A 106800-nucleotide genomic window follows, 5' to 3' on the forward strand; every position below is an offset into this window, starting at 1 on the left:
AAAATATCATCTACCGATAGGCGCAAGGTACCTTTATCTTGTTTTAGTTTTTTCTGTAAACCGGCATTTACCATGCCCATGGCTTTGGTGTATGAAATGCCAAAAGGCGCGCGGCTCAGGTAAAACCCGGTTAGTTCGGCGGTAAAATTATTAGGCAACCGGAACGTCTGATTTAAATTAATGCTGGCATAACCACTTTTTAGGGCAATTTCTTTTTCGTTGTAATACCCTAAATTTTTAATGTAAACGCCCATTATATTGCTCTGAACTTGCCACCAGGGAGCCGGGCTGAATGGAACCGAAAAGTTGAGGGAAAAATTCCGGGAATTTTTCAGGTTTTCGGCGCGGGCAAATTGTTTATTTGTAGCCGGATCGAGGTGTACCTGCCAGTCAATAATTGGCGTTTTGTCGTAGCTGTAACCCAGGGTTAATAACATGTTTTCGCGGAAGCGGTAAGTAGTTTGCAGGGCATCGGTAATGGTAGCCCGCAGATTGGTATTGCCGGATAAAAAAGTATTGGGGTCTATGAAATAAACAAAAGGTGCCAGGTTATTATATGTGGGCCGGGTAATGCGGCGGCTGTACGATACCTGGATGCTGCTTTTTTTAGTTAAATCGCGCGATGCAAATATACTCGGAAACAGGTTGCCGTACCGGCGCTCCACAATAGGCTGGTTGCTGATGGTAGTTAAATTGGTGTGGGTATATTCGTAACGAAGACCGGTTTGTAGTTTTATTTGGTGCGGCAACTGAGAATTAAAGTTTACATAAGCCGCCCCAATATTTTCGATCATTTTAATGTGCTGGCTAAATTCGGTGTTGGGTTGCCATACTTCTTCTATTAGATTCCGGACGGCAACTTTGTTTTCGAGCTGCGAAATGGTTGCTTTAGCACCTACCTCCAGTTTTGTGTTTTCGCCTAAATTATTCCGGTAATCGGCTTTGCTTACCCACAGCCGGATGGGCGTAGTTTTTTTCATGTCAATTTCTTCTTCCTCGGTTTCCAGCGGGTTGGTATACCTATAGGTATTAAAATACCGGTGCGGGTTGTGGTCGTGGTAATACAGGTAATCCATATCCACGCTTAGTTCCTGCTTATCGGTAAGTTTATGCGTTAGGTTCAGGTTACCCATTAAATGGCGCCAAAGGTTTATTTCCTGGTGCGTAGTATTTACCGTAGATTCCAGCACGTTGCTGCGGTAAGTTTCGGAATAGCCTTTTTCGTCTACCGGTGTTAAGTCAAATTTATCGGTAAAACCCGATACCAAGCCGCCTAAAGTAGTTCTGGCAGTTATATTATAATCAAAACCTAACCGGGCAGTATGGTTATGGCGAATAAATTGCCGGCGGTTTAGGGTGTTGGTTTGGGTAATTATTCCCTGAAATGTTGCCTGCCGTACTGTTTCAATGCGGTTCCAGCCGTGGTTGCGCGAAAAAGAATAGTCGGTATAAAGGTTAAGCTTTTGGGTGCGGTGGGTTAAATTAAAGGTGGCCGCCGGTTTTTCGTACCAGCCGTAGCCCATGGTAAGCGAATACGATCCGTTGGTGCCGTAATCTTCGTTCTTTTTTAGTACCAGATTAATAATGCCGGCATTGCCTTCGGCATCGTACTGGGCCGGCGGCGTGGTAATTATTTCTACTTTATCAATATTGCCGGCGTTCATGCCGCTGAGCATCTGAATAATGGTAGCAATAGGTACCCGGCTTTGTTTGCCGTTAATCATAACCACTACGCCACTTTTGCCGCTAATACTTAACGAATTACTCTGGCGGTTTACCATAATGCCCGGCGAACGCTCCAGCACATCCAGGGCGGTAGCACCGGCCGATGTAATACTACTTTGCACATTAACTACCAGGCGGTCCAGGTGCTGTTCGAATAAAGGTTTTTGCGCCACTACCTCCACTTGTTTCAGTTCTTTATTTCCTTCGGCTAATATTAGTGTTTTTACCTGGTGCGTGTTAGCAACATTGTTCAGGTTAAAAGGCTGACTATAAGTTTTCACGTACCCCACCATGGTAGCGGCTACTAAATATTGGCCCGGCTTAATATTCTCGAAGTGGTACGTGCCGAGTTCGTTCGTTAACATACCTTTTACCATTACCGAATCGTGGGCACTAAGCAGCAATACATTGGCAAACGGGAAAGGTGCGCCCTTGCTTTCCTGAATTTTACCGGTAACATTAACCTGACCAAAGGCGCTGCTAGCTACTAATAATAAGTTTAAAAGTAAGGTAAACGGAAGAAGGGTAGAGTTTTTCATGGTTGGGCCAATTATTTAAAAGGGAGCAAAATACGGGATAACAGAAGCATTTTTCTGAGGCTGGTGGCACCCAGAATAGGAGGAACAAACTAGTTTAACAGAAACTTATACTAATTGTATAAAAGCGTAATTTAATATAAATTAAAAAATAATAATTGGTAAATCCAATAATAGTTGTTAATAATATTAAATAAAAAATAAGAAATTTTATATAACGATAATTGATTTTTGTTGTAGTAAGTAACTGTATTAGCTAGTCTGTTTATAATTGATGTTACGTAACTATAGGAGGGATATTAATTTTGAGTATTTTGAATATTATACTGGTTGATAAGGAAGAAACTATTTGTAGCCCGCCGGAGGGGTTGATAAATTGTTCAGCTGAATAAATTTCAAATTTCTAATGCACAGCCATAGTCTAACACTAATATTATAACTTAATTTTAGCTGCTTAGAAAACTAATAAATTAACTTCTTCTGATTAATTATTACCGGTGCTGATCATAAATATTGGGCGGAAGAACCCGGGCTAAATCTTGTCTTGTTTCGGTGGGTAACGGGCTGGTGTGTAAAACTTGCAGGGCGTCTTTTAACTGCGCTTCAGTACGAATGCCCAACACCGCGGTAGTAACAGCCGCATTGCCCAGTACATATTTTACAGCTACTGCCGCGGCATTAATATTTTGGTTGGTGCTTTGGGCTACTGCTTTTGCCATTTTCTCTACTTCTAACGAACTGTAGCTTAAATATTCTTTGGGGGTTTTGCCGGCGAGTAAACCTTGCGCCAGACTGCCCCGGGCCAGTACACTAATCTGGTTTTCCTGTAACAAATCTAAACAAGTTTCTTCGGGCCGCCGGTCCAGCAAGCTGTACTGCATCATTACACTTGCTATATGCGAGCGTTTTACATATTCCCGAATTACATTGGGCCGGATAGAGGAAATGCCGTATTCCCGGATTTTTCCCTGCTCTTTTAAAAGCTCGAAGGCTTCTATGGTTTCATCAATGGGGTCGTTGAGGGTGCCGCCGTGGAGTAGGTACAAGTCCAGGTAATCGGTTTGGAGGCGTTGCAAACTTTTTTCAACGGCTTGTAAAATATACGCCTTGGTTGGGTTCCAGTCCCAGCCGCTGCCATCGGGCCGCCATTGGTTGCCCACTTTACTCGCAATTATTACTTGCTTCCTAATATTTTTCAAAGCCTTACCCACCGATTTTTCATTTTCGCCTTTTTGGTATAAATCTGCGGTATCAAAAAAATTAATACCTTGTTCAAAAGCCTGGCGTAACAAATATTCATTTTGTGCCTGATCTGCTCCCAACGACATACAACCAAAACTTACCGGACTAACCTCAATTTCGGATTTACCTAGCTTTTTATAATTATTTAATTTATTCATAAACGAGAGTAGCTTTTCTGTGCTTCCGTAATAAAAACAAACATACGGTAACCGGGCAAATAGGTATAAAATAGCAGGTTTATAAAATATTGCAGTAATATTTTGGGCAAGTGGTAAGCAGGTAAATTTTCGGAATTAAAAATAAATGCGGCTTTTTGCAGTTCTAAACCTAAGCAAATGCCTGTTTATAATTGCTTTTAGTTAAAAATTATTAAAAAAATAGATTGCTTATGAAATGTCCTGTATGTAACGAAACCTTGATGATGACTGATAAACAAGGAGTTGAAATAGATTATTGCCCTAATTGCCGGGGTGTTTGGCTGGATAGGGGTGAACTGGAAAAAATATTGGAACGCTCCGGAACGCATTACTCAGATAAAAAAAATTACGATAAAGATTACAAACGCTACGGCTACGACCAATACAATAGTTCGTCGCAACACCACCCGCATAAGAAAAAGAAATCTTTTTTAGACGATTTTTTTGACTTTGGGTAAACACAACAATAGCAGGAGCCGCTTAAAAAGCGGCTCTTTTTATTTTAAGCCTAGTATTGTAATTCGTAAGCTGCCATAAACACCAGGTAAAATCATCGTAGCTTAGTTTTGACTTAAAAAATGATTGTGTTGGGAAGGTGGCAGTAAGCAATATTTTTTCTTAATTCGGGTATAAAACACCGGTTAATGTTATTTCAGAATCGAATATTAGGGGCTCCGTTATTATCTGTTTTTATGTTATTTTTTTTGCTGGCTTGTAAAACGCTTAAAACCGCGCCCACGGTTACGCCAGCACCAGAACTAATTCCAGTAACAGTAGCGCCACCTGTATACGGACCGGCCATAATAAAACAACGCATAACCGAGTCGCCGGTATTGCAACAAAGTTTTGTAGGTTTTGCCCTTTACGATCCGCAGCTAAACCAAATGGTGGTAGAACATAACACCAGTAAATATTTTGTGCCCGCCTCTAATACCAAGCTGTTTACCTTATACGCCAGCCTGAAAATGCTTCCCGATACCCTTCCGGCTTTAAAATATGCGGTCCGCGGCGATTCGCTGTTATTCTGGGGAACCGGCGATCCTACTTTTACCCACATGGATTTAAAAAATTCGCTGGCTTACGATTTCCTGAAAAACCGCCGCGAAAAACTGTATTACCTGGAAGCGCCTTTTACCAGCACACCGTTTGCCGTAAATTGGGGTTGGGACGATTATAGTTATTATTACCAGCCGGAGCGCAATGTTTTTCCGGTGCACGGCAATATTGTAAAGTTTACCCGCAAAACCCTAGGAGCATACGCCACCACGCCGCGCTTCTTTAAAAAAAATATTAAAACCAATACTGCTTTGCTCCCGCAACGCGATGCTTTTAAGCGGGCCTGGCGTACCAACGATTTTACCTTTTACCCCAAACACGCTAACCCTGGTTTTTCAGTAGAAGTACCCTTTATTACTTCGCCCGAATTAACAGTAAAGCTGCTGGCCGATACTTTAAAACGGCCTGTAAAGTGGGTAAAGCGAGCCATTCCTGCAACGTATAAAATATTGCCCGGTTTACCCATTGATACCGTGTTGAAGCGGATGATGCAGGTAAGCGATAATTTACTAGCCGAACAATTAATGGTTTTGGGTTCCGGCACGCTATCGGATACACTCTCGGTAGAGCGGGCCATTAAGCATGCCTTAAAAACTTACTTAACCGATTTACCGGACACGCCGGTTTGGGTAGATGGGTCGGGTTTATCGAGCATGAATATGTTTACGCCCCGGAGTGTTATTTATGTGTTGCAGAAATTATTGCAGGAACGTTCGCCGGAAAAATTATTGCCTTTACTGGCGGTAGGTGGCCGGCCGGGTACGTTCCGGAATATTTACAAAGCCGAGGTGCCGTTTGTTTTTGGTAAATCGGGCTCTTTGTCGCACGTGTACAACCAGAGCGGCTACCTCTTAACCAAGAGCGGTAAAATATTGCTCTTTAGTTTTATGAATAATAATTATCGGGTGCCCACGGCCAATCTCCGGAACGAAATGGAAAAGATTGTAACCGAAATTCACGAAAAATATTAACCTGCTTTTCAAGCAAATATTTATTAGAGCAAAATATTAATCAGGCTGTTGTATAAACTTGTATATCAGGTTGTTTATCTGGTGCGGATATTCGTGGTGCAGCCAGTGGGTAGCGTTCGGCAGAAAAACCAGTTCGGCGTGCCGGCACATTGCTTTACTGGGTTCGGCCATGGCGGCGTTCAGAAAAGAATCTTTCTTGCCCCAGATTAATAAAGTAGGCACCTTAATCTGTTCCTGAGAATTATACGGCTGGTATTTATAAGCGCGGTACCAGTTGAGCATAGAGCGTAAGGCTTTTGGTTTGCGCCAGGCTTCTTTGTATTGCACAAAATCTTCTTTCGAAAACGTGTGGGGCAAAGCCGATTTAAGCATGGTAGTTTTTAATAATTTAAAGTTAAAAGCCCGGTTGCTTATTTCGGGTAAAAACGGCAACTGAAAAAATGCCGCGTACATACTTTTAAAAACTTGTTTCGGGTTTTTGCGCAAATGCTTATGAAATACTAAGGGGTGCGGCATATTTAAAATTACCAGCTTTTCGAGCAGTTGCGGATAATGCGCCGCCACCGACCAAGCCACCGCAGCACCCCAATCGTGACCTACCAGCACTACTTTCTCGTGGGTTTGTTGCTGAATAAACTGGGCTATATCGGCGGTGAGGTGGGGCAGGGTATACGCTTTTACGCCGCCCGGCTTGCTGCTGCGGTTATAACCGCGCTGGTCGGGGGCAATAGCCCGAAAACCTTTATCGGCAAAATAGGGCAACTGCTGGTGCCAGGCGTACCAATGCTCCGGAAAGCCGTGCAAAAAAATAATGATTTTACCCTGAGGGTTACCGGTTTCTGCCGCATTTAAATAAATACAATTGACCTCGTGTAATTTTTCTTTTATTTGCATAGGCAATCATACTCCAAAAAACAACTCCAGGATACTTAGTCGCTAGCTTAAACTGGCTTTTTTTGCATTAAAAGCCCTGTTCAGGTTATTGAGAAAGTATTATAGTTGCTGTTAATATTTGTAAATATTACTTTCCTTAAGCTTTAGAATATTTAACAGGTTTAATACCAACTTTCGTATAACCGGCGAAACTTTAACCCACAGCAGCTTAAATGAAAACCGATAGCGCAGCCTTTAAACACACCATAAAAGTACAGGAGCCAGATATTGATGAGCTAGGTCACGTAAATAATGTGGTTTACCTGCGCTGGGTGCAAGAAGTAGCCACGGCCCATTGGAACTTTGCCGCTCCCCAACAACTAAAAGAAATATATACCTGGGTGGTAATCCGGCACGAGATAGATTATTATAGTCCGGCTTTTTTAGGCGATGAAATTATTGGTTACACTTGGGTTGGGGAACATCAGGGAGCCAAGTTCGATAGATTTGTAAAGCTCTGCCGGGCCGGTAACGAGAAAGTATTGGCCGAAGCCAAAACTACCTGGTGTTTACTGGATGCGAAAACCATGCGTCCCCGCCGGATTGAACAGGATGTTTTAAGTATTCTTTAAAATTACTGTACATTCCTGGAAATTGGTAAAACATAAGCGATACAGAGCATCAACATTAAATTATTTATGCAAGACAAAGAAATAAGCAGTTTAAAAGAGCAATACCAAGAAGAATGGGATTTCTATTTTAGTAATGTTGATGATATTTTTTCCTCTATTGCTGTTGATCTAGGATTAATAAAAATTGCACCAGTTAAGACGCAGCCCAATGTTCTTTGGATAACAATAAAAATGAATGACCAAAGAACAGATGGTCTCTCCTCATCAGGTGAGTTTGAGGTTCTTTCCGCCATCGAGGATATACTAGTTGAAAATATTAAAGCTGATTTTGAAGCAACTCATGTTGGCAGATTAACAGCTAATGGTTACCGCGACATCTACTTTTATGTTGGAGAAACTACCCACGTAGAGAAAGCCATTTCTGAAGCAATGCTGCGGTTTCCGGATTATGAATATGAGTACGGAACGAAATTAGATGAGGAATGGAACGGGTTTTTCAATTTTTTATATCCCTCACCTTGGCAACTCCAAAGCATCCAGAATAGAAGAGTAATTGATAATTTGGAAGAAAACTGTGATTCGTTAATAAAAGAGAGACCTGTTGATCACTGGATATACTTCAAATCACAAACTGACAGAGAAGCATATCTTGCAAAAGTAACAGAAGAAGGATTTATGGTGATTTCTCAAGAGTTTATAGCTGAAATGGTCGATTTCCCTTACTCTTTGCACATTAGTAGAATAGACAAAGTTGACCAGAGCAGCATAGATGATTGTGTATACTTTCTTTGGGAATCAGCACAAGAACATAACGGTGACTATGACGGTTGGGAAACATCAATCGAGACTAATTAGAAATCGCTTTTACCTACATATTTTTCTTTAAGAATTTAGTTGAAAGCAAACACGATATATTTAATTTATTTTTAGTGTTCCTGAATTAACATTTATCCATAGCTGAACCATGAAGCAATTTTACTTTGCCAGCGGCGCATTTTCGTTTATAGCAGTCCTTTGTTTGTTTGCTTTTAAACCAGTTCAGGACGATAGAACGGCGTTGGCTACGGTTATCGAAAAATCTATTCAGAGCAATATGCTGAATAGCTGGTATCCGCAGGCGGTAGATAAAGAGTTTGGTGGTTTTCTGAGCTCTTTTTCTTATGATTTTAAGCCTACCGGCACCCAGGATAAAATGATTGTTACGCAATCGCGGCACGTTTGGTCCAATGCCAAGGCTTCAATATTATACCCCGAAGTAGCGCATTATAAAAGCAGTGCGGCGCATGGTTTTGCCTTCCTGAAAAACAAAATGTGGGATAAAACCTACGGCGGTTTTTATACTTTGGTCGATAGGCAAGGTCAGGCAAAAAAAGGCAGTTTTGCGGCTAAAGAAGCCTACGGCAATGCCTTTGGCATATTTGCTTTAGCTGCTTATTACCAGGCTTCCGGCGATACCAGTGCCTTAAACCTGGCCAAAAAAGCTTTTTACTGGCTCGAAAAAAATAGCCACGATCCGGTACACAAAGGTTATTTCCAGCATTTGGAGCTGAACGGTAAACCTATTCGCCGCACCAAAGAAGTACCTTCTACTTCGGACTTGGGCTACAAAGACCAAAACAGTTCTATTCACTTGCTGGAGGCTTTTTCGGAATTGTACCTGGTTTGGCCCGACCCGCTGGTACGCCAGCGTTTACAGGAAATGCTCTTGCTGATTCGGGATAGAATTACCGCTCCGCCGGGTTATTTAGTATTATTTCTGCAACCCGATTGGCGTCCCGTATCTTTCCGAGATTCGTCTGAGGCCGTTATCCTGAAGCACCGTAACCTGGATCATGTTTCTTTTGGGCACGATGTGGAAACGGCTTACTTAATGCTGGAGGCCTCGCACGTGCTGGGTTTAAAAGAAGATGCCGCCACCATGACCGTAGCCAAACGCATGGTTGATCATGCCTTAGCCAATGGCTGGGACAACCAGGTAGGCGGATTTTACGACGAAGGGTATTATTTTAAAGGTCAGCCTATATTAAAAATAATTCGGGATACGAAGAACTGGTGGGCACAGGCCGAGGGGCTGAATACTTTGTTGCTGATGGCTGACCATTACCCCAAAGATCAACATAATTATTACGCAAAGTTCCGGCAGCTTTGGGATTACATCGATAAAAACTTAATCGATCACCAGTACGGCGATTGGTACGCGGGCGGCTTAGACAAAGAACCCCAACTAAAAACCGCTTTAAAAGGCCACATCTGGAAGGCCAATTACCACCAGTTCCGTTCGCTGGCGAACTGCGTGCAGCGCTTACAACCCGATAAAACAGCGCCTTCGGTGCCGGGCAAATTAATTGCCAGTACTCAGCAAAATACCGTGGTGCTAAAGTGGGAGCCCGCCCGCGACAACCGGACTTTGTTGGGCTACCAAATATACCAGAGTGGGCAGCGGGTAGGTTTTACGCCTTTAACTTCGTTTACGCTTACGAGTAATAAAAACTTAAAAGGCCAGAAGATATCCGTAAGAGCCGTTGATTTACAAGGCAATTTATCTGCCCCGGCCAATCAGGTTGTCATGTAGGTTCTGAAATTCAGGAGAAATATTCGGGCTGAAAATCATTGGGGGTAATTGCACCAGCCTGAATCTGAATGAGCAGCATACCGGGTTATTAACCAAAAAGCCTCAGCGTTATCGCTGAGGCTTTTTAAGGTATGAAAACATAGACAGGGAACATGTAAGGCTATAAAAGGAAGTGTTGTAAATTACTTAATTAAGAATTATTTTAATTTAATACGCACATATTCAATTAAATAAGCTTTTGTTGTTAATTGTTTACACTAATAATTTAATGCTGTTCTTACTAAGCTGCCCTTCTATTACCTAGTCGTAGTAAATAATCAAATGGTTGCCTGCCTAACAAAATAATTACTCAATATTTTATTCGGTTGCTGTTTAGAGAGCCGCATTTAAGGAACGACTTTTTGGATTAATTTATACATTTTAGCTGCTTTACTTACTTGTTCCCGAAGGTAGTTCCGGTTGAATGGGATTGCGGGAGTTAAGCAGGTCGGCAGGTACACTTAATTCGCCGGTGTGGGCATCAATCAGGCCGTTGCGTTCGTCTTCTATGTTGGTGGCCTGGGTATAAACATCGCCGGCAATGGGCCGCAACCGCAATTCTTTTTTAAATTGCCGGATGCGCTCGGCCCGTTCTTCTGAATCTTTAGGACCACCATAATCCGGGAACCCGAAGCCGCCCCATTCGCTAACAACCAGGGGTACCTGTCCGCGGTAAAAAAACGGATCGCCCACTACTAATGGGTGCGCCGCAACTCCTTCTAACTGGCCGTTAGTCAGCATATCTAATAGTTCCTGCCACCTGGTTAAATCCGGAGTGTATAAATGGGCAGTTAATAAATCTGATTTTAACCGGCCTTCCAAAGATACATGCTTCCAGCCATCGTTATCTACTACCAAAAACTGCGGATGATAGATGAGCATGTAATGATACATATCAATAATATACTGGCGGGTAGCCGGGTTAGAAGCAATATCTTCGGCCCCCCAATCTTCGTTGTACAAACTCCAGATAATAACCGAGGGGTTTGTTTCAATCAAAGCCAGCATCCTTATTAATTCGGCCTGATGGTTTTGGCGGCTTAATTGCGTAGAACTATGCGGACTTGGTACTTCTACCCACAACAACAAACCAATTTCATCGGCCAGATTATAAATGCGCGGATCTACGCCGGCAATGTGCACCCGCACCAAGTTACAACCCAGTTCTTTCATGGCATATAAGTGCCGTTTTGTTTCTTCGTAAGTAGAATTACCGGGCTGGTAAAGAATGCCATCGAGGTAAATTTGCTGGTTATTCAGGTAAATATAACGGCCACGGGATTCTACTTTGCGCAGCCCAAAATGAGCCCGAATGGCAGCTATATTGCCGTCTGCATCTATTAATTGGGCTATCAGGCAGTAAAGGTTGGGTTCTTCCGGCGACCAGAGTTTTGCGCCGGGCACTTCTAAAACCAGCCGCTGTTGCTTCTGGCCTTTATCCAGGTGCAACACAAAATCGGAGGTAGCCAGCGGGTCACCATCATTCTTATTATGTTCGTAAATATTCAGCCTGATGGTATATTGGCCAGGATCGTGAATGCGGGTAGTTAAATTAAAGCGTACCAAATAATCTTCTACTACGCTCATTACGCCCACCCGCGACCTTAGCCGATTGCGCTCTATGGTTTCGAGCCACACACTGCGCACCGCGCCGGTATGGGTTTGGTACCAAATGCCGCCCCGTTTATAAACGTGCGATTCTTGCTTACCCCGCGGAATTTCCGCGTCCAAAGAGTCGGCTATGCGTACTGTTAGCCGGTTTATTGGTTGCAATATTTCTTCAAGTAATTCGTACGAAAACGAAGTGTATTCGCCATAATGAATTTCTTCTCCTTCAATGGTGGTAAGTAAATTGCCGTTTAGCCACACCCGCGTTTCGTAGCCGCAAGCCCCAAACGTAAGCTGAAACATGGTTTGTCCGTTGGCTTCATCTTTATCGGGTAAGGCAAATTCCCGTTCGTACCACACAATTACTTCGTCTTGCCAGGCTTTTTGCTGGTGGTCTTTTGCTTCGGCTAAATGGCCTTCTACCGAGCCGGGCCAGGTTGCGGTATGTTCATAATGGTGTTCCAGGTACCATTTTTCGGTTAATCCCCGGTCACCGGAATCAAAAGCAAATTGCCATTCGCCGTCGAGTAACAAAAAAGAATTTGTCCGGAGTACCGACCGGGGCAACGGGTTTTGTTCTTCTTCCGCAAGTATTACATCTTCTTTACTTTCGGACAAGCTTAAATTCGGCAGTTTGGCGGTCATGCGGTTTAGGTTTATGAAGGATTTAAGTAGAGATGAAAGGTATTGTGGTAATCAGCATTGATACGTAAAGAACCTGCTATATGGTTTTAATTATATATAACTTAAGAATAATATCGTATTTGCCCTACGCAACCACACTATAAATGAATTTCCAAAAGTGTAATATTAAATATTATAGCACCGGAAAATAGCTAATTTAGATAGTTAAACAGATTGCCTATTTTGCCATTCCCATCTGCACTAAGCAGTGAATATTAAATATATTTTGATAACCTAAGTGAATTTAGTAGGTCATCTACTGCAACTTTGTATTATATTATTATATAACTAAGTAGTTGAAAATTTATAAACAGTTAAAGTTTAATCATGAAAATGATTAAATAGTATTGATTTTAATGAAAATTAAATTTTCGCTTTTTAGAAATTATTGTTTATGCTTTTTCTAAATAAATAATGTTACGCAAAATTTTCTCATTAATAATTTATTTGCATAAGGCACTCACTCGTATCATTCAGGAGGAAAATATTAAGTAGGTAACCAAATAATATTTTCCTAAATAACACGAATGATTTGCTTATAACTCCTTTTTAAATCTGTGTAACAATAGTTTTATAGTACTAAGCAGGAAAGTAATATTTTCTATTTTCTTATATTACAATAAATGAAATGTTGCTCAAATTCTAAATTATAGTTGATAATTTTAAATTTTAAATAAATATTATTTGGGTAATAGCAGTAGCCTAATTATTAACAAATTGAATTAATGAATTATCCGTACTGTTGAAATTTTACATAATTTTGCTATAAAGTAATTATTTGATGATATATTTTATAATTCTGATAATCTGATTACTATATTAAAATATTAAACTAACACTAAAAGCAACAGCCTTCTTTTATGAGATTAAAAAGAAGGCTGTTTAGCTTTTATTAATTTGCTGATTATTACGGGAAAATACCCAAAGACATATAGCTCACCGAAATTTTTTGAATAGCATCAAAAAAGGCCGCGGTGCGCAAATCGTTAATGCCAGGGTTGCGGTGCATGACGTCTCTAATCTCGTGGTAAGCCAGAATCATGGTGTCTTCTAAACCCGACCGAACTAAATCAACTTCATCGGCTCCGTGAATTACCATTTGGCGTTCTTTGGCGCTAATAGAGTGGCCCGTGTGCGATTCAATGGTATCTACAATGCGGCGCAAACTGGCTTCTTCCGCCCGTTTACCCATGCGTCCAAATCGCACATTCGATATGTTTTTCAACCATTCAAAATAAGAAACCGTAACGCCACCGGCATTTAAGTATAAGTCCGGAATTATAAAAATGCCTTTTTTGAGCAATATTTTTTCTCCGTCTTGGGTAATTGGTCCGTTGGCGCCTTCGGCAATAATTTTGGCTTTCACGTGCGCTGCATTCGTATGATCTATTTGGTTTTCGAGCGCGGCAGGTAACAGTATGTCGCATTCGTAGGTTAGTAAATCCAGCGAATTAGTTACGTTGGTAGCACCCGGAAAATCGAGGATAGAACCGGTACTTTTCCGGTGCAGAAAGGCCGCTTCTAAATCCAGTCCATCCGGATTAAATATGCCGCCCTCGCGTTCGGCAATACCTGTAATAATAACCCCTTCCTGCATGCAGAAATGAGCAGCGTGGTAACCCACATTCCCCAAACCCTGCACAATCATGCGTTTACCATTCAGGCCCGGCGAAATATTTAGTTGCTTCAGAATTTCGGTATCCTGTAAAGCTTCGCGCAAGCCGTAAAAAATACCCAAACCCGTAGCCTCCGTCCGGCCCCGGATGCCACCCTGACCAACCGGCTTACCGGTTACCGAACCGAGCGCATTGGTTTCGCCGTGTTTAAAGGTGTGGTAAGTGTCGGCAATCCAGGCCATTTCGCGGCTGCCGGTACCGTAGTCGGGCGCCGGTACATCTACGCCGGGGCCAATTAAGTTTTTCTTAATTAACTCGCTGGCATAGCGCCGGGTAACTTTTTCCAATATTTCAACGGGGGTAGTGCGGGGATTAATTTTTATTCCGCCTTTTGCCCCGCCAAACGGCACATCAACCAAAGCGCATTTAAAAGTCATGAGGGTGGCCAGGGCAATTACCTCATCTTCGTCTACGTGCATGCTGTAGCGAATACCGCCTTTGGTGGGCAGTTTATGGTGGCTGTGCTGGGCTCTAATGCCTTCATACACAATTACTTTTCCGTCTGCTTCTACCGGAAAATTTACTTTATAAACGCTGTTGCAGATTTTAATTTGTTCCAGAATACCCGGGTCAATATTGGTGTGCCGGGCGGCTTCATCAAAATAGTGGTGGACACTGTTTAAGAAATGTTTTCCCTCGCTTTCTTTATTCATAGTTTATGGGATATAGTTATAGCACTATAGTAACGGGTGGCAAGCGGTATTGTTTTATCAAGGCTGGTTCAAAATATTTGCGGTTTGAGAACCCGCTAAGTTTAATTTATTAATTCTGGTGCAAAACTTTTAGTTTCGCATAACCTTGGCTTAAAAGTTCGTATAGACCAAAAAAATATCTATTTATCCTGATAGATTTTAAATTCTTTTATGCATTCAGTACCCATTTCAACTTCTTCATCCGGTAAGCTAATTTTTCAGTCTGAGCGTTTTGCTGTGTTCTCCAACAAGGTGGTGCAGGATAATTACGAGGCGCGGGCGTTGTCCCGGACCGAGCTCATCTCGAACTATAAAAGCCCGGCTAATACGCATAAGTCGCCGCGCATTTATTTTAAATTTAGCCTGAACGGGTTCGATAACGAAATGGAATGGGGCGAAGATCATATTATTCACTGTTTAGCCACCAATGGAATTTGCGAAGCGCCCATTATAAAATTTGGCCAGCGGTTTATCGATACCTCGCCGGTGCCCGCTGATGCCATGTTGGCGCCGCATACCAGGTTAAAACTGCGCCTCGATTTGCGCGAGGTGTTAACTTCTTTTCAGCAAAAAGGATTTTTTACTACTTACAATGGCACCAAAATATTTCGCCACGATTTTAAAGGGGTTTTTGTAGCCGGCAGCGTGCCGCCCTTGTCCTGGAATTTCGATAGATTAGGCTTTCAGAAAGATGTACAACTGCACGACGCCGATGGCAGTGGCATTTACGAAATTGAGCTCACGCTTAACCCGCCGGATGAGCCGGACGTGCCCATTCGCCGGTGGGAGTTAAGCCGCAATATTGCTGATTATCCGCAGTACGAATCGGATTATACGTTGCTGGATGCTTTGTATAATTTATCACTGGAAGAAATGGAGAAAGATGTGGAGCCGGATAATACGTTCCGGACCGGTCTGGAATGGGCCGGCGTCTGGACGCGCGATGTAAGTTACAGCACCATTTTGGCCATGGCGGTGCTGCGGCCCGATATTGCCCAAAACAGTTTACTGCATAAAGTTAAAAACAATCGCATTATTCAGGATACTGGTACCGGCGGGGCTTATCCGGTATCTACCGACCGGCAAATTTGGGCGGTGGCGGCCTGGGAAATATTTAAAGTTACCGGCGATCAAGGTTGGCTCCAAACGGCTTACACCATTATCCGGCAATCTATTACCGATGATGAACACAATATTTACGATGGCCAGACGGGGCTGGTGCGCGGCGAATCTTCTTTCCTGGATTGGCGCGAACAAACCTACCCCGATTGGATGCAGCCCGCCGATATTTTTGAATCTATCTGTTTAAGTACCAATGCAGTACATTATGCGGCTAATTGGGTATTGGCCCAAATGGCCGAATTGTTAGGCGATAAACCGGCGGCAGTAAAATACGCCGAGCAAGCCGAAGATATTAAAACCGAAATAAATGACCGGTTGTGGTTACCCGAAAAGAAATATTACGGGCAATATTTGTACGGCCGGCTATTTAAAACTTTATCGCCGCGGGCCGATGCCTTAGGCGAAGCGCTGTGCGTATTGTTTAATATTGCCGATCCGGCGCAACAGCAGGAAATTGTAGCCAATACGCCGGTAAACCACTTTGGCACTACCAATATTTACCCCCAAATTCCGGATATCCCGCCTTACCATAATAACGCGGTCTGGCCTTTTGTGCAGGCCTTCTGGACAATGGCTACGGCCAAAGCTGGCAACGAAAATGCTTTAATGCAGGGTTTAGCCGCGCTTTACCGCCCCACCGCTTTGTTTTTAACCAATAAAGAAAACTATGTTGCATCGGATGGTGATTTTGCCGGCACCGAAATTAATTCCGACGAAATGTTATGGAGCTTGTCGGGGAACTTAAGTGCGGTTTACAAAATATTATTTGGTTTGGAATTTGGGCCTGATAAATTAATATTTAAACCCTTTGTACCGGCCGCTTTAAAAGGCAACCATAAGCTCACCAATTTCCGGTACCGGCAAGCGCAACTCGATATTCATCTTACCGGTTATGGCAACATTATCAGGTCGGTAAGTTTAAACGACCAAATATTAGATACTCCCGAAATACCGGCCACTTTAATGGGTAAAAATATTATCCGGATTACTTTGGCTAATGCCACGCCCGCATCTGGGCCATTTAACCTGGCGCCTGAATTATTTTCGCCGGCTGCGCCATTTGTTACTTACCAAGACCAGGTGCTTAGCTGGCTTCCGGTACCAGGAGCCGCGTATTACAAAGTGCTGAAAAACGGGAAAGTATTTGCGAATATCCAGCAGAACCAAGTACAAATTACACCCGAAGAAGTAGCCGAATACCAGGTTATTGCGGTAGATAATTTAAATGTTGAATCTTTTGCGAGTGAGCCGCTTCTGGTTGTACCTCCCGATAAAACCTGGATTTACGAAGCCGAAGATTTTGGCGAATCAGGCGAAATGGTTAGTACTGATTATTCCGGCAACGGCTTTGCAGAAATTAGCCAGCAGCTTAACCGCCAGCTGGTTTTTACGGTTAACTTGCCAATCGGTGGGCGTTATGCGCTGGACTTCAGATACGCCAACGGCAACGGTCCGGTAAATACCAATAATAAATGCGCCTTAAGAACACTAAAATTTGAAGCCGATGTGTTGGGAACGGTGGTGTTTCCGCAGCGCGGCGATAACCATTGGGCCGATTGGGGTTACAGCAATGCTATTCTGGCGCACTTGCCACCCGGCAATCACCAAATTTGTCTTTCTTTCGAACCAGCCAATGAAAACATGGATGGCGAAATAAACCAAGCCCTCATTGATTATTTGCGCATTATTAAAGTAGATGCGTAAAGCCAGCTTTAGCTTTTGGCAAATAATTTCTGATACAAAAAAAGTAAGCCCCGGAATTCGGGGCTTATTATTTTAATGGGTATGGCGGGCATTGTTGTAGTTAAATAAGTAAAAAACACCTATCTGACCCAGGTTGTTTTTAATTGGGTTGCGGGGCGGAACGTCGTTAATATTGGTTAAGCCAAACAGCCACCGGAAATCGGCACCAAAACCGGTACGGCTAACAAAGCTAAGGCCGGCGGCCAGCGAGAAATCAACAGCTTCGTAATTTTCTTTAATGTTAAAACGGTTATCGTCCTTGTCCTGTCTTTTGGCACCTACCAAAAAGCCAACCTGCGGACCTGCTTGTAACCTAAAACCATCTCCAAACATATATTGCCCCATTACCGGCACGGCAATATAGTTTACATGGCGTTTTTCTTCTGAATTCTCTAGTTTCCCGCCTTGGTTCGAATACAATAATTCCGGCTGAACGGCAAATTGGCGGGTAACATGAATGTGCGCCAGTCCGCCCACGTGCAGGCCTACTTTGTAATCGTAAACATCCTGGTTCTTAACTTTCAGGGTAGAGGTGTTTAGGCCGGCTTTAAGGCCAAAATGGGTTCGCTGCGCCTGAGCCAGATTAAAAGAAAATACGGCAATGGTTAAAAGAAGAATTTTTTTCATAGTTAAACAGGTTAAAACGGGCATTTGCACATGAATCACGCATTTCGCGTAAAAAGGTTAATTATTAAAGTTAAACCTCATAGGTTTTACCTTAATTTGGCGGCAAAGTTATCGGTTTTAATTTAGGTAAAACCTTAACTTTAGGTGTGCAGCCAGCAGGAATTAAATAAAGGCAGGTTTAAATGCGGTAGTATTTTAAATACTTTTTACCCAACCGAAGAACTTGTCCGGAAAAATATTGACGTAAAATATTGCCTTTAAATGCACTACGGGAACACGCCTATTTAATTTTGAAATATTTAAATAACCGTTAATCGGGTTTACGCCGTTTTAAGAAAACAACCGCTGTTATAAAACTATGAATACATTCGATTTAACCGAACATCCTCACCGCCGTTTTAATGCCTTAACCGGCGAATGGCTTTTAGTGTCGCCGCACCGCTCCAAGCGCCCCTGGCAAGGCCAACAAGAAGAAATTCCGAAAGAAGAGCGGCCGCAGTACGACCCTAAATGTTATTTGTGCCCGGGCAACGTGCGGGCCAATGGCGAGTACAACCCGCCTTATACCCAAACATTTGTTTTCGATAATGATTTTGGCGCGCTGCAAGCCGATGTGCCTGCCGGTAATTTCCAGAAAGGTAACTTGTTAAAAGCCGAAGCCGAACGTGGCATTTGCCGGGTTATTTGCTTTTCGCCGCGCCACGACCTTACACTAACCGATATGGAAGTAGCCGAAATTAAAAAAGTGGTAGATGTTTGGCAACAGCAATACGAAGAATTAGGGGCGCTCGACTTTATTAACTACGTGCAAATTTTTGAGAATAAAGGCGCTGTTATGGGCAGCAGCAATCCGCACCCGCACGGCCAAATTTGGGCCCAGAGCGCGGTACCGGTGGAGCCCGCTAAAGAAACCGCGCAGCAACAAGCTTATTTTCAGGAACACGGCCGCAGCCTTTTAACGGATTACCTGGCCCTGGAACTGGAAGAAAACAAACGCATAGTGCTGGAAACCACCGCCTTTGTGGCTTTAGTGCCTTTCTGGGCTGTGTGGCCTTTCGAAACAATCATAATTCCGAAGCGCCACTTTGGCGATATTTTGCAAATGACCGAGGCCGAAAAAGCAGATTTCGCTCAAATAATAAAAGAATTATCAACGGTATACGACAAGCTTTTTGGTGTAGCTTTCCCGTATTCGGCGGGGATGCACCAATGCCCAACCGATGGGCAAGACCACCCGGAATGGCACTTTCACATGCATTTTTATCCGCCCTTGCTCCGGTCGGCAACGGTAAAAAAATTTATGGTAGGTTACGAAATGTTGGGCAACCCGCAGCGTGATATTACCCCGGAATCGGCGGCGGAACGGTTGCGGAGCTTACTTTAAAATAACCAGAATTTTGGAAATTTAGCTTTGTACGTATAAAAGCCTATTTCGCTTTGTATGCTGCCTTTGGTTATAAGCAACTATTTACTTCAGCAAGCCTTTAATCTTTTAGATTGAAGGCTTTTTTATTTATTTTATTTTTAGAATAATTTATTCCAAGGCTTGATGTATATGGTTGATAATCAATAATATATTTATGATTTGATTTATGGTTATGAAAATTAAGGATTATTTAAAAAATTACCAGAATAATTAAAAATACTTACCTGTTTAGGGGTTTAAAACTGAACAATTTACTAGTTATAGCGGGGAAATTTACGTATCTTTACAAATTAAAATAAACCTGAGATTAGAACATTTCATGAGCGAAGTACAAGAGAAAAAAACGTCGAATTATTCAGCAGATAGCATACAGGTTTTAGAAGGTTTAGAAGCAGTTCGGAAGCGGCCTGCTATGTATATAGGTGACATTGGTATTAAAGGTTTGCACCATTTGGTGTGGGAGGTAGTAGATAATTCCATCGATGAAGCCTTGGCGGGCCATTGCGATACCATTAATGTAGCCATTAACCCCGATAACTCTGTAACTGTTTCTGATAATGGCCGTGGAATTCCCACCGACTTCCACCAGAAAGAAGGCCGGTCGGCTTTAGAAGTAGTAATGACGGTGCTGCACGCCGGCGGTAAATTCGATAAAGATAGTTATAAGGTTTCGGGTGGTTTGCACGGCGTAGGTGTATCGTGCGTAAATGCCTTGTCTACGGACCTGACAGTTACCGTTTACCGGAACGGTAAAATATACGATCAGGCTTATAAAATTGGTATACCACAATACCCGGTACGGGAAATTGGCGAAACGGAAAGCCACGGAACCACGGTGCAGTTTAAGCCCGACGATTCTATTTTTACCACTACCGAGTACAAATACGATACCATTGCCGGCCGTTTACGCGAATTATCTTTCCTGAACAAGGGCATTCGGATTAACCTGACCGATTTACGCGAGAAAAAATCTGATGGCACTTTCCTAAGCGAATCTTTTTATTCGGAGGGTGGCCTGAAAGAATTTGTTTCTTATTTGGAAGAAACCCGCGAAAACCTGATTCCGGAGCCTATTTACGTAGAAAGCGAAAAAAACAATATTCCCATAGAGATTGCCCTGCAATACAACTCTTCTTACACCGAGAATATTTTTTCTTATGTAAATAATATTAATACCATTGAAGGGGGTACTCACGTAGCCGGGTTTCGGCGGGCGCTTACCCGTACTTTAAAATCCTACGCCGAGCGTTCGGGTATGCTCGAAAAAGCCAAAGTAGAAATTCAGGGCGATGACTTCCGGGAAGGTTTAACGGCGGTTATTTCGGTTAAAGTGCAGGAGCCGCAGTTCGAAGGCCAAACCAAAACCAAGTTGGGTAACTCCGATGTAATGGGTGCCGTGGACATAGCCGTAGGCGAAATGCTCTCGGATTTCCTGGAAGAAAATCCGCGTGAAGCCAAAATTATTATTCAGAAAGTAATTTTAGCGGCCCAGGCCCGGCAAGCGGCGCGTAAAGCCCGCGAAATGGTGCAGCGCAAAAGCGTACTTTCGGGTACCGGCTTACCTGGTAAACTGGCCGACTGTTCCGAATCGGACCCGGCGCAATGCGAAATTTATTTGGTAGAGGGTGACTCAGCGGGTGGTTCGGCTAAGCAAGGCCGCGACCGTAAATTCCAGGCTATTCTGCCGTTGCGGGGTAAAATCCTGAACGTAGAAAAAGCCCAGGAACACCGCATTTACGAGAACGACGAGATTAAAAACATGATTACGGCCTTGGGGGTAAGTTTCGGTACTGCCGAAGACCATAAAGCCCTGAACATGGAAAAACTGCGTTACCACCGGGTAATTATTATGACCGATGCGGATATTGACGGTAGCCACATCCGGACCTTGATTCTGACGTTCTTCTTCCGGTATATGCGCGAGCTGATTGACAACGGTTATATTTATATAGCCTTGCCGCCGCTTTACCTGGTAAAAAAAGGAAAAGAAGAACGTTATTGCTGGACCGAACAAGAACGGGCCGATGCCATAAAAGAACTGGCTAAAGGCGGTAAAGAAGATTCGGTAGGTGTGCAGCGCTACAAAGGGTTAGGTGAAATGAACCCCGAGCAGCTTTGGACTACCACCATGCGGCCTGATACCCGCAGCTTAAAACAAGTAACCATTGAGTCAGCGGCAGAAGCGGATCACCTGTTCTCGATGCTGATGGGCGACGAAGTAGCCCCACGTCGGGATTTTATTGAAAGAAATGCAAAATACGCCCGCGTAGATGTATAAATAAACTTAAGCTTTCGTTATAAAAAAAGCTTGCCCTACCGGCAAGCTTTTTTTATAATATAATTAAATAAAGTTTGCACGTATAAAGGGTTAATTCGCATCTTTAAAACCTTAATTAATAAAATTTAGGTTACACCCCGGCGGGTTAATATTCTCGTGCAAAGCAAACCTAGAGCACCTAAATGGTGAAGCAACTATGGAATTAAATAAAATTTCGGATCAAATCAGAAGTAGTAGGTATATCAGCCGTGATCTAAGCTGGATTCGTTTTAATTACCGGGTTCTGGATCAGGCAAAAAACACCTCGCGGGGATTATTTGATGCCTTAAAATTTTTAGCCATTACTGCCTCTAACCTGGACGAGTTTTTCATGATTCGGGTAGGTAGCTTGTATAATTATATTGATTATGGTAAAGAACGGGTCGATTATTCGGGTTTGCGGGAGTTGCCTTTCCGGCGTAAGCTTTTAGAATTTGCCCATCGGCTGGTTAGTGATGTTTACCTGACTTACGAAGAATGGAAAATTCAATTTGAAGCCAACGGTTTAAGCATTTGTAAGATAGAAGATTTAACGGAAAGCGAGCAGCGGAAAGCCGGCCGATATTACATGAATACCATTTTTCCGATGCTCACGCCCATGGTGTACGATAATTACCACGGCTTCCCGTTGCTGATGAACCAGTCGTTAATATTTGGGGTAATTACCAAAAGTACCGATGAGGCAAAATCACAAAACCGGTTAACGTTTATTCAGGTACCACAAAATCTGGCGCGTTTTTTCGAAATACAGCGAAAAGATAAGCTGCTTTTTGTGCCCATTGAAGAAATTATCCGCTGGCAGATAGATACCCTGTTTAGAAATGTTGAAATCGTGTCGAATGACCTGTTTCGGATTACCCGTAACGGTGACTTTACCTTAGAAGAAAGCGACGATATTGACGCCGATTTTATTAACGAAATAAAGGTTAAGCTAAAAACCCGCAAAAAAGGGCGGGTGGTGCGCGTTGAAATTGAGCGGAACCCCTCAACAATGCTCCTGAAGGGATTAAAAGAACGTTGGAATATCGATAATGCCAATATTTTTGTTATCAATAATCTGCTGGATTTAAAAGGGCTGTGGCAGATAATTAAACATACCAATTTTAAAGATAAAATTACCCGGCAACCCCAGCCGGTTAATCCTATTGGTTTATCAGATTTAGAGCATCATGATTTGTTTGAGGTGCTTAAAACAAAAGATGTTTTACTGCATCATCCGTTTAACAGCATCGAGCCCGTAGTGCAGCTTCTGGAACATGCTGCCGAAGACCCCAACGTGCTGGCCATTAAACAAACCATTTACCGTCTGGCCGATCAATCGCGGGTAACGGCCGCTTTGCTAAAGGCGGCCGAAAACGGTAAACACGTATCGGTATTATTTGAGGTGAAAGCCCGGTTTGACGAAGAGCGCAATATTAAAGAAGGAGAGAAGCTGGAAAAAGCCGGCTGTTTTGTTATTTACGGCATAAGTAAATATAAAACGCACACCAAAATGCTCATGATAATCCGGAAGGAAGAAGACAAAGTAACGCGTTACGTGCACATTGGCAGTGGTAATTACAACGAGCAAACCAGCCGTTTATATACCGATATTAGTTTATTAACCACCGATGAAACCTATGCCCACGATGTATCGGAGTTTTTTAACGTTATCACCGGCCATTCTTTCCCGAACGATTACCAATATTTAATTACCGCCCCCAAAGATATGCGGCAGCAGATATTGGAACTCATCCGGACCGAAGCGCGGCATGCCCGCAAGGGGTTACCCAGTGGCATTATCATGAAAATGAATTCTTTGGAAGACAAGGAAATTATTGATGAGTTTTACCGGGCATCGAAGGCTGGCGTGCCTATAAAATTAATTGTGCGGGGTATTTGCTGTTTGCGGCCGCAGCGCGAAGATTTAAGCGAGAATATTTCGGTAACATCTATTGTGGGCGAATTTCTGGAACATACCCGTTTGTTTTACTTCCATAACAACGGCGAGCCTAAAGTGTACGGCGGCAGTGCCGATATGATGGTGCGCAGTTTCGACCGTCGCATTGAGGCGCTTTTCTTAATTGTAGATCAAAACATGAAGAAAGTAGCTATGAAAATATTGCAGTACAACCTGAAAGATAACCAGAATACCTACTTAATGCGGGAAGACGGGGCTTACATTAAAAAACGGGAACCGGACGAAAAACCCTTTAATATTCACCGCGAATTTTATACCATGCAAATTACACCCGACGAAAATATTGCGTTGTTTTAAAGATTATAAACTAATAAAAAAGAAGAGCGGCCTTATAAGCCGCTCTTCTTTTTTATTGGTTTATTTATTTTCAAAATCAGCATTAATGGGTTCAGATTTGGTGTAGTGCTTTTCGTACAATGCTTGTAAAATACCATCTTTTAAGCCCACCGTAGGTACCATCATACTTTCTATACGCGCCCATTTCATTGCCGATAAATAAATGCGGGCCGCCGGTACAATTACATCCGCTCGGTCTGGGTTCAGGAGCAGCACACTTAATTTCTCCTCCATGGTCAGGCTTTCTAATTGGTTCACAATTTCTTCAATCTGCTTCCGGAAAATAGGCTTACCCGCCATTTTACCGGCCATTTCGTAAATTTTATTAATATTACCGCCGGTGCCAATAGCTCTGGATACGTGGCATTTACGGGCGTTTTCTTTTACCCATTCTTTCATCGCCATCCAGATTTCGTCGTTCTTGCTACCCACTTGGTACCGGATAGAACCCATTTCAAAAGATTGGGAAGCTACTTTTTCGTGATCGATGTAAACATTAAACTCGGTACTGCCGCCGCCCACATCTATGTGCAGGTAATTTTTGTCGTCGAGCAGGTTATGAATAACTTTATTAATCAGTTCAGCTTCGGTTTGCCCGTCAATTACATTTATTTTCATGCCCAGCTGCTTATTTACCCTTTGAATAATTTCCGGGGCATTCTGGGCTTGCCGCATGGCCGAAGTAGCACAAATCATGTAATGGCTTACATCGTGTACTTCCATTAATAATTTAAGCGCGTGCAGAAATTTAGTAAACCTTACTTCCTTTTCCGTAGAAATAATACCGGTAGTAAATACATCTTCGCCAAATTTTATGGGATAGCGCAGGTATTCAACTCTTTTAAAAATATTACGTTCCTGGTGGTGCAATACACTCGAAATCTGGCATCTAACCGCATTAGAGCCAATATCAATAGCAGCTAATTTCAATCCGAATATTGTTTTATAATATTATACAATCCAAAGATAGTAGGTAGTGCGTTAAAATTGGGATTTTTTTACTGCTACTTCATTTTGCCGCTATTAGTTTTGCTTAAAACCGAATAAAAATATAAAAAATATAGTGGCTTCTTAATAAGTAAACTTTTCGTTCAAATACGGGATAAGAACTTGTTAACAGGCCGTAATAAGCCTTGGTACAAAATATTAAATAATATTTAGCTTAGTGTTTTTCGGTTATTTATTGCCATGATAAAATTAATAGAATGTCCGCGGGATGCTATGCAGGGTTGGCCCAACTATATTCCGGCCAGCGTTAAAGCTGCTTATTTGAATATTTTGCTACAAGTTGGTTTCGATACACTGGATTTCGGCAGTTTTGTTTCTCCCAAAGCCATTCCCCAGATGCAGGACACCGAAGCAGTTTTAGCCGAACTGGATTTAGAAAATAGCAAAACGAAATTATTAGCAATTGTGGCCAACCTGCGCGGGGCCGAAAAAGCTGCCAGTTTGCCCGAAATTACTTACCTGGGTTTTCCCTTGTCTTTATCCGAAACATTTCAGTTACGGAATACTAACCGAACAATAACACAGGCGTTTGAACTGCTGGCCCAAATGCAGGAACTTTGTAGCCGGCAAAACAAAATATTGGTGGTTTATTTATCAATGGGGTTTGGTAATCCGTACGCCGAGCCTTGGAATGCCAATATTGTCTTGGAATTTGTGCACCGCCTGGTACCGCTTGGCATAAAAATTATTTCTTTGGCCGATACGGTTGGCTTAGCCACACCAGCCAATATTTATTATTTGTTTTCCGAGTTAATACCCACTTTTCCGGACATTGCGTTTGGGGTACATTTGCACGCCCGGCCCGATAACTGGGAAGAAAAAATAAGCGCCGCCTATAACGCTGGCTGCTTTAGGTTTGATGGGGCTTTAAAAGGTTTTGGCGGCTGCCCTATGGCCAAAGACGATTTGGTGGGGAATGTGGCTACCGAAAATTTAATCCGGTACTTCCAAAATATTAATTTACCTTTGAAGTTAAATGAAAAAGCTTTGAATGCTGCTTTGGCGCAGGCAGCAGCCGTTTTTGTTTAAATCAGATGAAGAGAAAACCAGTTGTAGATATTTTTATTCCTTGCTTTGTAGACCAGTTATTTCCGGAAACCGGCCTGAATATGGTGAAAGTATTGGAAAAACTTAACTGTGAGGTGCGGTATAATCCCAACCAGACTTGCTGTGGCCAGCCGGCGTTTAATGCGGGCTTTATAGAAGAAAGTGGCCGCATTGCGCACAAATTTTTACAGGATTTTACCAACGATCAAACCAATTACGTTGTAGCGCCTTCGGCTTCCTGCGTGGGCATGATTCGGAACGCTTACCCCGATATTTTTATGTCTACGTCGGAGTTTGTAAACTACCGGAACCTGGAAAAAAAGGTGTTTGAGTTTAGCGAGTTTTTGGTAGATGTGTTGCAGGTTACCAAAGTGCCCGGCGCCCGGCTGGATGGTAAAATAACGTACCACGATTCGTGCAGTGCCTTACGCGAGTGCGGTATTAAAGCCGGTCCAAGAGCTTTACTGCAAAATGTAGCTGGCCTCGAACTGATTGAAATGGAAGATACCGAAACCTGTTGTGGTTTTGGTGGCACGTTTGCTGTAAAATTCGAGTCTATTTCGGTAGCTATGGCCCAGCAAAAAGTAGAAAATGCTCTGGCAACTGGTGCCAATTATATTGTATCGACAGATACAAGTTGTTTAATGCACCTGGAGGCTTATATGCGGCGCGAAAACATAAATTTAAAGGTAATGCACCTGGCCGATGTTTTAGCCCAGGGATTGTAAGGTAGCAGTGCCGGTGCTTGCAGCCAAAAAGAAGAAGCTTAACAAAGGCATCCTAACTGTGCACCAGCATATTCTTTGTCCGGTATTTTCGCTGGGAACGTAAATCTTTAATTTTTTGGTTAACCGGCAGCAGCGCCAGAAAACAGGATGCAGTAAGAATAAATGAAATAGCCGAAGCCATAACCAAAGCTTTATCCTGGTTTTCGTTAATCAGGTTTATACCACAAACAATCAGGCTAACCGCGGTAAAAAGCAGCCCAACTTTGATTAGTATATTTTTAACTAAAGTGAAATGGGAAAGCTTATTTTGACATTCGTTGTAAATTTCAAAGTAGGGTTTTGCCATTGTTTTTTGGAGTTTAGAAATACCTGGTTGCTAAAAGCTTTATTATTAAACGATTCAGTTAATAATATGGTATGCTAACCTACTAAATTTGGCAAAAAAATAAAAGTGCTACGTACAAATATTTAAAATAAAGTGCAATTATTTTAGTGCTTTATACGGGTTGCACAAAATAGTACAATTCTTATCGGGCTTCTGTTAGTTGAAGCAATCTGCTTAATTTATCTTTCAGGGCCGGAGAAGCAGTTACTAAGGGCAAACGGACAGCTGGGCCGCAAATCCCTAATAAATCCAAAACAGCTTTTATACCTACCGGATTACTTTCCTCGTACATGAGCGGGTTAAGTTCTACTAACTCAAATAATATTTTAGAAGCTTCGCTAAAATTGTGTTCTAAACCTAATCTTACCATCCGGCTAAACTTGCCGGGGAAGCCATTGGCCAAAACCGAGATAACCCCTTCGGCCCCAAAGGTAATCATGGGTAAGGTAAGCATGTCGTCGCCGCTAATCAGCATAAAGTCATCGGGTTTGTTTTTAGCAATGACCATGCATTGCTCCAGGTTGCCCGAGGCTTCTTTGGTGCCAATAATATTAGGGTGTTGGGCCAGGCGTAAGGTAGTTTCGGCGGAAATATTGCTGGCCGTGCGGCCGGGTACGTTATACAAAATTACCGGCACGGGGCAAGCATCGGCAATACGGGTATAATGCTGAAAAATGCCTTCCTGAGAAGGTTTGTTGTAGTAAGGCGAAACCGAAAGAATAGCACTGACACCGTCCAGGTTTAAGGTAGCAATTGCGTCTACTATTTCGTCGGTACAATTGCCACCGGCACCATAAACAAGCGGCACTCTATTATTTACCTGTTGTTTAACAAAAGCCAGAATTTCTTCTTTTTCGGTATTCTTGAGCGTAACCGATTCGGCAGTAGTGCCATTAATAACCAGGTAATCTACGCCCTCCGAAATGGTGTATTGCAGTAACCGGGACAGTCCTGCAAAATCTACTTTATGCTGGTTGGTAAAAGGCGTAACAAGTGCCACCCCCGTACCTCTTAAGTTATTCATGTGCTCCTTCTAAAAACAACAGGATATTTTTATTATTTTTTAGCCATCAAAAATAGGCAGACTATCCCGCAAATCAAAAGATATTATTTGGCCAAAAGTTCTATTAAGTCGTTTTCTGAAATTATTTTTATACCCAGTTCGGTGGCTTTTTCCAGTTTAGCCGGCCCCATTTTATCACCGGCTACCAAATACGATAATTTTTTCGAGATAGAACTTACCATTTTGCCGCCGTTTGCGGTTATTAAATCTTGTAATTCTTCGCGGCTGTGGTTTTCAAATACACCCGAAATAACAAAGCTAAAACCTGCTAAACGATCGCTTTGCGGAATTGTAGCGGCGGCTTTTTCCTGGCTGAACTGCAAACCAGCTGCCTGTAAACGCAGCAGCATGGCTTGGTTAGCCGGGTCCGAAAACCAGGCCAGAATAGATAAAGCTATCCGGTCGCCAATTTCGGGAACTTGAATTAGTTGCTCGTAAGAAGCTTGCTGCAAAGCTTCGATGCTAGCAAAATGCTGAACCAGTTTACGCGCCACGGTGCTGCCCACAAACCGGATACCCAAGGCAAATAAAACCCGGTCGAAAGGCGCTTCTTTCGATTTCTGGATGCCGGCCAAAATATTATCTACTGTTTTCTGCCCGAAACTGATGGTGCGGGTTTTGCCGGATTTTTCATCGGTATAAACCTTGCTTAAGCCAAATAATTGCTCGTGGGTTAAATCATAAAATTGGTCGGGGGTAGTTACCAATCCTTTCTCGAACAATAAATCTATTTTGCCTTCGCCCAAGCTCATGATATTAAGCGCGTTGCGGCTAATAAAATGTTCGAGTTTGCCTTTTATCTGGGGCGGACAACCTTTCTCGTTCGGGCAATAATGGTGCGCTTCGCCTTCGGTCCGGACTAATGGCGTGTTGCAGGCTGGACAGGTATCCAAGTATTGAATAGGCTGGCTATCGGGTAAGCGCTGCGATTTATCGACGCCGGTAATTTTGGGAATAATTTCGCCACCTTTTTCTACGTAAACAATATCTCCGGTATAAATATCGAGCCTTAATATTTCGTTGGCGTTGTGCAACGAGGCCCTTTTAACCGTGGTACCGGCCAGCAATACTGGGTTAAGCAAGGCAACCGGCGTAACCGCGCCCGTGCGCCCTACCTGGTACTGAATATCGCGGAGGCGGGTAGCGGCACTCATGGCTTTGTACTTGTAAGCAATGGCCCATCGGGGGCTTTTGGCCGTGTAACCAAGTTCTTCCTGCTGGTGAAAACTATTTACTTTTATAACAATGCCATCGGTGGCAATGGGGAGTTCAAAGCGATTATTTTCCCATAATTTTATATAAGCCAGTACTTCTTCCAGGGTACCGCATTTCTGGTAAGTATCAGATACATTAAAGCCCCATTTTTTTAAAGCAGCTAAAGCTTCGGCGTGGGTTTCGAAAGCCATAGGTGTGCTTAAAAAACCATAGGCGTAGCAACTGAGTTTCCGGCGTGCTACCTGACCGGAATCTTGTAATTTTAAAGTGCCGGAGGCAGCGTTGCGCGGATTGGCCAGCAACATTTCGCCAATATCTTCTCGTTCGGCATTGAGGGCCTCAAACACCGAAAACGGCATAAAAACTTCTCCCCTTACCTCAAACTCTGCCGGATAATCGTGGCCGTGTAATTTTAAGGGAATGGTTTTAATGGTGCGCACATTGGCGGTTATATCGTCGCCGCGGGTGCCGTCGCCGCGGGTAACGCCCCGCACCAGCTCGCCGTTTTGGTAAGTTAAGCTAATGGCTACACCGTCAAATTTCTGCTCGCAAACGTATTCGTAATCACCTTCCAGCACTTTTTGCACCCGGTTATGAAATTCGCGCAGTTCTTCCTCGGAGTATGTGTTGCCTAACGATAACATGGGATATTTGTGCACTACCGTCGGGAAATTCTTGGTAATACTGCCGCCAACCCGCTGGGTAGGAGAGTTGGGCGTTCGCAAATGCGAAAAATCCTTTTCTAGTTTATTTAGTTCTTCTAGCAGCATGTCAAACTCATAGTCTGACACCTCAGAAACGCTATATTGGTAGTACTGGTGGTTCAGGTGGTGGATTCGGGCACTCAGTTCGCTAATGCGGGCGGCCGCTTCTTGTTCGGTCATTTAAAGTAATTTTAACTGCCTAAAATTAAGGATATTTTCTAAAGCCGATAAACCTAAAGAGGTTTACAGTTGGGTGTATTGATAAAGGTTTTGCTAAGTAGCAGCTATTTAGTAGTTTAATATAATAACAACCGCTTAATAATTTCGGCTTTAAATAATCCCATCTGCTTACCTATTACAAGCATTTGAAAAATTATTTATAGTTTTGGTTAGGTTAAATTATTGAACCACCACCCCAGTGGCTGTAAAGGTGATGCTTTTTTGTGGTTGGGTAATGGCTTTTATTTCGGCTACTGATTTACCGGCATCTTGTGCATAATGTTGCTGATCGGCTACCGATATGCTTTTATTATACGCTACGCCGTTTAGCACTACGGTTTTGCCGGCAATATTTTTGGGCACAAAAAAGCCATAATCTTTAAACCGCACTTTCATTACCGTATTATCCGTCAGTTTTACATCCAGCCAGCAACCTTTGGCCTGGCAAACATCTACCACTTGTCCGGTTACTTTTACCGCTACCGAATCTTTCGTGCCCAGTACCTGTGGTAATTTTGTTGCGGCCAGACTATTTTTAGTAGCAAATGCTTCACCGTAAATAGGGGCTTGGCTGGTTTTAGTGGTTTGGCTTTGGCAATCAACCGAAAAGAAGCCCACCAACAGGACGAGCAATATTTTAAATTTATTCATAAGGTGCACGGTTATTAACTTCTAAAATACAAATTAAATAGGTTTTTACAGAATCCTGAGGCTAGTTTTAAGGGGTATAATTTTAAGCAAAATGCAAGTAAGCAGTAAATAATAAACCTTGGTTTTCGTTAACTAACTGATAAACAAAAGCGCTAAGCTGAGAAATACCCGTAGTAAAAATATTTATACAGGTTAACTACGGATGGATAGTAATAATACAGGAAAGTTCTGGTTTACTTTAAAAAGCACCTTATTTATGCTATATTAGTATTGATTTTTGTGTTAAGTCTCCTGATTAACACCCTGAGCTGCCGGGGTTTGAAAGAAATTATTTGCATTCCTAATTTTATAGGATAGATGTTAAACAATCTAAGGGTTTTAAAGTATAAAAAAGAGTAGGCCATATTATTAGCGCTGCATATTTACCGCCAGATGTATTTACGCAATAAAAGAATTTAGCTAGAGTTGTAAGCATGAATTTTGATAAAAAAAATAAGGTTGGGTCATCAAAGAAATCGGCATTTTCTAAGATAGAGAAAATACATCCTTTTGAAATGATGCTGTACCTGGCTATTATGGGGGTGGGGGTATTATTTCTGATGCTGGTGATTGCCTACTTACAAACCCGCACCTACGATAATGGCTTTTCCCAAATCAGAATGCCGAAATATTTTAGTTTAAGTACCATTCTGATGCTGCTCAGTAGCTATACCATTGCCAAAGCGGCCCGGTATTATAAAAAAGACAACCTGGCTAAGCTTAAAAAAACTTTTTTATACACCATGCTGCTGGGTATAAGTTTTATTTTGGTGCAGGTGGCCAGCTGGTACGAAATTTCCCAAAGCGGTATTAGTTTTAGTGGTTTAGCGGCCGGTACTTATATTTATCTTATTTCGGCCTTGCACGCAGTGCACTTAATTGCGGGCTTTTTATATTTATCGTACTTATATTTTAAAACGCAGCACGCCGCTGCCGAACCTATCCGGATGCTTTTGTATATCCGCAACCCTTACGTAAGGCAGCAAATAAAATTATTAAATACTTACTGGCATTTTATGGATGCCATGTGGGTGTTCCTGTTTTTGGTTTTTGTATTTACCTTAAAGCCCTGAGTATTTCTCACGTAAACAAAGCAGCATTAGCTAAAATCCGACTGCTCGTTAATTACAATATTTGTTCGTACTCGTTATAACTTTTATATGTTACGGGTTCTCCTTTAATTTTTTATATTGTAAATACCTGCATTTTTTTCCAATGCAGTTGAACCGACCCCAACCAACCAAAGACAATATTTTATTAAAATTACAGCATACTGCTATTCTGACTGGTGTTCTTCAATAGCAAAGTATTTGTCTTTTCTAAACATTATCTTAAGTATTTGGTTAAATATTAGCTAAAAAATCAATATCTTGATATAGCTTTTGATTTTTACTATTTGGTAACCTATTTCTCTCTTTTTCGAATAAGGAAATCTTTTCTACTAAACCTAGTATTCAAAATTAAGTCCGATATGACTCCTGAAACCACTACTAAACCTGCTACAAACTTACTCCTGAAGCAACAATTATTAGCGGAATGCCTGCGCATCCAAAACTCAGTTATTCAAACGGCCAAGAGTGCCATGGATGAAGCCCAGCAAAGCGCTAATGAACACCAGGGAGCGTTAGAAGATAAGTTTGAGTCTTTCCGGGAAGCCTGCCAAATTCAGCGCGACATGTTTGCCAAACAACTGGATGAGGCCATAATCAGCTTATCTGTATTGAAGCGGATTGTAGCTACCAAAGAAAATAAACACATTATGCTGGGCAGTATTGTAATCACCAGCCTTCAGAAATATTTTATTTCAATTAGTTTAGGCGAAATTACGGTAAACGGCGAGAAATACTTTGCCATTTCGGCCATGTCGCCGTTGTTTAAAGCCATGGTCGGCAAATCTGAAGGGGAGGAGTTTACTTTCCGCGATAACACTTACCGTATAGAAAGCATATTTTAGTCTTATTCTAAATCTGGCAAGCCACAGCCCAGCTTAGTAACACTAAGCTGGGCTGTGGCTATTTATAGCAGGTTGAGTTAAGATAAGTTGCTATAAATATATTTTATCGGGTTTCGTTGAAATACTAAATACTTATTCAACTCTGGTCCAGATTTGGGAACGGCCAACCAGCGCTATGCCAATATACCCTTTTACTTCCAGTTTATCTTTGTCCAGAATTTTCATATAACAAGAGTAAGTTTTACCGCTCTGCGGATCGTAAATGGAGCCATTATCCCACTTGTTTCCGCCTACGTAGCCAAAGTTCTTGAGAAAAACCATGCCCAAGATAGGCTGGCTGCGTTTTGTCTCATCCGGATTTTTACTATCTACTTTGGGTTTACCTTGTAGCAGCGGCTCTTTTAGCCAAATAATTTTACCGCATAATTTTTCACCGCATTTATAAATCTGAAACCGGGCTTCTTTATTTGCATTGGTCCAAATACCCAAGGCTGGTTCGTTATTTTGCTGGGCCTGAACAGAGAGAAAAACGAGTAAAAAGCATATAAAAGATGCAATTAATTTCATGAGGAAATTAGTTTAGGTAAAAACAAATTAAATAAAGCTGTTTACTCTCAAAACTCAATAAAGGTATGCTGCTGTCATAAAAATTATGGTTTAGCGGGCGTAAAATAAGCTAAAAACCAAGCCGAAAAAATTACAATTATTACGGGCTTTATAAAATTAATTAAATATTCCGGTAAATTGAAACAGACTGGCATAAACAATATCGGCTATTGAGAGCAAACCCGCAAGCAGACATTTACGGATTACTAGTACATGTGAAAATCTTTAGCCTAACCTATTCATAAAAGAATAATTCTAAATCAGTAATGCTGCTACTTTGTATTAAGGGTATTTTTTTTTCGCTTACGGGTATTTGGCCATTTATTCATTTAAAAGGCTTTTTGTGGATTACTGGCCCTAAAAAATAGGAGCAGTCTTGATTATGGCAATAGGACTTACCTGTTTGGTGGCGGATTTCCGGTGGGAGTTTAATGCTGCCTGTTTACCTTGGCCTTAAGCAGCGATTTAGGGTTAATGGCTACAGCTGTTTATTATACCAAGTACGATATAATTGGGGATGTGTATTTATTAGATGCTGCCGCCGAAGCCAGACTTTTATTAACCCAGACGGTTACTTTTTTAAGCATAAAAATTATTTTACAAAGCATTAATAGTCAATATTTTATATTTTAAAAATACTATTAACTATGAAGATGTAAATTCATAAATGCCTTGTTTTTAACGCATAACGCTGTTTTTAAAGTAATTAGAAAAAAATATAAAAAATAGTGCAATTATTTTTGAACCTTAAGGTTTAATTTTTACTTTAGTAAATAGTAGCGAGTGCTACAGCTTACCGGCTGAATCCATAAGGTGCTTGGAGCCCCCTGTAAGAGATGTTGAACGTAAAGAAAGGAGGTCTAAATGTCTAGTCCGAAACAAATTTTGTCAAGCCTGAATCATGTTGTACCTTCAACTGGTTTAAAGTTTTAAATCAGGTTTTTGCCTGATAGACAAAACTCAACCTGGTTCTTTAGATCTTATTTTTTAAGATTGCCGGTCTGCAAAACAGATTGGTGGCTTGGTAAGATTTTTAGGATTTATTACCTGATTGCTGTGCTGGCGTATCTACCGGCTGGCAATCAGGTATTTTCTTTTTATAGCACTCTTCTTACTTGTAAAAATCGCTTTTCGTAGCCCGTACTATCTACCTTGCTTATTTTTACGCCTCCCTGGCGCGTTGCAGAAGAGGCATGCACAAATTCTACGGGTTGGCCGGGTTCCGTAATAACAACCCCCACGTGTCCTGGCGTAGTATCATTTTCGTCGGTTCCGGTAAAAACAATTAAGTCGCCCTTCCGGGCTTCAGTTAAAGGTACTTCTTTCCCTTCCTGCATCAGCATAGCCGATGAATGCGGTAATTTTATGCCGTATTTTTGATAAATGTGGTAAACAAAACCGGAACAATCGAAACCCTCGCAGGTAATACCGGCTGGTAAGTAAGGCGTACCAATTAAGCTCAAGCCATAACTTACAATGCTATCGGCCAGCAAAGCTTGTGTTATTGGCAATTTGGCCGGTTGTTTTTTCTGTTTAAATATCCGCGAAAAAAAATCACCACTTTTCTCTGGGTCAATTCCGCCGTTCCGGCTGCTATCAGAATAAGTTTGCGGCATCTCGGAAGCCAGGTTCTCGTGCCGGATATTTTCTTTGTTCCAGAGGCCGTAGGCCAGTAAAAGTACTATTAGGCTGCCAAATATAATCCAGGCTAATTTCATTCTTATATATTTATAAAGCTTTTTCTGTTTTATGCTAAGCTGTTTATACGTATAAAATACAAGTTTAGCCGGAATATACGGAGCCGGATTGCGCGCAGGGGTATAAAAAAAATCCTGAAATATTACTTTCAGGATTTCTCGCCATATTTTAAAATTATTCTATTCGCTGCAAATCTACTTCCCGCACGGGCCTAATAATAAGCGGTACTTTTTCTACTTTAACCGAACTGGTATCGAGGCCAAACCACTTATCTTCGGAAGGGGTATATTCTTTTATATAGAAATAAGCTTCCATAATCAGTTTCTCCAGGAAGGGCAAATCATTTTCTAGTGATAAGAATTTCTCCAGTACCACAAACCGGAAATCGCCGATAACGTTGGCTTTATTTAAAGAATCGTACCGGCTGGTTATATCCACTTCTTTATTTTTAACCAGGTTCTCAATAACTTTCCGGAAAAATAAATTAATGCGTTGTTCTACCCGGAACCCTAACCGAAAATCAATCCGGATTACATCGTTCTGGGCCAAGTGGTGCACCTTGTATTCCATGGTGTGAGGTTCGTCTACCGTATCAACGTGCACAAACCAGTAAATATCGGCCCGCTTGGGTCTTTTCTGAAATATCGAATAAATAATCTTCGATTCTATTTCGCTCTTGCGCTCCGCACTGGTCATAAAAATGAGGTGCGTCGAATATTTTGGAATAGAATTATCCTCGCTGAGTTCTTTTAAAAACTCTACATAATCTTTTAGTTTTACGTACTCGGTTAAGCGCCGTTTAATGAAAAAGGCCCGCAACCAAATATACATTACCGAAATTAAAGCTAAACCTAAAGCCACCGAAACCCAACCACCGTGCGGAAATTTAATAAGATTAGCTACCAGAAATGATATTTCGATGCTCAGGTACACTGCTAAAAACGAGAATACGGCCAGCTTCGAAAACTTTTTCAGGTAAAGGTAATAACTCAGCAAAATGGTTGTGGCCAACATGGTAATGGTAATAGATAAGCCGTAAGCCGCTTCCATATTAGCCGATTCGCGGAAATAGAGCACCACCACCACGCAGCCCAGCCACAGCAGCCGATTAATACTGGGTACATACAATTGCCCTTTAACATTGGTAGGGTAAATAAGCCGCACTTTGGGCCACATATTCAGCCGGATGGCTTCGCTGATTAAGGTGAAAGAGCCCGTAATTAAGGCCTGGCTGGCAATGATGGCCGCAATAGTAGCTATGGTAATGCCAATAAATAAAAACCACTCCGGCATAATTGCATAAAACGGGTTGTTATTTTCGGCTAGCGTATCGCCCACGTGCAGGGTAAGCCAGGCACCTTGGCCAAAATAATTAAGCAGCAAACAGGTTTTTACAAAAATCCAGCTAATGCGAATATTGCCCCGGCCGCAATGGCCCAGGTCCGAATACAAAGCTTCGGCACCAGTTGTACACAGAAAAACGGCTCCCAGCAACCAAAAGCCACCCGGGAAATTGTACAGCAACTGGTAAGCGTAATACGGATTTATTGCTTTTAATACTTCCGGGTGGTGCAGAATATTTATGAAGCCCAGCGTACCCAGCATTAAAAACCAAACCAGCATAATGGGGCCGAAGGTTTTACCAACAATTTGAGTACCAAAACTCTGGAGTAAAAACAGCACCGTTAAAATTCCTATAACAATAGGCACCGTAGGAATATCGGGGTATAGCAAGCGTAAACCTTCAACGGCCGAAGAAACCGAAATAGGCGGGGTAATAATGCCATCGGCCAGCAAAGCGCTACCCCCAATAATTGCCGGTATGGTTAGCCATTTGGCTTTACGCCGGACCAACGTATAAAGCGAAAAAATGCCGCCTTCACCTTTGTTATCGGCTCGTAAAGTTAAAATTACGTACTTGAAGGTGGTTTGCAGCGTTAAGGTCCAGAAAATACAGGATATTCCGCCGTAAATAAGATCTAAGTTTATGATTTTGCCTCCTCCCAGAATAATGGCTTTCATTACGTAAAGCGGAGAAGTGCCTATATCGCCGTAAATAATGCCTAACGATATAAGTAAACCGGCGGTAGAAACCCGGTGTGCAGTTTGATTACCTGACATTTAAAATTTAAAAAATTTCGCCAAAGGTATAACAGAAATATTGATTTAGGTATGTTTAAGCTATTAAATCTTACCGGTTAATACTATTAAATGAATGGTGGATAAATTAGGTGCTAACTAATGTAAAATAGCGTTTTGCAGAAATAATATACCGGCACAAAACAAAAGAGCAAAAGCAGGTTAAAGGTGCTTTTGCTCTTTGGGGTAATTATATTTTAGGTTTAAACTATTAATTAACCGATAATAATTCTACGTCGAATATAAGGGTCGCATTCGGGCCAATATCGTCGCCGGCACCCTGGGCACCATAAGCCAGGTTAGAAGGTAAAAACAAGCGCCATTTGGCACCTTCCTGCATTTGCATCAGCGCTTCCGTCCAGCCCGAGATTACCCCATTTACGGGGAATGTAGCCGGCTGGCCTCTTTCGTACGAGCTGTCGAATACGGTGCCATCAATTAAGGTACCGTGGTAATGTGTAGTAACTTTATCGGTGCGGCCGGGTGTTTTGCCGGTGCCTTCGCGCAATACCATATATTGTAAACCACTCGGTAAAGTAACTACGCCTTCGCGGTTTTTATTTTCGGCCAGAAAAGCTTCGCCTTCCTGTTGGTTAATTTCACCTTCCCGGCTGTGCGTAGATGCCTGCCGCGATTGCATTAATTGCTGCAATTCCATCATGGCCTCCTGCACTTCGTCCTGGTTCAGTTCCGATTTGGTGCCACTCATGGCTTCTTTCATCCCCTGAATAAATATATCCGGATTTATTTCAAGTCCTTGCTTTTGGAAATTAGCAGCCATGTCGCGACCAATAATATAACTGATGCGATCTTTAAGGTTCTTTGTTCTCATAGTTTTGGTAAAAAAATAATGTTTGTGTTTTCTGAATCGGCGCCAATATAGAGTAAATAATTAAATCCTGGCCCAGTTGTTCAACGCAAAGGATTAATTGAAGTTGTACTGCAATCTGGCAAGATGATAATCCAGCATATTAAAATTGATTATTCAGGATGTTAAGTATTGATGTAAATTATGTATTGTTAATATCTGATTATTAGTGCCTTAATAACTGAAAATATATTTAAGTATTTAGAGAATATTCAACTTACAAATTGGAATCTCTGCTAAAACGTTGTTGCATTTTGAGCCTTTATCTTTACTGTTATTTAAATAGTGAATTAATTATTAAGCATGCCAGGAACAATATTTTTTCCGTAAACACGAAAGAAGAGGTTAGCTTGAGTTACCTCGTAAAAAAGCGAGGACCACTTTCATGCTGAAAGTGGCCCTCGCCTTTTAATAATGGTGTATTTTACAAATAAAGATGAATTTCTTCATCCGCAAAATTTAATTGTATGTCTTCGGGGGTTATCCAAACTTTTACCAGATAACCTAAGGTACCTAAAACCAGCAGGGAGGATAGTGTAGTATATTTTTTCATAAAAGCAGCGATTTAACTGTTACTAATATAACGAAAAAAACTGCTACTTGTTGAATTATGATGTTATCAATTTGTTAATTTCGAAATAATTGAATAGCTAAACGGGTTTATTTAAAGTTTTACTAAGAATAAGCTAAACACTTGAAATATTGTAGCTTATAAGCCAGCCTCAAGTACTGCTTTAAGTGAGTTTACCTTGAGTTTACATATTCCGCCGGTATTGCCCGCCCACTTGAAATAAGGCATGCGTGATCTGGCCGAGCGAGCAGCATTTTACCGTTTCCATTAATTCTGCAAAAATATTGCCATTGGTAATAGCAACTTGTTTTAACCGTTTTAAAACGGCTTCCTGCTCATCGGCGTGCTGTTGGTGTAACTGGTGCAGCATTTTAATCTGGTATTGCTTTTCTTCTTCGGTAGCTCTAATTACTTCGGCCGGAATAACGGTAGGAGAGCCTTTGCTGCTCAAAAAAGTATTAACGCCTATTATCGGGTATTCGCCGGTATGTTTCAGGGTTTCGTAATAAAGGCTTTCTTCCTGTATTTTGCCGCGTTGGTACATGGTTTCCATGGCGCCTAATACGCCGCCCCGTTCCGAAATTCTATCAAACTCCAGCAGTACGGCTTCTTCTACCAAGTCGGTTAGTTCTTCAATTATAAACGAGCCTTGCAGCGGGTTTTCGTTTTTAGCCAAACCCAGTTCCCGGTTAATAATTAACTGAATAGCCATGGCCCGGCGCACCGATTCCTCGGTAGGTGTAGTTATGGCTTCGTCGTAAGCATTGGTGTGTAAAGAGTTGCAGTTGTCGTAAATGGCGTAAAGGGCCTGCAACGTTGTCCGGATGTCGTTAAAATCTATTTCCTGGGCATGGAGCGAGCGACCGGAGGTTTGAATGTGATATTTAAGCATTTGCGACCGTGCGTTGGCGCCGTATTTCAGTTTCATGGCTTTGGCCCAAATACGCCGTGCTACGCGCCCGATTACCGCATATTCCGGATCAATACCGTTGGAGAAGAAAAACGATAGGTTAGGGGCAAAGGCATTAATATCCATGCCCCGGCTCACATAATATTCTACAAAAGTAAAGCCATTAGCCAAGGTAAAAGCTAGTTGGGAAATAGGGTTGGCGCCGGCCTCGGCAATGTGGTAACCCGAAATAGAAACCGAGTAGAAATTCCGGACGTTTTGATCGATGAAATATTGCTGCACATCGCCCATGAGCCGCAACGAAAACTCCGTACTGAATATACAGGTATTTTGGGCCTGGTCTTCTTTCAGAATATCAGCCTGAACGGTACCACGTACCGCAGCTAACGTTTTGGCTTTTATTTCCTGGTAAATGGCGGGCGGTAAAACCTGATCGCCGGTTACACCCAGCAGCATTAAGCCCAAACCATTATTTCCTGCGGGTAATTCGCCTTGGTAGTGCGGCCGCTCCTGGTTTTTAGCCCGGAATATTTCGTCTATTTTTTTATGAATATCTTCTTCTAACCCGTTCTGTTTAATATACAATTCGCACTGCTGATCAATGGCGGCATTCATGAAAAAAGCGGTTAGAATAGCCGCCGGGCCATTAATGGTCATGGAAACAGAAGTGAGCGGATCGGCAAGGTTAAAACCTGAGTAAAGTTTCTTAGCATCATCTAAGCAGCAAACCGAAACGCCCGAGTTGCCAATTTTGCCGTAAATATCGGGCCGGTGATCCGGGTCTTCGCCGTAAAGAGTAACCGAATCGAAAGCAGTTGATAAGCGCTTGGCCGGCATGGCTAAACTTACGTAATGGAAACGGCGGTTGGTGCGTTCAGGGCCGCCTTCGCCGGCAAACATCCGGGTTGGGTCTTCGCCTTCGCGCTTAAACGGGAATACGCCAGCCGTATACGGAAATTCGCCGGGAACATTTTCTTGCAGGTTCCACTTCAATAGATCACCCCAAGCCTGGTAGCGGGGCAGGGCTATTTTAGGAATATCGAGTTGCGACAGCGAACGGGTATGGGTTTTAATCTTCAGTTCTTTATCGCGCACCCGGAATACAAAATAATCGTCCTGGTAAGCTTTTACTTTATCGGGCCATTTTTCCAATAATTTTCTATTTTGCCCATCTAGTTGTAAGCTTTGTTCGTGGTAAGCTTCCTCTAATTGCTTTAGCAGTTGTTCCTTGTTTTCCAGCGGGAGCCCGTTAATGGCTTCTTTCGATTTTTTTAGTCCGTAAAGGCGTTGAGCAATTTCCGCCTGGGCTTTTACCCATTTATCGTAGTTCCGGTTGGTTTCCGATATTTCAGATAAGTAGCGGGTGCGGCTGGGCGGTATAATGTATAATTTTTCAGATTGTTCTGTTGAAGCCAGAATATTAGATTCGAAATTCAGATTATTTTTTTCGCTTAATATTTTTAGCGTAGCCCGGTAAAGCTGGTTCATGCCGGGGTCGTTGAACTGAGAAGCAATGGTGCCAAAAACTGGAATTTCTTCGTCGGGTGTTTCCCAGAGTTGGTGGTTGCGCTTATATTGTTTTTTTACATCGCGCAACGCATCTAAGGCCCCACGCTTGTCAAATTTATTTAAGGCAATAATATCGGCAAAGTCCAGCATGTCAATTTTTTCGAGCTGGGTAGCCGCGCCGTATTCCGGCGTCATCACGTACAAACTTAAATCCGAGTGTTCTACAATTTCGGTATCAGACTGACCTATACCGGAGGTTTCTAATATTATTAAATCAAAATTGGCCAATTTTACAATATCTACCGCATCTTGCACGTACCGCGATAAAGCTAAATTCGATTGCCGGGTAGCCAGCGAACGCATATACACCCGCTCGTTGCTAATGGCGTTCATTCGGATGCGATCGCCGAGCAAGGCGCCTCCGGTTTTGCGTTTCGAGGGGTCCACCGAAATAATGGCTACCGTTTTCTCCGGAAAATCGTGTAAAAACCGCCGTACCAGTTCATCTACCAACGACGATTTACCTGAACCGCCCGTACCGGTTATACCCAGGACGGGAGTTGTTCGTTGTTCGTTATTCGTTAATCGTTGGTCGATATTGTTTATTAGTTGGGCTTTAATCGCTTCGTAATCTTCCGGGAAATTCTCAGCTGCGGATATTAAGCGGGCAATTGCTTTTGCCTCTTTTTGCTGCAAATAATTTACTTCGCCATTCAGGTTTTTGCCGGTCGGGAAATCGCATTGCTGCAGCATGTCGTTAATCATGCCTTGTAATCCCATGGCCCGGCCATCATCCGGCGAGTAAATGCGCGTAATGCCGTAAGCTTGCAATTCAGCAATTTCGGAAGGTAATATTACGCCGCCGCCACCGCCAAATATTTTTATGTGGCCGCAGCCGCGTTGCTGCAACAGATCGTGCATGTATTTAAAAAATTCGAGGTGCCCGCCCTGGTACGAAGTAATGGCTATGGCCTGTACGTCTTCCTGTATGGCACAATCCACAATCTCCTGCACCGAACGGTTATGGCCCAAATGAATTACCTCCGCCCCGGAAGCCTGAATAATGCGGCGCATAATATTAATGGCGGCATCGTGCCCATCGAACAAAGAAGCAGCCGTTACAATACGAATTTGGTTTTGGGGTTTGTAGACCTCGGTTTTAGTTGTTTGCATACAGGAAAACAGGGTAAATACTTATTCGGGCGAAGATAACTAAAAATATCAGCACCTATTTTTATCTAAACGCACCTGCCCGAATTTTGATTATGCTGTTTATATAAATAGCTTATTTACTGTTTTATTTCGGTTTAGCTACCCTCAACTAATATTTTACAGGCATTGGAAAAGAAAAAATATTTATGTAAATTAATTTCTGAATTATTAAGAACTGCCATTACGCAAAAGTTTAAATAATAGAAGGTTAAATAGATATTTCTGTCATTCAGGAGGAAACTTGTTAGCAAATCACGAACAAGTTTCCTCCTGAATGACAGATGTAGGCTTCAAAGACTTATAGAAAGTACACAATTTAAATTTTGCGTAACAGCAGTTAAATATTAAAAGCTAATTAATAAGCATTTAGCCGCTGAAGGCTTAAGTATTTGAAAATATTTACCCTTGGTTTACCGGTTAAATTAAGTATTTAATGCCGGTGATTTTTGCTGCTTACTTGATTTTCTAAAACGTAAATATTAAATCATGGCGGTACCAGTTCCTGCTGCAAAACCCCGGCTCTCTTCGGGCCAGTTACAAAACCTGATTACGGGTTTTCAAATAGATCGTGAAAAGCATCCTTTAGTGGTTGTGGGCATCCGGGGATATTACCTAAATACGCTGGGAAAGCCCGGCGAAAACGACAGGGGCATTTACGACGATGCCCTGTTTATCGATTCGCCGTTTGTAACGGCTTCTTTTAACGCTAATACTGATCCTTCGGTGTTCCGGAAAGGTATTGGCAAGCAGGATCGCAAAGGAATAGCGCGCCTTAAACCAGGTTTATGGCTGGCCCATTCTTTTGGTTTGCACAAAAATAAATACATGGCTTTAATTCAGTGCATGGGGCAAGTAACGGTAATCCGCGATGGCAACCCCGATTATGAAGATACCGGCAGCTTTGGTATTAATATTCATAAAGGCGGCTACAATACTACTTCCAGTTTAGGGTGCCAAACCATTCATCCGGCCCAATGGGAAAGCTTTATTAACTTAGCCAAAGACCAAGCAGTAAGATTGTTCCGGAGTAAATGGAATAAAAACTGTATTCCGTATATATTAATGGAAAATACCGGCCAGCTTGTTTAGTTAACTCCTGTTATTAACTCTCGGCTTTAAAATTTTCTTTTGTATTTTCCTCCCGTTTTGCCATGGTATCGAGCACTTTTTCGGGGTGCACATCTTCGGCTAGTTCATCAATTTCCGGGTCGGCTGATTCCGGAATTTCCATTTTTTGCGCAATTGCCCGTATCAAAGTTATTAGCCGGGTAATTTCGTGTTCCGACAACAAGCTAACTTGTAAATCCAAATCGGCGCGTTTATCGGCTTGGGCGGCCATCCGGTTCTGGCTAATTAAAACAAACGTCGATAAAAATATTGCCTCCACCGAAGCAAACATGGCCAGAACTACGAAGGAGGGATCGAATGGTTTAAGGCTTACCCAGCCCAAGTTAATAATTATCCAGGAGCCAAACAGCACCAGGTGAATGTATACAAAAGCCATGCTGCCGGTAAATCGGGTAACGGTATCGGCAATGCGGGTTTCTAATTTTCGGTTTTTATCTTCTTGCTGCTGTCTGTCTAATAATGCCTGAATATTGCGTTCTACAATCTGCGCCATGCGCGGCGAAGAAGCAGGGCGTTGGGATGATTGTGATTGATTCTTCATAAAAATTTATTTGGGAATTATACGAAGCCGACTAATCTGTGATCAACCGAAAACATAATTTTGAGAATCTATTTTACACGGAATAATTTGCAGAAAGCGATCTTGGGATTAAGTATTCTGATCCAAAGGCACTAATATTTTCAAAAAAAATAATCAGGCAGGGGAATTTCGCCGCTTTATTTTAATACTATAATTAAAAGCAGAATTCTTACCTTTGTATTTCGTATAAAGCTAGTATGAAGAACATTCGGAATTTTTGCATTATTGCGCATATCGACCACGGAAAAAGCACCCTTGCCGACCGTTTACTAGAGTTTACCTCTACAGTAGCGGAACGCGAAATGCAGGACCAGTTGCTGGATAATATGGATTTGGAGCGGGAGCGGGGGATTACCATTAAAAGCCACGCCATCCAAATGAATTATCATTATAAAGGTGAAGATTATGTGCTGAATTTGATTGATACGCCGGGCCACGTGGATTTTTCGTACGAAGTGTCGCGGTCGATTGCCGCTTGTGAAGGTGCGCTTTTAATTGTAGATTCTTCCCAAGGAATTGAAGCCCAAACCATTTCTAACTTATATTTAGCCATTGGCAATGACCTAGAAATTATTCCGGTTTTAAATAAAATAGATTTACCGCATTCCATGCCGGAAGAAGTTTCGGATGAAATTATAGATTTAATTGGCTGCGATAAAAGCGATATTATTCATGCTTCCGGTAAAGCCGGTATTGGTATTGAAAATATATTAAATGCCATATGCGACCGCATTCCGGCTCCTAAAGGCGATCCGAAGGCACCGTTACAAGCCCTCATCTTCGATTCGGTTTTTAACTCTTACCGCGGTATTGAGGTTTATTTCCGGATTATGAATGGTACCCTTAAAAAGGGCGACAAAGTAAAATTCGTAAATACTGGCAAAATATATAACGCCGACGAAATTGGCGTATTAAAGCTAAACCAGGAACCGCGCGAAGAAATGCGGGCTGGCGATGTAGGCTACCTTATTTCGGGTATTAAAAATGCCAAAGAAGTTAAAGTTGGTGATACCATTACCACCGTAGAAAATCCCACGCAGGAATCTATTCAGGGTTTTGAAGAAGTAAAACCTATGGTATTTGCCGGTATTTATCCGGTAGAAACCAGCGAGTTTGAAGAACTCCGGTCGGCTATGGAAAAATTGCAGCTGAACGATGCTTCTTTGGTTTGGGAGCCGGAAAGCTCTGTGGCTTTAGGTTTTGGTTTCCGTTGCGGATTCTTAGGTATGTTGCACATGGAAATTGTGCAGGAGCGCCTAGAGCGGGAATTCGACATGACGGTAATAACCACCGTACCAAGTGTTCAGTTTAAAGTATTCTCGACCAAAGGCGATGAAATTACCGTAAATGCGCCTTCCGATATGCCGGAACCGAATTACATCGACCGGATTGAAGAGCCATTTATCAAAGCTCAAATTATTACCAAGTCAGATTACGTGGGTGCCATTATTTCGCTTTGTATGGATAAGCGGGGCCAGATTAAAAATCAGAATTATTTAACCTCAGATCGGGTAGAAATGGTGTTTGAGATGCCATTAGCCGAAATTGTGTTCGACTTTTTCGATAAACTAAAAACGCTTTCCCGCGGCTATGCTTCCCTGGATTACGAACTAATTGGCTTCCGGACTTCGCACCTGGTAAAATTAGATATTATGCTGAACGGCGAAAAGGTGGATGCTTTAAGCGCCATTGTTCACCGCGATAAGGCTTACGATTGGGGCCGCCGGTTGTGCGAAAAGTTAAAAGAATTATTGCCGCGCCAAATGTTCGAAATTGCCATTCAGGCAGCTATCGGGCAAAAAATCATTTCCCGCGAAACTATTTCGGCCATGCGCAAAAACGTTTTGGCCAAATGTTACGGTGGCGATATTTCCCGGAAACGAAAACTCCTGGAAAAACAGAAAAAAGGTAAAAAACGGATGCGCCAGGTGGGTAACGTAGAAATACCGCAGGAAGCGTTCCTAGCCGTTCTGAAGTTGGATTAATCTAAAAGTCCACAGGTGTTAAAAGCTTGTGGACTTAATTTTTAATACCTTTTGCTTTGGATTAATAGTAATTGAAAAAGGATTTAACCGAAAGTAAAAAGCAGCATTTTATGAATTACCTGGATCGAATTACGATAAACCCTGAAATATGCCATGGTAAGCCATGTATTCGGGGAATGCGTTGGCCCGTAGAGGTAGTGCTGGATTTATTAAGCTCAGATATGACTAAAGAAGAAATTCTGGCGGATCATCCGGAACTGGAAAAGGAAGATTTAATTGCCAGTATAAATTTTGCTAAACTACTGCTATCTGGTAAATCGTTGCAAGAACTTGCTTAATGAAAGTTATTTGCGATGTGCATATTCCTTGGAAATAAGTAAACTTTGAAACTTTTAATTTCTAATTCATAATTCATCATTTCTAATTTATAATTCAAAAGTGGAACTCATCGACGGTAAAAAAATATCAGACCAAATTAAAGAAGAAATTGCTGTAGAAGTTGAAAAATTAAAAGCCAGCGGTGGGAAAACCCCGCACCTGGCAGCTATTCTGGTGGGCAACGATGGCGGCAGTATTACTTATGTAAATAATAAAGTGCTGGCCTGTGAAAAAGTAGGTTTTAAATCTACCTTAATCCGGTACGAAGATTCGGTTACCGAAGAAGAGTTATTAAACAAGGTTCAGGAAATAAACAACGACCCTGATATTGACGGATTAATTGTACAGTTGCCGCTGCCTAAGCACATTTCTTCGGATAAAGTGACGGAAGCTGTTTCGCCGCAGAAAGATGTAGATGGCTTTCACCCGGTTAACGTGGGCCGCATGGTAGCCAATTTGCCAGCCTTTTTACCGGCTACACCCGCCGGCATTCTGGAACTATTAAAGCGCTACGAAATCCGGACCAAAGGGAAACATTGCGTGGTAATTGGCCGCAGCCACATTGTGGGTTCACCGGTTAGTATTTTAATGGCCAAAAGTGCTTATCCGGGTAATTGTACCGTTACCATTTGCCATAGCCACACCCACAATTTAAAAGAAATCTGTTTACAAGCCGATATTATTATTGCTGCTCTTGGCAAACCCGAGTTTGTTACGGCCGATATGGTAAAAGAAGGCGCAGTTGTAATAGATGTGGGAACCACCCGGGTTGCAAGTAGTGTTACCAAATCGGGCTTTAAACTGAAAGGCGACGTGAATTTTGAGGAAGTAGCACCTAAGTGCAGCTTTATTACGCCCGTTCCGGGTGGCGTTGGCCCCATGACCATTGCTTCTTTACTGCTGAACACCTTAAAATCAGCCAAAAAAGAAGTTTACGCTTAATATTTAATTGGAAACTACAAAAGAAATAAATACAGCTTCCGTTTATTCTGTACCACGGGATGGCAGCATTCTGCCGGTGATGGAGGCTTTTTATACCGTACAAGGCGAAGGTTATTATTCCGGCCACGCAGCTTATTTTATTAGGTTGGCCGGTTGCGATGTGGGTTGCCATTGGTGCGATGTAAAAGAATCGTGGGATGCGGAACTGCATCCGTTAACGCCTTTAGACGAAATTGTAGCCGGTGCTTTGGCGTATCCGGGACGGTTGGTAGTAATTACCGGCGGCGAACCGCTGATTTATAACCTGACTCCGTTAACGGCTAAATTAAAGGCAGCCGGCTTCCAGATAAATATCGAAACATCGGGAGCATATCCGTTGTCCGGAAATATTGATTGGGTTTGCTTGTCGCCGAAAAAATTTAAACAGCCAGTGGGCGAAATATTACCACAAGCCCAGGAACTTAAAATAATTGTTTTTAATAAAAGTGATTTTAAATGGGCGGAAGATTACGCAAGCCAAGTAAGTCCGGCTACCCGGCTTTACTTACAGCCCGAATGGAGCCGGCACACCGAAACGCTTCCCCTGATTATAGATTACGTGAAGGAGCATCCGAAATGGCAAATTTCCCTGCAAACCCACAAGTACATGAATATTCCTTAAGCATGGGGAAGAGCGGCATTCTCTTATTTTTTTTCTTGTTATTTTCCGGCTTGGCCTTCGGTCAGCAAAAGCAGCTTTCCACTTCCTCTAAGAAAGCGGCTGAGTTGTATAACAAAGCCGATGAATATGTGCGCGCCCGCAATTTTCCGAAAGCAATAGAAACGCTGAACGATGCCAAGAAAAAAGATACGGCTTTTGGCGAGGCTTATTTAAAATTGGCCGGCATGTATAAAGTGCTGGGCGACAGAAAACAATCTTACGAGAATTACAAATCAGGTTTAAGACTAATTGCGTTTACACCAGCCCTGATGCAGGAATATTATGCATTTGCTGACTTAAGTTTGTCGCTGGGGCAGTATGGTTTAGCCAAAACTAATTTCGAGAAATTTTTACAGGCTTCAGCAAAAAGTACCAAAGCGGCTAACTACGCGCAGGCGCAACTCAAAAATATTGCCTTCGCCGAAACCGCTATGCGCAACCCCGTCAGTTTTGCCCCACAACGGTTAACCGCACCTTTTAATACCTTTGCTTTACAATATTTTCCAGCGCTAACAGCTAACCAGCAGCATATTTTATTTACCGCCCGCATGGGCAACAAACCCGAAAACGACGAAAATTTATTTGTATCGGCCCGGAGAGAAGAAGGCTGGACCGAACCGGTTTCGATCTCACCTAATATAAATACGCGCTACAACGAGGGCACCGGCAGTATTTCGGGCGATGGCAAAACCTTGGTGTTTGCCTCTTGCGACCGGCCCGATTCTTTTGGTAACTGCGATTTGTATATTTCTTACCGAACCGGCGAAAAATGGTCGAAGCCCGTTAATTTAGGCGAAACGGTAAATGGTAAGGGCTGGGATTCGCAACCGTGCCTTTCTGCCGATGGGCGCACCATGTATTTTTCTTCTATTAGAGCCGGTGGGCAGGGCCGCGAAGATATTTGGGTAACTACTTTGCAGGAAGACGATACGTGGTCGAAGCCGGAAAATTTGGGGCCAAACGTAAATACAACGGGTAACGAAAATTCGCCTTTTATTCATTCCAGTGGTTCTACTTTGTACTTTGCCAGTGATGGGCAAGTGGGTTTGGGCGGAACCGATATTTTTAAAGTAACCACCGATGCTACCGGCAAATGGCTGCAGCCCGAGAACTTAGGGTATCCGCTTAATACCTACGAAAACGAAAATTCTATTTTTATTACCACCGATAACAAAACCGGGTATTATTCGCGGCAGCAAACCAACCAGCAAGGGCCTAACACCATAGAGTTGTACCAGTTTGAAGTACCGGCCGCCTGGAAGAGCAGGGAAGAAAGTACATTTGCCCAAGGCCGGGTATTTGATGCAAAAACTAAGAAACCATTGGGCGCGACCGTGCAGTTGTACGATGTAAGCGCTGATAAGCTGGTACAGCAAGTTAAAAGCGATGCGGTTTCGGGTGATTATACCACGGTACTAACCGAAGGGAAACAATATGCTTTATATGTTTCTGCCCCTAAATATTTGTTAAAAAGCTTAAGTTTTGATTATTTAACCAGGAAAGACTTTAATCCGGTAACTTTAGATGTGTACCTGGAGCCCATAACCAGTGGCGCCGCTATTGTGCTGAATAATTTGTTTTTCCCGACGGGTAAATTCAACCTTGAGTCAAAATCGAAGACTGAGTTAAACAAGCTTATTCAGTTTTTGAGCCTGAACAAACAGGTTAAAATCGAAATATCCGGCCATACCGATGATGTAGGGGAACAAGCGGCCAATGTAACTTTATCTAAAAAGCGGGCGCAATCGGTGTTGGAGTACTTAAACCAGCATGGCATTGCGCGCGACCGCATTGTAGCGGCAGGTTACGGCGAGTCGAAGCCGGTTACTAAAAACGATTCCGAAGAAAACCGCCAACTTAACCGCCGTATTGAGTTAAAAATTATATAGGCTTTGCTTATAAATTTAAATAATGCATTAACTAAAAAGACCGCTTTTGGGCGGTCTTTTTAGTTAATGCATTATTTAAGCATCTTGCTTATTTATCCTGCTTTTTATTTTTATCAGCGTACTGTTCGTAACGTTGCGGGTCTTTTTTACGGTCTTTCTTGCGGCCAATAGCACCGCCAGCTACTGCACCTGCTGCTCCACCAACAATAGCGCCGCGGGTACCGCCTCTTTTACCAGCAATTACCCGGCCGGCGGCTGCTCCGGTTGCCCCGCCAATTACCGCACCTTTCGCTTTTTTACTCCAGCCTTTCTTTTCCGGTTCGGGTTGGCTGCTGCTTTGAGCCTGAGACGGATTACTGCTTAATAAGATAAATGCAAATACACTTGCTATATAGATTTGGAAATTTTTCATAGTTGTAAATTTTTAGGTTCACTAAATATTTGCCTATTAAACGCATCGTAATGATTAGTGGTATTGGATATTAATTAGATAGCAATAGTATAGCTGTAACTTACTTTAAAAAATTATATTTTTAATTAATTTAAGTAAGCTTGAAAATAGCATTGAATGGTAGGATTAATATTTTAGATCCAAAGCCGAACAAGTTTAAAAGGGTTAATACGAGTAACCATTTAATGACTTTTAGTTTATTTATCGGCCTTTTGTTAAGGTTTACCTGTTGTTTAAGCAGGTTCACCGAAAATTTTACACCTGTGGGTTTTTAGCTTATATCTTTGAATCAAATAAAAGCCCTGATACCCTGATAAACACCTTTTAAAGTTAATTTTTAGTTAGCCATCCGGAATTAACCGGATGGTTAAAATTGGGGGAGCTTTCTTAGTGTATTTGTGAGCAAAGGTTGTTTACCGGTAGTGTTGGAAGAGGCGCGTAAATCACCGGTAAAAAATATTAGTTGGTGTTTGGAATAACGGCGTAGCCGGCAAGAATTATAATTCAGGATTAGGTTAATTATAACCTTTATGGCTTAAAAAGATTTTTCATAGTAACAATTTAGTTGGTTAATAACTGAAAAGCCGGCATTAGCCGGCTTCTCTTTTTTATAATACCATCTAAATATTAAGTTCTAATTACGGTTGTTAATAGGGGTATAATCCCGAACAGATTGGCCGGTATAAATTTGGCGTGGCCGACCGATTGGTTCTTTGTTCTCCCGCAATTCTTTCCATTGGGCTATCCAGCCCGGCATCCGGCCTATAGCAAACATTACGGTAAACATTTCGTTGGGCAAACCAATGGCTTTGTAAATAATGCCGGAATAAAAGTCAACATTAGGGTAAAGCTTGCGATCTACAAAGTAGGAATCTTGTAAGGCGGCTTGCTCCAGTTCTTTAGCAATATTCAGGGTAGGGTCGTTTACACCCAAATTATTTAAAATATTATCGCAGGCTGCTTTAATAATTTTGGCCCGCGGATCAAAGTTTTTGTAAACCCGGTGACCAAAACCCATTAACCGGAAAGGATCATTTTTATCTTTGGCTTTTTCTAACCATTTCTCGGAGTTGCCGCCATCTTGTTTAATGGCTTCCAGCATTTCAATTACTTCCTGGTTAGCGCCGCCGTGCAATGGTCCCCACAAAGCATTGATGCCCGCCGAAATAGAAGAATATAAACTGGCTTGCGAAGAACCTACTAAGCGCACCGTAGAGGTTGAGCAATTTTGTTCGTGGTCGGCGTGCAGAATTAATAATTTATTCAAAGCATCTACTACCACCGGGTTAATTTCGTAATCCTGCTCTGGTGTAGAAAACATCATGTGCAGGAAGTTGGAACAATAATCCAGGTTTGCTTTAGGCTGAATAAGCTGCTCGCCTCTACCGTGTTTATAAACCCAGGCCGCAATAGTAGAAATTTGGGCAATAAGCCGGGTAATATTTAAGGCAATCTGTTCTTTCGTCTGGTTAGGCTCTACCGATTCGGGATAGAAGGCCGTGAGCGAGCTAACCAAAGCCGATAAAATGCCCATTGGGTGCGCATTAGCCGGAAAACCTGCCAGAATATTCTCTAAACCTTGGGGTAAACGGCTGTGTTGGCTAAGTTGACTGCTGAAACCATCGAGTTGGGCTTGGGAAGGAAGTTCGCCGTAGATAAGCAGGTAAGCTACTTCAATAAAAGAAGAATTTTCTGCCAGTTGCTCAATGGGGTAACCCCGGTAATGCAAAATACCTTCTTCTCCATCCAAAAAAGTAATAGCACTGGTAGTAGCACCAGTATTTTTATATCCTGAATCAAGGGTTACAAAACCAGTTTTAGCACGCAAGGATGATATATCTATGGCTTTTTCGTTTTCAGTACCTACTATAACAGGCAATTGGATTGACTTGCCTTCAATGATTAGTTCAGCGGTGTCAGACATATAATATGGTTAGGGTTAAGATATAATCAGTATACTCGTCGGAGCGAAATTATGTAAAAATGCAGAAAGATGAAATGAATTCAATATTTAACCAGCATTTAATTTAATAATATTTACGGTACTCACAAATGTGCTTACGATTTCGGGCTAGCTGCAACTATTAAATATTAGTTAGTTAAACATTATTTATTAAAACACTTTAGTCCTTCTAAATACTTCTCCTTTTTCACTAAAAACAAGTCTTACATCTTTTCCTGTAATTTTTTAATAGCCTTTTGATAAATATTGTTTGGATTTTATTTTATACACCACATTTAGATAGGTGTATTCTGACTATTTGTATATAATATTCAAAAGTAGCTTTAAAAATGAATGAGATTTTAGATTTAATAATCTTGTTCATTCCCGTTAGTTAAAAAAAATGTATTAAAAGGATTGTTTTAGATTAAATAAATTAATTAACCATTAAATTAAAGGTCAAATTATGATAAAAAACTATTTTTTTTAACAATATGCTTAAAATATGAAGGTATATTTTACATTTGTGTAGAAAAACAGAACAAAGTACATAAAAAATAAGGTGCTTTGTTTTAAGATTAAGATTCAGTTGAAAGCAGTTGTATTCTGCCGACAGACTATTCAGATGTAAAATTTAAACTTATATATAAAACCCTTATGAAAAAGAAACCTTTACTGTTATCTCTGCTAATAGCTTTTACGAGCTTTCAAGTTGCTGCCCAGCATACCGACTCGGTTGCTGTAACTACTACTCCCGAAGCAACTCCGGCAACCGGCGCCTTATCTATAAATGGCTACGTAGATGCTTATTATTTTAATAACTTTAATAACCCGCAATCGGGCTTAAACCGGGGCCGCATTTTTGATTTGCCAACCAATACTTTTTCTTTAGGTTTAGTACAAACCATGTTTACGTATACTTACGGTAAATCAAAAGTAGTTGCCGATTTAACGTACGGTCCTAATGCCGATTTGGGAAACTTTGGTAACTACCGCAGTTTAAATACCAACCAGGATAATATTACTTCTTCTTCGTTTGCTATTAAACAAGCTTATTTAAGCTACAACATTACCGATAAATTAGCTTTTACGATTGGGCAATACGGAACCCACATTGGTTACGAGCTGATAGATGCGCCGCTAAATTTTAACTATAGTTTATCTTATTTGTTTGGCAACGGCCCTTTTTACCACACCGGGGCTAAATTTGATTATGCTGTAAACGATAAACTGGGCCTGATGGTGGGCGTGGTGAATGGCTGGGATATGCTCATGGATTTAAATAAACAAAAATCAGTTACTGCCCAGGTGCACCTGGCGCCGGTAGAAGGTTTTCATATTTACGCCAACTATATTGGTGGCGATGAGCACGATGGCAAATCATACTTTGGCTCTATTAAAGGTTCCCGTACTAATTTATGGGATTTAACTACTTCTTTCCAGGCTTCCGATAAAGTTAAATTTGGTGTAAATGCTGCTTATGGGGCTTATTCTACCGGGGCAAAAATAGTAGACGATACCGACCCGTATTCAGAAGATGCTACCTGGAAAGGCGGAGCTGTTTACCTGAACTTTGCAGCTTCTGATAAATTTGGACTGGGCTTCCGGGCCGAGCGTTTTGAAGACCCAAGCGGCGTGCGTTACTTTGGCCCTTTTAAAGGCAATGAATTTACTTTAACCGGCGATATTAAATTAGCCGACGGACATTTTAACCTGAAACCAGAACTTAGAATTGATACCGCAAAAGATAAATATTTTGAAGATACCAATGGCAACCTGACCAAAAAATCGCAGGTAACTATAGGTGCCGCCTTTATCTATACTTTCGATTTTACACCTGGTAAATAATGCCAAAATAATATTTATTAAGCGAAACCAGCACTGCACTTAAGTGTACATTATTGTAGTCATCCTGAGCTTTTCGAAGGATCTATAACAGCATTAAATAATTATTAGATCCTTTGAAAAGCTCAGGAGGACCGCAATAGCTTAAGCGCATTAACCAATTGATATTATTATAATACGAATGTTAAATCTGTAAGCTCCCGGTTTCTGGTTAATTACCGGAAACCGGGAGCTTTTTTATTTAGCGGCTACGCCAATAGCCGCGGGCATTAAACCTAATCTTACCTGGAAAACGGTGGCAATATTTAAAGCTTTGCTTTTAGCTTCGTCGGCTAAAACACCAGTAAAATCTGCGTCTACAGTTTTATTAAACAAGTGCAGCCATTGCGCAAAATGCTCGGCGCGCAAATTTAAAGTAGTGTGTTTCGGGAACGGAAAACCTTTGTAAACGGCTTTACCAAAAAGTAAGGTCTCCCAGAAATCGTACATATTGGGCAAATGCTTGGGCCAATTTACCTGTGCCTGATCGTTAAATATTGGGCTGAGCATGGGATCGTTGTTTACCCGGTCGTAAAACTTATCAACCAACAACTCTATTTCGGGCCGTCCTTTAATTTCTATTCTGTTTTCCATGTAACCTGTTTTCTATTTTTATACCGGATGTCGCCAGCAAAAACCTGCTGCGATATTTAATCTTATGCTGAATATTGCTAATTCATGCTAATCCGGAGCTATTAAACAAAATCTTACCAAAACAAATTTCCGGTTTAACGGCTTTCTGCCACATGAGCAAAGTCATTGGTTGCGTTGATTTACCTCATCTACCGCCGGGCTAAGGGTTTGTAATATTGCATTTGCTTAAGGAGAAAACCCATGCAAGTTACGGCTTCAACCCAAATAAAAGAGCATTGCTACCATTGCGGCGATGAATGTACCACCACTCCAATATATGCCGAGGAAAAAGCATTTTGCTGTACCGGCTGTAAATCGGTATACGAATTGTTGTACGCCAATAACCTGTGTACCTATTATAACCTCGAAGCCGGCGAGAAACCGGGCGTAACCGTAACCGATGAAGCAGTAGATTTAAATAAATTTTCTTACCTCGACGAAGAGGTGGTGCTGGGGCAGTTGCTAAGTTTTAAAGACAATTCGCTGCATAAAGTCCTTTTCCAGATACCGGGCATGCACTGCAGTTCCTGCATTTGGCTCCTCGAAAATTTATTTAAGCTCGATGCGGGCATTATTCAGTCCAGGGTTAATTTTCTGCGGAAAGAAATTAGCATCTCGTACAACCCGGCCAGAACCAAATTAAGTGCTATTGTAACTTTACTGCACAAAATTGGCTATGCGCCCACCCTTAACCTCGATAATTTATCGGGAAAGAAAAAGAAGAAAGATTATTCCATATTTATCCGGTTGGGCCTTACCGGCTTTTGCTTTGGCAATATTATGTTGCTGAGTTTCCCGGATTATTTTTCACTTACCGATGAAGTGAACCGCGAACTTGGTTCTTTTTTCGGGTACCTGAATATTTTAGTCAGTCTGCCGGTTTTACTGTACGGTGCGCCGGTATTTTTTAAATCGGCCTTACAAGGTTTAAAACAAAAACACATTAACCTCGATGTGCCCATTAGCTTAGGTTTGCTTTCGTTGTTCCTGGTTAGTTTGTACGATATTTTTACAGCTAATGGCCCGGGCTTCCTCGATTCGTTTACCGGCCTGGTATTTTTTATGCTGATTGGCAAATACGTGCAGCAGCGTACTTACGATGCTTTGGAGTTTGACCGGGATTATAAATCTTATTTCCCAATTTCGGTTACCACGCTGGAGAAAGGTGTAGAAAAAATAATATCGGTCAAAGAACTGGTGCCGGGTAAACGCATCCGCATCCGCAACCAGGAACTGGTGCCCGCCGATGCCATTTTGTTAAGCGGCCAAGCTTTTATCGATTATAGCTTCGTTTCCGGCGAATCGGTGCCGGTGCCCAAAGTAGTCGGAGAAATAATTTACGCGGGCGGGCGGCAAACCGGCGAAAGCATTCAGCTGGAAGTGATAAAAGATGTTTCGCAGAGTTATTTAACCCAGCTCTGGAACAACGATATTTTCCGGAAAGAAAGTAGTTACGCCAGCTTTGGGACTTATGCGCACAACGTAGGTAAATATTTTATCTCGGTTACCTTACTTATTGCTTTGGGTGCATTAATTTATTGGGTGCCCCGCGACCACGATATGGCCATAAAAGCTTTTACCTCGGTGTTGGTTATTGCTTGCCCTTGTGCTTTGTCGTTGTCTACGCCGTTTACGCTATCTAACGTGCTGCGCATTTTTGGCAAGCACAAATTTTACCTAAAAAACGGTGAGGTAGCCGAAAATCTGGCCAAAGCCGATACCATTGTTTTTGATAAAACCGGCACTTTAACCGTCAGCAACCAAACCGATGTAACCTACCACGGCGAGTCCTTAACTGCTTACCAACAGGAATTAGTAAAATCGGTATTGCAGCACTCAACGCATCCATTAAGTCAGCGGGTTTACGAATCGTTAATGGGGGCGGTTAAACCGGTAGCAAACTTTAAAGAACTGGCAGGCAAAGGCGTAGAAGGGGAGGTAAATGAAATACTTGTACGGGTTGGCTCTGTATCTTTTGCGGGCAATAAATACCAGCAGGCAAATCGGACGAACCGCGAAACCAGTGTTTATGTGCAAATTGGGGAAGAACAACCGGGCTACTTTGTTTTTGGCAACCATTACCGCGAAGGTTTAGCAGCATTAATCCGGGAACTACGCAAAACCAAAATGCTGGCCGTATTATCCGGCGACAACGATGCAGAGAAAAGCAACTTACAACTGCTTTTCGGCGAAGATTCCGATTTATTGTTCAACCAATCACCTTCCGATAAACTGGCTTACATCGAAAACCTGAAAAAAGAAGGTCGGCGGGTAATTATGGTAGGCGATGGGCTGAACGATGCCGGTGCTTTAAAAATGAGCGACGCTGGTATTTCGGTAACCGATACCGTAAATGGTTTTTCGCCGGGCTGCGATGCCATTCTGGATTCTGGTAGTTTTAGCCGGTTAGCAGATTTTCTGCGGTTTACGCAAAACAGTTTGCGGGTAATTTTATTTAGCTTCGGCGTATCTTTTATTTACAACATTATTGGTTTAACCTTGGCTGTAATGGGCAAATTCTCCCCGGTAATTTCGGCTATCCTCATGCCAATTAGTTCTATTAGTGTGGTACTGGCCGCCGTAATTGGCGTGCGCATTGTAGCCTGGCGCATGGGTTTAACCCGAGCAAACAAAACAAAATATTCAACCATTAATGCTTTACCCGTATGACCATTATTTATTTATTAATTGCCATAAGCCTTACCGTTGCGGTCATATTTTTAAGCTCTTTTTTGTGGGCAGTTAAATCCGGACAATACGAAGATGATTACACCCCATCGGTACGGATTTTATTTGAAGAAGAAAAAGAAGAGCAACCGCATCAAAATTAAATTAGGTTCGGTTGCCCGAAGAGTAACTGCTGTTGTTAAAGTATAGCATAAAAAAGAAAGCCCAACTTAATTAGTCGGGCTTTCTTTTTTATGTATTTAATATATTATCCGGATTGTTACACTTAAGCTTTTATCCGATGGCTGTGTTCCAATCGGGGAGGCGGCCAAACCGGTGCAAGGTAGCTAAATGCGATTTAAGGGCTTGCCCGAAAGTAGGGTTAACCATGTACGGAATATTAAACTCCGCCGCCGTTTCTTTTACAATGCTGGAAATATTGGGGTAATGTACATGGCAAATCCGCGGAAATAAATGGTGTTCTATCTGGTAGTTCAGGCCGCCTACGTACCAGCCAATAAATTTATTATCCGGCGAAAAATTAACCGTGGTATTTATTTGGTGTATCGCCCAGTCGTTTTCAATGTTGCCTTCGCTGTTGGGCAGCGGGTGGCTAGTGCCTTCTACGGTGTGGGCCAACTGAAATACCACCGTTAAAATAATGCCGGCGGTAAAGTGCATCAGCAAGAAACCAACCAAAACCTGAACAAAAGGAATATTAAAGAAATAAATAGGCACGCCAAATATTACCAAAAAGTAAAAGATTTTACTTGCTGCTATTTTAAGTACCGTTATAATGTTTTCTTTTTTAGTCTGCGGATTTACACCTTTTTTGGTAAACTGAATAAATTGAATGGCATCTTTGGCCAGCACCCAATATAAAGTAAGCAAGCCGTAAAAGAAGAAAGCGTAAATATATTGTAATTGGTGGTATTTTTTTACCAATGTATGCGGCGAAAACCGCAGCACCAACCGGTCTTGAATATCTTCGTCGAGGTGCGCAATATTAGTGTAAGTATGGTGCAGAATATTGTGTTGCAATTTCCAGTTAAACACCGAACCGCCTACTAAATTAAGGCTGTGCCCCACCAGGTAATTTACCGTTTTGTTTTCGGAATAAGCGCCGTGGTTGGCATCGTGCATAATGCTCATGCCAATACCGGCTATGCCTAAGCCCATAATAAACCAAAGCAGCAAACTTATACCCCAACCCGGCTGAAACATTAAAAGCAACACAAATGGCAAAGCATAAGTAAGCAGCAAAACAATGGTTTTTAAAACCATGCTGCCGTTGGCATGCCTCGAAATTTGCTGATCAGCAAAATACTGATCTACTCTTTTTTTCAGGGTAGGGTAAAAACTACTTTTATTCGGATTAGTAAATTTTACACGTTTGGTGGTTTGCATATAAACAGAAATAAATATACTGAAGAAAGAGAGCGGGATGGTTCAGGAAAAAAAATCCTGTAAGCAGCTCGCTTTCCAAAACTAAATAATTATTACCAATAAATACGTAATAGTTAGTTAATTATACTTAGATAACCCGCTTGTGTATATAACAGTTCAATCCATTTACAACGAGAGGTCGGGTGCACAAAAAATTAATTAACCTAAATTATGTAAATCTATCATGAAATTTAGGAGATAAAATTTCTAACTGCCAAGTAATTAAATTTCTTTTAACAGGTTTAGCTATTGCAAATGAAGATTAATAACCAACCGGATCGGCTACAATTAAAATAATTGATTTATAATTACGGATTATACCCGCAAACTTCTGATAAAAAAGCCAGTCTAAACGTTATGCCTTAACAATAATTACCTTAGAATATTGAATTGAAAATATAATAATAAAACTATTGTGTATTTAATTGTTTTTCTATTATTAACGGAATATTGTGTAAATATTATAATACAATAAGGTTGTTAATGAAAATTTAACATTTAATTACGGTTACTTTTTTTGTTCCTGCGTATTAAGCTCAGAACAACTTTAAATAATATGAACAATTTAGAAAAATTAACACCTCTATTAACCGAAGTAGAAGAAATTAAAAAGCTGCGGCAACTGGTAGCCGATTTTAATCCGGCGGACGGAAGCCTGGAAATAATATTTAACTTACCTGGTAATAAAAGTGTACGGGTGCCTATAAACAGCAAAGTTAAAATGCGCTTATTCTCGAAAGAAGTCCGTAATTACCTGGCCGAGGAACAATTACTAAGACAATGCAAAGAAGATTAACGGGCTATGAAGTGTAAAATATTAATACCCGTATTTAAATAAAGAAGGCTCTTACGAAAGAGCCTTCTTTGTTTTTAACGCCTAATATTCAAAATATTATTTGCCAAAATATTCTGCAACAGCGTAAGTGATGGTTACAATAAAATAATATTATGTTCCTGGCACTTTTCTACCAGGTCGTCGGGCCAGAGACTTGATTGTACTTCGCCGATATGGGCTTTTCTTAAAAAATACATGCACAACCTTGATTGACCAATGCCGCCGCCAATAGTTTGGGGCAATTGGCCGTTCAGGAGCATCTGGTGCCATTGCAGGTTAGCGCGCTCTTCGCAACCAGCCAATGCCAACTGCCGCAACAACGCTTCCTGGTTTACCCGAATTCCCATTGATGAAAGTTCGAAAGAACGATCTAGTAACGAATTCCAAACTACAATATCGCCGTTTAAACCGTGGTAACCCGGTTCCGATTCGGTAGTCCAGTCATCGTAATCAGGTGCCCGGCCGTCGTGCTTTTGGCCGTTAGATAATTTTCCGCCAATGCCTATAATAAATATGGCGCCAAATTCTTTAGCAGCGCGATCTTCGCGCTCCTTAGAAGTTAAATCCGGATATTGCCGGAGTAAATCTTCGGTATGAATAAAGGTAATATTTTCAGGGAGTTGCGGTTCCAGTTCCGGGTATTCTTCCGAGAGCAAATATTCCGTTCTTTTCATTACGCCGTATAGCCGCTCTACAATTTTTTTCAGAAAATCCAGGTTGCGTTCTTCCGGTTGCATTACCCGTTCCCAATCCCACTGGTCCACGTACAGCGAATGAATATTATCTAAATCTTCGTCCGGCCGGATGGCGTTCATATCAGTATACAACCCAAAACCCGGCTTTATCTGGAGTTTTGCCAGCATCAGGCGTTTCCACTTTGCCAACGAGTGCACAATTTCGGCGTGAGTTTCCTGCATGTATTTTATCGGGAAGCTTACCGGTCTTTCTATTCCGTTCAGGTCATCGTTAATGCCGGTTCCTTTTAATACAAATAATGGCGCGGTAACCCGCCGCAAGCGTAACTCCGCCGATAATTGCCGCTCAAAAAAGTCTTTAGTCAGTTTTATGGCTTTCTCGGTACGGGCAAGATTAAGCAGCGGTTGGTATTGCTTCGGAATGTAAAGGTTTTGGCTCATGCAATAAAAAGTAAATTCAAAAAATTTAGAATGAAAGGGCAATATAAAAAATAAGCGTTACCGTTTTATGTAAGGCAGCAAAAATTAGCTTTTGGGTTACGGTTTAATTTAAAAATATGGCGTTTGTCTGGTGAAATATTTAATATTTTAAGGCGTTTATGTTTTTTAAAATATTTGAAAATGAACTGGTTAACTTGTAAGAAAGCGCAGGGTAATAGCCGAACAAGGCTGGTTGAAAATTTTTGGTTTAGTATTTGCTAAACTTTATTTCAACATAGGAGCCTTTTTCCAAAATAAAAAAACGCAACATTCCACAACCATGAAAAAAATTATTTTACTAGCGCTATTTACGTTTACCACCGGGATGGTGGCACAAGCGCAAGTTGCTTTGGGTTTAAAAGCCGGGGCAAGTTCTTCGCAGGTCGATATTAAAAATATAAGAAGTTCGGTATCGGAGTTTAAGGCCGCCGACGATATTACGGGCTACCATGCCGGTGCTTTTTTGCGCGTAAAGGCGGCGGGTATTATATTGCAACCCGAAGCTTATTTTACTTCTACAGGCGGCAAAGTTAAAGTAACCGATACTGACAACGGTACCAACGTGCAAACCGAAAAATTTACTTTCAACCGCTTGGATGTGCCTTTATTAATTGGATATAATTTCTTTAAAGTGGCGCGGGTGCAGGCAGGGCCGGTTGCGTCGATGCTGGTGAGCGGTAAATTTCAGGATCAGAAACTGGAAGATTATTTAAATAAATCGGACTGGGGCTGGCAAGCCGGCGTTGGGTTTGATATTGGCAACTTTACCGCTGACTTACGCTACGAAAACGTGAAGCGCGACTACACCAACAATACCCAAAATACCAGCTTCGATATAGATAACCAGCAATTTATTTTAAGTTTAGGCTTTAAATTATTAGGTAAATAATATTCTGTTCTGATTAGTAATACAAAACGCCCCGAAACCTACGCATGGTTTTGGGGCGTTCTTTTTTGCTTCAGTACAAAATAACTTCACGACCACATGGGTTAATTAAAGGTTCATTCTTTTAAATACTTCTTGTAATTCAGCCCGCGAGGCTTTTCGCGAAAATTCGGAAGTGCCGTAACCAATTTCTTCTTCGCCGCTGGCCAGGCGTTCCATTACAGCATCGGCAAATTCAGCTAATGGTACGCCAAAGGTATGCAGGCCGGGTCCGCCTAAATCGGTGTTTACGGCGGGTGGGGCAACCTCAATCACCTTAATGGGAGTTTGGTTTAACTGGTACCGCAACGATAACGTAAACGAATGCAACGCCGCCTTGGTAGCACTGTACACGGCGGCTTTCGCCATTGGCACAAAAGCCAAACCGGAGGTTACATTAATAATATAGGCTTGGGTTCGTTGTTGCAATAGCGGAATAAAAAGCAGCGCCAGGTGAATGGGGGCTTCCAGGTTAATGGCAATTTCAGACTGATGGCTGCTCCAGGGTTCATCGTTTTGCGTAAGCAGTACCCGCCGCTGAATACCGGCATTATTCAGTAGCACATTTACTTCCGGAAAGTTAGCTTTTACCCAATCGTATAGTTCCAAGCGGTCTTTTTCCTGGCCCACATCGGCTACCCGCGTATGCACCTGCGGATATTGATTTTTTATGGCTTCCAATTTATCGGCGCGACGGCCACAAATTATTACTTTGTTGCCGGCCTTCAGAAAACGTTCGGCAAAGGCCCAGCCAATACCCGAGGCACCACCGGTAATTAATACTGTATTTTGAGCTATATTCATGAGGCTTTTCTTTTAATTTAATTAGCCTTCTACGTGTTTGCCCGTATTACTTCCTGATTAGTTTGCTTTTATTTACCTGGTTACCCGCTAAAAATGATGGGTTTGCTTTAAACCTTATTCTCTTGCCATGCCAAACCGCCGGTACCTGTCTGCGCTGCTGCTGTTTTTTATTTTGGTGGCTTTAAGCCTGCTGAGTATTTATTTACTAAGGCCACCGCGAGCTTTGCTGACCAACGCACCCGAAACAGAATTTGCCGCCGGCAGAGCCATGCAACACGTTAACAAAATTGCACAACAGCCGCATTCTATGGGCACGGCGGCCCACCGGCAAGTGCGGGAATATTTATTAACCGAACTAAAAGAACTGGGCCTGCAAACAGAAGTACAGGCCACCGTAGTCAGCAACCAGGCCCTCCGGCGTTCGGCAATGGCTTATGTGCAAAATGTAATTGGCGTGTTCAAAGGAACCGGCACTGGTAAAGCCATCTTGCTAATGGCTCACTACGATTCGCAGCCCAATACCTTTGGTGCCGGCGACGATGGGGCTGGCGTAGCCGCTTTGTTAGAAGTTGCCCGCGCGCTCCGCAGCGGGCCGCCATTGCAGAATGATGTTATTTTTTTATTAACCGACGGCGAAGAATTTGGCTTGTTTGGAGCGAGGGCCTTTTTACAGCATTCCTTAGCGCAAAAAATAGGCTTGGTAATTAACCTGGAAGGGCGCGGAAACAGCGGTCCCAGTTTAACTTTTGAGATAAGCCCGGAAAACGGTTGGATAATAGAACAATTTGCCCGAGCCGCGCCTTATCCTTTAGCCAGTTCTTTAATGTACGAAATATACCGAATTCTGCCCAATGATACCGATTTTTCGGTTTTCCGGCAAGCGGGTTACAGCGGTTTTAACTCGGCCTTTGTAGATGGCTATGTGCATTACCATAAACTAACCGATACGCCGGCAAACCTGAACCAAAACAGCTTGCAGCACCACGGCAGCAATACCTTGGCCTTGGTTCGCCATCTTGGCAACTTATCGCTTAATACTACCAAGGCGCCCGATAAAGTATTTTTTAACCCTATTGGTAGTTGGTTGGTGCACTACCCGGCCAGCCATACTCCAATATGGGTTGTGATTACCGGCATTTCGTTGTTTTTATTTTTAGTAGCCGGTTTTAAAAGTAAAGCTTTTACCTTATGGCAACTCCTGAAAGGCCTTATTTTTTACCTCCTGATATTTACCCTGGTAGCCGGATTATTAGTGCTTTTAAACCAGGGCGTAGTAAAACTAATGCCATTTCACCGCTTTATTAACGGGGTATATAACGCAGATTTATTTTTCCTGGCTTATGTGTTGGTGGCTTTAGGTTTGTTTCTGTTGTTAACCAGATTAGCCTACCGTTTTACTTCGGCCTGGGGATTGGCTGGCGGGGTATATTTAATTATATATGGGCTGATTGTAGCAATTTATTTAACTATTCCGGCGGCAGTATTTATTCTTTTATTTCCGTTGTTGTTTTGCACACTGGCTGGCTTAGGTGTAATACTTTGGGGTGTTCCGGATGCGTTTAACTGGTGGTTTATCCTGATTTTGGTAGCAGGTTTTCTGCCGGCAATATCTTTATTGGTGCCCTTGGCTAGCCTTACAGCAGTAGTTTTTGCATTACAATTGGCGGTGGTACCTATGCTGGTGCTGCTGTTGTTTTGGGGTTTAGCTATTCCTTTAATTTACCAAATAGATGCAAACCTGCGCTGGCGCTCGGTACCTCTAGTTTCCGTAATATTACTAACAGGAGGCGGCTATTTAACTGCTGCCGCTGTTTACCTCGAAAAACCTTCGCCTGCGCAGCCGCTCCATTCGGATGTGAGTTATTACCTGGATGTAGATCAGAACAAAGCTTTTTGGGCATCTGGTTATACCAAACCCGATGAATGGAATAAACAATTCTTCGGTAATGCCAAAGTAGGTTTGCTAGCTGAATATTTTCCGGCAGCAGCTACTATTTTGCTTAAAAGCCAGGCTAAACGATTGCCTTTAACGCCGCCGGTAGCCGAAGTAATAGCCGATACCATTTACCAGGGACAGCGGAAGTTAAAAATACACCTACGGTCGGAGAGAGAGGCCACCCAACTGCAAATAGATATAATTAGCCAAACCGAAGAAGCCTTACAGGAAGCAACTATAAACGGCGTTAAGATTCCGAACCCTAAAAAGATTGTGAAGGAAGGCGTATTGTTAACTACACTGTTATTAGGCTTGCCCGAGGAAAAAGGCGTAGAATTACAGTTAACAATGGCCCAAACAGGAGGTGTCCGGTTGTTGCTGTATGACCGCTCAGTTGGTTTGCCCGAAGCCCTGATTAAGCAAAAAAGGCCTGCCCACGTAATTCCTGAACAAGGCATTAACAGCCATATAACAGTAGTTAAAAAAGCTTACTTTTTTTAATGAGGTTCAAAGAATTAAACCTGGCGTTTTCGAGAAAAATATTGTTGCTGTATTTAAGTTAAAAAACCTTTCAGAAGCCCAAGTATTAAAGGTTTCTGAAAGGTTTTTTTGCGGGCCAAAGAGCCGAATGAATTTGGAATATTATTTATTAAGGCTAGTATTATCGGTACTGGCAAAGGTAAGCGGTAGGAGCAGCGGCCTCTACTTTAAAAGAAGCATTAGCCGGTACTTCAAATTTGCTGCCGCCGCCAAAAGTTTCCCAGTTATCGGTGATGGGTAATAATACTTTTAGCTCACCTTCCAGAACGTGCATTATTTCGTGCATAGAGGTGCCAAACTCGTAAGTGCCCGGTGCAATAACTCCTACTGTTGATTTGCCTTCGGCGGTAGCATAACCCAAAGATTTTACCTGGCCGTCAAAATATTCGTTTACGTTTATCATTTTTGCTTTTAAAGTTTTCTGCAAATAAAGGTAGTTCCGGAAATAAATATTCAACCCGAAGGAATATTTTTACCAGACCGGGTTAGAGGTTATTTCTTTTTGCCTTTCTTTTTTTGCTCAAATTCGTCTACTTCGCGCAATAAAGCCTTTAAATCGTAATTCTGGTCCTGAGCAAAATCCAGGGTTTCCTGGTAATCGGCTTTGTTAATTGCCATCACTTTTATAGGCTTGTCCAAAAAGCTTTCTATTTCGGCCAGAACAGGCTTTTCTTCGGTGCTGCAAAACGAAATAGCGTGGCCTTTTTGTGTGCCCCGACCGGTACGGCCTACGCGGTGCACATAGTTTTCGGCTTGTTCGGGCAAATCGTAGTTTATAACAAAGTCTACGTTGGCTATATCAATGCCGCGGGCACTTACGTCGGTAGCAATTAATACTTTTACTTCGCCGCTTTTAAATTTTTGCATTACCGCCAGCCGGTCTTGCTGTTCTTTGTCGCCGTGTATGGTTTGGGCGGTTATGCCGGCGCGTTCCATGGCTTTCATTACCCGTTCGGCCCGTACTTTGGTGCGCACAAAAACCAATATTTTACTTTCGGGGTTTTCTTTAACCATGCGCTCCAGGAAGAAACGTTTATCATCCATTTCCACAAAAGCAACCGCGTGGTCTATGTTTTTAGCTACTGGGTCTTTGGGCGAAACCTGAATCCGGATGGCATTGTGCACCAGCGAATAAGCCAGTTTTTTTATTTTTTCGTTAATGGTAGCCGAGAAAAACAAGGTTTGCCGGTGGCGGGGCAAGCGTTTAATTACATCCTGAATATCTTTTATGAAACCCAAATCCAGCATGTGGTCGGCTTCATCTAAAATTAATATATCTGCGCGGTGCAATTTTAAATATCCCTGGCTAATTAAATCGAACATGCGGCCTGGCGTAGCCACCAAAATATCGAACCCGGACTCTAAACGGGCAATTTGCGGCGCCTGCTCCACGCCGCCGTATAAGCCAAAAGTTTTAATTTTGGTGTATTTCCCAATCTGATCAAAAACTTCGGTAATCTGAATGGCTAATTCGCGGGTGGGCACCATTACCAAACATTTAATGCCATCGGCGCGGCGGGCATTTTTCTTTTGTTCGTGCAAAATATCTAATACCGGTATGGCAAAAGCGGCGGTTTTGCCGGTACCGGTTTGGGCAATGGCCAGCACATCTTCGCCTTTTAAAATGGGCGTAATAGATTTATATTGAATATCGGTGGGCCGTATAAAATTAGATTCAGTCAGGCTTCTGATTATTTCGGGGGCAATGTCGTATTCTTCAAATTTCATAAGTTGCCTTTTGTAAAGCGCTATAGGCTGTTTTACGAGAATAAAATGCAGCGGCTTCTTTAGTAGCAGGTTTATTTAAATATTTTACCAATTTTTGTTTACTACCGCTTGTGCCGCGTTAAGCATTCGTTTATAATTATTGGCGCTAAATAAACCTGTACGCAAAGGTAACCTTAATTTTAAAGAAGTAGCGAATATTAAGCGTTCAACCAGTTTTAGACTAATAGCGCCTAAATTTTACCGGTATCGAATTAGCCTAATTATTCGTATAAAAACGGCAAAAGTAAGCGCAATTTTAATAGTAGACTTCACCGCTGATTTTATGTGGGTATCTATTTTAAAAATTATTGCTTTTTGTTACAACGATTAACTAATATTGGCGCTTCGTTTAAAATCAGCGGTAAGTGCCCAAAACAAAATTTTAAAATTTATTAAACTATGAAAAAAATAAGCATCCTGTTAGCTTCCTGCAATTTGTTTTTTTTGGTTGGTTGTGGAAGTTCCGAGAAAAAACCTGGCGAAGAATATTACGATCCCAATTATAAGCCAAAAGTGAACCAGTCTGCGGCCGGAACCGCAACCGATAATGCTACGGCACAAACCAATACCGCCGATAATACCTCTGCTGCCGCTGATACAAACGCCGGCAACGCAGCCGCTGCTGATATGCCAGCTGTTACTACCCCGCAACCGAGTGGTGCTAAAATTGAAGGTGCTCCGGCCAATAAAGATGAAGTACAGGTAGCGGTTCAGCCCAAAGATAAACTGCAAGCCTCACCGGCGGGCAAAAGCTTCGAAAAAGGCAAAAACCTGATTGCCAAATCTGACTGTTTAGCTTGCCACAAAGACGATGCAAAACTGGTAGGACCGTCTTATGAAGAAGTAGCGAATAAGTATGAAAACAACGCTAAGAATGTTGATTTTTTAGTAGGTAAAATTATTAAAGGCGGCGCCGGTTCCTGGGGACAAATTCCTATGAGCCCGCACCCAAATCTTTCTTCGGCAGATGCCCGCGAAATGGTAAATTATATTTTGTCGCTGAAAAAGTAATTCTTTAAATATTATTAAAATAAAAAAGAGCGCTACCCAAAGCGCTCTTTTTTATTTTAATAATATTTAGAACTACAGAAAACCACAATTTGCAGTTTTTTGCATTTACTTAATGAGTATGAGCCAATAACCGCACAATATTGTTCTGGATTTGATGCACTAATCGCGGATTACGCTCCCTTCTGCTCAAGTAGCGCAGAATAGTAATCAATGACTCCCGCTCTTGTTTATTCAAGGTGTCCAGGTTCATCGATTCTACTTTAAGTAAAATATCTATCACCATATTAGTTATTGCATCAGCGTTTTATCCAATATCTCAATAACCTAACGGCGCAAAATTAAAAAGGCTGACTTATATTAATAGAATCAGTTTTTATCCGGTAAAAATAAGTATTTAGTGTAACGCCGAGTTGCTGCAATACGCAAAAAATTGGCTGCATTATTTTACCAAATGCGGCAATAAATATTAGGCCTTTCTGTAAATAATACTTCTTGAGTGCTTATTAATTGTTATACATTTATTTCTCTTCTCATTTAAATTATCCTGAAATATTTAAATTCTGCTTTGCCTTAATTTAATATTCCAGCGTTGTAAACAAGTCTACCAATGCATTCAACTTTCTGGCTGCAATAATATAGGCTTAAGAGTATTTTCTGTTTATTGTTTTTGAGATAAATTTAAAATATTAATATTCAACAAGTTAATTATTGGTTATAGATTTAAGCAGAAGCTGGATTGATATTTGAAGGTTACTTTGATAAATATAAAATAAGTTTCACCTGAATTTATTAACCATGCGAATTGCGTTTCTTTCTCCTCTTGTGCTTTTGCTAGCTTTAGTACTTACCGTTTCCGGATGCCGGACCAACCAGGTAGCGCGGGTGTATCAGCCAGCCGGCAAACAATTGCCGCCAGGTCAGGCCAAAAAAGTGTACGGCCATCAATCGGCTAAAGCATTTGCGCCCGGTCAGCAGAAAAAAAACAAGTATTATGCCCCGGGTAACTCCGGCCAAAAAGTTAATCCAGGCTATGGTAAGAAAAAGGGTAAAAAGAAATAATTATATAATTGGGTTGCAATAAGTAGGTTCTTCAAAATTTAAAGATTCTCTAAGTACGTCAGCTAAAATACTTGAACTCCATAAAACTGTATCAGGAATAATTCTTTCGGAAAACTCTTCTTTGCTATAGATATTTAATATTTTTCTCCGTATATATTCTAATTATAAGCTATTGGGGTTTAAATTTTAGATCCGGGTAAGTAGGGGAGAAAAGGAGCGGCTAGATTTAAAATTTATTTATAAACTAGAAATTTTAATCTGCAATACCGTCCTAAATCTATGCGAAGTATTTCTATTTACCGGGCCAATGCGGTTGTGCTTTTCGGAATATTAGTTTTTTATGCGCTTTACCATGCCCGGGTATTTCTGATACCCTTGTTTTTTGCCATTCTGCTGGCCATGTTAATGGTCCCCATTAGCCGGAAGCTCGAAAGTTGGGGGATTAACCGCATTTTGGCAACGCTCATTTGTATTTTAATATTTCTGTTATTTATTGCCGGCATATTTGGCATTATAGCCGCCCAGGCCGTTAGCCTTTCCGAAGACTTACCCCAAATCCAGCAGAAGTTTCAGCAAATGGTAGATTGGGTACAACGCTGGATTGAAGGACAATTTGGCGTAACGCCCCAACGACAGATTCAGATAATGAAAACCCAGGTTGGTAAATTTTTGTCTTCGCCGGGTAAATATGTAAGCACCACTTTAAGTGGATTTATGGGCATTGTAACCGGTTTTGTGCTGGTGCTGCTGTACTTCTTTTTCTTAATGTGGAAACGCGAAAAATACGAAGAATTTTTTCTGAAGTTGGTAGTCAAAGAAAATGAACCTACTGTCCGGAAAGAGTTACAGGAAATAAACCAGGTTGCTTCGCAATATTTAATCGGGCGTTTAATTTCGATGTTGTTTCTGGCGGTTTTTTACGGCATCGGGTTTACGGTGGTTGGTTTAAAAAACGGGCTGTTACTGAGCCTGATTGCCGTAATCCCAACTATCATCCCGTACATTGGGTCTATTATAGGCGGTTTTTTCCCGTTAATGATGGCTTTGGTTACCGGTTCGCCGGGCACGTTTTTACCAGTGGTTATTATTTTGGTGCTGGCCCAGGTGCTGGATAATAATATTATAGAACCCATAGTAGAAGGCCAAAGCCTGGATATAAGCCCCATATTTACCATTGTGGCCATTGTAATAGGGGAATTAACCTGGGGCTTGGCCGGTGTAATATTATTTGTACCGTTGTTTGCTGTTCTTAAAATTATTTGCGACCACGTACCCAGCTTACATCCGTACGCTTTTTTGCTGAACAACGAAACCGAGGAACCTGCCTGGGTCGAGAAAATTAAAGGTTGGTTTAAAAAGAAATAGCAATAATATATTTCTTAACCTTAAATCCCTGATTTATAAATTAGCATCAATTAATGGCTGATCTTATCAGGCTTAATATCTTTGTGTAAGGCATTCTGTAATTTTTCGTACTGACCTGGCGATAGTAAATCATGCAACGCCTGCATAACGCCTTCAAAAGCCAGACGGGCATCATCCAAGGTGGGCAAATCTTTAATTTCGGCCAGTGCGTCTTTAGACCGAATAAATTCCAGCCATTGGTCTTCGTGGCGAATGCGCACCGGTTCGTGGTCGGGACGGTAACCATCGTAGTAAATGCCTTTCCAGATAATAGGAAGCTGCGCGCCAAAATGAGCGGCTTCGCCGGAAGGCAAACGATCGCGCAGGGCGTGCAGCACCGCTCTGAAAATACGGCCAGCTTTATTCCGGTCCGGAATATTCATGTGTTCAGCTACCCGGTTCAGCCAGGTATTGGCTTTGGTTACATAATCTTCAAAATGTAAGGACATATTTTGGCCTGGTTGAGGTTAATTTTAGGCAAGCGGTTAAATCTTAAAACGGCTGGTTGGGGCCGGAGTTTACCTGAACGCTCAAATTCTTAATCTTACCCGCTTCTAAAATATGTAAATGCCGTATAATCAAGTAAATAAATATTGCCCGTACTGCTGTGGTTTTCAGAAACAGGGAAGAAGCCGGAGAAATATTGGCAGCGCGTTTAAGCGTTTACCTACCAGCAGCGGCCATCGTAATAGCGTTGCCTTCGTTGGGCTATATATTATTGCCAAGATGTTAAGTTTAACCCCTCAATATTATTCTGATAAAGAAAATAGGTTATCCGGGGTCGGCCGGAATAAGCAGTGGAATTACAGCTACTAGCTAACTTTGAGTTGTTCTCATTGGCACATAAAAAAAGGGCTTTCTTGTTTATAGAAAGCCCTCCTGAATATTTATTAGACTGTAATCTGAGATTTGAATAAACGGTAGAATACCAAATTAATTACGCTGCGCTTCTACCTGCTGCTTTAGTTCATCTATCTGCTTTTGTTGTTCCTGTATGGCTGCAACCAACAGCGGCACCATGCTTTCCAAATCGGTAGTTTTCAGGGTAGCTTGCTGGTAATTATTCTTTCCTACCATTATGCTACGACTTTCTGCCCGAATTAAATCTGGCAATACTTGTTGTACATCTTCGGCTATAAAACCGTATTGTTTACCAGATGGCAGTTTTAATTTGCCATACTTATCGGTGTTGTATTCAAATTTTTTAGGTTCCAGTTTCTGTAACGTTACCAGCGCATCCTGAACCGGTATTACATTCTTTTTAAGTTCGCGGTCAGAGAAATGCTGACCAAAAACAAAGAAACTCACACTAAAAAATGCCATAACGGCTGCTATCACTTTAAATTTACTTAATTTATACATGGCTAATCGGGTCTTAAAAATTAAACTATTTTAATACTACAAATATATGTCAGCTATATTAAAGCAACATTAAACAAACATTAAAATAGAATTAAAATTAAAGTAAAACCTTATTTTTAAGTAGTATAGCTAATTTTTGAAGAATAATATTTGTATTGTTAAATTATTTAAGCAATTAACTTAAACGTTGGTGAAGCAGTATTTTCAAGATGAATTTAGGATAAAAGTAATATTTTAACAGAAGAGGCTTAAAAAAATAAGGTGAACCAGATTGTTTTATAGTTTTTATTTCAACTAAGGTTAATTTTTAAAGTAGGTAAGTAACAGTTTTAACTAATTAAGATAAATTTACCTTAATTGAAATACCAAAAATATTATATAGTGTCAGAATATAGGAAGGTATTAAAATAAAGCAATTTTACCTGGCAGGAAGCAATAATATTATTTTATAGCAAGCAGAACTGCTATTATCCTTTCCACTAAAACAGATTATTTTTGTTAACTTCTTTATTACTTCAATGTCAGCTAAGTTGGGAACCGAACCTAATCATATAAAATATTTGCCCTTCTTAAACGGTAACTATTCCACCGCCCCCGGCTTGCAAATAACGCAAAATGCAAAACATGCCGCCGATAGGCTTATTTTTCAACTAGATAATTCTTACGCTGATTACCTGGCAAACAAAAAGCAATGCCGGACCGAAAACCTGGCTAAATATTATGTTGAGAAGAATTTGCCAATAGCTACGGCGGTGGCAGCTAATAAATGCCTTGTCGCGCAACTAATAAAAGAATACCCAACAGAATTTTCGTTAACGGCAGCACCAACGGCGTATTGCCTTAAAAATAACTTAACCGGAGAAGAAATAATCTGGCATGCCGATTGGCTACAAACTACCGAAAACGATTATAAATCTTTATTTGATGCTTTATGTTGCCAGGTGCCGGAAGATGTAGTTATTTGCCAGTTAACGCCTAAACAGGATTGGCTGGCGGCCATACACTTGTGTGCGCCTAATCATTGGGCGGCGCACGATAAAATTGGCAAATCTTTTAACGTGGTGCACGGCAATATACCGGGCATGGAAAAAATTAATCAGCATTATTTTAAAATGCTGGAACTGCTCGTGCAGAAAGGGCCTTTTACGCGTTTTGCCTGGGGCCTGACTACCGACAAGCGCTTAAATCACCATCCCGAACCGCCGCTTGGTTTTGACCCAATATTATGGCAAGGCCGGCAAATACAACCAGATACGCCGCAAATTTATGTTCGGGTAGAAAGGCAGAGTACAATTGGGTTGCCAGCGGTAAATGCCTTTATTTTTACCATCCGCACTTATTTTTACGAGGTAAATACCCTGCAGCAGTATGAAAAAGCAGCTCTGTGGGCAGCCATCGAAAGTATGTCGACGGCATCGTTGCAGTATAAAGGCTTACACGGGCAGAAAGAAGCGCTGAAGCAATGGCTGGCGTTGTAAAAAGCGTATTGTGATATTAGTGCTTGTAAAAATAATTCGAATAGTTACTTAGCTTTTAAAAGCAAAAAAGAGGAAACAAGTGTTTCCTCTTTTTTATGTAAGCCATTTTAAATTTATTATTTGTCTTTTTCAAAACCTTCCATTTTTATCAGCTTGTTATACAAGCCTAAAAGCAAGAAAGGAGCAGGCCACTGGCCCACAAATAATGCTTCGTCATCTTTTTTCATGACTTTTAAAGTGGCAGAAATAGCCATAGAGCCTAAGGCTGCCCATAAAAATAAATCGGATGGCAGTTTTGCGGTGTATTTTTCGATGGTAGCGGCTACTGGGCCTTCTTTATACTCCGGATTAAAATTTTCGGCTTTAGCTTTTAAGTTTGATGATTCCATAGTTTTATAAAAGTTTATGAATTGTTAATACTTAGGTATCAAAACGGAGATATTATTTCGAATGTTTAAAAAAAATGAATTTATCTTATTTTAATTCGTCTAAGAAGGGCTAAAAACAGGTTTATTAGCCGTTAATTGACCGGCACCGTTACCCACATCAATTCTCCCCATTTTATTCAGAAAGTAGCTTCTTTAAATTTTACCTGGTGCTATCCGAATCTTTTCTAGTCTAAGCGCGAATGCAGTATTTAAGCTTTAATATTTATAGGCGATTTTAAAATAGTAATATTTCGTAAAACTTGTATAATTATTAAAAAATAATAAAAATGCAATTTGTTATACTTGCTTGTATGAGAATAAGTTTATTACTTTATCAAGAATTTAAAAATCAGGATAAATTTAATTTAAAGATATATTTACATAGAAGATTATGAAAAAAATATTTACCAAAGTTATCAAGCCGTTTCTGCCCAAGTATGAAGTAATTTGTACAAATTACCAGTTAATTCCTGGTTTACCGGTTAATAAAAACCAGATGCGGCATACTTTTGAGAAAGGTGCTTCGCAGGAAGCTTTAAATTTTTACGGAAAAGTAATTGCCTCAGACTTTACCAAAGCCATGGCGCCCGTAGAAGTGTCGCTGAAGAAAGGTCGCCGGATTATTCAGAAGGTGCAGATTGGCCCCGTTGACGAGCTGCAACGCTATAAAATGGTTTCGGTTAATTAAGGATTATTTTTAGGTATAAGCAAAGTTTGTCGGGCACAATGTATAGACTTCACTGTTTTATTAATTGCATTTTTAAAAATTAGTAATATCCAAATAAGATTTGTAATAGTAGCTTAAAAATTAAATATTTGTTTGCTTTTTTTTAAGAGTATAAGTTACATATTAGTAATTTATACTCTTTATATTTTTATTTAATTCATTTTATTTAATTCTATAAAGCTGCGATAAAATAATATTTAGGTAATATTTTAGGTATTTGAAATATTAGTATTAAAGCCTTGGCAGCGGTTGTTCATCCTTGCTAAATATTCTTGCGTAAACAGTAAAGTAAGATTGATTATTTACAAAGCTTATTTACCATTTATGAACGAACAACCAAATTTACCGGTAAGCCTTACTGCCCAATCCGCAAAAGATTTATTGGATCATGTAAAAACCTTATTGCACCCGGAAGAAGCGGGCAGCCTTAAACAAGAAGCGTTGCTGTCGTTGCAGGCTGCTTTAGAAAAGGTTTTGCCTTATTTACCAGAATCGCAGCCAAACAAATCTGATGAGCTGGAACTGGAAAACGAAATACGGAGCGAAATAGTAATTGCTGGTGCCAACGAAAACGGCTGAGTTTAGCAAACAACTTGCCTGCAAATAGCATAGGAAAAGCTACCTGGTAAGTAAATTTTTGTTAGGATAATTACAGCGCGCATAACTAAAAATAAAACCGCCATTTATAGCTTGAGTTAGGGAAGCTATAAACGGCGGTAGAAAAATTTTTTCTTAATAATTTGCCTTAGAAGCTATTTAGTATTTTGTCTTGAATAGAATTTAGGGCCATTGGTGGTGTTGTCAACGCGTATTATGAAGCTTCCGCCAAACTTCTTGCTGGTGCCTCCACAGCAAGGGCCACGGTTCAGCCAATTTATAAATTAATAAACAGCTTCTTAACCAAATTCTTTCCGAATAACTTTAAACTCTACTTTTAGATCTGAGAGAAAGCAGTTGGTACCAGAAACGTGCGGGTAATATTAGAAACAATCCGGGCGTTGGCGTATTCGGGTATGCTGCTGATTTTTTTCCATTCAGGGTCGCTGCCAAATACTTTCCAGTTCTTGTCGTGTTCTTCCATATCGTCGAAAGTAAGCATATAAGTCAGGTTCGGGCGTAATTCTCCAATTAGGGCTTCGCCAAAAAATACCGGGGTTAATCCTACTCTTTTAAAAATGGCAATTTCGCCGCCTTCATTAAACATTTCTATTTTCTTTTTGCCGGCTACTTCGCTGTGGCTCTCGTAGCGCCGCAACTCAAATATGCGCGATTTTTTAGCGGGCAATTCAATTTTAGGCATATAGGCAAAGGCCTTCATGAAAGAACTTTGTATGCGCTCGTAGGCTGAGGCGGTAGCGGGGGCATTTAAATAAGCGGCGCCGGCTTTTAAGTAAGCGGCATCCTGCAATAATTTATCGTTTACTTTACTAAAATCATCCAGCGAATTAAACGGAATAATAACATAAATTTTGGTTTGGCCCTGGGGTTGATGTTCGGTAAAAACGCCAATATTTTTGCTGCCCAATTTATTTAAAGCCGGAATAGCTGCTTCCCGGAAGTAATCTTCTACTAATTTTTGCTGCGTTTCGTTTTTAAGGGTATACACGCGCAGTTCGTAAAATTCCTGAGCTGCTTTTTTAGGCTTGGCTTGGGCCAGGCTTACTTCTGGTAATAAACCGGCTACCGCACCGGTAAGCAGCGATGCTTTAACAAAATTCCGTCGTTTCATATTAGTTTAATAGGTGGTGATAAAAAGTTTTTTAGTTGGTAGTAATAATATTCTGCCTGGTTTACCTGCAAGGCTAATGCCTTATTTTTATACTATTAAATTTTTTCAATTTTAGAGCTAACTTTTAGTTAGCGGCACAAAGTAGAAAAAGGCTTTATAGCTTCCAAATACAAACACAGAATTGTTATGCCCGCAAATTTGCCGGTACCTATTGGGGTTTAAGAAAAAGCAGGAAATTAATACGTTTAGCAGCTATTGCTCTTTATTCGGGCTTCTCGGTAAATAAAATTAGGTATAAGTTCTTTAACCTTATAAGGCATTTTGCCCGTAAAATAATATTCCCGGAAGGCTTTTCGGATGAACAAAATTATGTTTCACTAAATAGAAAAAGTAATTATGGCAGACAGAGTAGATATGCAGGAAGGAAAAAGTCAGGGTGAGCACGATAATACCGGCAAAAAGGTTGGTGTAAGCGGCCAGCAACCCGGCACGCACGAAGGATCAGTTACAGGTGGCGCAGCTAATACCCGGGGCGAAAATAAACCCAGCTGGGAAGCCAGCACCGGCGGCGCCAAAAAAGGCAAAGAAAACGAAGCTACCGATTTATTAAATCAAACGCACGCCAACCCCTCTGATGCGCGCGGCGCCGATAGCTCGGATAAACAGTTCCGGAACAACCAATCAAATGCAGGTTTAGACCGCGAGAAATAAGACTTTTATTCAGCTCAGAATTAATATAAGTTAATAAGCGTTAAAAGACCCATGCAAGAAGCGGGTCTTTTTTTGTGCTGCATTTAACAATGATGTTAACTTGTTATTAATAATATAAATGCAAGGCTTATATAAATTAAAAAAATTATAGTATTTGAATATTTATTAGATAACCAGGAAAAACTACTGGTGGAAATAGATCCGGAAAGCAAAATTAGTGTTATCCAAAAGCCGGAAAGCTTTTAATTTTTCCTAAATCCTTAGCGTAGGAAAATTCTTTAGTAAGCTGCATACAAATGGGAAGTATTATTTCTGATTCAGAAAGTATTAGCTGTATTTGTTGGTTAATATTTATTGCTTTCTAGCGCCTGTAAACTATTTATAGCGCAGAAAAACCAAATTTATTTTTACAGCTATCTACTAAAAGCTAATTTTAGCCTTTGCTAATTTTACATAAACGAAAAAGTACCTGCTTTTTATAGATGGGAAATACGATAGTTTTTGGCGCAGCGGGCCAATTAGGCCAATGCTTGCAAGCCGTAGCGCAGGAAAGAAATTTAACCAATATTTATTTTTTACCAAAGGCCCAGGCCAATGTACTGAATAAGGCTGTTTTACACGAAACTTTTGCTCAATATCGGCCAGCCTACTGCATTAATTGCGCCGCTTACACGGCCGTAGATAAAGCCGAAGACGAACCCGAAATAGCCTACCAGTTAAACCGGGATGCTGTTGAAAATCTAAGCCAATTGTGCCGGGAATTTAATACTACGGTGGTGCATGTATCTACGGATTTTGTATTTGCCGGTACGAGCTATGTGCCTTTATCCGAGACTGATAGCACCGAACCGATTAATATTTACGGCCAAACCAAGCTGGCCGGCGAAAACGTAATTCCGCAATATTTAACCAATTATTTTATCCTGCGCACCAGTTGGCTTTATTCGGAGTTCGGGAATAATTTTGTTAAAACCATGCTGCGCTTTGGCAAAGAAAGGCCCGAATTAAGAATAATCTGGGATCAGGTGGGTACGCCTACTTACGCCATGGATTTGGCGGCTTGTATCTTAACCATTATTCAGCGCCAAAGCCAGCATTATGGGCTGTATCATTACAGTAACGAAGGGCTCACCTCGTGGTACGATTTTGCCAAAAGTATTTTTGAGTTAAGCCAAATGCCGGTGACAGCCATTCCGGTACGAACCGCCGAATATGTTACCAAAGCTGTGCGGCCACCTTACTCGGTTATGGATAAAGCCAAAATTAAAAACCAGTTACAGATTGAAATTCCGTACTGGCGCGACAGCCTGGCGCAATGCCTGCGTAAACTGAATAATTAAAAGGTACTAGCTTTATCTCCGGCATTATTCATTTGTGCTTAAAGGTTATGCAAACGAAGCCTCTGGTAAACGAAGTACTGCAAGCGTTACAAGCTCTGGCTAATCCTGATTTGAAAGCCGGATTAGTCCGCTTTGGTATTAATAACCAGCACGCTTTGGGCATTAAAATACCAGTTTTGCAGGCGTATGCTAAATCTTTAAAAAAGAATCAGGCTTTGGCATTAGCGCTTTGGGAAATTAACCTACACAAAGCCCGGCTGCTGGCTATATTTCTGGCTGTTCCGGCACAATTTACCGAAGCCTTAATGGAGCAGTGGATCAGGCGTTTTGATTCGTGGGATATTTGCGATCAGGCCTGCGCCCGTATTTTCGTCCGGGTTCCCTGGGCATTTAGCAAAGCCCAAGAATGGGCTGTAAGAACGCCGGAGTTCGAAAAAAGAGCAGGTTTTGTTTTAATGGCCACTTTGGCCATACACGATAAAAAAGCGACTAATGAAGCTTTTATGCCATTTTTTCCGCTTATGCAACAAGAAGCTAACGATGAACGAAACTTTGTAAAAAAAGCTATTAATTGGGCGTTGCGGCAAGTAGGTAAAAGAAATCTAACTTTAAACCAGGCTGCTGTACAACTAGCCCAGCAATTAAAACAACAACCGGCAAAAAGTGCCCAATGGATAGCCACTGATGCTTTGCGGGAACTAACTAATCCTACGCTGCTAAACAAGCTTACAGCCAAAGAAGCGCAACTCAAAACAGCAGCTCTGTAGAAAAGTAATTTTTGCTGAACAGATTATGCATTAACCCGTTTAGGATTTTTTGCGCAGTTCAGCTAAAGAATAAAAACTGTCGCGCCAGTAAATACCGCCTTGTTTTAAGGTCAGGTAAGTCGATTTTAAAATAATATAGGAAATAAGCAGTCCCGCCAACGGCATCAGCAACACATGCCAACCTTTAATTTCCATGCTTTTCCAGGGCAAGTAAAGTAAGGTTTGAAACATAAAAATGATTAGCGCCAGCCATCGTTCGGTTGCGCCCCCAAATAGTAGCAGCAAAGGCCACGGCAACACAAAGGCTATTAAAGTAGCTATTACGCCAACTAAGGCAATAAATACATTGTAATTAGCTACCGCAAAAGTGTTTTTCATCAGGCCTTGGGTAAATTCCCGGATACTCGTGTACCATTCCAGCCAGATTTGTTTATCGCCGTACAAAACATCGGCCCGGAAACCGGCTTTTTTAATTAATTCGCCTAGTTTCAGGTCATCATCGGGCCGGAGCGCGAGCGCCTGGTGGGTACCGGCATTTTCGTAAGCTGCCCGCCTGACCAGCATAAAAGCGCCTACGCCCATATAAGCATTGGTTTTTGGTTTCCGGACAGCCCAGGGCCGCAACTTAAATTCCAGCATAATTTTAAATGTAGAAATTACGCCCACTAGTAATCTCGACCGGGATTTTATTTCGGGTAGAATAGTTAAATAATCCAGTTGCTGCTGTTGGGTATAATGCAGTGCTTTGGTTAACGCATCCGAATCATAAACTACATCGGCATCGGTAAATAACATCCAGGTTGCGGTAGTAGCCGCGTAACCCTGGTACAAAGCGTGGTTTTTGCCTAACCAGCCAGGTGGCAGTTCTGCTATTGTTAACACTTTTATGTTAGGTTCGCGCCGGGCAAAATCCTCTAATATTTCGGGCGTACGATCAGTAGAGCGGTCGTTGATAACCAGTATATGGTAATTGGGGTAATTGAGCCGGCAAACACTGGCCAATGCTTCTGCTAAGTTGGCTTCTTCATTACGCACCGGAATAATAATAGCTACTGCCGGAAAAGTTTCTGCTGTTGTCTGGGGCACTTCGGCTAAAAACTTTATTTTTCGTCGGTTTACAGTAAGGTAAATACTGGTGCTTACCCAATATAAAGTGCTCAGAATACCATACCAGAGTAAAAACATATTGCTAATTAACCGTTAAACCATCCATTTGTTACTTGTTTAGCTAAAAAGCTTTTAATAAGTTTTATTGGTCCTAAACTAATCAGGATATCGGCAAAAATATGCTGCTGCTGCCATATAAGGTTAATAATTTGTTCTCCCGGAACTTATCGATACATTTACATGTATCAATGTATATGGCAGCCGACTTTAAAAACTTGGAAAAAACAGCTAAAGCTTTAGGCGATGTAAACCGCCTGAAAATATTGGCTTTATTGGCGCAACAAGGGGGTACTGGGCCTTGCTCGGCTATTCAGGAGTGTCTGGCCCTGGCGCAGCCTTCGGTTAGCCACCACCTTAAAATATTAACTGAAGCCGGGTTAATTAAAGCCGAGAAAGCAGGCCGTAACTATACTTATACGTTGCAGCCTACGGCTTTTGAGTTGTTTATTTCGGGCATTTCGTTTAACAAACCGGTTAATAATTAGCTGCTTACCAGCGCAATAATTTAATTTTATTTAAAAAAACTATATACCAATCAGCTTAAAAGCAAGGATAAACATGAATAAGCAGAATATTAAAATAGATATTGTATCGGATATTAATTGCCCTTGGTGCTATTTGGGCGAAGCCCGCCTGGCAAAAGCCATTAACCAAACGCAAGACAAATATAATTTTGAAGTGCAGTTTAAACCGTACGAGCTAAACCCGTTTGCACCGCAGGAAGGAGAAAACAAAAAAGATTATTTTATCCGGAACTACGGCTCTGAAAGTTTAAGCCGCCTCGACGAATCGAGCCGCCATTTAAAAGAAGCTGGCCAAACAGAAGATATTATTTTTGATTTTGAAAAATCGACAACAGTACATAATACCTTTAACGGGCATCGGTTAATTTGGCTGGCTGGTAAATACGACGTACAAGTACCAGTAGCAAAAGCTTTGTTTCGGGCTAACTTTACCAACGGCGAAAACGTGAATGACCCGGCCGTATTAACCCAAATAGGTTTGGAACATAATATTCCGGCCGAAGTACTGAATGATTTTTTTGCGGGCGAAGAAGGAAAAGCAGAAGTAAAGGCTTTAGAGCAACAAGCCCAACAATCGGGTATAAGCGGGGTGCCGGCATTTATTATAAACGACCGTTACCTGATTAGTGGCGCGCAGCCCACCGAAACCTTTGTAAATGTACTACAACAAATTGCCCCGGTTTACGGGAAAATAGTAGCTGATGGCGCAACCTGCGAGGTTGGAGAAAATTGCTAAACCAAATTCTGAATTAGCAGGTAAATATTATCTTTTATATTCTTGTGTAAAAGCGGCTGGTTTCCGGCCGCTTTTTTTATTTTATACGAGCTACAAAAATATAAGCATTTAAGGTGATTTTCTCTTTGTTGAAGATTGGTAAATATTTGATTGTTAAATATTTATTAATATTAACAGAGTTTTGCTATATTCAGGTATCAACCTTAAAAAGCTTAGCTATGCGATACCAATTAGGCGGATACTTTGCCATGCAGCTGAATAGGCCGGCTAATGCGCCGCACCCTTACTTTACGGTTTGTACCAACTTTAACGATAGTTTGCTTGATTACTGGGCCTGGCAACCAATGGCATGGCTTAAGCATGAAGAGGACTTGACTAAAATTAAGGAAAAATTTGCATTATCGGACCAGCGTCTGGAGGCTATAAGAACCTGGGTAGCGGCTAAAGAAACGGAAGGTAAATTATCATTTGGTAAAATTTTTTCGGACCTGAAAACGGCTAAAGCGTATCGCGCGCAATTTTTTAACCACCTACCCAATACCTGTATTTTGTCGCTTTCTTTTTTAAAAGAAGATGTGCAGGAAACCCTGCAAATGATTAAAATAAACGGTATGGGCCACGCAGGTCATTTATGGGAAAACTTAACCAGGCATTTAAAACCCGACCCCGAAGAACCGGGCGAGGTAATTGGCTACGATGTTATTGGGGTGGAGTTAGGGGTTGAAACCCTGGATTCTTTTCTGGTGCACGGCAAAAATTTATTCGAGCCTTTGGGCGTGCAGGTAAACCAGTATGGTTTAGTGCCCGATGAAACCAAGGAAAAAGAAATTATAAATTTTATGAATAATCCGGATAACCCCGTAGCGCCGGAACTCTGGTACTGGGCCCAGGTTAAACTTTACAGCTAATTTTGAATAAACCGCACAATAATCCCTGCCAGATAATTAGTTAACTGCCAGAAAAATTTCTTGTATAAATATTCTCTGTAAACTTGGTAGACACCGGCTAAAAGCTGGCGCGAGTGGAAGAAAAATATTCTTTAATATTTCTTAGCCTAATGGCTCTTGTGGTATTGCCTGAATTTATTAACCGGTTTGGTTAGCATTTACCAAAAACTAATTATATCATTCAGGCTTAAAGTAATTAACAGAGAGCTTTTAAAATGAAAGTACTAATGCTTAATAGAGCACCAATAAGGTAAAGTTGAGTGTCAGGTAATTAAACCTGACACAATAGAAATGGCTCTGCTAAAGCGTAAATGTTTGTTTAGCAGTAATAACCAAACTAATATTTCTGAGTTGCGGCAAGCGCAACGCTATAACTTAAGAAATAACCTTTACCTTAACCGCATTCAGCCCTTTTTGCCCTTTTTCAACTTCAAAAGTAACCTGGTCGTTTTCTTTTATTGGGCCCGAAGAACTATTCTGGTGAAGAAAAATACTTTCTTGTGACTCGTGATCTTTAATAAAGCCGTAACCTTTAGAAGAGTTAAAGAAAGTTACCGTTCCTTTTCTGATTAAATCAGCCGGATCAGGAGGCGCTTGGCGGGAAACGCCAATTTGAATTTCTTCCTGGTTTACTTCTCTTCTTTTCTTCGGATCGGGCGGGGTAGAAGTTATATTGCCATTATCATCTACGTAAGCATATAATTCTTCCAGGCTTTGTCCTTTACCGGCAGTAGCTTTGCGTTCTTCTTTTTTCTGTTCTTTATCCTGCCGTTTTTTTAATCTTTTCTTCTCTTTTTCTTTTTTATTAAATGTTTCCTGAGATTTACCCATTGTTTATTCCTGATTTTTGCTTTTTAAAGTGTAATTCAATCGTTTATGTTTCAGTATGACAGTGTGGTTATTTTATAACGTAATTAGTGCCATTGCGGATCCACTTTTCGTAAAAAGAGTTATCGCTAAATTCGCCGGAAACTAATTCAAAATCGTCATTATGCTGCGACGGACGAGAGTCCATAAAACCTTGTAAAAAATTCTGGTTATTAGGTACCCAATCTTTTCCTTTTTTTAAGGCAACGCATAAATACTCCCGGGTGGCTGGGTCCACTAAATATTTTCTGTTCATCTTTTTTGTTTTAAATTAAAAACTTGGCTAAATGGTGTTTACAATAGCTTTTGTTTTTTTGAGCTAAATAAATAAAAAAGCCTTACTAACCGTAAGGCTTCTCTACCAATGACTTATATGGTAAAACTAAGCACGCTTAACATTAACCGCATTTAGTCCTTTTTTGCCTTCTTGCAGGTCAAAAGTTACTTCGTCATTTTCTCTGATTTCATCAATCAGTCCAGATACGTGTACAAAGTAATCCTGATCTGAATTTGTATCTTTAATAAACCCAAACCCTTTCAGGTCATTAAAGAATTTTACTTTTCCGTTATTCATATTGTGTTCTTTATTATATACTTACTACATAGTAGATGGTATATACGTTCAATTTTTTTACAATATACACAAAATATATTATATTTTTGAAAATATTAAGATTAAATAGGTACTTCAACTATCTGTTTAAGCTTAAGCATACCTAAAGTTTAAATATTAATAATTTTATATATTAAGAACTTGTGTATTCATTTACCACCAGCCTATAAGTTGTAAATGCAACCTTGGTAAGCTCCTTCCGGCTGTTTAGAAGAATAAGTGTACCTTTACCCGCCAAATCATAATTTAGTACTACCTCAACCATTATTCTTATGGATTTTTCTGCCTTTGGTTTATCTGCTCCACTACTCAAAGCCATTTCTGCCCAAGGGTACCAACAGCCTTATCCCATTCAGGAGCAAGCCATACCGGCTATTTTGGCCGGCCACGATATTCTGGGAATTGCCCAAACTGGTTCTGGTAAAACGGCTGGTTTTGCCTTGCCTATGCTGGAGCAGTTCCGGAACAGAAGACCAGCCCGCAACCGTTTTGTGCAAGCGCTGGTGTTGGTTCCTACCCGCGAATTGGCCTTGCAGGTGGCCACCGTTTTTCAGGGTTTTAGTATGTACCTGGGCGAGCGGGTAAAAACACTAGCGGTGTTTGGCGGCGTAAGCATTAATCCACAGATGAAAGCTTTAAGCGGCACCGATATTTTAGTGGCAACGCCGGGCCGGTTACTCGATTTAATTCAAAACAAAGCAGTGCACCTATCAGAAGTAGAAGTTTTGGTACTCGACGAAGCCGATAAAATGCTGAATTTGGGCTTTGCCGAAGAAATGGACCAAATATTTAAACTACTGCCCTCTAAGCGCCAGAGCCTGCTTTTCTCGGCCACCCTCGCCGACGATATTCAGGTTATAAAAGAAAAATTGCTTCGCGACCCGGTTATTATTTCGGTAGAAGAAAAGCCCGAAGCCGACAACTTGGAATTAATAAAACAGGTGGCTTACCGCGTTAGCCCCGAGCGAAAAGGCCCTTTTTTACGCCACCTGATTAAGCACGAGCAAATGCCCCAGGTGCTGGTTTTTGTATCGAGTGTGCGCAACGCCGATAATTTGGTGGTAAAACTAAACAAAAACGGCATAGAGGCTATGGCCATGCACGGCGACAAGAGCCAGGGTGCCCGCACCGAAGCATTACGACGTTTTAAAATCGGCCATTTACGCGTATTAGTTGCAACCGATTTGGCTTCCCGCGGCATCGATATTCAGTTGCTGCCCTTTGTCATAAATTACGACTTGCCGCGCTCCCCCAAAGATTATATTCACCGGATTGGCCGTACGGGCCGGGCTGGTGCTACCGGCCAGGCTATTTCCTTAATCACCCCCGAAGACGAACACCATTTTAAAATTATTCAGAAAAAAATGGGCAAGCAGGTAGAAATGCGGGAAAGTTCCGATGTGAACTTGCAGGGCATTTAAGAAATATTGGATATTAATTGCAGGCATCCGGGAGCTATAAAGGACACTTTCTGTACCAAAAATATGCCCTTAAAATATTAATTCTGCTGCTGCTTATTGTTATTTTATATTTATAACTTTATTTGCTTATTAATTTCGTTTACCACCACCTTTAATTAAATATGAAAGAAAAAGAAATAGAGAAAAAAACGGCTTCCCGCCGCGATTTTCTTAAGACTGGAGCCTTAGTTGCGGCGGGTAGCTTTTTTTATTTTCCACGCCATGTGCTCGGCAAAGGATTTATTGCCCCCAGCGATAAACTAAATATTGCCGGAGTAGGCGTAGCCGGAAAAGGCTTTTCGGACGTAAATAATGCTTATAACAACGGCGCCAACAACATTGTGGCTCTGTGCGATGTAGACTGGAACCATGCCAAAGACCAGTTTGCCAAACACCCGAAAGCCAAGAAATACAAAGATTTCCGGCAGATGTTAGAAAAGGAACGGAAGAATATTGATGCCATAACAGTATCTACCGCCGACCACACCCACGCCTTGGTAACGCTGGCCGCTATGCAATTGGGTAAGCACGTTTATGTACAAAAACCGCTTACCCATAATATTTACGAAGCCCGCCTGCTAACCGAAGCGGCCCGGAAGTACAAAGTGGTAACCCAAATGGGTAACCAAGGTGCTTCTAACCCCGACCAGCTGCAAATGATAAAATGGTTTAACGACGGCGTTATTGGCGATGTACATACCGTACACGTCTGGACGAACCGGCCGGTTTGGCCGCAAGGCATTCCGGCGCCTAAATCAACCGGAGCTGCTCCGGAATATTTAGACTGGGATTTATGGATTGGTCCGGCCACTAAAGTAGGTTATACGCCGGCTTACCATCCGTTTAAGTGGCGGGGCTGGTGGAACTTTGGTACCGGGGCGCTCGGCGACATGGGCTGCCACCTCATCGATCCACCTTTCCGGGTATTGGGCTTAGGCTACCCTACCGAAGTGGAAACCAGCGTGGGTTCGGTGTTTTTGAAAGACTGGGATGCGGAATATTTACCAGATGGCGCGCCACCATCGTCGCATGTACAGTTAAAATTCCCGGCTACTGCTAAAAACAAAACCCCGATAACCATGACTTGGTCCGATGGTGGTATTCGGGCCTTCCGGCCCGATGTTATTCCGGCCGATGCGCAACTGAGCGAACCAGACGGCGCTAACGGCGTTTACATGATAGGTACCAAAGGCGTAATGAATTGCGGTACATACGGTGTAAACCCCAAAGTATTTTTAAACAACGGTCAGGTGCTAACGACTAGCGCTAGTACTGCTACTCCAAGTGTACCGGAGTGGGGCCATAACCTAGCCTGGCAGGAAGCTTGCAAAGCCGGCTATAATAGCGCCAAACACAAAGCTTTAACTTCTTCTTTTGATTACGCTGGTCCTTTAACCGAAACCGTACTGATGGGCAATCTGGCAATCCGGAGCTACAACTTGCGCACCCCCACTGCCAATGGCAAAAGCTTTACTTACCCTGGCCGCAAAAAGCTGCTGTGGGATGGTAAAAATACCCGGATTACCAACTTCGATGAAGCAAACCAGTTTGTGAAACGCGAGTACCAGAATGGCTGGAAATTAGCCTGATAAACTACTTATACCAATTAATATTCCGCATGTATGGAGCTGGAAAGTTTTCTAACTCCTGAATGCGGAATATTAATGGCAGGTAAAAACTTATTGCAGCAAGCACCAACATACAAGCTCCGGCTTAAATACTAACGATTTTTCAATGGTAATAACTGAACAATATAAGTCGGTTTGAATATTCTAAGTGGCAAATATTTAATTATAAGATTTAACTAAGTATAATTTATCGCTTTGAATATTTAAAACTACCTGTCTGCAATAATTCAGAGCAAAATTCCTATTTTAAATCACGTTTACTATCCACCAACTAAAATCATTCATGGAAAAAGATTACAAGCAGCATAATATTTCGCGACGGCAGTTTATCGGCAAAGCGGCGGCTATAACGGCTTTTATGATTGTGCCCCGTTACGTGCTGGGTGGCAAAGGCTATGTGGCGCCCAGCGATAAAATTAACCTGGGTTTTATTGGCACTGGCCGGCAAAGTGGTGGTTTACGCAGTAATTTCCTGAAAACCAACGAAGCCCAGATTGTAGCGGCTTGCGATATATACGAAAGTAAATTAACTGATTTCACGCAAAAGGTTAACCAGTTTTACGCCGAAAAAGCAGGTCAGGAAAATTACCAAAGCTGCAAAGCATACGGCGACTTCCGGGAAGTGTTGGCGCGGCCCGATGTGGATGCGGTCGTAATTGTTACGCCGGATCATTGGCACGCCGTACAAGCGGTGCGGGCTGCCGAAGCCGGTAAAGATATTTATTGCGAAAAGCCGCTGTCGCTTACCATTAAAGAAGGCCGGGCTATGGTAAATGCCGCCCGTAAACACAAACGGGTTTTCCAGACGGGCAATATGCAGCGCTCATGGGCCGAATTCCGGCAAGCGGCAGAGTTGGTCCGAAACGGCTATATTGGAGATATTCAAACTGTAAAAGTAAACGTGGGCGGGCCGCCGCTGCCTTATACTTTGGGTGCCGAACCGGTGCCGGCCGGCGTAAACTGGGATTTGTGGCTGGGCCCCAATGAGTTTAAGCCTTTTCATAATTACCTGGCACCCGCACCAGCAGCAACTTTCTGGGCCAGGTGGCGCGACTACAAAGGTTTTGGCGGCGGCGGCATGACCGATTGGGGCGCGCACATGTTTGATATTGGGCAGTGGGCCTTAGATATGGATAACAGCGGACCTGTAGCCATTATTCCGCCCGACGGCAAAGATTATAAATATTTAACTTATAAATACGCCAACGGCATTACCATGACCCACGAAGATTTCGGTAAAAATAATGCTATCCGGTTTATTGGTTCCAAAGGTCAGATTGATGTGCAACGCGGCAAACTCGAAACTACTCCTAGTTCTCTGCAAACCCAGGTTATCGGGCCCAACGAAAAGCACGTTTATTTAAGCGAGAATCATTATAAAAACTGGCTGGATGCTATTCGTACCCGCGAAAAACCTATTTGCGATGTGGAAGTAGGCCACCGGACCGCTACGGTTTGCACCTTAGGCAATATTGCTTATGAACTGAAACGGCCTTTAACCTGGAACCCCAAAAAAGAAAAATTTAAAGGCGATAAAGAAGCCAACGCCATGCGCTCCCGTACCATGCGAACCGAATGGGTCATTAAAGTTTAATTTAGGTCGCAAGGGTTAATAAAAAATTGCAAAAGCTTTTGCTTTCGTTATCTTTTAAAAGGTTTCCTACAATATTTTAACTTGGTTTCTTTTTTCTATTGTGCCGGAACCAGTAGCAGCTTGTTCTGTAAGAATAAAGTTAAGCCAGATTTGTACCGGCTTAGGAATCAAAAAAGAAAATTGTAGCAAATAATAAAGAGAAGGACCACGCGAAGTTACAAGGCAAGAAGCCTACTGCGGAAACCAGTATGAATTACAACCGGAAAGCGGAAGCGATTAAAAACAGCATTGCCACCTTAATGGCAGATTTTAATTCGGGTGGTTCAATAGCAGTTGACGGGGGCAGGGTAGAAGATATGCGGGAAAATAAGGCTGGCGAATCTGAGAAGGACAGACCAAAACCTTAAAATAGTTCGAAGCTCTAAAATATTTTAAGACAAAAAGAAAAGCCATAGCATTGTGCTATGGCTTTTTTTGTGAAGTCAAAAGGTTTTAACCCCGATTATATAAATGCGTCCATTCTTTCAGGATATTTTCGGCTTGCTGGTTAAGTTGGCCGGGCATCAGGCGCCAGCCCCAATTACCTTCGGAAGAACCTGGCGTGTTCATGCGGCCCTGCTCATCTATACCCATGACATCCTGCAACGGCAAAATAGCGGTTTTAGCTACCGAGGCATAAGCCAGACGGGCAAAAACCCAGTTAATGTCGTGCTCGCCTAATTCGCGGCCAACGTAATGCTGAATTTGATCGTGGTATTTATGGCCTTCCTGGCGGTACCAACCCAGCGTGGTGTTGTTGTCGTGGGTACCGGTGTAGGCAATAAAATTGCGCGCGTAGTTATGCGGAATATAGTCGTTCTGCGGCATGCCTTCGCCAAAAGCAAACTGCAATATTTTCATGCCGGGCAAGTTAAAGTCGTCGCGCAGTTTTAGAACCAGGTCGTTTATTTCGCCTAAGTCTTCGGCTACAAACGGCAAACTGCCCAATTCTTTTTCTACAAAACTGAAAAATTCAGTACCAGGACCAATGCGCCACTCACCGTTTTTAGCCGTTGTTTCGCCGGCCGGCACTTCCCAATAATCAGCAAAAGCCCGGAAGTGATCGAGGCGCACAATATCGTACAACTCCATGTTCTTGCGCAGGCGGCCAATCCAACAATCGTAGTTACGTTCTTTTAGTACATCCCACTTAAACACGGGCATGCCCCATAATTGTCCGTCATCGGAGAACGAATCGGGTGGCACACCGGCTACACCGGTCATGTTACCTTCCTCATCAAGCGCGAATATTTCCTGATCGCCCCAAACATCTACGGAGTCGTAAGAAATATAGAACGGCATATCGCCGAAGAGTTGAATATTGCGGTTGTTGCAGTAGGTGCGCAGCCGTTTCCACTGTTTCGTGAAAATATATTGCACCCATTTTATTTTCTCCACGGTTTCAGCATGTTCTGCGGCCAGTTTGGCCAAGGCTTGCGGTTCACGTTTTTTGTAGGTATCGGGCCACTGGAACCAGGCCGCGCCACCATGCTGCTCTTTTAATACCATGTACAAAGCAAAATCGTGCAGCCAGGCACCTTCCGAGAGGCAGAAATCTACGAACTGCTGTTGCATGGTCGGGAAGTCGCCGGCTTTAAAGGTGGCAAATGCTTTGTCCAAGAGTTCGTCTTTTACCCGCTTGGCCGCTTCGTAATCTACAGAGCCGGTTTGGGGCAAATAGTACTGCGGCAATATTTTTTCGTCTAATATGCCTTCGCGGGCCAGCAGCACCGGACTAATGAGCAGCGGGTTACCGGCCCGGCTCGAAATAGAACTGTACGGCGAATAGCCCTGGCCTTTTTCGATTGGGTTGAGCGGAAGCAACTGCCAATATTTCTGCTTTGTGCGGTGCAGGAAGTCGGTAAATTTACGGGTTTCGGGTCCCATGTCGCCAATGCCAAAAGCCGATGGCAAAGAAGTAATGTGCATTAAAATACCCGCTCCGCGCTCGTTTACAGCTTGTAATTTTAGTAAAGCTAACGGTACCGTATTAAATAAATCGCGCACGGACAATTCATGCGCATATTTACCGGTTGTGCGCAGCAGCATATTCGTCCAGTCGGCGGGCGCTTCTGCCGGCAAAACAACTTTCGTGTCTTTCCAATCAATATTTAATACATCTACTCCTTGTTCTTCGCAAATTTGGGCAACGTGCAATGGCACCACGGTTACGTACCAGGTACGCAAATATTTACGGGCAAAAGCCAGCACATAATCTTTGTATTCGCCTTCTACCGCCAACGGAATGTACTCGCCTTTGGCAAATAAATCGGCGTTATTGCGGCGCTCGGTTAATAAATTGCGGGTAAGCCACAGTTTAATGCGGGCATCGTAGCGGGTTTGCCAAAGTTCTTCCCAAAGCCGGTCATAGCGATTCAGGTCGTATTGGTCGAGTTCTTCTAAGTAAGCAAAGCGTTTTTCGTAATCTACTTTGCGGCGGTTATCGGGGTCAACTAAACTTAAATCCCACAACTCGGTGCCCTGGTAGGTATCGGGTACGCCGGGGCAGGTAAACTTTAAAAGCACCTGCGACAAGGAATTTACAATACCATAATCGGCTACTTTTTTTTGGAATGGCTCAAAACTTTCCCAGAACAAACTTTTCTTATCCTGCAATCTGGTAGCAAAATTTTTCGCGGCTTTTTCGTAAGCTTCGTCTGGCGTGGTCCAGTTGGAGTTTACTTTGGCTTCGCGTAAGGCTTTTTGCAAATATTCTTCCAGGCGCGGCCCGCAATTATCTTCGTCCTGGCCCGGCATGGGGTAAGCGCCCAGCAAAGTCTGGTAAATAAAATATTCGTCGTTTACGTCGGGTTGGTTTTCGGTTTTTAGGTCGGCGGTTAAATTTTGCCATTCCTGTACTTTTGCCAGCCATTCTTCGGGTAAATCGGTAAGCACGTTCAGGCGGGTACGTATATCTTCGCCGCGCTTGGTATCGTGGGTAGAAGTGGTGTTAATCGCCAGCGGCCAATTTTGTTGCCGTTGCCGCATGGCCTCGTGAAATTCATCTAAGTGGTTAAAGCCAAAAGCTTCCGGCGAATCGCCTACCTCGTTATGACCCACAAACCGGTTGTAAGTATACATTAAGGTATCTTCTACGCCTTTGGCCATGAGCGGACCGCTAAACTGCATCAGCCGCTGGTAAAAACGCAGCGCTTTTTCGTTGTAATCTTCATCAGCATCTTGTGATTTTTGCAGAATAGCTTTTTCCAGTAAATCAGCCGCCGACGATAATTCGGGTTTGCCGTTCCGGATGCGGTCAAATATTAGTTGCACCGCTTGGGTTTCGGTTTCAGCGAGCGGAAACTGGTTGCCGTAGTAACGGTATATCGGGCATTGCACTAAAAATTCGCCAATGGTCTGTTTTAATATTTCTTCATCAACGGCGTTTCTTTCGTTTTCGTCGAGCAGGTTTAATTCCACAAACAGCGCGTATAAATTATTCAGCTCGCCGCCCATGTGCTCTTTTAAAATATAGGCTTTCTTTTCGTGAATTTGCTCCTGTACTTCGGCGCCTTCGCCTACCAATTTATGATAGAACTGGGTAAAGGCTTCTTCGGCTTTTTTGTTCGTGAAAACATTGTTTACGGTAGCTAAAAACTCATAACCGGTAGCGCCTTGTATGGGCCAGGTATGCGGCATATCTTCGCCGGGTTCTAATATTTTTTCAACTACAATGTACGTTTCTTCGCCCATTAAGCTGCGCAGTTGCTCTAAATAGCCATTTGGGTTGTATAAGCCGTCGATGTGGTCGATGCGTACGCCCTGGAATATTCCTTCTTCCTGCAGCGCTTTAATATATTGATGATAGGTATCGAAAACTTCCGGCTCCTGAATATTTAAGCAGATAAGGCCATTTACCGTGAAGAACCGACGGAAGTTAATCTGGTAATCGGTTTCCTGCCAGGAGCACAGCCGGTAACTTTGTTCATCGGCAATTTGCTGCAAGCGTTCCGGATTGTTATTTATTTCGGCTAATGATTTTTCTACCGAAGCCCGCACCGCCTCATTTTTCATGAGCCCCGCCAGCGATTGCTGAAAATCGGAGAAGCCGGCAGTATAAGCGGTAGCATCTTCGATGCCATGCAAACTATTAAGCGTTTCGAGCGCTTGCTGAATGGCCTGCGAAGACTCGCCGGTACCCAAAATGGTTTCGTAAGAATGAAATCCTAGCGGGTAAGCACTATCGTAATATTTTAAAACCAGGCGCTGTTGCTGCTCATCGTAAGCTACTTGCAGTTCATTGTTTTTAATTACTTCTTCCAACGGCGAACCTAAAAACGGCACCATAATGCGGCCCCGCAACGATTGGTTGTTCCAGGCAATATCGAAGAACTTCGCGTACGCCGACTGCGGCCCTTTTTCCAGCACATCCATTAACCACGGATTATTCGGATGAAACGCCATGTGGTTCGGCACAATATCCTGCAGCCAGTTGATGCCGTTTTCTTTTAATAACCTTGAATATTCCCGCAGTTGGTCTTCGGTACCTATTTCGGGATTTATACGGTGCGGGTTTACGCCGTCGTAGCCGTGGGTACTGCCGGGCGTGGCTTCAAATATGGGCGAGGCATACACCGTGCTAACGCCTAATTTTTGTAAATAAGGAATTACTTTCTCAAAATCCTGGAAGGTAAATTCTTTATTAAATTGAAATCTATAAGTAGTATTGGGATTATTCATTTTATCCGTTAAGTGTGTCAGTAGGCCTTTTACGTAGTTTTGAATGCAGGTTTTAAAAGGCGCATGAATATTTTGTGAATTATTCGTTTTTGGGATTTTTTAAAGAAAATGTAACTAAGCCTTGGCCGCCGGAAATAGAAGTTGAATTTGGGTGGGTATAAATTTAATATTGCGCCCTTTCAGGGCTTATCCTAAATGCTTGGCTTTTCCGATGGGCTACACCCATCGCTGGGTTATGGCGCCCCTTCAGGGCTGTTTTGGTTAGTTGGCCATTAAGTGTCCGCAATAATTAAGCATTGGGATATTCTGTTCAGAATAATAAATTTAATAAATTAACTTGCTAAATATTTTGTATAAGGCTAATAGGTTGGTTTAAGTAAACCTCACAGGTCTTTAAGACCTGTGAGGTTTGACAAATGGCAGCAGAGTAGCCTTTACCAGCAAAAGCATTTTTAATATTGCGTAACGGGTGCAAAGCTGGTCTTAACGCTTTTGCTGTATTATATATATTCAGTTACAATATTTATTCGTTCACATACAAGGCGAACGATTCGGGACATAAACTTATGGTATTGCCGGCTTCCAGGGTTTCCGGAGCAGCCATGGGGCCTTTCCATTCAGGATTTGACGAATCCAGAACCTTTGTCCAAACTTTTGCTGGTTTGGGTACCGGAACAGTTTGGGTACCTTTAGAAAAATTCAGGAAACAAACAATTTGCTGGTTTTCGTGCCAGCGGCGCAGTACCAGGGTTTTATGTTCTTCTAAAGTTTCTACTTCCAGGTTTTGCCGGTTCAGGTTGCGTAAAGCCGGCAACTCTTTTCTAAGTTTAAGCAAGGTTTGGTACCACTTAAACATGGTTTGGTGCGGCTCCTGGTTAATTAAATCCCACTGCAGTTTCGATTGGTTAAAAGTATCTTCCGCTACCGGGTCGGGCGCTTCGCCTTCGGCGTGAAAAGCGGCAAATTCGGCTTTACGGCCTTTGCGCACGGCTTCAGCTAACTCCGGATCGGTGTGGCTCACAAAGTACAAAAACGGGTTTGGCTCGCTGTATTCTTCGCCCATCCATAACATTGGCAAATAAGGGCTTACAATAACAGCGGCGGCCAGCAGTTTTTGCATTTCGTAAGTGGTAAGGGTGCTGGTGCGCTCGCCCAACATGCGGTTACCTACCTGGTCGTGGTTTTGCGAAAATACCACAAACTGCTCTCCCGGATTATTTTCGGCTTTAATGCCAAAGGTTTTATTGCGGTGCGGAGAATATTGCCCATCGTAAACGTAAGCATCCTGGTAAGTCTTGGCTAAATGCTGAATACCCGAAAAATCAGCGTAATAGCCGGTGTTTTCGCCGGTGGCGGTTACCCGCAACGCATGGTGAAATTCATCTATCCACTGGGCATCCATGCCGTAGCCTTGTTCTTCCAGCGGGTTAATAAATCGGGTATCGTTTAAATCCAGTTCCACAATCATGTAGTGCGTGCGGCCGGTTTCCTGCATGAGTTGGTTTACCAGTTGCTTCATTTCCCGCAGCATATGGTTTGGGCTGAAATCTTTAATGGCGTGTACGGCATCCATCCGCACGGCATCAATGTGAAAATCGCGGAACCACATTAATAAATTTTCGGCGAAATATTGGCGTACCCCATCGCACCAGGCATCATCAAAATTTAAGGCCGGCCCCCAGGGCGTATTATATTTATCGGTAAAATAATGGCCGTACTCGCCTAAATAATTTCCTTCCGGACCCAGGTGATTATACACCACATCCAAAATAACGGCAATGCCTTTCTGGTGGCAAACATCTACCAGGTGCTGCAAGCCGGCTGCCCCGCCGTAAGAATCCTGTACCGCATACGGAAATACGCCATCGTAACCCCAGTTGCGGCTGCCCGGAAATTGCGCTACCGGCATTATTTCGATGGCATTTACACCTAATTTTATCAGGTAATCTAATTTTTCTTCGAGGGCGGCAAAAGTACCTTCGGGCGTAAAAGTACCGGTGTGCAGTTCGTATAAAATATATTCTTCCAGCGGAATATTTTTCCAGGCCGTGTCCGTCCAGGCAAAATCTTTAGTGGCTAATGCCTGGGAAGGACCGTGTACTCCTTCGGGTTGGGATAAAGAAGCCGGATCAGGTAATTTTTTATCGTCGTCGAGGATAAACTGGTACGTATCGCCGGGCTCCAGTTGGTAGGTTTTGGCACTCCAGTAACCAAATTCTTCGGCTTGCAAGGGCAAAGTAATATTATCGGGTAGGGCAACGGCTACTTTTTGCGCTTTGGGTGCCCATACCCGGATAATGGCTTCGCCGGCAGGGGTAAAGTTTACACCCAGGGTGCGTTCGCTTACATTTATCTGACTCATGCTTGTTCTAATTCAAAAATTGGATTTCTTAAAATTACTACTGAGCGGGAATCTACTTCAAATGTTTCGCCGGGGCCGTATGTTTCTTCCGGAATATCAACTGTTTCGTACCGGGTATCTAAAACCTTAATCCATTGGTTACCATATTTATCGCTGGGCAGTTTAAAATCCATGGGGTGGTGTGCTGCGTTAAATATTACATAGAACGAGTCATCAATAATTTGCTCGCCTTTGGGCCCAAGCGAATGTACACCCCGGCCATTTAGGTAAACGCCTAAGGATTTAGCAAAATCCTGATCCCAATGTTCGTCGTTCATTTCGTCGCCGCTAGGTAAAAACCAGGCAATATCTTCTACGTTTATGCCCCGGATGGGCTGGCCCTGGAACCACCGGCGCCGGCAGAATACCGGGTGATTTTTGCGCAGGTGAATTACTTTTTTGGTAAACGCCAGCAAACCTTTATCGGCACCAGCCCAATCCAGCCAAGATATTTCGTTGTCCTGGCAATAAGCATTGTTGTTACCGCCCTGCGTGCGGCTTATTTCGTCGCCGGCTACCAACATGGGTACGCCTTGCGATAAAAATAAGGTAGTCATAAAATTACGTTTCTGGCGGTTGCGCAAAACAATAATATTCTGGTCATCGGTTGGCCCTTCGGCTCCGCAGTTCCACGAACGGTTGTGGCTTTCGCCATCGTTGTTGTCTTCGCCATTAGCTTCGTTGTGCTTTTCGTTGTACGAAACCAAATCGTGGAGCGTGAAGCCATCGTGGGCCGTAATAAAATTTATACTGGCGGTTGGCCGGCGATAATCGTCCTGGTACAAATCGGGGCTGCCGGTAAAACGGAGCGCAAATTCGCCAATCATACTTTCGGCGCCGCGCCAGTAATCCCGGATGCTGTCGCGGTACATGCCGTTCCACTCGGCCCAGCCCGGCGGGAATTTACCTACCTGGTAGCCGCCTTCGCCAATATCCCAGGGTTCAGCAATTAATTTTACCTGCGAAATAATAGGGTCCTGGTGAATAATATCAAAAAAAGCACTTAACCGATCAACTTCGTGCAATTCCCGGGCCAAGGTAGAAGCTAAATCAAAACGGAAACCGTCTACGTGCATTTCGGTTATCCAATAACGCAAACTGTCCATCATCAGGCGTAGCACGCTGGGCAAGTTGGCGTTTAAGGTATTGCCGGTGCCGGTATAATCCATGTAAAAGCGTTTGTTATCTTCTACCAGCCGGTAATAAGCCGCATTATCTACCCCTTTAAAAGAGAGTGTAGGTCCCATGTGGTTGCCTTCACCGGTATGGTTATACACCACGTCCAGAATAACTTCTATTTCGGCCTTGTGCAGTTCCTTTACCATTTCTTTAAACTCGGTTACCTGCCCGCCCAAAGTACCGCTGCCGGAGTAGCGCACATCAGGAGAAAAAAAACCAATGGTATTGTAGCCCCAGTAATTAGCCAAACCCTTGTCCTGCAAAATACTGTCATTTACAAACTGATGCACCGGCATGAGTTCAATGGCGGTAATGCCTAATTCTTTCAGGTATTTTATAGTTACGGGATGCGCCAGCCCGGCGTACGTACCTCTTATTTCTTCAGGTATTTCGGGATGCAGTTTGGTGAAGCCTTTAACGTGAGTTTCGTAAATAATAGATTTATAGTATGGAATTTTAGGCGGCTTATCGCCTTCCCAATCAAAATTAGGATCTACTACAACCGACTTGGGAATAAAAGGGGCACTATCGAAATCGTTAAAGCTTAAATCTTCGTCGGGGTGGCCCATTTGGTAACCAAACAGCGAATCGTGCCACAAAATAGTGCCCGAAATGGCTTTGGCATACGGGTCGATTAATAATTTATTGGGGTTAAAACGATGACCATTTTCCGGATCAAAAGGGCCAAAGACGCGATAGCCATAAAGTTGCCCCGGCATTAAATCGGGCACATACACGTGCCACACATGATGCGAACGTTCCCGCATCCGGATTTTCACCGATTCTACTTCATCGGTTATAGAATTAAACAAGCATAAATCAACACCGGTAGCATTATCGGCATAAATCGCAAAATTTACTCCTTCTACATCCCAGGTAGCACCAAGGGGATAAGGAGAACCAGGGTATACAACTGTATTCATAAATTAATTTAGTCAGTAAATAATCAAGGGTAGGGGCAAAGTATTGAAAATTTGAACCCATGTACGGACAAAAGAAGAAATAGTCTATCCGGCAAAGAGGGAAAATAAAATTATTGAAAGCAGATTTAACGCGTAACAGGACAAAAAGATAAGGTTATAATAATTGGTACATTATATAATTAGCAAATAATAAAGCTTCACCACTAATAAGAAAGTTTTGGAAAAAGGTTTTTGTAACGCGGTTATTTAGTAGCTAATACCAACCATTTTAAGGGTTTAACGCAAAAGTTAATTTCCATGTCCGTTATAGTACGTAAAAACGCCTGTTATTATCAATAATAAGCTATTAATAAATTAAATATTTAACCTTCTGTACGAAAATCCGAATACGTACCCTGTTCAAGGACATGCGCGCTTTACCGCGATGCGCTTAGAAAAGAATATTTACACTTAAAATATTAAATGTATGGCCATAATCGGGTACCATAACTCGCACGAACAGTTTAAACCCAGTGTATTATTAGAGTATGTGCGGCTAGCCGAGCAAGCCGGCTTTCAGGGAGCCTTGTCATCGGATCATTTTCATCCGTGGAGTAATAGCCAGGGCGAAAGCGGCTTTGCCTGGTCGTGGTTGGGGGCAGCTTTGCAGGCCACGAACCTTACTTTTGGCGTGGTAAATGCGCCCGGACAGCGGTATCACCCGGCCATTATTGCGCAGGCGGCAGCCACCCTGGCCGAGATGTTTCCGGAACGGTTTTTTATTTGTTTAGGATCGGGACAGGCTTTAAACGAAATGATAACCGGCGATAAATGGCCCACCAAAGCCGAACGCAATGCCCGCTTAAAAGAATCGGTAGAAATAATTAGTGCGCTCTGGAACGGCGAGCGCGTAACGCACAAAGGATTAATAACCGTAGAAGAAGCCCAGTTGTACACTTTACCCAAAGTAAAACCTTTAATTGTGGGAGCAGCCGTTTCGGATAAAACCGCCGAGTGGGTGGGCAGTTGGGCCGATGCCTTAATAACTGTTTCAAAGCAGCCCCAGGACCTGAAAAAAACAGTAGAAGCTTTCCGGCGAGGTGGCGGCGAAGGCAAACCCATGTATTTAAAAGTGCAATTATCGTATGCCCGCAGTGAGCAGGAAGCCCGGCAAGGCGCCCACGACCAATGGCGGGGCAATATTTTTGATAACAGCCTTTTAACCGATTTGCGCATACCCGAACAATTTGAAGCCGCCGCCGAATTTGTGAACCCCAACGAGCTGGATAATTTTGTGCGGATATCTTCAAGCGTGCAACAACACATTGACTGGCTGGGCGAATATATGGAACTGGGTTTCAGTAATCTTTACCTGCACAACGTAAACCTGAATCATATTCCTTTTATCGAAGATTTTGGGGCAAAAGTAATTCCAGCCTTAAAGGATGCATAAACTAAGCGTGTTTTAGCATCAATATAAAACCAAGTAGCTTTGTACCGCACGGTAGTAATAGATTAAGGTTAATATTTATTTACTTTATAAACTTGTCTGCTTGCCCGGTTTATGACGGTTGCTTGTTAAACTTATTATATATTTTTCTGAATGAACCAGCTACAGCCAAGCGGGGGAAAAGCTTTAATTCCTTTTTTTGTTTTTGTATTAAGCTTTTTAGGAGCTGGTATTGCGTTGAGCGATTTTTATGCTTTTCCGTCGCCGGTAGCAGTAATATTGGGAATAATAGTGGCTTTTGTAATATTAAAAGGATCGGTGCAGGCCAAAGTAGATGCGCTTATTCGGGGTTGCGGCGACTCCCGGATTATGACCATGTGCCTGATTTACCTGCTGGCCGGCGCTTTTGCCACGGTAAGCAAAGCCATGGGCGGAGTAGATGCCACCGTTAACCTGGGCCTGGCGCTGGTGCCCATTAAGTTTCTGGCTTTGGGTATATTTTTACTGGCCAGCTTTCTTTCTACGGCTACAGGTACTTCGGTGGGCTGTATTGTGGCATTGGGGCCTATTGTGGTAGGTTTGGCCGAGCAAAGCCAGACTCCGTTGCCCCTTATGCTGGGGTCTTTGCTGGGTGGGGCTATGTTTGGCGATAATTTATCTTTTATTTCGGATACCACCATTGCGGCTACCCAATCGCAGGATTGCAGCATGCGCGATAAGTTTAAAGTAAATATTTTAATTGCCGGGCCAGCGGCTTTGCTAACCGCTTTACTATTATTGCTGGCTGCCCAATATACAGGTGCGCTGCCTAACCTTTTACCCGCTGCACCAGCAATTTCTTTCTGGCCCATTGTGCCGTACCTGGTAGTTATAATATTGGCTATCTCGGGCCTGAATGTATTTGTAGTGCTTACAATAGGAACCTTGTTAGCGGGATTAATTGGTTTTACCACCGGCAGTTTGCCGCCCTTGTTGTTCTCCCAGAAAGTTTACGAAGGTTTTACCAGCATGATCGAAATATTCCTGCTGTCAATGCTAACGGGTGGTTTAGCCGAGATGGTAAGAGGGGCCGGCGGAATAGATTACCTGGTTTCCAAGATAAGCAAAGCCATTGGAGGACATAAATCAGCGCAGTTGGGAATGGGGGCACTGGTGAGTGGCACCAATTCGGCCATTGCCAATAATACGGTTTCTATTGTGGTTACGGGCCCGGTGGTAAAAGAAATCAGCCGCACGTACGGGGTAGATAAACGCAAAACCGCCGCTTTAACCGATATATTTTCCTGTGTAATCCAAGGCTTATTACCTTACGGGGCGCAAATATTAATAATAATCGGGTTTACCAAAAATACTGTTTCGTTTGCAGCAATATTAACTTATGCCTGGTATTTGTATTTGTTATTAGGTTTTACCTTACTGGCTATTTTCACCCCTTTCGTAGATAAATACCTGGCCCGGCAGCCGGCCGCTGAACCGTCGGCCAGTTAATATTTCTAATTACGCCCCACAAATATTATTGCCTCTAAAAATATTATTAAGGTTAGAAAAAAACTTAAGTTGATCCTTTCTCTATTTTAGGCTGAATAAAATTAAAGTAAACCGAAAGCAAGGCCGCAACTCCGAATAAAATAGCCGTCCAGGTATCTACCAAAGCCGGATTAAAATCCAGGCCGGTAAGCCAGTCGGCGTAATATTTTATGAAAGAATTAGGCAGGTTCCTTTCGCCGAGTTTTGTTTTAACTTGCCATTGCCAATCGGTTATAGGGCAGTAACCTAAACCGAACCACAAACCCAGTAACAGCCAGGAAGCCGCCGTAGCCAACACCAATAAAAAGTGCCACTTTCGGTAGCGCGGCCACAACCAGCCAAAAAGGTTAAAGCAGATAATTACCAGGTGCAGCCCGGTAAAAAATAAATCCAGCAGGCGTAACAATATTTTGTTGCTAAAATATTAACCTTTAATAACTTGTATAATGCCGTACAGCCCAAGAGCCACAATGGTGCCGGCACTCAGCCAGAAAGCAAAGTCGTAGAATAAACTTGGTTTTAGCGCGGCCGGCAATCGGCGGTACCGGAAATGAATAGCGGCTACTACTACCAGTAGCAACAAGATAGAAGTCATGAAGCCGCCTATTAAAATCATACTCACCGGCAGCTTAATAAAAATAAACAAGGCGCACCAGGCCAGCGGAAATACCCAGGCCAAAATAGAAATAAAACGCTTGCGGGTAGGGTAGTGGTAAAAATCAATCCAGCCTATTTGCCCGAAAGCATCGGTAAAAGTGCGGGTAAAACTGGCCGCGGCCGTAAATAAAGTAGAGTACAGGGCCATAAAAGCGCCAATCATAAATATTATTTCGGCCCAGGAACCCAGGGTTTGCGTGTACATATCCGATAATATTTCTATAACGTTGTAGCCTTCGGGCACCAAGCCCTGCCGGTGCAGTACCGCGGCGCCCAATAAGTAAAAAGCCGCCGTTACCACCGTGTACACCACCATGGCCAGAAAAGCATCGTAGTACATTATTTTAATCCAGCCACGGGCTCTTTTTTCCCATTCAACAGTAGCTTGTTTGGGTCCGGTAAAAGCGGCGTAACCTTTCTCGATGCACCAGTAATTGTAATACATAATTTCGTCGCCGCCCACGCCCGTAATGCCAAAAGCCGCAATGGCTACCATTACCATGTCGGGGGGTAAACCCAGGGTTAAGCCTTGTTGCAGTTCGGGCCAGGAAATCCGGAATTGGGTAAACTGCAGAAAATATACCGAGGCCAGCGTAGAAATGGTAAAGAAAACCATCATCCACAACGAAAACTTTTCGATTACCCGGTAATAACCTTTAAATACCAGGAAAGACGTTATTAAAGTAATCATTACGGCCCAAACCGGAATATTTATAGCCGGGGCAACCATGTTCAGAATAATGGCTACGCCTCCCACAATGCCGCCCATTTGCAAAAACTTAAATACCTGAATAAAGAGCCAGAGCCAAATGCCCCAGCTTACCTTTTTTAATTTGCCGCCGGGTAATGTGTTCAGGGCAGTCATGGTGGTTTCGCCGGTGTGAATGGCATGTTTACCCCACTCCAGTTGCAGCGTAACTTTTACCAAACAGCTTAAAATAATAATCCAGAAAGTAATAAAGCCCGCTCTTGCGCCCAAGGCAGTAGTAGCAATTAACTCGCCGGAACCCACAATAGCGGCCGATAACACAAAGCCCGGCCCTAGGTGCTGAAATATTCCGGTAAGGTTTTGGGGCGGCTCTTTAATTTTATCATAGGTAATAATATAAGGGTCGGGGGTGCCCAGGGTAGTTTCGTTTAAGTTCGATTTTACGGTTTGGGTGGTCATAGCGCAGGGATTAGGGCAATGGATTTTAATTTAATTTTTATTTTTCAGATACCTATATTTTTTTAGATTTTATGTAATAACCATAGCCTGAAATTTTAACTTAACCAAAGTATATGTTGCCGGGCTTTTGCACAAACCTCACAGGTCTTAAAGACCTGTGAGGTTTTAATATTTGGTTTGGTATTATTTACCCGTTTGCAGCTGGTATAAATAAAAAAGCCGCAGAAAAATATTCTGCGGCTTTTGTGGCTCAAATTAAATTTCGAAATAATTAATCCAGTGGTTTAATCATAATATCTTTGAAATAAACCTTGCTTTTAGGATCGTGACCTTGCAGGGCTACGGTACCGCTCGATAAAATACGGCCAAACATGTCTTTGGGGCGCGTAACATTCTCGGGTTCAGTGTATTCAGAAGCGATTTTGTCGTTCACTTTTACCGTAATTTTATTGCCCTTTACAATAATGTGCTGGGTAAACCATTCGTTATCGTTGGCTAATTGCTTTTTCACGTCTTCGATGGCGTAAACACTCCCGGTTTTACGCCAGTCGGTGTGGGTATTGTTTACCTGTATTTCGTAGCCTTTGCTGGGCCAGCCGGTTTGCTGGTATTCGGTGTGAATATACATACCGGAGTTAGAACCCGGGGTAGTCATTACCTGGGCTTTAAATTCAAAATCTTTAAAGTTATGGTTCTGTAAAGGACCTACGTAGTATAAATGCGCGCGCGGGCCATTTACCACAATAGCGCCATCTTCCACTTTAAAGGTTTCGGGGTTTTCGCTGGCCATCCACCAGTTTAAGGTGCGGCCATCAAAAATACGCACCCAACCTTTATCGTTATTTTTACCGGATTTAGAACCAGCGCAGCCCGCCAGAAAAAGGGCTAAAACAAAGCAGGTAATTAGTTTTTTCATGTTTTATAGCAAACAAGTGTTTAAGTTAATTAAAAGTTAGTAAGCCTGAATATTTAATAAATATTGGTTAAGGACAAAACAAATTAAATACCAGTTTTGGCAGAATAATACCAACAACAATAATATTAAAAAAGACTTGATTTTTTAGCTAAAAAGCGGCTCCGCAAAGTTACTGGTTTGGCAAGATCAGAAAAGTTATTGAATAAAGAGCACAATTAATATTATCCACAAACTTAATAAATCAAGCTTAATAAATAAAAAAGCAAAAACCATCTGTATCAGAAACTTATTGGTTTTTGCCTGAAAAACAATCTACTTGTAACTGATTGATTAGTGGTACCTGATGGCAGAATCGGGTTTAACCACGCGTATTTTCTGGTTGTTTTGTGGCTTAAATTGGGGCATGTGGTGCGGCAAGGCCTCTGGTTTAAGCCAGGTTGGTTTCTCGTATTGTGCTTTGGGCAGCAATACACCCTGAAAACCTTTGGGCTGATACAAATCTGATGCTGGTTGCCAACCCTGATATTTGGCGTAAGGCAATTGGTTAATATTTTGTGACATAAAAGGAAAATCCTTTTTGTCCTCTGCTTTTATTTGTGAGAAACCCGGTACAGCTACTAATAAAGTAACCATGCCTAACAGTATTTGCTTTTTCATGGTTGTATTTATTAATAATTAAACAAGAAATACCCTTCTGTATTTACGAAAAATAAGGGCAAGAGTAGATAAATAAAAGCTTAAATTCAAGTATAAAATGCCGCAAAAGTATTTATTCAAACTGAATACGAAACAACTTATCGAGTTGACTTTGGTTTATGCGCGCCGGCATTATCCGGAAAGCTTTATTGCGAAGCTTTATTAAAAAGCGGTTCTCTAAATGTGCTACTTTTCCCAGCCGGTACGATTGTTCAATTACCCATTGGGTACGGGCGCGGCGGTGCTGCTCAAAATATTGCGCTGCTGCCGCAAACGAACCGTTTTTGCGCCAGGCTTCGGCCAGTATAACGCCATCTTCAATGGCTTGGCAGGCGCCTTGCCCCATGTTGGGGGTGGTAGCATGGCCGGCATCGCCAATAAATAAAATATTGCCCAAGGCATATTGCGGTAAAGCCGGCAAATCGCAGATATCGTTCCAGATAAGCTGATGGGTTTGGGTATGCTCCAGCATTTCCGGAATGGGCGCGTGGTATTGGTTAAATAATTTTCTTAAATCCAGGATTGTAAAAGCCTGCATTTGGGGGCTGTTTTGCGGAGCATTTGCACAAGCGTACCAGTAAATTTTATTTCCGGCCAGCGGCACATACCCGAACCGGCCCTTGATACCCCAGGTTTCTACGGCGGTATTTAACGTTAAGCCCGGATTAGGAATAACAGCGCGCCAGCAGGTATAACCCGCGTAACGGGGCTGTACCTGCGGATATAATTTTTGCCGGATTAGTGAATGAATGCCATCGGCTATAATTAAATTATCGACGATTGTTTCGCTGCCATCTTCAAAAAAGAGCTTGGTGCCGGTTGGTAATTGTTCCAGATTAATGGCTTTTTTATTTAGGTGCAAAGTGCCGGGTACAATGTGGTTTTGCAAGACCCGGTGTAGTTCTGCCCGATGAATGGTAAAGTTGTTTAGGCCGTAACGCTTGCCCAATAACTGGCTGTCGGTGGTATTTATAATGCGGCCCTGCTCGTCCAGAATTTCGTACGAATTTAAAGATAAGCCGGCGGCAATTACCTCCTCGGCAATTCCCAAATGGCGAAAAGCTTTAATGGCATTAGCCGCTAATCCCAATCCTACTCCAATTGCTTTCAGTTCCGGGGCTGATTCAAATATTTCGGTTGCTATGCCTTGCCGGCGCAACGCAATGGCCGTGGTTAACCCGGCAATGCCGGCCCCAATTATACCTGTTTTCATAGTGCTAGGAGGTTTATTTTCTTAGACAAAGGTGGGGCGGAAACCGGAGAAAAAATTTATCTTATGTTAAAATATTATACCTGCGCCCGAATGCGGCTAAGACTTACCTGTGTAATGCCCAGGTATGAGGCCACGTGTTTGAGCGGTGCCCGGTTCAGCAAGCCAGGGTATTGCTGGTTCAGCTCTTGGTAACGCTCCTGCGCCGATAAAAACTGAATACTTTCTAAGCGGGTTTGTGCTTCCAGGAAGGCGAAAATGGCCAGTCGCCCGCCAGCCCGTTCAATGTCAGAATATTGCGCACCCAGTTGTACAAAGTCCTGGTACGCCAGGTAATAAACCTGAGAAGGCTCCAGCAACTGGATGCCTTTACGCGAAGGCTGACCCGTAAATAAACTGCTTACCGCCCCAATAAACTGGTTGTCCTGGGCAAAATAATCGGTTACATCTACTTCGTCTTTGTAATAATAAACCCGGCCTAATCCCCGCTGAATAAAATAAAGGTTGCGGGCTACTTTGCCAATGGGCAGCAACTCGGTTTTATTCGGAAATTCTTTGTATTGAATAATTTGCAGAAGCGCCTCCTGTGCGCTGGGCGATAACGGCGAAAAACGATGCAAAATGGCAAGCAGGGGATTCATTTAGTCCATACGTAATAGTGGTTGGTTAATTTATCTGTTTTTCCGCAGCTGTACAACGGTTTAATTTATTTCTACTTACTACTTATTATAATAATTATCCTTAACGATATTCCATAGCTAGCCTGGTTTAACTTATGAAAGATTCCATCTTTCAAGGCGGAGGTGCTAACTGTAATTGAAAGCCTAAGTTTGCTCCCGGCCGCGAGGCCCCGTTTGGTCACTCGGGCCTTTCATCTTTCCTTTGCTCGTACCTCACAATGCTGCGCACCGGAAACCTGAAAGGCCCTCATCGCCCAAACTGCTGTCGTTTGCGCTGTAGCTACTGCTTTTCCAAGCCTAAATTATTGTTAATAATTAACAAGCCAGCACAACAAAGCAAATCCGCAACAATACGGTTAGGCCGAACTCCTTCCCTAAATTAGGGCTACGATTAGGACACAAAATGGAGCGGGGAGCTGTTGGGGGTAAATGGCAGATGCAATATTTAGCAATATTCGGATAGAGCGACGGGTCAAGCAAGTAGTAGAAAAGATAATAGAAAAGCAAAGTGTGGTGATACATCAGCTAAGTGCGAGCGAAGCCGAGCAGCGGAGTTACTACCGTCTGCTGCATAAC

At 42.2% G+C, this 106800-nt stretch carries 88 protein-coding genes (1 of these 88 cut by a window edge); 44 read left to right on the top strand and 44 right to left on the bottom strand.

What is annotated here, in order from left to right; all coding sequences use genetic code 11:
• Together F0145_RS16315 and F0145_RS16320 are read right to left on the bottom strand one after the other, a co-directional pair.
• Positions 1-2264 carry the 5' portion of an outer membrane beta-barrel protein gene (locus F0145_RS16315; RefSeq protein ID WP_150089842.1) on the bottom strand. The gene continues 193 nt to the left of window position 1, outside the view, so only the first 2264 of its 2457 coding nucleotides appear in the window; its start codon is at positions 2262-2264; its stop codon lies beyond the left edge, outside the window.
• Between the two features lie 488 nt (positions 2265-2752).
• A complete protein-coding gene (locus F0145_RS16320; RefSeq protein WP_150089843.1) occupies positions 2753-3661 on the bottom strand; it encodes an aldo/keto reductase in 909 nt (302 codons plus the stop codon).
• Between the two features lie 230 nt (positions 3662-3891).
• Between F0145_RS16320 and F0145_RS16325 the strand changes: the two genes are divergently transcribed.
• Positions 3892-4158 carry a TFIIB-type zinc ribbon-containing protein gene (locus tag F0145_RS16325; RefSeq protein WP_150089845.1) on the top strand — a complete coding sequence of 89 codons (267 nt, stop codon included), beginning with the start codon at positions 3892-3894 and terminating at the stop codon, positions 4156-4158.
• Positions 4159-4392: 234 nt separating this feature from the next.
• Positions 4393-5727 (top strand): D-alanyl-D-alanine carboxypeptidase, encoded by a 1335-nt coding sequence (locus tag F0145_RS16330; protein WP_150089847.1) that lies wholly within the window; start codon positions 4393-4395, stop codon positions 5725-5727.
• Between the two features lie 36 nt (positions 5728-5763).
• Here the strand turns inward: F0145_RS16330 and F0145_RS16335 are convergent, their stop codons facing one another.
• Positions 5764-6621: an alpha/beta fold hydrolase gene (locus tag F0145_RS16335; protein ID WP_150089849.1), complete on the bottom strand. Its 858-nt coding sequence runs from the start codon at positions 6619-6621 to the stop codon at positions 5764-5766.
• A gap of 212 nt (positions 6622-6833) precedes the next feature.
• On the opposite strand from F0145_RS16335, the gene F0145_RS16340 reads away from it, so the two are divergent.
• The 3 genes from F0145_RS16340 to F0145_RS16350 all read left to right on the top strand — a co-directional run bounded on the left by F0145_RS16340 (position 6834) and on the right by F0145_RS16350 (position 9804).
• Positions 6834-7232, top strand: a complete 399-nt coding sequence (locus F0145_RS16340) for an acyl-CoA thioesterase (protein ID WP_150089851.1) — start codon at positions 6834-6836, stop codon at positions 7230-7232.
• Positions 7233-7298: 66 nt separating this feature from the next.
• Entirely contained in the window at positions 7299-8087 is a 789-nt protein-coding gene (locus F0145_RS16345) for a DUF695 domain-containing protein (protein WP_150089853.1), read from the top strand.
• Positions 8088-8196: 109 nt separating this feature from the next.
• Entirely contained in the window at positions 8197-9804 is a 1608-nt protein-coding gene (locus F0145_RS16350; protein WP_150089855.1) for an AGE family epimerase/isomerase, read from the top strand.
• 429 nt (positions 9805-10233) lie between these two features.
• Here F0145_RS16350 and F0145_RS16355 read toward each other — a convergent pair whose 3' ends face one another.
• Both F0145_RS16355 and F0145_RS16360 read right to left on the bottom strand, forming a co-directional pair.
• The gene (locus tag F0145_RS16355) at positions 10234-12096 is read right to left on the bottom strand and encodes a glycoside hydrolase family 2 protein (RefSeq protein ID WP_150089857.1); all 1863 of its coding nucleotides are present in this window, start codon (positions 12094-12096) and stop codon (positions 10234-10236) included.
• 946 nt (positions 12097-13042) lie between these two features.
• Positions 13043-14464, bottom strand: a complete 1422-nt coding sequence (locus F0145_RS16360; RefSeq protein ID WP_150089859.1) for a Glu/Leu/Phe/Val family dehydrogenase — start codon at positions 14462-14464, stop codon at positions 13043-13045.
• A gap of 210 nt (positions 14465-14674) precedes the next feature.
• On the opposite strand from F0145_RS16360, the gene F0145_RS16365 reads away from it, so the two are divergent.
• Complete coding sequence (locus tag F0145_RS16365) at positions 14675-17329, top strand: alpha-L-rhamnosidase-related protein (RefSeq protein ID WP_150089861.1); 2655 nt, start codon at positions 14675-14677, stop codon at positions 17327-17329.
• Between the two features lie 72 nt (positions 17330-17401).
• On the opposite strand, the gene F0145_RS16370 is transcribed toward F0145_RS16365, so the two are convergent.
• Entirely contained in the window at positions 17402-17995 is a 594-nt protein-coding gene (locus F0145_RS16370; protein ID WP_190277570.1) for a porin family protein, read from the bottom strand.
• A gap of 358 nt (positions 17996-18353) precedes the next feature.
• Here F0145_RS16370 and F0145_RS16375 point away from each other — a divergent pair, with 358 nt between their 5' ends.
• The 3 genes from F0145_RS16375 (at position 18354) to ppk1 (ending at position 23995) form a co-directional block, all read left to right on the top strand.
• Positions 18354-19379: a UDP-glucose--hexose-1-phosphate uridylyltransferase gene (locus tag F0145_RS16375; protein ID WP_150089865.1), complete on the top strand. Its 1026-nt coding sequence runs from the start codon at positions 18354-18356 to the stop codon at positions 19377-19379.
• Positions 19380-19740: 361 nt separating this feature from the next.
• Positions 19741-21699, top strand: coding sequence for a DNA topoisomerase (ATP-hydrolyzing) subunit B (gene gyrB / locus F0145_RS16380; protein ID WP_150089867.1), 1959 nt, complete (start codon positions 19741-19743; stop codon positions 21697-21699).
• Positions 21700-21895: 196 nt separating this feature from the next.
• A complete protein-coding gene (gene ppk1 / locus F0145_RS16385) occupies positions 21896-23995 on the top strand; it encodes a polyphosphate kinase 1 (RefSeq protein ID WP_150089869.1) in 2100 nt (699 codons plus the stop codon).
• A gap of 60 nt (positions 23996-24055) precedes the next feature.
• Here the strand turns inward: ppk1 and F0145_RS16390 are convergent, their stop codons facing one another.
• Positions 24056-24964, bottom strand: a complete 909-nt coding sequence (locus F0145_RS16390; RefSeq protein ID WP_150089871.1) for a Ppx/GppA phosphatase family protein — start codon at positions 24962-24964, stop codon at positions 24056-24058.
• Between the two features lie 258 nt (positions 24965-25222).
• Here F0145_RS16390 and F0145_RS16395 point away from each other — a divergent pair, with 258 nt between their 5' ends.
• Positions 25223-26071, top strand: a complete 849-nt coding sequence (locus F0145_RS16395; RefSeq protein ID WP_150089873.1) for a beta/alpha barrel domain-containing protein — start codon at positions 25223-25225, stop codon at positions 26069-26071.
• Between the two features lie 5 nt (positions 26072-26076).
• Complete coding sequence (locus tag F0145_RS16400; RefSeq protein ID WP_150089875.1) at positions 26077-26817, top strand: (Fe-S)-binding protein; 741 nt, start codon at positions 26077-26079, stop codon at positions 26815-26817.
• Between the two features lie 52 nt (positions 26818-26869).
• On the opposite strand, the gene F0145_RS16405 is transcribed toward F0145_RS16400, so the two are convergent.
• From F0145_RS16405 to F0145_RS16420, 4 genes are all read right to left on the bottom strand, one after another.
• Positions 26870-27163: a hypothetical protein gene (locus F0145_RS16405; RefSeq protein ID WP_150089877.1), complete on the bottom strand. Its 294-nt coding sequence runs from the start codon at positions 27161-27163 to the stop codon at positions 26870-26872.
• A gap of 181 nt (positions 27164-27344) precedes the next feature.
• Positions 27345-28226: a 4-hydroxy-tetrahydrodipicolinate synthase gene (gene dapA / locus F0145_RS16410; protein ID WP_150089879.1), complete on the bottom strand. Its 882-nt coding sequence runs from the start codon at positions 28224-28226 to the stop codon at positions 27345-27347.
• An 83-nt stretch (positions 28227-28309) separates the two neighbouring features.
• Positions 28310-30364: an NAD-dependent DNA ligase LigA gene (ligA, locus tag F0145_RS16415; RefSeq protein WP_150089881.1), complete on the bottom strand. Its 2055-nt coding sequence runs from the start codon at positions 30362-30364 to the stop codon at positions 28310-28312.
• Between the two features lie 219 nt (positions 30365-30583).
• A complete protein-coding gene (locus F0145_RS16420) occupies positions 30584-31054 on the bottom strand; it encodes a DUF4920 domain-containing protein (RefSeq protein ID WP_150089883.1) in 471 nt (156 codons plus the stop codon).
• Between the two features lie 473 nt (positions 31055-31527).
• On the opposite strand from F0145_RS16420, the gene F0145_RS16425 reads away from it, so the two are divergent.
• Complete coding sequence (locus F0145_RS16425; protein ID WP_150089885.1) at positions 31528-32166, top strand: cytochrome c oxidase subunit 3; 639 nt, start codon at positions 31528-31530, stop codon at positions 32164-32166.
• 398 nt (positions 32167-32564) lie between these two features.
• Positions 32565-33047 (top strand): GreA/GreB family elongation factor, encoded by a 483-nt coding sequence (locus tag F0145_RS16430; protein ID WP_150089887.1) that lies wholly within the window; start codon positions 32565-32567, stop codon positions 33045-33047.
• A 132-nt stretch (positions 33048-33179) separates the two neighbouring features.
• On the opposite strand, the gene F0145_RS16435 is transcribed toward F0145_RS16430, so the two are convergent.
• Entirely contained in the window at positions 33180-33614 is a 435-nt protein-coding gene (locus F0145_RS16435; protein WP_150089889.1) for a DUF2147 domain-containing protein, read from the bottom strand.
• A gap of 513 nt (positions 33615-34127) precedes the next feature.
• Between F0145_RS16435 and F0145_RS26260 the strand changes: the two genes are divergently transcribed.
• Positions 34128-34286, top strand: coding sequence for a hypothetical protein (locus F0145_RS26260; RefSeq protein WP_190277571.1), 159 nt, complete (start codon positions 34128-34130; stop codon positions 34284-34286).
• A gap of 464 nt (positions 34287-34750) precedes the next feature.
• Here the strand turns inward: F0145_RS26260 and F0145_RS16440 are convergent, their stop codons facing one another.
• From F0145_RS16440 to F0145_RS16455, 5 genes are all read right to left on the bottom strand, one after another.
• Positions 34751-35371 carry a C40 family peptidase gene (locus F0145_RS16440; protein WP_150089891.1) on the bottom strand — a complete coding sequence of 207 codons (621 nt, stop codon included), beginning with the start codon at positions 35369-35371 and terminating at the stop codon, positions 34751-34753.
• A 154-nt stretch (positions 35372-35525) separates the two neighbouring features.
• A complete protein-coding gene (locus F0145_RS16445; RefSeq protein WP_150089893.1) occupies positions 35526-37472 on the bottom strand; it encodes a KUP/HAK/KT family potassium transporter in 1947 nt (648 codons plus the stop codon).
• A 229-nt stretch (positions 37473-37701) separates the two neighbouring features.
• Entirely contained in the window at positions 37702-38322 is a 621-nt protein-coding gene (locus tag F0145_RS16450) for an FKBP-type peptidyl-prolyl cis-trans isomerase (protein WP_150089895.1), read from the bottom strand.
• 460 nt (positions 38323-38782) lie between these two features.
• Positions 38783-38911: a hypothetical protein gene (locus tag F0145_RS26855; protein ID WP_262719790.1), complete on the bottom strand. Its 129-nt coding sequence runs from the start codon at positions 38909-38911 to the stop codon at positions 38783-38785.
• A 202-nt stretch (positions 38912-39113) separates the two neighbouring features.
• Positions 39114-42521: a methylmalonyl-CoA mutase family protein gene (locus F0145_RS16455; RefSeq protein WP_150089897.1), complete on the bottom strand. Its 3408-nt coding sequence runs from the start codon at positions 42519-42521 to the stop codon at positions 39114-39116.
• A gap of 525 nt (positions 42522-43046) precedes the next feature.
• Here F0145_RS16455 and F0145_RS16460 point away from each other — a divergent pair.
• Positions 43047-43649, top strand: coding sequence for a hypothetical protein (locus F0145_RS16460; RefSeq protein WP_150089899.1), 603 nt, complete (start codon positions 43047-43049; stop codon positions 43647-43649).
• A 13-nt stretch (positions 43650-43662) separates the two neighbouring features.
• Here the strand turns inward: F0145_RS16460 and F0145_RS16465 are convergent, their stop codons facing one another.
• Positions 43663-44229: a DUF1003 domain-containing protein gene (locus F0145_RS16465; protein WP_150089901.1), complete on the bottom strand. Its 567-nt coding sequence runs from the start codon at positions 44227-44229 to the stop codon at positions 43663-43665.
• Between the two features lie 236 nt (positions 44230-44465).
• Between F0145_RS16465 and lepA the strand changes: the two genes are divergently transcribed.
• The 5 genes from lepA (at position 44466) to F0145_RS16490 (ending at position 50162) form a co-directional block, all read left to right on the top strand.
• Complete coding sequence (lepA, locus tag F0145_RS16470; protein ID WP_150089903.1) at positions 44466-46253, top strand: translation elongation factor 4; 1788 nt, start codon at positions 44466-44468, stop codon at positions 46251-46253.
• Positions 46254-46324: 71 nt separating this feature from the next.
• A complete protein-coding gene (locus F0145_RS16475; RefSeq protein WP_317133185.1) occupies positions 46325-46591 on the top strand; it encodes a DUF433 domain-containing protein in 267 nt (88 codons plus the stop codon).
• A 100-nt stretch (positions 46592-46691) separates the two neighbouring features.
• Positions 46692-47573, top strand: a complete 882-nt coding sequence (locus F0145_RS16480) for a bifunctional 5,10-methylenetetrahydrofolate dehydrogenase/5,10-methenyltetrahydrofolate cyclohydrolase (RefSeq protein WP_150089905.1) — start codon at positions 46692-46694, stop codon at positions 47571-47573.
• 7 nt (positions 47574-47580) lie between these two features.
• Positions 47581-48234 (top strand): 7-carboxy-7-deazaguanine synthase QueE, encoded by a 654-nt coding sequence (locus F0145_RS16485; RefSeq protein ID WP_150089907.1) that lies wholly within the window; start codon positions 47581-47583, stop codon positions 48232-48234.
• Entirely contained in the window at positions 48189-50162 is a 1974-nt protein-coding gene (locus F0145_RS16490) for an OmpA family protein (RefSeq protein WP_223816118.1), read from the top strand. The genes F0145_RS16485 and F0145_RS16490 overlap by 46 nt, the downstream gene beginning before the upstream one ends.
• Positions 50163-50250: 88 nt before the next feature.
• Here F0145_RS16490 and F0145_RS16495 read toward each other — a convergent pair whose 3' ends face one another.
• Complete coding sequence (locus F0145_RS16495; RefSeq protein ID WP_150089909.1) at positions 50251-50574, bottom strand: glycine zipper domain-containing protein; 324 nt, start codon at positions 50572-50574, stop codon at positions 50251-50253.
• A 673-nt stretch (positions 50575-51247) separates the two neighbouring features.
• Positions 51248-52537 carry a citrate synthase gene (locus F0145_RS16500; protein ID WP_150089911.1) on the bottom strand — a complete coding sequence of 430 codons (1290 nt, stop codon included), beginning with the start codon at positions 52535-52537 and terminating at the stop codon, positions 51248-51250.
• Between the two features lie 675 nt (positions 52538-53212).
• On the opposite strand from F0145_RS16500, the gene F0145_RS16505 reads away from it, so the two are divergent.
• A complete protein-coding gene (locus F0145_RS16505) occupies positions 53213-54403 on the top strand; it encodes a porin (RefSeq protein WP_150089913.1) in 1191 nt (396 codons plus the stop codon).
• A gap of 234 nt (positions 54404-54637) precedes the next feature.
• Here the strand turns inward: F0145_RS16505 and F0145_RS16510 are convergent, their stop codons facing one another.
• Positions 54638-55033, bottom strand: coding sequence for a group III truncated hemoglobin (locus tag F0145_RS16510; RefSeq protein ID WP_150089915.1), 396 nt, complete (start codon positions 55031-55033; stop codon positions 54638-54640).
• A gap of 240 nt (positions 55034-55273) precedes the next feature.
• Between F0145_RS16510 and F0145_RS16515 the strand changes: the two genes are divergently transcribed.
• Together F0145_RS16515 and ccoS are read left to right on the top strand one after the other, a co-directional pair.
• On the top strand, positions 55274-57742 hold the full coding sequence (locus F0145_RS16515) for a heavy metal translocating P-type ATPase (protein ID WP_150089917.1): 2469 nt from the start codon (positions 55274-55276) through the stop codon (positions 57740-57742).
• Positions 57739-57903, top strand: a complete 165-nt coding sequence (gene ccoS, locus F0145_RS16520) for a cbb3-type cytochrome oxidase assembly protein CcoS (RefSeq protein WP_150089919.1) — start codon at positions 57739-57741, stop codon at positions 57901-57903. Before F0145_RS16515 ends, ccoS begins: the two co-directional genes overlap by 4 nt.
• A gap of 130 nt (positions 57904-58033) precedes the next feature.
• Here ccoS and F0145_RS16525 read toward each other — a convergent pair whose 3' ends face one another.
• Positions 58034-59146 carry a fatty acid desaturase family protein gene (locus F0145_RS16525; protein WP_150089921.1) on the bottom strand — a complete coding sequence of 371 codons (1113 nt, stop codon included), beginning with the start codon at positions 59144-59146 and terminating at the stop codon, positions 58034-58036.
• Between the two features lie 595 nt (positions 59147-59741).
• On the opposite strand from F0145_RS16525, the gene F0145_RS16530 reads away from it, so the two are divergent.
• Entirely contained in the window at positions 59742-59981 is a 240-nt protein-coding gene (locus F0145_RS16530) for a hypothetical protein (RefSeq protein ID WP_150089923.1), read from the top strand.
• Positions 59982-60115: 134 nt separating this feature from the next.
• On the opposite strand, the gene asnA is transcribed toward F0145_RS16530, so the two are convergent.
• Complete coding sequence (gene asnA / locus F0145_RS16535; RefSeq protein ID WP_150089925.1) at positions 60116-61156, bottom strand: aspartate--ammonia ligase; 1041 nt, start codon at positions 61154-61156, stop codon at positions 60116-60118.
• Between the two features lie 319 nt (positions 61157-61475).
• Between asnA and F0145_RS16540 the strand changes: the two genes are divergently transcribed.
• Positions 61476-62084 carry a porin family protein gene (locus F0145_RS16540; RefSeq protein WP_150089927.1) on the top strand — a complete coding sequence of 203 codons (609 nt, stop codon included), beginning with the start codon at positions 61476-61478 and terminating at the stop codon, positions 62082-62084.
• Positions 62085-62189: 105 nt separating this feature from the next.
• Here F0145_RS16540 and F0145_RS16545 read toward each other — a convergent pair whose 3' ends face one another.
• Positions 62190-62924 (bottom strand): SDR family oxidoreductase, encoded by a 735-nt coding sequence (locus F0145_RS16545; RefSeq protein ID WP_150089929.1) that lies wholly within the window; start codon positions 62922-62924, stop codon positions 62190-62192.
• A gap of 127 nt (positions 62925-63051) precedes the next feature.
• Here F0145_RS16545 and F0145_RS16550 point away from each other — a divergent pair, with 127 nt between their 5' ends.
• Entirely contained in the window at positions 63052-65361 is a 2310-nt protein-coding gene (locus F0145_RS16550; protein WP_150089931.1) for a M20/M25/M40 family metallo-hydrolase, read from the top strand.
• Between the two features lie 160 nt (positions 65362-65521).
• Here the strand turns inward: F0145_RS16550 and ppnP are convergent, their stop codons facing one another.
• Together ppnP and F0145_RS16560 are read right to left on the bottom strand one after the other, a co-directional pair.
• Positions 65522-65803, bottom strand: a complete 282-nt coding sequence (gene ppnP / locus F0145_RS16555; RefSeq protein ID WP_150089933.1) for a pyrimidine/purine nucleoside phosphorylase — start codon at positions 65801-65803, stop codon at positions 65522-65524.
• Between the two features lie 89 nt (positions 65804-65892).
• Complete coding sequence (locus tag F0145_RS16560; protein ID WP_150089935.1) at positions 65893-67128, bottom strand: DEAD/DEAH box helicase; 1236 nt, start codon at positions 67126-67128, stop codon at positions 65893-65895.
• Between the two features lie 438 nt (positions 67129-67566).
• Between F0145_RS16560 and F0145_RS16565 the strand changes: the two genes are divergently transcribed.
• On the top strand, positions 67567-68178 hold the full coding sequence (locus F0145_RS16565) for a c-type cytochrome (protein ID WP_150089937.1): 612 nt from the start codon (positions 67567-67569) through the stop codon (positions 68176-68178).
• 109 nt (positions 68179-68287) lie between these two features.
• On the opposite strand, the gene F0145_RS26650 is transcribed toward F0145_RS16565, so the two are convergent.
• The gene (locus tag F0145_RS26650) at positions 68288-68461 is read right to left on the bottom strand and encodes a hypothetical protein (RefSeq protein WP_223816119.1); all 174 of its coding nucleotides are present in this window, start codon (positions 68459-68461) and stop codon (positions 68288-68290) included.
• Between the two features lie 512 nt (positions 68462-68973).
• Between F0145_RS26650 and F0145_RS16570 the strand changes: the two genes are divergently transcribed.
• Entirely contained in the window at positions 68974-69237 is a 264-nt protein-coding gene (locus tag F0145_RS16570) for a hypothetical protein (protein ID WP_223816120.1), read from the top strand.
• Positions 69238-69516: 279 nt separating this feature from the next.
• Positions 69517-70602, top strand: coding sequence for an AI-2E family transporter (locus tag F0145_RS16575; RefSeq protein WP_150089939.1), 1086 nt, complete (start codon positions 69517-69519; stop codon positions 70600-70602).
• Positions 70603-70652: 50 nt separating this feature from the next.
• Here F0145_RS16575 and F0145_RS16580 read toward each other — a convergent pair whose 3' ends face one another.
• A complete protein-coding gene (locus F0145_RS16580; protein ID WP_150089941.1) occupies positions 70653-71090 on the bottom strand; it encodes a DUF2267 domain-containing protein in 438 nt (145 codons plus the stop codon).
• Positions 71091-71574: 484 nt separating this feature from the next.
• Positions 71575-72003, bottom strand: a complete 429-nt coding sequence (locus F0145_RS16585) for a tail fiber domain-containing protein (RefSeq protein WP_150089943.1) — start codon at positions 72001-72003, stop codon at positions 71575-71577.
• 518 nt (positions 72004-72521) lie between these two features.
• Here F0145_RS16585 and F0145_RS16590 point away from each other — a divergent pair.
• On the top strand, positions 72522-73481 hold the full coding sequence (locus F0145_RS16590) for a heme-dependent oxidative N-demethylase family protein (RefSeq protein WP_150089945.1): 960 nt from the start codon (positions 72522-72524) through the stop codon (positions 73479-73481).
• A gap of 116 nt (positions 73482-73597) precedes the next feature.
• Here F0145_RS16590 and F0145_RS16595 read toward each other — a convergent pair whose 3' ends face one another.
• On the bottom strand, positions 73598-73870 hold the full coding sequence (locus tag F0145_RS16595; RefSeq protein WP_150089947.1) for a hypothetical protein: 273 nt from the start codon (positions 73868-73870) through the stop codon (positions 73598-73600).
• 430 nt (positions 73871-74300) lie between these two features.
• Here F0145_RS16595 and F0145_RS16600 point away from each other — a divergent pair, with 430 nt between their 5' ends.
• Together F0145_RS16600 and F0145_RS16605 are read left to right on the top strand one after the other, a co-directional pair.
• On the top strand, positions 74301-74597 hold the full coding sequence (locus tag F0145_RS16600; protein WP_150089949.1) for a hypothetical protein: 297 nt from the start codon (positions 74301-74303) through the stop codon (positions 74595-74597).
• Between the two features lie 363 nt (positions 74598-74960).
• On the top strand, positions 74961-75215 hold the full coding sequence (locus F0145_RS16605) for a hypothetical protein (RefSeq protein ID WP_150089951.1): 255 nt from the start codon (positions 74961-74963) through the stop codon (positions 75213-75215).
• Between the two features lie 355 nt (positions 75216-75570).
• Here F0145_RS16605 and F0145_RS16610 read toward each other — a convergent pair whose 3' ends face one another.
• The gene (locus F0145_RS16610) at positions 75571-76365 is read right to left on the bottom strand and encodes an NIPSNAP family protein (RefSeq protein ID WP_150089953.1); all 795 of its coding nucleotides are present in this window, start codon (positions 76363-76365) and stop codon (positions 75571-75573) included.
• Between the two features lie 396 nt (positions 76366-76761).
• Here F0145_RS16610 and F0145_RS16615 point away from each other — a divergent pair, with 396 nt between their 5' ends.
• From F0145_RS16615 to F0145_RS16625, 3 genes are all read left to right on the top strand, one after another.
• Positions 76762-77076, top strand: coding sequence for a hypothetical protein (locus tag F0145_RS16615; protein ID WP_150089955.1), 315 nt, complete (start codon positions 76762-76764; stop codon positions 77074-77076).
• Positions 77077-77558: 482 nt separating this feature from the next.
• Positions 77559-78416, top strand: coding sequence for a dTDP-4-dehydrorhamnose reductase (rfbD, locus tag F0145_RS16620; RefSeq protein ID WP_150089957.1), 858 nt, complete (start codon positions 77559-77561; stop codon positions 78414-78416).
• Between the two features lie 47 nt (positions 78417-78463).
• Positions 78464-79183, top strand: a complete 720-nt coding sequence (locus F0145_RS16625) for a DNA alkylation repair protein (RefSeq protein ID WP_150089959.1) — start codon at positions 78464-78466, stop codon at positions 79181-79183.
• 39 nt (positions 79184-79222) lie between these two features.
• Here the strand turns inward: F0145_RS16625 and F0145_RS16630 are convergent, their stop codons facing one another.
• Positions 79223-80368, bottom strand: a complete 1146-nt coding sequence (locus F0145_RS16630; RefSeq protein ID WP_150089961.1) for a glycosyltransferase — start codon at positions 80366-80368, stop codon at positions 79223-79225.
• Positions 80369-80544: 176 nt separating this feature from the next.
• Between F0145_RS16630 and F0145_RS16635 the strand changes: the two genes are divergently transcribed.
• From F0145_RS16635 to F0145_RS16645, 3 genes are all read left to right on the top strand, one after another.
• Entirely contained in the window at positions 80545-80835 is a 291-nt protein-coding gene (locus F0145_RS16635; RefSeq protein ID WP_150089963.1) for an ArsR/SmtB family transcription factor, read from the top strand.
• Positions 80836-80908: 73 nt separating this feature from the next.
• The gene (locus tag F0145_RS16640; RefSeq protein ID WP_150089965.1) at positions 80909-81610 is read left to right on the top strand and encodes a DsbA family oxidoreductase; all 702 of its coding nucleotides are present in this window, start codon (positions 80909-80911) and stop codon (positions 81608-81610) included.
• A gap of 218 nt (positions 81611-81828) precedes the next feature.
• Positions 81829-82518: a hypothetical protein gene (locus tag F0145_RS16645; protein WP_150089967.1), complete on the top strand. Its 690-nt coding sequence runs from the start codon at positions 81829-81831 to the stop codon at positions 82516-82518.
• A gap of 414 nt (positions 82519-82932) precedes the next feature.
• Here the strand turns inward: F0145_RS16645 and F0145_RS16650 are convergent, their stop codons facing one another.
• From F0145_RS16650 to F0145_RS16660, 3 genes are all read right to left on the bottom strand, one after another.
• The gene (locus F0145_RS16650; protein ID WP_150089969.1) at positions 82933-83388 is read right to left on the bottom strand and encodes a cold-shock protein; all 456 of its coding nucleotides are present in this window, start codon (positions 83386-83388) and stop codon (positions 82933-82935) included.
• Between the two features lie 67 nt (positions 83389-83455).
• Complete coding sequence (locus F0145_RS16655) at positions 83456-83680, bottom strand: hypothetical protein (RefSeq protein WP_150089971.1); 225 nt, start codon at positions 83678-83680, stop codon at positions 83456-83458.
• 126 nt (positions 83681-83806) lie between these two features.
• Complete coding sequence (locus F0145_RS16660) at positions 83807-83998, bottom strand: cold-shock protein (RefSeq protein ID WP_150089973.1); 192 nt, start codon at positions 83996-83998, stop codon at positions 83807-83809.
• A 311-nt stretch (positions 83999-84309) separates the two neighbouring features.
• Here F0145_RS16660 and F0145_RS16665 point away from each other — a divergent pair, with 311 nt between their 5' ends.
• From F0145_RS16665 to F0145_RS26265, 4 genes are all read left to right on the top strand, one after another.
• Positions 84310-85458: a DEAD/DEAH box helicase gene (locus F0145_RS16665; protein ID WP_150089975.1), complete on the top strand. Its 1149-nt coding sequence runs from the start codon at positions 84310-84312 to the stop codon at positions 85456-85458.
• Positions 85459-85619: 161 nt separating this feature from the next.
• Positions 85620-87086, top strand: coding sequence for a Gfo/Idh/MocA family protein (locus F0145_RS16670; RefSeq protein ID WP_150089977.1), 1467 nt, complete (start codon positions 85620-85622; stop codon positions 87084-87086).
• A 322-nt stretch (positions 87087-87408) separates the two neighbouring features.
• Positions 87409-88719, top strand: coding sequence for a Gfo/Idh/MocA family protein (locus F0145_RS16675; protein WP_150089979.1), 1311 nt, complete (start codon positions 87409-87411; stop codon positions 88717-88719).
• A 248-nt stretch (positions 88720-88967) separates the two neighbouring features.
• On the top strand, positions 88968-89126 hold the full coding sequence (locus F0145_RS26265) for a hypothetical protein (protein ID WP_190277573.1): 159 nt from the start codon (positions 88968-88970) through the stop codon (positions 89124-89126).
• A gap of 85 nt (positions 89127-89211) precedes the next feature.
• On the opposite strand, the gene treY is transcribed toward F0145_RS26265, so the two are convergent.
• The 3 genes from treY to glgX form a co-directional block, all read right to left on the bottom strand.
• On the bottom strand, positions 89212-93438 hold the full coding sequence (treY, locus tag F0145_RS16680; protein ID WP_150089981.1) for a malto-oligosyltrehalose synthase: 4227 nt from the start codon (positions 93436-93438) through the stop codon (positions 89212-89214).
• A 523-nt stretch (positions 93439-93961) separates the two neighbouring features.
• Positions 93962-95800 (bottom strand): malto-oligosyltrehalose trehalohydrolase, encoded by a 1839-nt coding sequence (gene treZ / locus F0145_RS16685; protein ID WP_150089983.1) that lies wholly within the window; start codon positions 95798-95800, stop codon positions 93962-93964.
• Positions 95797-97941, bottom strand: a complete 2145-nt coding sequence (gene glgX / locus F0145_RS16690; protein ID WP_150089985.1) for a glycogen debranching protein GlgX — start codon at positions 97939-97941, stop codon at positions 95797-95799. The genes treZ and glgX overlap by 4 nt, the downstream gene beginning before the upstream one ends.
• A 466-nt stretch (positions 97942-98407) precedes the next feature.
• Here glgX and F0145_RS16695 point away from each other — a divergent pair, with 466 nt between their 5' ends.
• Positions 98408-99373: a TIGR03885 family FMN-dependent LLM class oxidoreductase gene (locus F0145_RS16695; RefSeq protein ID WP_150089988.1), complete on the top strand. Its 966-nt coding sequence runs from the start codon at positions 98408-98410 to the stop codon at positions 99371-99373.
• 150 nt (positions 99374-99523) lie between these two features.
• Positions 99524-100858 (top strand): Na+/H+ antiporter NhaC family protein, encoded by a 1335-nt coding sequence (locus F0145_RS16700; RefSeq protein ID WP_150089990.1) that lies wholly within the window; start codon positions 99524-99526, stop codon positions 100856-100858.
• Positions 100859-100922: 64 nt separating this feature from the next.
• Here the strand turns inward: F0145_RS16700 and F0145_RS16705 are convergent, their stop codons facing one another.
• The 6 genes from F0145_RS16705 to F0145_RS16730 form a co-directional block, all read right to left on the bottom strand.
• Complete coding sequence (locus F0145_RS16705) at positions 100923-101303, bottom strand: DUF2784 domain-containing protein (protein ID WP_150089992.1); 381 nt, start codon at positions 101301-101303, stop codon at positions 100923-100925.
• Positions 101304-101321: 18 nt separating this feature from the next.
• Complete coding sequence (locus F0145_RS16710) at positions 101322-102722, bottom strand: Nramp family divalent metal transporter (RefSeq protein ID WP_190277574.1); 1401 nt, start codon at positions 102720-102722, stop codon at positions 101322-101324.
• Between the two features lie 271 nt (positions 102723-102993).
• Positions 102994-103638 (bottom strand): 3-keto-disaccharide hydrolase, encoded by a 645-nt coding sequence (locus tag F0145_RS16715; RefSeq protein ID WP_150089994.1) that lies wholly within the window; start codon positions 103636-103638, stop codon positions 102994-102996.
• A 330-nt stretch (positions 103639-103968) separates the two neighbouring features.
• Positions 103969-104295: a hypothetical protein gene (locus F0145_RS16720; protein WP_150089996.1), complete on the bottom strand. Its 327-nt coding sequence runs from the start codon at positions 104293-104295 to the stop codon at positions 103969-103971.
• Positions 104296-104407: 112 nt separating this feature from the next.
• Positions 104408-105547, bottom strand: a complete 1140-nt coding sequence (locus F0145_RS16725; protein WP_150089998.1) for an FAD-dependent monooxygenase — start codon at positions 105545-105547, stop codon at positions 104408-104410.
• 74 nt (positions 105548-105621) lie between these two features.
• Positions 105622-106185, bottom strand: coding sequence for a Crp/Fnr family transcriptional regulator (locus F0145_RS16730; RefSeq protein ID WP_150090000.1), 564 nt, complete (start codon positions 106183-106185; stop codon positions 105622-105624).
• Between the last annotated feature and the right edge of the window lie 615 nt (positions 106186-106800).

Source organism: Adhaeribacter rhizoryzae (assembly GCF_008629685.1).
Lineage (GTDB): Bacteria > Bacteroidota > Bacteroidia > Cytophagales > Hymenobacteraceae > Adhaeribacter > Adhaeribacter rhizoryzae.

Coding starts and splice junctions, on each gene's coding strand:
- F0145_RS16630 (WP_150089961.1), bottom strand. CDS start 80,368: ATGTTTTTACTCTGGTATGGTATTCTGAGCACTTTATATTGGGTAAGC.
- F0145_RS16460 (WP_150089899.1), top strand. CDS start 43,047: ATGGCGGTACCAGTTCCTGCTGCAAAACCCCGGCTCTCTTCGGGCCAG.
- F0145_RS16655 (WP_150089971.1), bottom strand. CDS start 83,680: ATGAACAGAAAATATTTAGTGGACCCAGCCACCCGGGAGTATTTATGC.
- F0145_RS16490 (WP_223816118.1), top strand. CDS start 48,189: ATGGCAAATTTCCCTGCAAACCCACAAGTACATGAATATTCCTTAAGC.
- F0145_RS16590 (WP_150089945.1), top strand. CDS start 72,522: ATGTCAGCTAAGTTGGGAACCGAACCTAATCATATAAAATATTTGCCC.
- F0145_RS16360 (WP_150089859.1), bottom strand. CDS start 14,464: ATGAATAAAGAAAGCGAGGGAAAACATTTCTTAAACAGTGTCCACCAC.
- F0145_RS16370 (WP_190277570.1), bottom strand. CDS start 17,995: ATGAAAAAAATTCTTCTTTTAACCATTGCCGTATTTTCTTTTAATCTG.
- F0145_RS16325 (WP_150089845.1), top strand. CDS start 3,892: ATGAAATGTCCTGTATGTAACGAAACCTTGATGATGACTGATAAACAA.
- F0145_RS16450 (WP_150089895.1), bottom strand. CDS start 38,322: ATGAGAACAAAGAACCTTAAAGATCGCATCAGTTATATTATTGGTCGC.
- F0145_RS16635 (WP_150089963.1), top strand. CDS start 80,545: ATGGCAGCCGACTTTAAAAACTTGGAAAAAACAGCTAAAGCTTTAGGC.
- F0145_RS16615 (WP_150089955.1), top strand. CDS start 76,762: ATGGCAGACAGAGTAGATATGCAGGAAGGAAAAAGTCAGGGTGAGCAC.
- F0145_RS16435 (WP_150089889.1), bottom strand. CDS start 33,614: ATGAAATTAATTGCATCTTTTATATGCTTTTTACTCGTTTTTCTCTCT.
- F0145_RS16420 (WP_150089883.1), bottom strand. CDS start 31,054: ATGAATAAATTTAAAATATTGCTCGTCCTGTTGGTGGGCTTCTTTTCG.
- gyrB (WP_150089867.1), top strand. CDS start 19,741: ATGAGCGAAGTACAAGAGAAAAAAACGTCGAATTATTCAGCAGATAGC.
- F0145_RS26260 (WP_190277571.1), top strand. CDS start 34,128: ATGGCTACAGCTGTTTATTATACCAAGTACGATATAATTGGGGATGTG.
- F0145_RS16645 (WP_150089967.1), top strand. CDS start 81,829: ATGCGATACCAATTAGGCGGATACTTTGCCATGCAGCTGAATAGGCCG.
- F0145_RS16605 (WP_150089951.1), top strand. CDS start 74,961: ATGAACGAACAACCAAATTTACCGGTAAGCCTTACTGCCCAATCCGCA.
- F0145_RS16675 (WP_150089979.1), top strand. CDS start 87,409: ATGGAAAAAGATTACAAGCAGCATAATATTTCGCGACGGCAGTTTATC.
- F0145_RS16405 (WP_150089877.1), bottom strand. CDS start 27,163: ATGGCAAAACCCTACTTTGAAATTTACAACGAATGTCAAAATAAGCTT.
- F0145_RS16640 (WP_150089965.1), top strand. CDS start 80,909: ATGAATAAGCAGAATATTAAAATAGATATTGTATCGGATATTAATTGC.
- F0145_RS16340 (WP_150089851.1), top strand. CDS start 6,834: ATGAAAACCGATAGCGCAGCCTTTAAACACACCATAAAAGTACAGGAG.
- F0145_RS16335 (WP_150089849.1), bottom strand. CDS start 6,621: ATGCAAATAAAAGAAAAATTACACGAGGTCAATTGTATTTATTTAAAT.
- F0145_RS16365 (WP_150089861.1), top strand. CDS start 14,675: ATGCATTCAGTACCCATTTCAACTTCTTCATCCGGTAAGCTAATTTTT.
- F0145_RS16670 (WP_150089977.1), top strand. CDS start 85,620: ATGAAAGAAAAAGAAATAGAGAAAAAAACGGCTTCCCGCCGCGATTTT.
- F0145_RS16585 (WP_150089943.1), bottom strand. CDS start 72,003: ATGTATAAATTAAGTAAATTTAAAGTGATAGCAGCCGTTATGGCATTT.
- F0145_RS16600 (WP_150089949.1), top strand. CDS start 74,301: ATGAAAAAAATATTTACCAAAGTTATCAAGCCGTTTCTGCCCAAGTAT.
- F0145_RS16570 (WP_223816120.1), top strand. CDS start 68,974: ATGCGAATTGCGTTTCTTTCTCCTCTTGTGCTTTTGCTAGCTTTAGTA.
- F0145_RS16665 (WP_150089975.1), top strand. CDS start 84,310: ATGGATTTTTCTGCCTTTGGTTTATCTGCTCCACTACTCAAAGCCATT.
- ppnP (WP_150089933.1), bottom strand. CDS start 65,803: ATGATAAACGTAAACGAATATTTTGACGGCCAGGTAAAATCTTTGGGT.
- F0145_RS16505 (WP_150089913.1), top strand. CDS start 53,213: ATGAAAAAGAAACCTTTACTGTTATCTCTGCTAATAGCTTTTACGAGC.
- F0145_RS16575 (WP_150089939.1), top strand. CDS start 69,517: ATGCGAAGTATTTCTATTTACCGGGCCAATGCGGTTGTGCTTTTCGGA.
- F0145_RS16345 (WP_150089853.1), top strand. CDS start 7,299: ATGCAAGACAAAGAAATAAGCAGTTTAAAAGAGCAATACCAAGAAGAA.
- F0145_RS16530 (WP_150089923.1), top strand. CDS start 59,742: ATGAACAATTTAGAAAAATTAACACCTCTATTAACCGAAGTAGAAGAA.
- F0145_RS16595 (WP_150089947.1), bottom strand. CDS start 73,870: ATGGAATCATCAAACTTAAAAGCTAAAGCCGAAAATTTTAATCCGGAG.
- F0145_RS16425 (WP_150089885.1), top strand. CDS start 31,528: ATGAATTTTGATAAAAAAAATAAGGTTGGGTCATCAAAGAAATCGGCA.
- F0145_RS16710 (WP_190277574.1), bottom strand. CDS start 102,722: ATGACCACCCAAACCGTAAAATCGAACTTAAACGAAACTACCCTGGGC.
- F0145_RS16625 (WP_150089959.1), top strand. CDS start 78,464: ATGCAAACGAAGCCTCTGGTAAACGAAGTACTGCAAGCGTTACAAGCT.
- F0145_RS16545 (WP_150089929.1), bottom strand. CDS start 62,924: ATGAATATAGCTCAAAATACAGTATTAATTACCGGTGGTGCCTCGGGT.
- F0145_RS16565 (WP_150089937.1), top strand. CDS start 67,567: ATGAAAAAAATAAGCATCCTGTTAGCTTCCTGCAATTTGTTTTTTTTG.
- lepA (WP_150089903.1), top strand. CDS start 44,466: ATGAAGAACATTCGGAATTTTTGCATTATTGCGCATATCGACCACGGA.
- F0145_RS16525 (WP_150089921.1), bottom strand. CDS start 59,146: ATGCAAACCACCAAACGTGTAAAATTTACTAATCCGAATAAAAGTAGT.
- F0145_RS16560 (WP_150089935.1), bottom strand. CDS start 67,128: ATGAAATTTGAAGAATACGACATTGCCCCCGAAATAATCAGAAGCCTG.
- F0145_RS16395 (WP_150089873.1), top strand. CDS start 25,223: ATGATAAAATTAATAGAATGTCCGCGGGATGCTATGCAGGGTTGGCCC.
- F0145_RS16515 (WP_150089917.1), top strand. CDS start 55,274: ATGCAAGTTACGGCTTCAACCCAAATAAAAGAGCATTGCTACCATTGC.
- asnA (WP_150089925.1), bottom strand. CDS start 61,156: ATGAGCCAAAACCTTTACATTCCGAAGCAATACCAACCGCTGCTTAAT.
- F0145_RS16720 (WP_150089996.1), bottom strand. CDS start 104,295: ATGAAAAAGCAAATACTGTTAGGCATGGTTACTTTATTAGTAGCTGTA.
- F0145_RS16500 (WP_150089911.1), bottom strand. CDS start 52,537: ATGTCTGACACCGCTGAACTAATCATTGAAGGCAAGTCAATCCAATTG.
- F0145_RS16495 (WP_150089909.1), bottom strand. CDS start 50,574: ATGAAAAATTTCCAAATCTATATAGCAAGTGTATTTGCATTTATCTTA.
- F0145_RS16610 (WP_150089953.1), bottom strand. CDS start 76,365: ATGAAACGACGGAATTTTGTTAAAGCATCGCTGCTTACCGGTGCGGTA.
- ligA (WP_150089881.1), bottom strand. CDS start 30,364: ATGACCGAACAAGAAGCGGCCGCCCGCATTAGCGAACTGAGTGCCCGA.
- F0145_RS26265 (WP_190277573.1), top strand. CDS start 88,968: ATGAATTACAACCGGAAAGCGGAAGCGATTAAAAACAGCATTGCCACC.
- F0145_RS16550 (WP_150089931.1), top strand. CDS start 63,052: ATGCCAAACCGCCGGTACCTGTCTGCGCTGCTGCTGTTTTTTATTTTG.
- treY (WP_150089981.1), bottom strand. CDS start 93,438: ATGAATAATCCCAATACTACTTATAGATTTCAATTTAATAAAGAATTT.
- F0145_RS16580 (WP_150089941.1), bottom strand. CDS start 71,090: ATGTCCTTACATTTTGAAGATTATGTAACCAAAGCCAATACCTGGCTG.
- F0145_RS16650 (WP_150089969.1), bottom strand. CDS start 83,388: ATGGGTAAATCTCAGGAAACATTTAATAAAAAAGAAAAAGAGAAGAAA.
- F0145_RS26855 (WP_262719790.1), bottom strand. CDS start 38,911: ATGAAAAAATATACTACACTATCCTCCCTGCTGGTTTTAGGTACCTTA.
- F0145_RS16430 (WP_150089887.1), top strand. CDS start 32,565: ATGACTCCTGAAACCACTACTAAACCTGCTACAAACTTACTCCTGAAG.
- F0145_RS16540 (WP_150089927.1), top strand. CDS start 61,476: ATGAAAAAAATTATTTTACTAGCGCTATTTACGTTTACCACCGGGATG.
- F0145_RS16700 (WP_150089990.1), top strand. CDS start 99,524: ATGAACCAGCTACAGCCAAGCGGGGGAAAAGCTTTAATTCCTTTTTTT.
- ccoS (WP_150089919.1), top strand. CDS start 57,739: ATGACCATTATTTATTTATTAATTGCCATAAGCCTTACCGTTGCGGTC.
- F0145_RS16730 (WP_150090000.1), bottom strand. CDS start 106,185: ATGAATCCCCTGCTTGCCATTTTGCATCGTTTTTCGCCGTTATCGCCC.
- rfbD (WP_150089957.1), top strand. CDS start 77,559: ATGGGAAATACGATAGTTTTTGGCGCAGCGGGCCAATTAGGCCAATGC.
- F0145_RS16695 (WP_150089988.1), top strand. CDS start 98,408: ATGGCCATAATCGGGTACCATAACTCGCACGAACAGTTTAAACCCAGT.
- treZ (WP_150089983.1), bottom strand. CDS start 95,800: ATGAGTCAGATAAATGTAAGCGAACGCACCCTGGGTGTAAACTTTACC.
- F0145_RS16510 (WP_150089915.1), bottom strand. CDS start 55,033: ATGGAAAACAGAATAGAAATTAAAGGACGGCCCGAAATAGAGTTGTTG.
- F0145_RS26650 (WP_223816119.1), bottom strand. CDS start 68,461: ATGGTGATAGATATTTTACTTAAAGTAGAATCGATGAACCTGGACACC.
- glgX (WP_150089985.1), bottom strand. CDS start 97,941: ATGAATACAGTTGTATACCCTGGTTCTCCTTATCCCCTTGGTGCTACC.
- F0145_RS16660 (WP_150089973.1), bottom strand. CDS start 83,998: ATGAATAACGGAAAAGTAAAATTCTTTAATGACCTGAAAGGGTTTGGG.
- ppk1 (WP_150089869.1), top strand. CDS start 21,896: ATGGAATTAAATAAAATTTCGGATCAAATCAGAAGTAGTAGGTATATC.
- F0145_RS16320 (WP_150089843.1), bottom strand. CDS start 3,661: ATGAATAAATTAAATAATTATAAAAAGCTAGGTAAATCCGAAATTGAG.
- F0145_RS16445 (WP_150089893.1), bottom strand. CDS start 37,472: ATGTCAGGTAATCAAACTGCACACCGGGTTTCTACCGCCGGTTTACTT.
- F0145_RS16455 (WP_150089897.1), bottom strand. CDS start 42,521: ATGCAAACAACTAAAACCGAGGTCTACAAACCCCAAAACCAAATTCGT.
- F0145_RS16375 (WP_150089865.1), top strand. CDS start 18,354: ATGAATACATTCGATTTAACCGAACATCCTCACCGCCGTTTTAATGCC.
- F0145_RS16355 (WP_150089857.1), bottom strand. CDS start 12,096: ATGACCGCCAAACTGCCGAATTTAAGCTTGTCCGAAAGTAAAGAAGAT.
- F0145_RS16440 (WP_150089891.1), bottom strand. CDS start 35,371: ATGAAATTAGCCTGGATTATATTTGGCAGCCTAATAGTACTTTTACTG.
- F0145_RS16400 (WP_150089875.1), top strand. CDS start 26,077: ATGAAGAGAAAACCAGTTGTAGATATTTTTATTCCTTGCTTTGTAGAC.
- F0145_RS16725 (WP_150089998.1), bottom strand. CDS start 105,547: ATGAAAACAGGTATAATTGGGGCCGGCATTGCCGGGTTAACCACGGCC.
- F0145_RS16330 (WP_150089847.1), top strand. CDS start 4,393: ATGTTATTTTTTTTGCTGGCTTGTAAAACGCTTAAAACCGCGCCCACG.
- F0145_RS16465 (WP_150089901.1), bottom strand. CDS start 44,229: ATGAAGAATCAATCACAATCATCCCAACGCCCTGCTTCTTCGCCGCGC.
- dapA (WP_150089879.1), bottom strand. CDS start 28,226: ATGAATAACTTAAGAGGTACGGGGGTGGCACTTGTTACGCCTTTTACC.
- F0145_RS16715 (WP_150089994.1), bottom strand. CDS start 103,638: ATGAAAAAACTAATTACCTGCTTTGTTTTAGCCCTTTTTCTGGCGGGC.
- F0145_RS16350 (WP_150089855.1), top strand. CDS start 8,197: ATGAAGCAATTTTACTTTGCCAGCGGCGCATTTTCGTTTATAGCAGTC.